The sequence below is a fragment of the Caenimonas sp. SL110 genome, from assembly GCF_001044395.1.
Classification (GTDB): Bacteria; Pseudomonadota; Gammaproteobacteria; order Burkholderiales; family Burkholderiaceae_C; genus Ramlibacter.
On the sequence record NZ_JANU01000023.1, the window covers coordinates 55,504 to 137,355 of the forward strand.

Consider the following 81,852-nt stretch of genomic DNA (forward strand, 5'->3'; position numbering starts at 1 on the left):
ATGCCAGCTTTTCGCGCGCGATGCGCTCGTCATGGATCGCCGCCAGTGCAGCCATCAGGTCGCCGCGCAGGTACCACAGCGACTCGATGTCGGTGGCGTAGCGAATCTTGCGGACGATGGCGGGTGAATGAGAAGAAGCGTCGTCGCCCAGCGAGGCGAGCATGGATTCGCGAATGTCTTCAGTGCCGTTGTCGAGTACCGTGTCCGAGGGGGTCGACCTCAGGTTGCCGAGCAGTCCGTAGAAGCTGTTTTTGAGGGTCTGCTTCAGTGCCATTGGAGGGGATTGCCGCTTTGAGTTCTGGAGAGGTATTGACGAAATGTACTTTATGGCTGAGCCACTTGCACGCGCTGTAGGACGCCGCCCTGAGTTGCGTTCAAATTTGTCGCGCCAGCCTGCCGCGGGTGGCGGCCAGGTCGCACTGGTTGCGATGAACGAGATGCGGTCACGGGGGCTGCACAGAGCCCGGTCACTCGCGCTGGGTCCTGGATGCGTTCAGATGAATCTTGAGATCAGGCCGTGAAGCAGCGTCCGGCGGCAGCTGGCTGAATTCGTTGTCCACCAGGAATTGCATCAGGGTCCTCATGGCCGGGTCTGCATGGGTGCTCGCCAGCGCGCGACAGACGCCCATGAGCTGCCCGGCCAGAGCCTTCTGGAAGGGAGTGGTTTCGGCCTCGACCACCATCGCCAGGTCGATGCACCGCTCGCCGATGACTTGCGCCGCGTCTTGCACGAGCCCCAGGCTGGAAAGGTCTGCATGCAACCTGGTGATGTCGGCTGAAATATCAATCGCACTCTGGGCGAGCGACGTGGTGTCGCGAGCTGCTATGAACACGCCAGGGAATTGCATCGTCAGCTCCGTCAGCGCGTCTTCAATGTCTTCCATCAGTTCTTTCTTGATGGTGACGTCTGGATAGTTGAAAACCTTGTGCTGCAACTCGATGAACTGTCGCGCCACTGAGAGGCGCTCGCAGCCCTGGGCGTTCAGCTTCAACTGGTCGATCCTGTTGCGGGTCATGCGTGCGGCAGACGCATCCGCAGAATCCTGGCGAACCGGCATGCGCGTGATGGTGTGCAAGGCAGCTGCAATCTCCGGTGCAAAGGCATGTCGGGTCAGCTCGTGCTGCAGCCGGGTCTTCAGGTACCTCAGTGCGCCGGCGTCAGGTCCAAAGTCGCGGTTAAGGGCCTTGTAAAGCTCTTTGACGTCCTCCAGAAATGCAGCGCCGCCGCCCTTGTCCAGTTCGCTTATGCGATCGTTACAAAACAGATCCTTGATGGATGCGCGAAAGCGATCCACCACCTCCTGTGTCAGAGCGTGCACAGGCGGCCCGGACAGATGGCCTGGCCGCAGCCGGACTGGAGCCGTGGTGGGACTTCGGAGGGTATGCAGCGCGGAGGCAGGACGCATGGTGGTTCGCTTTCAGCAAGTAGGGTCTGGAGGTGCTCGACCGACTTGGTGACCGCATAATCAGGATCGTTCCAAATCCCTGCCAACCCACGAGGCATTCACGTGGCCACCTTCTACAAAACCAGTACCGTGTGGGTGCTGGACTTCACCTACGAGGGCCGGCCGCGGCGCTGGGTCAAGGCCTTCCCGACAGGGGAGAACCCGCGCGCCGCATTCGAAGCCCAGATCGCCGAGCTCTATGGGCGGCGCGGACAGGTGGTGGATGTGCGGCTGGCCACTGCAGACGAAGAAACACAGTTCCTGCGCGGGACCTTGCCCAAGAACGTCTTGTGCCCGACGGGCCGGGGCACGCCCCGCGTCTAGCAGTTTTTGTCCAGCGTTCGGGTTGCAGCGGCTTTCATGACCTGGATCAAACCAGGTTGGCCCGCGCAGGGGTATGTTTGGTTCCTACTCTGAACGGAACCCAACATGAGCTTGTTTCACGCAGTGGTCTGGACCGACCACCAGTCTGCCCAGGTCCTTCAATTCGACGCCGAGCATGTGCAGGCCGAGAAGATCAAGGCCCACACGCACTACACCAAGCAGCATGGCAGCGCAGTGCGCTCCGAGCACGAATTTTTCGGCGATGTCTGCACGGCGCTCGACGGCGTCGGCGAAGTGCTGGTGACCGGCTCCTCGACCGCGACTGCAGACTTCCGTCACTACGCCGACAAGCACCGTCCGCAAACGGCCGCGCGCATCGTCGGCTATGAGGTGGTGGACCATCCGAGCGACAAGCAACTGGTGGCGCTTGCACGCAAGTATTTCCTCAAGCACGACCGCATGACAGGCACTGCAAAGCTGGATTGAGACGCACATGCAAAACAATAACGCCGGTTACCAGGACCTGACCCAGGGTGTGACTGCTCGCCTGGGTAGCTTGCGCGCAGGTGCCCCGGGCATGATGAAGAGCTTCAGTGAACTGGGCCGCGCTGCCATGGCCGACGGTGCGCTGGACATGAAGACCAAGGAGCTGATGGCCCTGGCGCTGGGCGTGGCAGCGCACTGCGACGCCTGCATCGGCTATCACATGAAGACGCTGGTCAAGCTCGGTGTGACGAGGCAGGAAGTCGATGAGACCCTGGGCGTTGCGGTGTACATGGGCGGCGGTCCTTCGCTGATGTATGCAGCCAATGCGATCGCGGCCTTCGATGAATTTTCGGGTGTCACGCCCTGAGTGCAGGGTTGAGCACGAAGTCGAACGCCATCGCAAAGCTGCCATCGGCCTGCTCGACCCAGTCGCACACCAGTGACTGGCGCACACCGAACACCGCGTCGGAGTCGAGGTAGTCGCTACCCTTGCGGAACACGTGCGTGATCAGGGTCTCGTAGCCCGGTGCCTTCACCATGAAGTGAAGGTGCGCAGGCCGCCAGGGGTGGCGGCCGGTGGCTTTGAGCATCTGGCCGACCGGCCCGTCGTGCGGAATCGCATACGGGACTGCGACGATGGTGCGAAAGTGAAAGCGTCCCTGCTCGTCGGCAGTGATGATGCCGCGCGCCTGCGCATGGCCCAGGTGTTCGTGCTGCACATCGTAGAGGCCTTCGTCGTCTGACTGCCAGACGTCCAGCACGGCACCGGGCACCGGCTCGCCATCGAGATTGCGCACAGTGCCCCGCACCACGCACGGCCTGCCCTTGGCACCGTTGGCGATGTCGTCGCCCAGCGCATAGTGCGGTGCACCTTCAACATGGAAAGGCCCGAACACGGTCGCTTCAGTACACCCCTGGGGCTTGGCATTGTTCCGCGCCACCGTCAGCATCGACAGGCCCAGCACATCCGACAGCAGGATGAACTCCTGCCGCTTGTCATCGGTGATGTGCCCGCAGCGGGTGAGAAAGTCGATGCCCTGGAACCACTCCTGCTGCGTCAATTGAACGTCGCTTGCGAAGGCGTGCAGGTGCTGGACCAGGCTCGTCATGATCTGCTTGAGGCGCGGGTCCGGTGTGTCCGCGAAGCTGGCGATGACGGCTTCGGTGATGGGGCGCGGGTCGGTGTTGCGCATGGGGGGGCCTGTGAAGTGAGGAGACTGGCACCTGAGGATAGCGGGGCAGGGACTGCGCGGACCAAAGCAAACTCACGAGGTCGGAGTTGAATGATCTGTGGTGCGCTTTTCGAAGATACTCGTGCCATGTCCATGGTATCGGTGCATTCTTCTCGCTGTCCCTGCATTTGAGATGGCGACCATTTCTTCCTATTACTTCCGTGAGGCCATCAAGGGCGCCGCGCGGCGGGGCGTAGATACCGGAAAGCTCCTGGAGTCTGCAGGGGTCGCGCCCACACTGCTGGACGACCCGTTGGCCCGGGGTGATGTGCGCGCGATGGCGCGACTGGTCCAGCAGGTCTGGTACGCGCTCGACGACGAATTCATGGGCTTTACCGAAGACCGCGCCAAGGTCGGGTTGTTCGGTCTCATGACGCGGTTCATCGTGCCTTGCGAATCGCTGGAGCAGGTGCTGCAGGCTGGTGTCCGGTTTTACAACCTGACTCGAACCGATGTCTATCTGGGTCTGACGCGTTCCGGCGACGAAGCCGTTTTCGAGGCCAGCTTCTCGCGACCCGATCTCGACCCCAATCACTACTTCATGGAATTCTGGATGGTGATCTGGCACCGGTTGGCCGGGTGGATCACAGGCGCGCCGCTTCCGTTGCGCTGGGCGTCATTCACGTTCAGCGAGCCCACCGCGAACGTCGAGGAATTCAAGTACATGTTTCCTTGCGAGCAGCGCTTCGAACGGCCTGCGAACTGTTTCGCCTTCGATGACAAGTACCTCAGGCTTCCTGTGGTGCGCACGAAGGCCGAGCTCAAGGCGATGCTCAAGGCTGCGCCGCTCATGTGGTTGACGATGCCTTCAAGCGACCTCGGCCTGGTGCGCCGGGTGCGGGCAACCTTGCTGCCCAAGCCGTCGCAGCCCGTCGAATTCCCAAGCATCGAAGTCGTTGCAGAGCGCTTGCACACGACACCGCAGACGCTGCGTCGAAAGCTCAAGCGCGAGGGCAGCAGCTACGGGGAGATCAAGGAAAACATCCGGCGCGACATCGCCATCCAGAAGGTGCTCAAGGGCAACGCCCGCATCGAAGACATCGCTGTTTCTGTTGGCTACGCGGAGACGCGCTCGTTCACGAGGGCGTTTCATCAGTGGACGGGCTACAGCCCCCTGCAATACCGGCAGAACTTCCAGCAGTCCGCGCGCTCAACCGATCTGCTCTCCTAGCTGTCCAGCGTTAGCTGGACAGTGCCGGCACGCCATGCGACTGCCGCCATCGACCGAGCAACGCGCGGGTGCGGGGCGCGACCTGTACACCGTAGCGTGCCCCCAGTGCTTCCACTGCGTCCATCGCGCTCGAATCGTCGACGTCCAGAGCCAGTGACGCAACCGGTTCTGTGACACAGGCCGCGCCAGCCCGGGCCGCAGCGCGTTGATGGCGCGCGAGGCTGTCGCGCCCGAACTGCAACGTGATGCGCATCGGCAGGTTGCACATGAGGGCATTCGTGCCGCAGGCGGCAGCGTCCGGCACCAGTACCAGCGCCTGCGAGTTTCGGTGAGTGTCGATGAGCGCCTGCAGGTCGCACGCACGTGCCAGGGGGAGATCACCATGAAGCACGAGCACGCGATCTTCACCGCGTTCGGCCAGGTGCTGCAACGCCTGCGTCACGGCCTCGTTCAAGCCGGTGCCGGGATCGGCGAGAACCGTCGCACGGTTGCCTAGCCTTTGCGCGAGGCCGGGTTGCGCGCTGACAACAGCCACACCCGAGAGTCCGCGAACCTGCGCAACCTCTGCCAGAAGGTCTTCGAGCATGGCGAGTGCAATCGCTTCTCGCTGTGCAGGAGCAAGGCGCGATGCGAGTCGCGATTTGGCGGCGTCGAACCGCTTGACCGGTATCAGGACATGCATCGCGGTCCTCAGTCCTGCTGTGCCACGCCGCGTGCGAGCAGGTCGGCGACCTCGGCTTCACCGCACCCGAACTCGACCAGGATGTCCCGCGTGTGCGAGCCGACCGGACCGCCGGCAGCAGGGTGGGCAGCGGGCGTGCGAACGAATCGTGGGGCCGGTGCAGGATGGTGCATTCCCGCGACTTGCACGATGGTGCCGCGCGCTGTGTGATGTGGATGATGTGGCACCTCCGCAAGGGACAGCACAGGTGCAAAGCAGACATCCGTGCCTTCGAGCACCTTCGTCCACTCATCCCGCGAGCGCATGCGAAAGACCTCTGCAAGTTTCGCTTTCAGACCAGGCCACAGGGACGTGTCGTTTTGCGGCTGCCACTGTGCCGGATCAAGCTCCAGCCGTTGCAGCATCTCCTGATAGAACTTTGATTCGAGCGGCCCGATGGAGATGTGCTGGCCGTCGCTTGTTTCATAGACCTGGTAGAACGGCGCGCCACCATCGAGCAGGTGCGTTCCGCGCCGGTCGCTGAATTCGCCGCGTCCGAGGAATCCCCAGTATTCGGCCATGAGCAGTGACGCGCCGTCGATCATCGCAGCATCAATCACCTGTCCGTGGCCCGAGCGGCTGGCTTCCCACACGGCGGCCATGACACCGAAAGCCAGCAGCATGCCGCCGCCTCCGTAGTCGCCGACAAGGTTGAGCGGCGGGACAGGCGCTTCGCCTGCGCGTCCCACGGCGTGCGTGACGCCCGCGAGCGACACGTAGTTGATGTCGTGTCCGGCAGCAGCGGCCAGCGGGCCGGTCTGGCCCCATCCGGTCATGCGTGCGAAGACGAGTTTTTTGTTGTGCGCGAAACAGTCCTGCGGACCCAGGCCCAGCCGTTCCATCACACCCGGCCGATAGGGTTCGATGAGTGCGTCGGCACCTTCGATCATGCGCAGCACCGCATCGCGTGCCGGGCCGTCCTTGAGGTCCAGGGCCACGCGCTGGCGGTTCCTGCAAAGTACATTGCGCGAGTTCTCAGGCGCGCCCGGACGCTCGATCCGTATGACGCGTGCGCCCTGGTCGGCCAGCAGCATTCCGGCGAATGGCACAGGACCCAACCCGGCCAATTCGATCACGGTAAAGCCGTTCAACGCGCCCATTTTCTTCTCGTCTCCTTGTGCAAGTGGAGCATTACATCGATGCGTCGCCACTCTCGACAGGTCCTAAACGTTCCGCTGAATTCACCGCAACGCTTCATGCGTCCCGATGTCTGAATCGGTGCGGCGAAAGGTCGCTTTTTGTCCTGTCGGCCTGCCTTGCGCCGCTCCTACCATCCGCGACCAACCACATGAAGGAGACAGGCATGAGATCAACGATGCGCGACGGACTGGTGACGGGGCTGCTGGCCGGACTTGTGGCTTGCGCCGCGCCGGCGTGGGCCGAAATCAGGATTGGCAGCGTGCTGTCCGTGACCGGCCCGGCCGGCTTTCTGGGCACTCCCGAGAAGAAGACGCTGGAGATGTACGTCGAGCAGATCAATGCCAAAGGCGGCATCAAGGGCGAGAAGATCAAGCTGGTCGTGTACGACGACGGCAGCAAGGCCGACCAGGCTCGCACGTTCGCCACGCGTCTGGTCGAAGACGACAAGGTCATCGCTGTCGTGGGTGGGACGTCGACCGGCGCGTCACTCGCGATGCTGCCTGTGTTTGAAGAGGCAAAGACACCTTTCGTTTCGCTTTCGGGTGGCGTGCAGATCGTGGACCCGGTGCGCAAGTACACCTTCAAGCCGCCGCAGACCGACATCATGGCCTGCCAGAAAATCTTCGAGGACATGAAAAAGCGCAACATCACGCGCGTTGCCATGATCTACGGCACCGACGGATTCGCGATGTCGATGCGCGCCAGCTGCCAGAAAGCGCAGGGCGACTACGGCATCAAGATCGAGCACGAGGAAAGCTATGGCCCGAGCGATGCCGACGTCACGCCGCAGCTGGCGAACATCAAGAAGCTCGCCGGCATCCAGGCGGTGCTCAGCCCCGGCATCGGCCAGGGACCGGCCATCGTCACACGCAACTATCGGCAGGTCGGTCTCACGCAACCCCTGTACCTGAGCCACGGCGCAGCGACGAATGGTTTCATTGAACTGGCAGGCCCGGCCGCAAACGGCGTGCGCATGCCAGGCCCCGCACTGCTGGTGGCCAACGAGCTTCCCAATTCGGACCCGCAAAAGAAGGTCCTTATCGACTACACCAGGGCCTATGAAGCCCACGCGAAGGAGCCGGTGTCCGCTTTCGGCGGCTACGCGTACGACGGCCTCTTCCTGCTGGTCGAGGCCATGCAGCGTGCAGGCACGACCAACCGCGATCGCATCCGCGACGAGATCGAGAAGACACGCAATTTCATGGGCACGGTCGGCTCCATCACCATGTCGCCGACCGATCACCTGGGCATCACGCTGGCCGCTTTCCGGATGATCGAGATCCGCGACGGCAAGTGGAAGCTGTCCGAGTGACCACGGCCACACCATGAGCGAACTGCTGCAGTTCACGCTGTCGGGCCTGACCATGGGCGCGATCTACGCCCTGGTCGCCATCGGCTTCGTGCTGATCTACAACGTCAGTGAAGTGGTGAACTTCGCGCAAGGCGAATTCGTGATGATCGGCGGCATGGTTGCGGCCTTTGCGTTCAAGGCTGGCGTGCCGCTGCCCTGGGCGGCCGCCATGGCTGTCGCGGCCGCAACCTTGATCGGGCTGGCGTTGCACGCATTTGCGGTGCGACCGGCAGGCAATGCGTCCATCGTCACGCTGATCATCATCACCATCGGTGCATCCATCTTCATTCGCGGTGTGGCGTCTGTCGTCTTCGACAAGAGCATCCACAAGCTGCCGGAGTTCGTACCTGGCGGGACCTTGCGATTTGCCGGTGCGACGGTGCAGGCGCAAAGCCTGCTGGTGCTCGCCGGGGTGGCGGTGATCGTCGGCTGCCTGTGGCTCTTCCTGGCCCGGACGCTCCCCGGCAAGGCGATTCTTGCGACATCCGCCAGTCCGCTCGGTGCGCGGCTGTCGGGCATCAACACATCATTGGCCGTTGCTGCATGTTTCGCGGTATCGGGTGCTATCGGGGCCATCGGCGGCGTCCTGATCACGCCAGTGGCGTTGACGGCGTACGACGTGGGTGCGCCGCTTGCGCTCAAGGGCTTCACTGCCGCAGTGCTGGGCGGACTCGGCAATCCGCTGGGCGCGGTTGTCGGGGGCCTGTTGCTCGGCTTGCTCGAAGCATTCGGCGCGGGTTTCATTTCTTCCCTGTACAAGGACGCGATCGCTTTCGTCGTTCTTTTGCTGGTCCTGATGTTCATGCCGCGCGGCCTGTTCGCAGCGGCGCGAGTGGAGCGTGTATGAGCCTGCAATCCATGACTGACACCCTGCCACCACCGGGGGTGCGTCCATCGAACTGGTTGCGGCGGCTGGAACCCCGGTTTCGCGGCGTGCTGCTGCTTGCCGTGGTCGTTTGCGTGCTGCCGCTGGTGCTGGACAACAGCTTTCATCTGAGGATCGCGGCGCTGGTGTTCATATTTGCCTTTGCGACGCTCGGGCTCAATGTACTGATGGGCTTTGCAGGGCTCGTGAGCCTGGGGCATGCGGGCTTCCTGGCCATTGGTGCCTACGCCGTTGCGATCGGCCCGGCGCGATACGCAGTGCCTTCGTGGCTCGCCCTGATTGTCGGTGTCGTCATGGCGTGCCTGCTTGCGTTTGTCGTCGGGCGTCCGATCCTGCGCCTGAAGGGGCACTACTTTGCAGTGGCAACGCTGGGCCTGGGACTGCTCATCGCCATGTTCGTGACCAACGAAGCACACCTGACCGGTGGGCCCGACGGAATGGCTGTGCAACGCCTCACCATGTTCGGCTGGACCCTGCGCGGCACCATGCCGTGGTACTGGACCAGCGCAGGGGCTCTGGTGCTCGCGGCGTGGGCTATTGCCAATCTGATAGGCAGTCCATCGGGCCGCGCGCTGCGCGCGATCCATGACAGCGAGGTCGCCGCTGATGTGCTTGGAATCGACGTGGCGCGCTACAAGCTGGCGGCCTTCGTGCTGTCCGCCGGTATGGCCGCCCTGGCCGGGGCCATGCTGGCACTGTTCGACGGACACGTCACGCCGGTGACCGCGGGCTTCCTGCGATCGGTGGAGTTCGTGACCATGGCTGTGCTGGGTGGCCTCGGCTCCATCCTGGGCAGCGTCGTCGGTGCGGCCGTGCTGGTGATTCTTCCGCAGGCACTCGTTGCGTTCCACGACTACGAGCACATCGTGCTGGGCCTGTTGATGATGCTGTTCATGATCTTCCTGCGATCAGGCATCGTGCCCGCGATCGCGTCGCGCTTCGGCTGGAGGGACTTGTGAACCTGCTGTCTGTCGAAGGCATCGGCGTGGATTTCGGCGGCGTCAAGGCGCTGGATGGGATCTCGCTGGACGTGCGCAAGGGCGAAGTGTTTTCGCTGATCGGGCCCAATGGGGCGGGCAAGACGACGCTCTTCAATGTGATCACCGGCGTGTACAAGCCCCAGCGTGGGGCGATTCGTCTCCTGGGTGCGGATGTGACCGGATTTGCGCCGTGGAAGCTCGCGCGTGCCGGCATGTCCAGGACATTCCAGAACCTGCAGATCTTCGGCCGCATGACGGCGATCGAAAACGTGATGGTCGGCCGCCATCGGCATGAGGGTCGCAACTTCCTGGCGAACCTGTTCACGCTGCCTTCGGTGCTTGCGCAGAACGCGCAGACGACGCGAAGCGCTCGCGAGTACCTGCATGAAGTGGGGCTTTCCCACACGGCTGATCGTCCGGCAGCAAGCCTGCCCTACGGCGAACTCAAGCGCCTGGAGATCGCCCGCGCCCTGGCCACGGAGCCGACTGTGCTGTTGCTGGACGAACCCGCAGCAGGCTGCAACCCGGCAGAGACCGATTCGCTGGCCTCGACGATTCGCGGCATCGCCGATCGCGGTGTGACGGTGGTGCTGATCGAGCACGACATGAAACTGGTGATGCGCATTTCGGACCGCATCCACGTTCTCAACCAGGGCCGCAGTCTCGCAGAGGGCCGTGGTGAAGAGATCATGCGCCGCCCCGAGGTGATCGCCGCATACCTGGGCGACCACGGAAGCCGGGAGGCCCTGCGTGCTTGAAGTCCATCAACTGGCCAGCGCCTACGGGCGCATCGAGGTGCTGCACGGCATCGACCTGCATGTGGCGCGAGGAGAAATTGTCACCATCGTCGGCAGCAATGGAGCGGGCAAGACGACCTTGCTGCGCGCGCTGTCGGGCGTGCAGCCGATGCGCGCAGGCCGCATCGTGTTCGAGGGTCGCCAGATCGAAAAGGACGCGGCCCACCGTCGCGTTCAGCTGGGTCTGGCGCAAGTGCCCGAGGGCCGTCATGTCTTTGCACCACTGTCGGTGCAGGACAACCTCCTGCTGGGCGGATGGACCCGACCGGCGGCGGATCGGCGCCGCGAGATCGAGGGTGTGTACGAGCTGTTTCCCGCATTGGCAGAGCGCCGCACGCAACATGCGGGTTCGCTGTCGGGCGGGCAGCAGCAGATGCTGGCCATCGGCCGCGCGCTGATGTCGCAGCCCCGCCTGCTGCTGCTCGACGAGCCTTCGATGGGGCTTGCACCTGTGCTGGTGGACCAGATCTTTGCGCTCTTGCCTCGCCTGAAAGCGCGAGGCCTGACGGTGCTGGTCGTGGAGCAAAACGCATACGCCGCGCTTGCGGCAGCCGACCGCGGCTACGTCATGGAGACAGGCCGGATCGTCGCCAGCGGAGCCGCGAGCGAACTGATGCACGACCCGAGTGTGCGTGAGGCGTATCTCGGCCTTGCCGCCGAACCGGCTGCGCCGCTTGCAGGCGCGGTTGCGTGATCTCGATTGAGCGAATGGGACCTGCCGCCTGAAGGGGCGACTGGGCACCATCGCTGTTGTGATGACCTTGAAGGAGACCCCATGAATGACGTTTCGGATACGCGCCACCTGACGGCTGCGACCAGGGAAGAATCGGCGCAGGCTCGCTGGGCCCGCTTCAAGCCAATCGTGACAGGCCAGGACTATCTGGACAGCCTGCGCGGCCGCAACATCACCTGCTACCTCTTCGGTGAAAACGTCGCCGAGCCGGTGGACCACCCGGTGATCCGGCCTTCCATGAATGCGCTCAAGGCCACCTACGACCTGGCCGTTGAAGACCCGGAGATGGCCACTGCACATTCGCCGCTCATCAATGCCCGGGTCAGCCGCTTCCTGCACATCGTTGAAAGCCCGCAGGACCTGGTGAAGAAAAACAAGATGCAGCGCCGCATGGGGCAGATCACCGGCACCTGCTTCCAGCGTTGCGCGGGCCTGGACACCATCAGCGTGCTGCACTCGATCACCTTCGACATCGACGCAAAGCACGGCACCCGCTATCACCAGCGCTATCTCGCGTGGCTGAAGCTCGCGCAGACCAACAACATCATCGTCGGCGCGGGCATGACCGACCCGAAGGGCGACCGCAGCAAGCGACCCCACGAGCAGGAAGACCCGGACCTCTTCATGCACGTGGTTCGGCGGACGGAGCAGGGCCTGTATGTACGCGGTGCCAAGGCGCACATGACGGGTGGGTTGAATTCGCACTGGATCTGCGTCATGCCGACGATGAACCTGGGCGAAAAGGACAAGGACTATGCGGTCGTCGGCATGGTGCCTGCCGATGCAGCCGGACTGACCTTCATCTACGGCCGGCAGTCATGCGACACCCGCGCCCTTGAGAAAGGCACGATCGACCAGGGCAACGCAACCTATGGCGGGCAGGAGACGCTGGTCATCTTTGACGACGTGTTCATCCCCTGGGAACACGTGCTGATGGACGGTGAGTACGAGTTCGCGCAGGAGATGGTGACGCGGTTCACCGCCTACCACCGCGCGAGCTACGTGTGCAAGACCGGCCTGGGTGACGTGATGGTGGGCGCTGCTGCTGCGATTGCCGAATACAACGGCGCCGATGGCGCATCGCACGTCAAGGACAAGCTGGTGGAGATGACCCACCTGAACGAAACGATCTACTCGTCAGGCGTCGCGTCGTCGCACGAAGCCACGCAGCTTGCTTCGGGCATCTTCATGAATGACGCCATGCTGGCCAATGTGTGCAAGCACAACGTCACGCGCTTTCCCTACGAGATCTCGCGTCTTGCGCAGGACCTTGCAGGCGGCCTGATGGTGACCCTGCCGTCGCAAGACGACTTCGAACACAGTGTCGCAGGCCCGCTGCTCGAGAAGTATTTCAAGGGTCGCGCCGAAGTTCCGGTGGAGCATCGCGTGCGGATGCTGCGCCTGATCGAGAACATGACACTCGGGCGCAACGCCGTGGGTTATCTGACGGAATCCATGCACGGCGCGGGATCGCCGCAGGCCCAGCGAATCCAGATCCTGCGGGGCATGGATGTGGAGAAAAAGAAGAACTACGCCCGCAAGCTCGCGGCCATTCCGGTCAAGGTGATCTCGTGAGTGCAGTGCTGGAGATGAAGTCACCGCGGGTGAGGCCCGAAGGACTGGAGCCGATCGAGACCGCCAGCGTCGATGAGCTTCGCGCGCTCCAGTTGCAGCGCCTGAAAAAGTCGCTGCGGCATGCCTATGACAACATGGCGCCCTATCGCACCAAGTGCGAGGCGCAGGGTGTGCACCCGGACGACCTGGGCAGCCTGGCCGACCTGGCGAAGTTTCCGTTCACGACCAAGCAGGACTTTCGCGACAACTACCCGTTCGGCATGTTCGCCGTGCCGACCGAGCAGCTCTCGCGCATCCATGCATCGAGTGGCACGACCGGCAAGCCGGTGGTGGTCGGCTATACCGCGAAAGACATAGACACGTGGGCGAATCTTGTCGCACGCACCCTGCGCGCCGCTGGCGTTCACCGTGGTGACAAGGTCCATGTGGCCTACGGCTACGGCCTGTTCACAGGTGGCCTGGGTTCTCATTACGGCGCCGAGCGCCTGGGCTGCACGGTGATTCCGATGTCCGGAGGCCAGACCGAAAAGCAGGTCCAGATGATCTGCGACTTCGATCCCGACATCATCATGGTGACGCCGTCATACCTGCTCAACATTGCCGATGCGATGGAGCGCCAGCGTATCGATACCTCTCGGCTGCGCCTGCGTGCTGCTGTCGTTGGCGCAGAGCCCTGGACCGAATCGATGCGGCTTGAAATCAATGGCCGCATGAACCTGCGCGCGCTCGATACCTACGGCCTGTCCGAAATCATCGGCCCGGGCGTGGCGCAGGAATGCATCGAGACCGAAGACGGCCCGACCCTTTGGGAAGACCACTTCTATCCTGAAGTCATCGACCCCGAAACCGGCGAGGTGCTGCCCGAGGGTAGTGAAGGCGAGCTGGTGCTGACCTGCCTGACCAAGGAGGCGCTTCCCACCATCCGCTACCGCACACGCGACCTCACACGGCTCTTGCCCGGCACCGCGCGGACCATGCGCCGGCTCGGCAAGGTCATGGCCCGCTCGGACGACATGCTGATCGTGCGCGGCGTGAACATGTTCCCCTCGCAGATCGAGGAGCAACTGCTTGCGGTGCATCAACTTGCCCCGCATTTCCAGCTGGAGCTCATGCGGGACGGCTCGCTCGACCAGGTCAAGGTATTTGTGGAGCCGCGCGTGGTCGGTGACAAACCCATCGCCGCCGGCGCCGAACTCGCGCGCCGCATCAAGGCCCATGTCGGCGTCTCTGTCCACGTCGAAGTCCTGGGCTGCGGCGAGGTGCCGCGCTCGGAAGGCAAGGCTGTACGGGTGATCGACCACCGCACCCGCAACTGAAACAAAAACACTGGAGAAACCCCATGAAACTCGAAACCCTGCTGCCCCTGGGTAAGGTCGACCCTGGGCTGCGTGCCCCCGAGAAAGCGCTGGAGATCGCCAAGGTCGCCAGCGATGCGAAGATCGTCGAGGAACTCGGCTACGACTCGCTGATGGTCGAGGAGACCAAGGACGATCCGTTCATCGTCATGGCGCTCGCGGCGCAAGCGACAACCACCCTGCAGCTTGGCACCGCGGTGGCCATTGCATTTCCGCGCAGCCCCACCATCACCGCGATGAGCGCCTGGACCTTGTCCAGGCTGTCGGGTGGCCGCTTCACGCTGGGACTGGGCACACAGGTCAAGGGTCACATCGAACGCCGTTATGGCATGCCGTGGCATCCCGCAGGTCCGTGGATCCGTGAATACATCAGCGCGGTGCGGGCGATCTGGGATTGCTGGCAAAACGGTACTGCGCTGGACATTCGCGGCGAGCACTACAACATCAACCTGATGGTTCCGCTGTTCAACCCGGGGCCGATTGATTTCCCCGTCATCCCGATTCATCTGGCAGCCGTGAACACGGTGCTGTGCCAGGTCGCCGGCGAGGTTGCCGACGGCATCCGTCCGCACCCGGTCTGCTCGGCCGAATACATCGAGAAGGTCATGCTGCCGTCGGTGCGCGAGGGTGCGGCCAAGTCCGGGCGTGACCTCAAGGACTTCAAGGTCTCGATCAAGCCGCTGATCGCGACGGCGCCCGATGAAGAGCAGCTGCAGAAAAAGATCGTGGATGTGCGGGCCCGTGTTGCGTTCTACGCCTCCACGCCCGCGTACGCGGCTGCATTCGAGTTCCACGGACTGGGTGACCTGGCCTCGCGCCTGAAGATCCTGTCGAAGGAGCAGCGCTGGGAAGAAATGCCTGCCTTCATCGATGACGATGTGCTGAACCTGTTCGCGACTGTCGGCACCTTCGACGTCATCGGCGACAAGTTGATCGCGCGCTACGGCAAGGTCGCGACCAATGCGGAGTTCAGCATCCCGATTTCCAGCGAGGCGGACATGGATACCTTGCGCGGCCTGATCCGGAAGATCCATGCCGCCTGAAGCCGCTTTCATCTTCGACGCGATCCGCACGCCGCGCGGCAGGGGCAGGCGCGATGGGTCCCTGCACGAGTTCAAGCCGGTCGCCTTGCTGACCGGGCTGTTGCACTCCCTGCGCGAGCGCAACGGCCTGGAAGCCAACGCGGTGGGTGATGTCGTCATGGGCGTCGTCAACCCGCTGGGTGAACAGGGCAGTGTGCTGCCCAAGACCGCTGCGCAGCTTGCAGGCCTGGGCCTGGATGTGTGCGGCCTGCAGGTCAACCGGTTTTGCGCTTCCGGCCTGGAGGCCATCAGCATCGCGGCCAACCGTGCGGCAGTGGGCGGTCAGGCGCTGACCATCGCTGGCGGCGTTGAATCCATGTCGCGTGTGGCCATGGGCAGCGATGGCGGCCCGTGGCTGGAGGACCCCGAGACTGCGTTTGCCACCGCCTTTGTTCCGCAAGGCATCTCGGCCGACCTGATCGCAACGATAGGCGGCTACACGAGGCAGCAGCTCGATGCGTTCGCGCTTCGCTCTCATGAGCGTGCGGCCAGGGCTCGCAGGGAAGGTGCTTTTACCTCCATCGTTCCCTTTCATGACAACGTCGGTCTTGCCGTTCTGGCGCAGGACGAACTGATTCGCGAAGGGGCCGACCCGGCCGCGATGGCTCGGCTGGAGCCGTCGTTTTCGGGCCTGGGCGCGGCGGGTTTCGACGATGTGGCGCTCACTCGCTACCCGGAGCTTCGCCGGGTCGAACACCTGCACACACCGGGCAACTCGTCCGGCATCGCAGACGGTGCCAGCGCAGTGCTGGTGGGCAGCGCCGAGGCAGGTCGCCGTCACGGCCTCAAGCCCCGCGCGCGCATCGTCGCAACCGTGGTCGCCGGAACCGATCCCACGCTGATGCTGACGGGGCCGGGACCGGCAACGCGCAAGCTGCTGGAGCAAACGGGCCTCACGGCGAAAGACATCGACCTGTTTGAAGTCAACGAAGCCTTTGCTGCCGTCGTGCTGCGCTTCATGGACGAGCTTGGCGTTTCCGACGACCGGGTCAACGTCAATGGCGGCGCGATCGCCATGGGGCATCCGCTGGGCGCAACCGGAGGCGTCCTGGTGGGCATGCTGCTGGATGAACTGGAGCGTCGTGACGCACGTCGCGGCATCGTGACCCTGTGCGCCGGTGGCGGCATGGGCATTGCCACCCTGATCGAGAGGACATGATGGAACCGATCTCCAAGGACCTTGCCGGCTGGCAGTTCAGCCGCGATGCCGAGGGCATCGTCGTTGCCGCACTCGATCTGCCGGGCAAAGTGAACATCATGAACGATGACTTCATTGCCGCGATGGAGTCGCTGCTCAATGAACTCGAAGGCTCGCGTGACTATGCCGGCGTCGTGCTCACATCGGCCAAGCCGGTGTTCCTGGCAGGCGGCGACCTCAAGCGCATGGTGCTGTCTGCGCCGGGTCAGGAAGCCCAGCTGTTTGACTACTTTCAACAGCTCAAGTCGTACCTGCGCCGTATCGAGCGCCTGAACCGGCCGACGGTGGCGGCCATCAACGGCTCCGCGCTGGGCGGCGGATACGAGACCTGCCTGGCCTGTCACCACCGCATCGCACTGCGTGAGCCGCGCCTTCGGATTGGCCTGCCTGAAATCGAATTTGGAATCCTGGCTGGTGCCGGTGGCGTGGTGCGCCTGACGCGGCTGCTGGGCTTCGAGCGAGCCATGCCGTATCTCACCGAAGGGCGGCTCGAAGATGTGATGGGCGCGCTCGACAACCGCCTGGTCGATGAACTCGCGGACGATCCGCAGCAGTTGCTGGACAAGGCCAAGGCGTGGATTCGCGCGCACCCGCAGGCACGCCAGCCCTGGGACAAGCCGGACAACGCCGTGCCTGCGCATCGGCTGACTGCGTTGCAGCGTCGGGCGCTGATGATGGAGCCCGCTCGACTGGCTCGCGCGATGTCGGGCCATCCGGCCTTGTTCGCTGCGCAGCGCAACATGGCACTGGCTGCCGAAAGCCTGAACATGGACTTCGATGCAGCACTGCGTTACGAGACGCGAGTGCTCATCGAGCTGCTGCGCACCGACTACGCCCGTGACCGCATGCAGGCGTTCCTCGATCGCAAGACGCCCCGGTCCACGTCGGCCACCCAGACGGAGCAAAGCACCGCATGAAATCCTCAGTCACTGGCTTGTTGCCACGTCCAAGCGACCGCGAACTCAGCCGGGAGCTGCTGTCCGCGCATTTGCCGTCCCTGCTTGCAGAAGCCAGACGTGTGCGCGACGCGGGTCACGGCGACACGCTGACCTACTCACGCAAGGTCTTCATCCCGCTCACGCAGCTGTGCCGGGATGTCTGCCACTACTGCACCTTTTCGCGCGCTCCGAAAGCGGACCGCCGCGCCTACCTCACGCCCGAAGAAGTGCTGGCCATCGCCCGCCAGGGTGACCAGGCCCATTGCCGCGAGGCGCTGTTCACATTGGGCGACCGGCCCGAGCTGCGATGGGATGTGGCGCGGCACGCGCTGGACGCGATGGGTTATTCGACCACGGTGGACTACCTGCACGCGAGTGCGGCCAGCGTGCTGGAGCACACGCGCCTGTTGCCGCACCTGAACGCCGGCGTGCTCACACGCCAGGAGATGCAGCGCCTGCGCAAGGTGTCGGTGTCGATGGGGCTCATGCTGGAGAGCGGCTCGCGACGCCTGATGGAGCCGGGCATGCCGCATCACGGCTCGCCCGACAAGGACCCTGCGGTCCGGTTGGCGATGATCGAGCAGGCCGGTGAACTGGCCATTCCGTTCACGAGCGGCATCCTGATTGGAATTGGCGAAACGCGCGAGGAGCGGATTTCATCGTTGATGTCGCTGAACGCCATCAACCAGCGCCATGGGCACCTGCAGGAAATCATCATCCAGAATTTCCGTGCAAAGCCGGGCACGCCGATGGCGAATGCGCCGGAGCCCGACCTGGACGAACTGCTGTGGACCATCGCCGTCGCGCGGCTCATCTTCGGGCCACGGATGAACATCCAGGCACCACCCAATCTCACGCCGCATGAATACCAGCGGTTGATCGGCGCAGGCATCAATGACTGGGGCGGCATCTCGCCCGTCACGCGCGATCATGTGAACCCCGAGGCGGCCTGGCCGCAGGTGCAGATGCTGGAACAGCGATGCGCAGGGGCGGGCAAGCTGCTGGCGGAGCGGCTGGCGATCTATCCGCAATGGGCAGCCCGGCCGCATCGCTGGGTCGATGCTGATCTGGTGCCGCGCGTCATGGCGGGCACGGATGCGCGCGGCGCACCTCGCAGCGGTGACTGGATCAGCGGCGTGTCGCGCGGGACCGATGAGGACTTCGACTTTCCGGCTGCGCCGTATGCGGCCGGCGGCAACGACGACCTGAAAGTTGCACGCTTGCTGGACCGTTGCTGGGAAGGCCAGCGGCTGGAGGTTCACGAGATCGAGACGCTGTTCGGTGCGACGGGCGCGGCTCTGGACCGGCTGCTGCGAAGCGCCGACCGGCTGCGGCATGAAGCCGTCGGATCGACTGTCAAGTACGTCGTCAACCGCAACATCAACTACACCAACGTGTGCACCCACAAGTGCAGCTTCTGCGCGTTTTCCAAAGGCAGCGGAGTCGTTCATCTGCGGGGCAAGCCGTACAACCTCAACGAAACCGAAATTCGCAGGCGGGTCGCCGAAGCGTGGGAACGGGGCGCCACAGAGGTCTGCATGCAGGGCGGCATCCATCCGGATTACACCGGCGAGACCTACCTTGACATCGTGCGCATGGTCAAGTCAGAGCAACCCGCCATGCATGTGCATGCGTTCTCGCCGCTCGAAGTCACCCATGGTGCGCAAACCCTGGGCATGCCCGTTCGCAACTACCTTCGCATGCTCAAGCAGGCGGGGCTGGGCACGCTGCCGGGCACTGCCGCAGAAATCCTGGACGACGAGATCCGTGCGCAGATCTGTCCCGGCAAGCTGGACACCGCCCAGTGGCTCGATGTGATGCGGGCTGCGCATGCAGAGGGCATCCGCAGCACCTGCACCATGATGTTCGGCCACCTGGAGCAACCGGTGCACTGGGCGCGGCATCTGCTGGCGCTGCGTGACCTGCAGCAGGAGACCGGGGGCTTCACCGAGTTCGTGCCGCTGCCGTTCGTCTCCACCGAAGCACCGATGTTCCTGAAGGGCCAGGCCCGCCGCGGACCCACCGCACGCGAGGTGGTGCTGATGCATGCCGTCGGCCGCCTGGTGCTGCATCCGTTGATCCGCAATGTGCAGGTCTCGTGGGTGAAGCTCGGGCCCACCGGCGTCAAGGCCTGCCTGGGCGCAGGCGCGAACGACCTGGGCGGCACCCTGATGAACGAGAGCATCTCGCGTGCGGCCGGTGCCAGTCACGGCCAGGAGTTCGGCCCGGCCCAGATGGATGCGCTCATCACGTCTGCAGGGCGCGATCCGCTGCAACGCACCACCTTGTACGGCGCGGCGCCCATCGACCAGCGCGCCCGTTCCTACTTCGCCCCCGAGCTTGAGCCCCTGGTGCTCACGCCGGTTGTTTTTGCCAAGACGCAGGCACGCCGATCGGCGCTTGCGCAGGAGTCCTGATGTATGACGCTTGCTGATATGACCCCAACTGACACGACGCTCACCGACAAACACATCATTGCCGTTCTGGGCGGCACGGGTGCCGAGGGCTCGGGGCTGGCGTATCGATGGGCGCGCGCCGGACACGATGTGATCGTCGGCTCGCGCGACCTGGCCAAAGCGATGGCTTGCGCAGACGAATTGAATGCGCTTCCTGGCGCGGGCTCGATTCGTGGCATGTCCAACGATGACGCGGCCCGTGCTGCAACACTCGCCGTGCTCACCGTTCCGTACACGGCCCAGCGAGCGACCGTTGCGCCTCTGGCCGAGGCACTGCAGGGCAAGATTCTGGTGGACGTGACGGTGCCGCTCAAGCCGCCCAAGGTGGACCGTGTGGCCTTGCCCGAGGGTGGCTCTGCGGTCGCCGCGCTGCAGGCAGAACTGGGGCCGGGCGTGCGCGTGGTTGCAGGTTTCCAGAACGTGTCTGCGCATCACCTCAAGAACCCGGACCATCCCATCGATTGCGACGTACTCATCTGCGGCGATGACCGGGAGGCCTGCGACGTGGTGGTGGAGCTTGCGCGCACCGCAGGCTTTCACGCGATTCATGCAGGACCGGTTGCCAATGCGGCTGCTGCGGAAGCGCTGACATCGCTGTTGATCTTCATCAACAAGCGCTACAAGGTGCCCAGCTCGGGATTGCGAATCACCGGCCTGCCCGCATGAACCAGGGGGCAGCCGGTCTGCAGCTGATCGCGCCGGGGGGACTGCCGGAAGTTCGGCAGGGGGACGATCTGGCTGCGCTGGTGCTGGGCGGCTGCACGCAGGCGGACTGGACCATCCGGTCCGGCGACTGCTTTGTGCTCGCACAAAAAGTCGTCTCGAAAGCGCAGGGCCGGGCCGTGGCGCTGGCCACGATCACTCCATCCCAAGAGGCCCTCTCACTGGCGCAGACCACAGGCAAGGACCCCCGGATGATGGAGCTGGTGCTGCGCGAATCGGTGCGGGTGGTGAGGGCCGTGCGCGGGCTGGTGATCACCCAGCATCGCCTGGGACACGTCTTTGCCAATTCCGGCGTGGATCAATCGAATGTTCCGGCAGCCGACGGCCAGGAGTGCGCCTTGCTGCTTCCGCTGGACCCCGATGCCAGCGCAAAAGCCATTGCGCTGTCGCTGAAAGAGCGCACGGGCTGCGATGTGTCGGTGCTGATCATCGACAGCTTTGGCCGGCCCTGGCGCGAAGGCGTGTGCGGCATGGCGATCGGGGCATACGGCTTGCCTGCGGTGATCGACAAGCGAGGACGCCCCGACCGGGAAGGCCGGGCATTGCAGATGACGGTGATCGGACATGCCGATGAAGTCGCCGCCGCCGCGTCCTTGCTGATGGGACAGGCCGATGAGGGGCGGCCCCTGGTGTGCATGAGGGGCCTGGCGTTCGACCCTGCTGCCGCAGGCATCGCAGCCATTCACAGGTCGCCTGCGACCGATCTGTTTCGATGACAAGGGGCTTGCGATGATCGTCGTGCTGTCTGGCGGAGTAGGGGGTGCGAGGCTGTGCGCAGGGCTTGTCCGCGAGTACGGACCGGAGCAACTGCTGATCGCGGTCAACACGGGCGATGATTTCGATCACTGGGGGCTGCGCATATGTCCCGACCTCGATACGGTGATGTACACGCTCTCGGGCAGGATCGACGAGGCGCAGGGCTGGGGCCTGACAGGCGAGACCTGGCGCACGCTGGAGACTGTCAGGCAGACGGGTGGCCCCGACTGGTTTCGCCTGGGCGACCAGGACTTGGCCACGCACATTGCGCGAACCGCATTGCTGGGGCAGGGGCAGCCTCTGTCGCAAGTGACCGACGCGCTCTTTCGCCATGCAGGCATCGCGCATCGCGTGACACCCGTGACCGATGCCGATCACCGCACGCGGGTGGACACCGACGCCGGCCTGCTGTCATTCCAGGACTACTTCGTGAGGCTTCGGTGCGAACCGCGCTTCAAGGGCATCCGCTTCGACGGACCCGCGCCCCAGCCCGCGCCTGCCCTTGCGGCGGCGATGGCGTCCGATGAGGTGGAGGCCGTGATCGTTTGCCCTTCGAATCCGCTGCTGAGCATCGAGCCGATTCTTGCGGTGGAGGGTGTGCGCCAGTGGCTGCGCGAGCGTCGATTCCCCGTGATTGCCGTGTCACCGTTCATCGCGGGCGATGTGGTCAAGGGGCCAGCAGCAAAGATTTTTTCGGAACTGGCTATGGAGGTCTCCACACAAGGCCTGATGCGCTGGTACGACGGGCTGGTGGATGGATGGCTGGTGTCGCCGGGGGATCTGGAGAGTGGGGCCGTCGCGGCGGCTGCAGGGTCGGTGCGGATGCGGGGGCATCACATATTGCTGAGGACGGGGGAGCAGAGGGGGGAGGTGGCGAGGGAGATACGGGGGTGGCTCGCGGATTGGGGCTGACTAGGTCTCGGAAAATAGGCTCTCTGAGTGACTCGAACACTCGACCTACGGATCAGAGGGGGTAGTCCTCATTTTTTGAATGACTTAGGCTCGCCTTCGCTTGCTAGCCTGAACCGCCCCGGATTTCGTGGAGGCTGTATGGTGTAAGTCAGACCGGTGCGAATTCGAATTTTTCTAGGCCCCGCTATCACCAGGCCTCTCAGGCGACACGGGCTTTCACCAGAGCATTCAACCGTGCTACCAGCATCGCCGTTTCTTCAGTACGGGCAGCCTCGGGAAACACTTTTTCCATAGGCGCGAGCGTTTCGAGAAGCACCCCTATCGCCAGTTCGAGCGCTTCGGGCATCTGATCGGGAATTGGACCGATTACGATGTCAGGCGTGCCGTCGACACCCTTCTCAATGTATCGTTCCAAAGCGCCGAAGGTGGCATGAGAGGCATTGCCAGACAACGACCTGTACGCAGTTTGGTAGAGGGTCGACATGCCGGCCGCCTCTGCCAGGGCTTCGAGCTGCGCATCGCTGGCGCCTTCGAGGACCGCATTTTTCAGCAAGCCCGCTTGCACCCGCTCATCGCCCAGGTTCACGCCGTGTTTCGCCTGTAGCTCCAGCAACTTCTGAGCGTGGGTCCGCTTGTGACGCGTCTGAGCGTCACGCATCACATCAACCCGTCCAGGATCCTTCCCCAGAAGCGCGAGCTGGATGGTGCATTCGATCCCGGTTCGACTCAGCAGCTGAGCCTCCGCGCTAATTCCTCGCTCTACGAGCAGCACGGCCGATTGATAGCTCGTGATCGCCTTGATGACCAGAAGCGCGCCAACGACGCGGACCAAGTCGTTTCGAGGCACGATGCACGACCGATGCATTGTCATGGCCAGGCGGTTGACTTCATCGGCAAGGTCGAAGAGTTCTGGGCACACGGTTCGAAGATGACCAAGGAAGCGCTCAGGGTATGGAGCGAGAAAGCCAGCGGCGTGGAATTCGTCGAGATCGGCTTGGGTCAAGCCCCCAGGGGATTCAGAAACCATTACGCCGCCGTGCAGGCCTGCAACGGTCACCAGACTGTCACGGGCTCACCAAAGAAAAAAGCCTGCTACCGTTTAGATAGCAGGCTTTTCAATCCCTCTCGGGCAGTGGGTGGTGGGCCCTGAGTGACTCGAACACTCGACCTACGGATTAAGAGTCCGCTGCTCTACCAACTGAGCTAAGAGCCCACTGAAACCAGAAATTCGTATGTGGTGGGGTGGGGTTGAAGGATGACCTTCAGACCCGATCGTTTTTGATGGCTGCCATCTCAACGACCGAACCGGATTCTAAACCAATTTTCAAACGCCCCTCATGCCGCCGCTCGCAGACGATCACTGCGCCGGCAAAACCTTGGCCGGATTCAGCAGATTCTTCGGGTCCAGCGCCCGCTTGATTTGCCACATCAACTCCAGCTCGACCGGTGTCTTGAACCGCGCCAGGTCATCGCGCTTGGCAACCCCGATGCCGTGCTCGGCCGAGATCGATCCACCGGCTGCATGCGCCAGCGAATCGACCGCGTGCGAGATCGTCTTGTAGTGCGCAGCGAGAAATTCTTTCGAATCGCGATCAGCCGGGCGCAAGGGGTTGAAGTGCACATTGCCGTCGCCCATGTGTCCATAGACCACCATGCGTGCCGATGGCTCCAGCGCCAGCACCGCGGCTGAGGCTTCGGCGATGAAGTTCGCAATGCGTGACAGGGGCACTGACACATCGCACTTGATGCTGCCACCCGTGCGGGTTTGCGCGTCAGAAATTTCTTCGCGGATGCGCCAGAAGTTCTGAGCGTCGGCGCCGCTGGCCGCAATGGCGGCATCGAGCACCAGGCCTGATTCCATGCCGGCCTCCAGCACTTGCACCATGGTCTGGTCCAGGCTCTCGGCGGCCGATCCTGAGGTCAGTTCGATCAGCACCATCCAGTCGTGCGCGCCTTCCATCGGCGACTTCATGCCGCCGAGATAGGCCAGCACCAGGTCCAGCGCGGGGCGCGAGATGAGCTCGAACGCCGTCACCGACTGGCCTGCTGTCTTCTTGGCTTCTCCGAGCAGCGAGACGGCCGCTGCGGGGTTTGCCACTGCAACAAAGGCCACGGACGATGCGCGCGGCAGCGGCATGAGCTTGAGCACGGCGGCTGTGATGATGCCCAGCGTGCCTTCCGAGCCGACAAAGAGCTGCTTGAGGTCGTAGCCGGTGTTGTCCTTGCGCAGGCCCCGCAGGCCGCTGTAGATGCGCCCATCGGGCAGGACAGCCTCGACGCCCAGCACCAGGTCGCGCATGTTGCCGTAGCGCAGCACTGCCGTGCCGCCCGCGTTGGTGGAAAGGTTGCCGCCGATCTGGCACGAGCCCTCGGAGCCGATGCGAAGCGGAAAGAGCCGCGTTGCTTCTTCAGCCGCCGCACGCGCTGCATGCAGCGTCACGCCGGCCTGCACGGTCATCGTGTCGTTCACCGCATCGACTTCCAGCACCCGGTTCATGCGCTTGAGGTTGATGATGACGGCGTTGCCGCTGGCGTCGGGCACTGCACCACCCATCAGGGATGTGTTGCCGCCCTGTGGCACCACCGAAATATCGTGCTGGTAGCACCAGGCCATCACGCGGCTGACTTCGTCGGTGTTGGCGGGCAACACGACAGCAATCGCCTGCCCGTGATAGAGCTTGCGGTAGTCGGTGGTGTAGGTGGCCGTGTCATCGGCCGCAGTCAGGCAGGCTTGCGGTCCCACGATGTCGGAGAGGGCCGCTACGGTGGCGGCAACGGATGTTTCGCGGCTTGTCGTCATGGCGCTCAGTATGCCGCCGACGGCGCGGCTGAGGTCGGCGTCCCTGTGCCTGCATCCGGCGGCAAGAACTCGGCTGCGAGCTTGCGGGCAGCGTTGGCGAACAACAGGATGTCGACGCCGGTTGCAACAAAGGTGCAGCCAAGGTCGAGGTAGCGGCGCGCGAGTTTCGGGTCTGAGGTGAGCGTGCCCGCCGCCTTGCCCGAAGCAATGATGGTCTTCATCGCCTGCTCGATCGCCGCCTGCACCTCGGGATGGCCAGGGCGGCCCCGGTAGCCCATGGACGCAGCGAGGTCGGCCGGGCCGATGAAGACGCCGTGCACACCATCGACCGCGCAGATCGCTTCCAGGTTCTTCAGCGCAGTCACGGTCTCGGCTTGCACCAGCAGGCAGACTTCGCCGTCGGCGTTGTCCAGATAGTCGGTGCGCGCGCTCCAGCGCGATGCGCGGCCCACGGCGCTGCCCACGCCGCGAATGCCAAGCGGCGGATACTGCGTCGCACTCACCAGCAGCCGCGCCTGCTCGGCCGTCTCTACCATGGGCACCAGCAGGTTGTGCGCGCCGATATCCAGCAGTTGCTTGATGAGATGGACTTCGCCCGAGACGACGCGCACCACCGGTTGCGCACGATAGGGAGCCACGGCCTGCAATGCCGCGAGCGTCGTGCGGATGTCGTTAGGCGCGTGCTCACCGTCGATGAGCAGCCAGTCGAAACCGGCCGTCGCGCTGACTTCTGCCAGGTAAGGCTCAGCCATGGACAGCCACAGACCGATCTGCGGCTGCCTGGCCGCAAGCGCGGCCTTGAATGTGTTTTGCGAGCTCATCGCAGTCCTCCCTGGCAAAGATATTTCACATGCATGTAGTCCTCCAGACCGTCGCGCGAACCCTCGCGGCCGTAGCCGGATTCCTTGACGCCACCGAAGGGTGCGGCCTCGGCAGCCAGCGCGCCTTCGTTGATGCCGACGATACCGGCTTCCAGCTGGTCTGCCACACGCCAGATGCGCGAGGCATCGCGTGTGTAGAAGTAGGAGGCCAGGCCGAATGGTGTGTCGTTGGCCAGGCGCACCGCTTCGTCTTCCGAAGAGAAGCGGAACACCGGCACGACCGGGCCGAAGGTTTCTTCCTGCGCCAGCGCCATCGATGTGTGTGCGTCGACCAGCACCGTGGGTGCGTAGTAGTGGCCTGCGCCGCTGACATCGGGCGATGACAGGCGGCGGCCGCCGGTCGCCACGCGGGCGCCGCGTGCGACTGCATCGCGCACGTGGCGGTCGATCTTGTCAACCGCGCGTTCATTGATCATCGGCCCGATCTGCGAACGTTCGTCGCTCGCAGGGCCGACATGCAGCGCGGCGACGCGGGTGGCCAGCTTGTCCACGAAACGGTCGTGCACGGCGGTGTGGACGAACACGCGATTGGGGCACACGCAGGTCTGGCCGCCATTGCGAAACTTCGACACCATCAAGCCCTCGACCGCTGCATCGAGGTCGGCATCTTCGAAGACGATGAACGGCGCGTTGCCTCCGAGTTCAAGCGACAGCTTCTTGAGCGTGCCTGCCGATTCGCGGGCGAGATGCTTGCCCACCGGGGTGGAGCCGGTAAAGGTGATCTTGCGCACACGCGAATCAGCCAGCCACACGTCAACGACTTCGGGCGTGTGCTCGCGCGAGGCACAGACCAGGTTCAGGGTGCCTGCGGGAAAGCCCGCTTCCTGCGCCAGCATCACCAGGGCCGCCGCAGTGAGCGGTGTGTCTTCTGCCGGCTTGGCGACAACGGTGCAGCCCGCAGCCAGTGCCGGCGCGATCTTGCGCGCGATCATCGCGAGCGGAAAGTTCCACGGCGTAATCGCAGCAACAACGCCAACCGGTTCTTTCACCGCCATCAGTTTCTTGCCGCGTACCGGCTCGGGAATGATGTCGCCGTGCGTGCGCGTCGCTTCCTCGGCGAACCACTCGACGTACGACGCGCCGTACAGCACCTCGCCGCGTGCTTCGGCCAGCGGCTTGCCTTGCTCGCTCGAAATGATGAGCGCCAGGTCGTCGCGGTTCTCCAGGATGAGGGCATGCCAGCGCTTGAGCAGTTGCGCGCGCTCGCGCCCGCTCCTGTCACGCCATGCGGGAAAGGCCGCGTGCGCCGCATCGACGGCAGCCCGGGCGTCGCCCGCGCCGCTGTCGGCCACTCGCGCGATCGTCTGCAATGTTGCAGGGTCGGTGACGTCGAGCAGCGCGGGGGCGAGCGAAGAGGAAAGGGCGTCTTGCCACTCCCCCGCGATGAAGTTCTGTGTGCGCAGCAATTGCGCGCGTTGGAGTGTGTTGAGCATCATTGTTTGTCATGCCAGACTCGATCCGGCATCCATGTCTTCAGCGGCAATCGTTCAGCTGACAATCCCCAGATGCCAGGGCACGAACTCGTGATCGCCCAGCCCCAGAGCCTCGCTCTTGGTCGGCTCGCCCGATGCGTGCCGCAGGATCGCCTCGAAGATCCGCTGCCCCATCTGCGGCACGTCCACCTCGCCATCGAGGATGGCACCACAGTTCACATCCATGTCTTCTTCCAGCTTGCGGTACATCACCGAATTGCTGGCCAGCTTGATGGTCGGGGCCGGCTTGGATCCGAACATGGAGCCGCGACCGGTCGTAAAGCAGATCAGGTTGGCCCCACTGGCGATCTGTCCGGTGCAGGCCACCGGGTCATACCCCGGCGAGTCCATGAACACAAAGCCCGCCTTGTCGATCGGCTCCGCGTATTCATACACAGCCTGCAGCGGCGTCGTGCCGCCCTTCATTGCCGAGCCCAGCGATTTCTCGAAGATGTTGGCAAGCCCGCCGGCCTGGTTGCCCGGCCCGACCACGCCATTGAACTGGCCGTTGTGGCCGCGTGTGTAGTTCTCCCACCAGGTCAGCCGGTCCAGCAGTTTCTGTCCGACCTCGGGCGTGATGGCGCGGCGCGTGAGCATGTATTCGACGCCGTGGATCTCGGGTGTCTCCGACAGGATGGCGGTGCCGCCGTGGCGCACCAGTATGTCCATTGCAGCGCCCAGCGCAGGGTTGGCCGTGATGCCCGAGAAGCCATCCGAGCCACCGCACTCCAGGCCGATCTTGATGTGGGATGCAGGCACGCGCTGGCGCTGGTAGCTGTTGGCGATCGGTAGCATTTCTTCGACAGCCTTGATGCCCGCTTCGATGGTCACGCGCGTGCCGCCGACTTCCTGCATCACCATCGTGCGCATCAGCCGGCCGGCTTGAAGGCCCTGCGACTCGACGAGGCCCGCGACCTGGTTGCGCTCGCAACCCAGGCCGACCAGCAGCACGCCCGCCATGTTGGGGTGACGCGCATAGCCTGCGATGGTCCGGCGCAGCACGTCGAAGTGTTCGCTGGGCGACGACATGCCGCAGCCGCTCGTCTGCGCGAATGCCGCGACGCCATCGACATTCGGATAGGCGGCGAGTCGCTCGGGCGTGAAGTGCGCCGCAATGCGATTGATGACCGTCGACGAGCAGTTCACCGATGACAGGATGCCGATGAAGTTGCGTGTGCCGACGCGGCCGTCTTCTCGCACGTAGCCCATGAAGTGCGCGCGGTCCGCATCGGCCACATAGTCCACCGGCCTCACGTCCTGCCCGAAGGCCGGATCGCGGTCGAACTCGATCATCGCCAGGTTGTGTGTGTGCACATATTCGCCCGCTTCGATGTCGCGCGCCGCGACGCCGATGACGGTGTCGTACTTGCGCACCCGCTCACCCTGCGCGATGCGGCTCGCAGCGATCTTGTGGCCGGCGGGCACCTGCGCACGCACGCGCACGCCGAACTCGGGCAAGTCCTGCCCCAGGGCCAGCGGCGATCTCGCAACCAGGACGTTGTCGTTGGCGTGCAGGCGGATGAGGGGACTGGGCGTCATGAAAGATCAGCCCTTCTGGAGCATTTCCTTGAGCTTCAGGCGCTCGATCAGCTGGGTCTCGCGGGTGTAGACGGTGTTGACGTACTTCTGGTAGTCGGGGCCGTCCAGGTACATCAGGGGCGCGTCGATGCGGTCAGCGACCGCCTTGAACTCGCTGCTGTTGACTGCGAAGCGGAAAGCATCGCGCAGCTTCTTTTCGACGACAGGGTCCAGGCCCTTGGGCGCGCCGATGCCGTTGGGTGCATCGACGACCACCTTGAAGCCCAGTTCCTTGAGGGTGGGCGTGTCCTTGAAACGCGGCGTGCGCTGTTCGCCCCAGGTTGCCAGCAGGCGCAGCTTGCCGCCTTCGACGTGCGGTGCCCACGAGCTGGAGTCGGCGAGCATGTCCACCTGGCCGCCCAGCGTGTCCTGCAGGGCCTGAGCGCCGCCCTTGTAGGCGATGGCGTTCAGCTGGATGCCAGCGGCGATCGCGAACTCTTCCATGCCCACGTGCGTAGCACCGCCGACACCGGCGTGCGCATAGGTCACCTTGCCGGGATTGGCCTTGGCGAATGCGACCATGTCCTTGAGAGTGGCGAACTTCGAGGTCGGCAGCACGGCGATGCCGAAGGTCTGGCCCGAGGTGCGCGCGAGGTAGGTGAAATCCTTGCGCGGGTCGGCCTGCAGCGTGCCGAGCTGCGAAAAGCGCGTGACCGAAATCGGGATCTGGCCGATGGTGTAGCCGTCGGGCTTTGCGCTCGCGATGGCCTTGGCGCCGATCATGCCGGCCGCGCCAGCCTTGTTGTCCACTGCGATGGGTTGCTTGAGCACGCCGGCTGCCACCTGGCAGATCGCGCGCATCGACTGGTCGGCGGTACCGCCTGCGGGCCAGGGGCAGATGAAGGTGATCGGACGCTCCGGATAAGCCGATGTCTCGGCGGCGAACGAGAGCGAAGGCACGAGCACGCTGGCTGCGGTGGCGGTGCCGCCGATGAGCAGGCTGCGGCGGGAGATCAGGGATGTCGGGTTCTTTTGGTCGAAGTGCATTTGTCTTCCTCACGGGGTGGAACTGCAGATTGTTCGCGATGACGCCATAACAATCCAATCAATCAATGGAATCACTTCATGAGCTTCTGGTTATGATGAAACCATGCCCGCCATCGACCGCGTCCTGCGTTCCAACATCAAGCTGCGACACCTGCAACTGCTGGTGGCGCTGGACCAGTTCCGACACGTGGGGCGCACGGCAGAGTTCATGTCGGTCAGCCAGCCTGCCGTGTCCAAGATGCTGACCGAAGTCGAGAGCATGCTCGAAGTGATCTTGTTCGAGCGATCCACGCGCGGCACGGAGCCGACAGCCGCTGGGGTCTCCCTGATCCGCTTTGCAAGATCGGTGCTGGCCGACTACGAGCGCACGCGCGACGAGATCGCCTCGCTGGAGAGCGGCGCCGCCGGTCGAACCCGCGTCGGGTCGATGGTCGTGTCGCTGCCGACGGTGCTGACGCCTGCCGTGACCCTGCTCAAAAAGGGCGCGCCGGAAGCGACGGTGCTGGTCGAAGAGGGCGATCTCACGCGGCTTTTGCCGAAGCTGCGGCTCGGCGAAATCGACTTGTTCGTGGGGCGTCTGGAGCCGGGGTATGCGGCGCCGGACCTGGTCACCGAGAAGCTGTTCAACGAGCCGATGGTGGCGGTGGTGAGAGCCGGTCATCCGCTCTCAGGCAAGAGGTCGCGCGTGACCTGGGCCGACCTGGCCGCGATGCCCTGCGTGCTGCCTCCGCCCTGGGCGTCCCTGCGCGTGAAGCTCGAGCAGCAGTTCTACAAGCACAAGCTGCAGCCGCCGGTTGACGTGATCGAAACGGCGTCGTTTCTGGCCATCAGCACCTTTGTGCAGCAGCGCGATGCGGTAGCCTTTGTGGCGCAATCGGTCGGGACTCACTTCGAGCAGCAAGGCATGTTCGCGGTATTGAAACTACCGGTGCCGGTCGAGCTTCCGCCGGTGGGGCTCATCACGGTGCGGGGACGGCCTCCGACGCGAATCACGCAGCAGTTGATGCAGTGCCTGCGCAGCGTGGCAAAGGCGTGATCTCTTCCAGTATCTGCCGCGCGCGTTGCAGCACAGGCGCATCGGCCATCGTCCCTTCAAAGGCAAACGCGCCTTGCCCCGGCCCGGCCGCCGCGCTCGCTGCAAGCAGGCGATTGGCCCACTCGACCTCTGATGCAGCCGGACCCAGCGCCGCATTGACGGCAACCACCTGCCGCGGATGAATGCAAAGCTTTCCGCCGAAGCCGAAACGCCTGCTGCGCTCGGCATCTGCAACGAGGCGCGCGTCATCGTGCAACGCCTGGGTCACGCCATCGATAGGCGCCGCCAGTCCCGCCCGGCGAGAGGCCAGCACGAAGGCGAGTCGAACCGAATCGAGTTCGCGTTCATCCGGTCCGCAATGCATGGCGAGATCAGCCTGGAAGTCCAGGTGGCCGAATGCCAGCCGCGACACGCCCGGTGCGCGCGCAATCAACTCCAGCGCAGCAAGTCCTTCCGCCGATTCAATGATGGGCAACAGTGGCACGCCCAGTGCTTCCCCTAACTCGCGAAGTTGTGACACAGACTCTGCCTTGGGCACCATCGCAGCCGCGAGGCCGGTGCGCGCGAGCGAGCGCAGCAACGCGATATCCGCCTCGTGCCACTCGGTGCCGAAGCCGTTGATCCGAACCGCAACCCGCGAGCCGTCTGCGGGGCTGAGCGCGCCGTGCGCGTCGGCAAGGGCAGTGCGTGCGGCCGTCTTCGCATTGGCGCCGACGCCGTCTTCCAGATCGACAATGACGATATGTGCGCCACTGCCCAGGGCCTTGGACAAACGGTCCAGGCGATCAGCGGGGAGGAACAGAAAGGATCGGGCGCGGGAGACAAGCATGAATCGTCCTCGGGTCTATTAATAATCCGACGGGTCGGTTTATGATTATAGGATTGACCACCCTCCAGGAGTTCGCCAGATGAATGTTCTGATCGTCTTTGCCCATCCCGAGCCAATGTCCTTCGGCAGGGCGCTCAAGGATCGCGCCGTGGGTGCACTTCAGGCCGCCGGCCATCAGGTCGAAGTCTCCGATCTCTACGCCATGGGTTTCAACCCGGTTGCCAGTGCGCAGGATTTCACCGAGCGCCGTTTTCCCGACGCGCTGCAATACGACCGCGAACAAAAACACGCGACCGCGCATCACGCCTTCAGCGACGATATCCAGCAGGAAATCGACAAGCTGCAGGCCTGCGACATGCTGATCCTGCAGTTCCCGCTGTGGTGGTTCTCGACGCCCGCGATCATGAAGGGCTGGATCGATCGCGTGTTCGTCAATGGGCTGGTGTATGGCAGTGGACGCCGTTTCGATGCTGGCGGCATGAAAGGCAAGCGGGCGATGGTGAGCATCACCACCGCGTGCTACCCGGAGATGGTCGAGCCCGATGGCTTGCTCGCGCACCTGGACATCAACCTCTGGCACTTGCAGCACGGAACACTCGCGTATGCGGGCTTCGATGTGCTGGCGCCGTTTGCGGCCTGGTCGATCCACTACACGACGCCGGAGCGGCGCAGCGGGTATCTCGATGAATACGCGAAACGCCTGTCGGGCATCGAAAACGAGACGCCGATGCCCACGCATCCCCTGGCCGATTTCGGCAAGGACTGGCGCATGTTGCCGGGGATAGAGCCGCGAACGGTCGGGCATCGCCGGCCGCTGGTGAAGCCCGCATGACGCACCTGGCTGCGACGGCCCGTGAGGCTGTCATTGCGGACTTGATCCGCAACCCATGACTTTCGGCGGCCCTAGCTGCTGCGCGGTGGATGCCGGATCGAGTCCGGCATGACATCCAAAGAGAGGCTGTCATTGCGGACTCGATCCGCAACCCATGACTTTCGACGGCCTTAGCCGCTGCGCGGTGGATGCCGGATCGAGTCCGGCATGACAAGCGGAGAAAGAGCGGCGGCGCAGCCCTAAACCTGTTCTGCCGGCAACCTCACCACGATCCCGTCGAGTTGCGGTTGCATGCGGATCTGGCAGCACAGGCGGCTGTTGTCTTTCAGCTCGGGCACCCCTTCCAGCATGAACGTCTCGGACTCGCTTCGGGGCGCCAACAGGCCCACAAAGGCCTCATCCACATACCCATGGCAAGTCGCGCAACTGCAAGAGCCGCCGCAGTCGCCCAGGATGCCGGTGACGCCGTTGTCGACGGCCACTTGCATCAGGCTCTTGCCGAGCGGGGCTTCGACGCGGGTGGCGGCTCCTTCATGGTCAATGAATACAACGGTAGGCATGCGGGTTGTTCCTCTGAAAAAAAGCGGAAAGGCAGGTTGACATAGTCCGTCTCGTCGGACTATTATTGCATCAACACGGACCGCAAACAACCTGCTTTGCGCTGATTTCTGGAGGTCTTCTTGGACAACTGCTCAACCTCACCCGCCACCGGGACGGTGATCCCTATCGTTCCTGTGCGCAGCGCAGCAGCCGCGCCGCGCTGGGACCAGCTGGTGCAGCACGACCACGTGCACGGCTCGCTCTACACCGACCCGGCCATCTACCAGGCCGAACTCGAAGCCATCTGGTTTCGCACCTGGGTGTACGTCGGCCACGAGAGCGAGGTGCCCAATGCCAACGACTATGTGATGAAGTCCATCGGCCCCGAGCCGGTGATCATGACCCGCGTGAAAGACGGCGGCATCCACCTCTTGCACAACCGTTGCCCGCACCGCGGCAACCGCGTCTGCGTGACAGACCACGGCAACGCGCGCTCCTTCACCTGCCCGTACCACGGCTGGACTTTCGCCAACGACGGCACGCTCAAGGGCTATCCGTTCCCCTCGGGCTACGAAGGCGCGGATCGCTCCAAGCTGGGCCTGGGCCGGGTGGCGCGCGTGCAGAGCTATCGCGGCTTTGTGTTCGCGTCCATGGCCGCCGAAGGACCGACGCTCGAACAGCACCTGGGCGCTGCGATGAAGTCCATCGACGCCCTGTGCGAGACCTCACCCGAAGGCGAGGTCGAGATCACGGCCGGTTTCCTCAAGCACAAGGTCAAGTCCAACTGGAAGTTCCTGGTCGAAAACGAAACTGACGGCTATCACCCGTCGTTCGTTCATGCCTCGATTTTTGAAGTGGCGCAAAGCGGCATCGGATCGCTCTACAGCAGTGATTCGACGGCCGTGTCGCGAGACTTCGGCAACGGCCACACCGAAAACGACCTGCGTCCCGAGTTTCGAAAGCGTGACGAACCCATGAGCTGGTTCGGCACGACCGCCGACAAGTTGCCCGAATACACCGCAAAGATGAACGCCGCGTACGGCAACGAGAAGGCGCGCAAGATCATGATCGACGGCACGCCGCACATCATGATCTTTCCCAATCTCTTCATCGCAGAGATCCAGATCTTCGTGATCCAGCCGCTCTCGGTGAACGAGACGGTGCAGCATGTGACCGCGCTTCAATTCAAGGGCGCACCGGACCTCAACCGCCGCTTGCGCCAGCAGACCATGGGCTCGGTCGGCCCGGCCGGCTTCCTGCTGGCCGACGACGCAGAGATGTACGAACGCACCCAACTCGGCGTGCAGTACCAGAACCCCGAGTGGCTGTACCTGGGCAGGGGGCGACACCGCGAGCGCCTGGATGCCGATGGTTTTCGCATCGGCGACGCGACGGACGAAACACCGTCGCGTGGCATCTGGCGGCACTACCGCGTATTGATGGAGGCAGCGTCATGCCAATGACCCCCGAACAGCGCGCGACGCTCGAAGACGTCACGCAATTCATCTACCGCGAAGCGCGGTTGCAGGACGACCACGAATACGACGCATGGGAGTCGCTCTGGACCGATGATGGCGTGTACTGGGTGCCGGCCAACGGTGACGGCGGCGATCCTGAAAAGGTCATGTCCATCATTTACGACAACCGCTCGCGCATCGCACTGCGCATCCGCCAGTTCCATACGGGCAAGCGGTTCAGCCAGACACCGCGGTCAAGGCTGCGCCGCCTGGTCTCCAACATCGAGGTGCTGCGCGAAGAGGGCGACGAGATTCTGGTCACAGCCAACGCGATGGTGTGCGAATCACAAACGCGTGGCGACTTCGTCTGGGCCTCGCGCAACGAATACCTGCTGCGCCGCGATGCGGACGGCCTGCGCATGGCGCGCAAGACTGTCGTGCTGATCAACAACTCGACCGCCATGTATTCGCTGGCCTTCCTGATCTGACAACGCCACAAAGCAAATTACAAAGGGGACGCGCTTGAACGATTCCACCAACCAGCCCGAGGTGCTGCAGGGCGAAGGCCCCGTGCTGCTGACCTTGCACGACGGCAGCGTTGCGCATGTGCGCCTGAACCGAGCCGAGTCTGCCAACGGCCTGAACATCGAACTGCTCAAGGCATTGCACGAAGTGCTGATGCAGGTGCACGGTGACGGCCGTGTGCGCGCGGTGCTGATCACCGGCGCCGGCAAGAACTTCTGCGCGGGCGGCGATGTGCACACCTTCCTTTCCAAGGGCGAGCAGTTGCCTGACTACATCCGCGTGGCGACTTCGTATTTGCAGCTGGTTGCTTCGCTGCTGATTCGGATGAACCCGCCGGTGGTGTCGGCGGTGCAGGGCTTCGCGGCGGGCGGCGGCGGCATGGGCCTGGTGTGCTCGTCCGACTTTGTCATCGCTGCGGAGTCGAGCAAGTTCCTGGCTGGCGCAACGCGGGTGGCGATGGTGCCCGATGCGGGTGTGTCGGTCACGCTGACCCAGCTGGTGGGCTTGCGCAAGGCGACTGAGATTCTCATGCTCAACCCCGTCATCACCGCCCCCGAGGCGAAGGCGATGGGACTGGTCACGCGGGTGGTGCCGGATGCCAGCCTCGAAGACGAAGCATGGGCGCTCGCGCGGCAACTCGCGCAGGGCGCGCCCGCTGCGTTGGCCAACACCAAGCGATTGCTGTGGAGCGGCATCGGGCAAGGCGTCGAAGCCGCGATGCCCGAAGAAAACAGCACGCAGGCGATGCTGTGCGGCATGACAGATGCGCTTGAAGGCTTGACCGCAGTCATCGAAAAGCGCGCGCCGCGCTTCACGGGGCGCTGAATGACAACGGCATCGGGCCATGGACTGCAGGGCCGACGCGCCCTGGTTACAGGTGGCGCGAGCGGCATAGGCGCTGCGATCGCGCGACGCCTGGCTGCCGACGGCGCTGTGGTCGCCATCGCGGACCTGCAAGGCGAACTCGCCAAGCAGCTCGCCGCGGAAGTCGGCGGGATTGCCATCACGCTGGACGTTGCCGATTTCGATGCGGTCGGTGCGGCGGTGCGCGAGCACGGTCCGTTCGACATCCTCGTCAACAACGCAGGCGTCGATCAACACGCGTTCTTCACCAGGACCACGCCAGCCGATTGGCGCAGGCTGCTGTCCATCAATCTCGAGTCCGTGCTCAACACCACCCATGCTGCATTACCGGCGATGCAGGCGGCGGGCTACGGACGCATCATCAATGTCGCCTCCGAGGCGGGTCGGCTCGGCTCGCGCGGGGGTGCGGTGTACGCAGCCGCCAAGGGCGGCGTGATCGCATTCACTCGATCGATTGCCCGTGAAAACGGTGGCAAGGGCATCACAGCCAACGTCATCGCCCCGGGCCCGATCGACACGCCGCTCTTGCGCCAGGCTGTCGAGCACGGCGGCGACAAGCTGCTGGCTGCGATGACCGGCGCGACGCTCGCAGGGCGATTGGGCACGCCCGAAGAGGTCGCGGCAACCGTGGCGTTTCTTGCCTCGGAGGCGGCAGGCTTCATTACCGGCGAGGCGATCGGCGTCTCCGGCGGCATGGGTTGTGGCGCATGAGCGACCACCCGGCCGTCGAATCGGTCGTCGCGCGTGTGAAAGCTGTCTACGGCAGCTGGCGGCGTGACACCACCGTGGCGCAGATGCGCGCGGATTGGGACCACCTGTTCAATGCGACAGGCGATGCGTCGGTCGAGCCCATCGAATGCGCAGGTGTCGCGTGCCAATGGATCACCGCCCCGGGCGCGCGCACCGACAAGGCCATCATGTACCTGCACGGCGGCGGATTCCAGGTCGGCTCGCTCGCATCGCATCGCGAGCTGATGGCCGAGCTGTCCGCAGCCGCTGGCGTGCGCGTGCTGGGCGTCGCCTATCGCCTCGCGCCAGAACACCGCTACCCGGCCGCGCTGGAAGACACGCTCGCCGTCTGGCACTGGCTCCAGGCCCACGGCTTTCGTCCGCGCGATATCGCGCTGGCGGGAGATTCGGCCGGGGGTGGGCTTGCGCTGTCCACGATGCTGGCGCTGCAGGAAAAGCAGCAGGACCTGCCCGCAGCCGCATTGCTGATGTCCGCGTGGACAGACCTCACGGCTTCAGGCGAGAGCTACCAGACACGTGCCGCACAAGACCCCATCCACCAGCGTCCGATGATCCTGGCGATGGCACGCAACTACCTGGGCAAGACCGGCGATGCCACTGACCCGCTCGTCTCGCCGCTGATGGCCGCCCCGGCCCAGCTTCGCGGCTTGCCGCCGATGCTGCTGCAGGTGGGCGACTGCGAAACCGTGCTGAGCGACTCCGAGGCGTTTGCGCGCAAGGCCCGTGAAGCGGGCGCGAATGCAAGGTGCGAGGTCTGGCCCGCAATGATTCATGTGTTCCAGCAGTTTCCCGCCGAGCTGCATGAGGCACGGCAAGCCATGGCATCCGCCGGGCAATTTCTAGAGGCGCACCTGGGCGCCGCTTCCAAACGAAAGACATCTTCATGATCGGAATCACCGCATACGGCGGCTACGTGCCGCGCCTGCGACTGGCGCGCGAGGCCGTCGCGCAGGCCAATGCCTGGTACGCACCGCAGTTCGGCAAGGCCAGGGGCACGCGCTCGATGGCGAACTGGGACGAGGACAGCATCACCCTGGCCGTCGCCGCTGCGCGCGATTGCCTGGGCGCTGGCCCGGACCGCAGCCATGTGCGCACGGTTTACCTCGCATCCGACACGCTTCCCTTTGCCGAGCGCCTGAACGCGGGCGTTGTGGCCGGCGCGCTCACCCTGGATGAAGACATCGAGACCATCGACATGGGTGGCTCGCAGCGCGCTGCCTTGTCGGCCGTCACGCAGGCCGTGGCGCGCGTCAAGGCCGGTGGCGGCGATGCGCTCGTGCTCGCGTCGGACAACCGCAAGACGCGTGCGGGCAGCTCGCAGGAACTGGAGTACGGCGACGCATCGGCGGCCCTGCTGATCGGCAGCGGCGTGGTGCTGGCCGAATACCTGGGGGCCGGAACGGTGTCCGCAGACTTCATCGATCACTTCCGCGCTTCGGGCGAAGAGGTCGACTATCACTGGGAAGAGCGCTGGGTGCGCGACGAAGGCATCAGCAAGCTCGCCCCTCGCGCCATCGAGGCGGCGCTCAGGCAAGCCGATGTGGCTGCTACCAAGATCGACCACTTCATCTTTCCATCGGCATTCGCGAAGATGGATGCGCAACTGGCCAGGGCCTGCGGCATACGCGCCGAAGCGGTCGTGGACATGCTCACAGCTCAGATCGGAGACAGCGGGCTGCCGCACGGCCTGCTCGTGCTGGCGCATGTGCTGGAGCGTGCGAAGCCCGGCGAGCACATCCTGCTGGCCCAGTTCGGCAGCGGCGCGCAGGCGCTCGTTTTCCGTGTGACCGATGCCATTGCGTCGTTCAAGCCCGCCCGCGGCGTCAGCGAGTGGATCGCAAGGGGCCGCGAAGAGCGCAGCTACACCAAGTTCCTCTCGTTCAAGGGCCAGCTCGCATTCGAACGCGGCATGCGCGGCGAGCAGGACAAGAAGACAGCGCTCTCCACTGCGTGGCGTCATCGCGGCGCGCTCGAAGGGCTGGTCGCGGGCAAGTGCGAGGTCACGGGCAGCGTGCACTTTCCACCGTCGCGCCTGTCGTACGACCAGGGCAAGCCGCTGCAGGACACGCAACGGCCCTACAAGCTGGCCGACCGCGCGGCGAAGGTGTTGAGCTGGTCGGCAGAGACGCTGTCCTATCACCCCGCGCCACCGCATCACTACGGCCAGATCGACTTTGAAGGCGGCGGCCGCATCCTCATGGATTTCACCGACATCGATGTTGGCGAAGTGGACACAGGCACTTCCATGGAGATGGTGTTTCGCATCAAGGACACCGACGAGCGCCGGGGCTTCACGCGGTATTTCTGGAAGGCGACGCCCGCACGCGGCGCCACAGTGCAGTCAACGAAGTAAAGGAACAGCACCATGGCACAAGGCATCAAGGACAAGGTCGCCATTCTCGGCATGGGCTGCAGCAAGTTCGGCGAACGCTGGGACGCGAGCCCCGAAGACCTCATGCTCGAGGCATACAACGAAGCGATGCAGGACGCAGGCATCACACCCGACCAGCTCGACGCGGCGTGGTTTTCCACGCACATGGATGATGTGGGCACGGGACGCGGCGGCACGCCGATGAGCATTGCGCTGCGGCTGCCCAACATCGGCGTCACGCGGGTGGAGAACTTCTGCGCGGGTGGCTCCGAAGCAATCCGCGCTGCTGTGTATGCAGTCGCTGCAGGCGCATGCGATATCGCGATAGCGCTGGGCGTGGAAAAGTTGAAGGACACGGGCTACGGCGGCTTGCCGGTTTCCACCGTCGGCACCTACATCCCGCAGTGGTATCCGAATGCGGTCGCTCCAGCCAACTTCGCGCAACTGGCTACCGCCTATCGGGCGCGGCACGGCGTGGATGCGGCATTGCTCAAGCGTGCGATTGCGCACGTGTCGGTCAAGAGCCACGCCAACGGCGCGAAGAACCCCAAGGCGCATTTCCAGAAGGCCGTGAGCGAAGAGACGGTGCTCAAGGCGCCGATCATTGCGCAGCCGCTGGGCCTGTTCGATTGCGCGGGCGTGTCCGACGGCGCGGCCGCCGTCATCGTGACGCGCCCCGATATCGCCAGGGCGATGGGCAAGCGCGACCTGGTCACCTTCAAGGCCTTGCAGCTCGCTGTCTCCAACGGCTGGGAGCTGCAATCCAGCGAGTGGGACGGCAGCTATGTGCACACGACACGCATTGCGGCCAAACGCGCCTATGCCGAAGCAGGCATCACGAACCCGCGCGAGCAGGTCAGCATGACCGAAGTGCACGACTGCTTTTCAATCACCGAACTGGTGACGATGGAAGACCTGTTCCTGTCCGAGGTCGGCCACGGCGTGCAGGATGTGCTCAACGGCGACTTCGACGCCGAAGGCCGCATCCCTTGCCAGATCGACGGCGGCTTGAAGTGCTTCGGCCATCCGATTGGCGCGAGCGGCATCCGCATGTTGTATGAGATGTATCTGCAGCTGCAGGGGCGCGCGGACTCGCGCCAGTTGTCTAATCCCACGATCGGCCTCACGCATAACCTGGGCGGACAGCCTTCGCAGAATGTGTGTTCGGTTTCCATCGTCGGCCTGGAAGGGGCCTGACGCCATGGCCGAACCTGTCGTCCTGCTCGACCGGCCTGCGCCGCACGTTGCACGCCTTCGCATCAACCGTCCTGACAAGCGCAATGCGATCGACTACGACGTGCGCCAGGGTTTCATCGACGCGATACCTGCACTGCTCGCGGACGGCCAGACCCGTGCGCTGGTTCTGGGTGGCGTGCAGGGTGTGTTCTCGGCTGGCGGCGATGTCGCGAGCATGGGCGGTTTGACAGAGCAGGGTGCGCGGGACCGCATGCAGCACATTCATCGGCTGTGCGGGCTTGTTGCGAATGCAGGGATTCCGGTGGTGAGTGCTGTGGAGGGCTTCGCGGCAGGCGCGGCGGTGGGGCTGGCACTGCTGGGCGATCACATCGTCGTGGGGCCGGGCTCCAAAATCATCTTTCCGTTCCTGAAGCTGGGACTCACGCCCGACTGGGGCCAGTTGCTCACTTTGCCCCGGCGCGTAGGGATCGGTGTTGCAAGGCGCATCCTGACCAGCGGCGAGACGGTGACGGGCGAAGAGGCGCTGCGCATCGGTCTTGCAGACACGCTGGTGGCCGATGCGCAAGTCATGGAAGAAGCGCTGGTGAAGGCGGCTGCGCTGGCGCTGCTTCCCGGTGATGCATTCGCGCGCATGAAGCAGCGGTTGAACGAACCATCGGCTTCACTCGCTGCGGAATTGAAGCGTGAGCAAGACGATCAGGCTGTACTGCTGACCGGGCCTGATTTCCGCGAAGGCTTCGATGCATTCACCCACAAGCGTGTTGCAGATTTTGTTGCTGTCGCTGCCGGAGGCAAGAAGTGAGCGTGGCCATCAGCGAAGGCATTGCAGCGCCGGTCCTGGTGCAGCGCGACGGCGCGGTCGGCATCGTCACCCTCAACCGCCCCGACAAGCGCAATGCGCTGGACCTCACGATGCGTGGCGCGATCGCTGCCGCATTTGCCCAGCTGGAAGCAGACGCCGCCATCAAGTGCATCGTCGTCACCGGAAGCGACACGGTTTTCGCTGCGGGCGCGGACTTGAACCTGCTCGTGGACAAGGGCTCGCAAGCCGTTGCCGATATCGACCTCGGCCAGTATTGGGCGCCGGTTGCCACAAGCCGCAAGCCGGTGATTGCGGCGGTGAGCGGCTTTGCGCTGGGCGCAGGATGCGAGCTGGCGCTGATGTGCGATTTCATCGTGGCCGATGCCACGGCGCGGTTCGGTCAGCCGGAACTCGGCGTCGGGATCATGCCCGGTGCAGGCGGCACGCAGCGGCTCATTCGCACCCTGGGCAAGCAGGTGGCCAGCCTGATGCTGATGACCGGCGAGGCGATCACCGGTGAACGCGCACACCAGCTGGGTCTCGTCGCTGATCTGGCACCCGAAGGTCAGGTGTTGGCGCGTGCCCTCGAACTCGCGCGCAAGGCAGCGCGCATGCCGCCCAAGGCCGTCGCTGCGACCAAGCGTGTGTTGAAGCAGGGCGCGGACTTGCCGCTCGATGCAGCGCTCGCGCTGGAGAACCGCGAGTTCCTGCTGCTGTTTGACACCGCTGACAAAACCGAAGGCATGCGTGCCTTCCTCGATAAACGCAAACCCCAGTTCAACGGACTATGAGCGACATTCGCAACCTGACCATCGGCGTGGTCGGCGCAGGCACCATGGGCCGTGGCATCGTGCAGCTCTTTGCGCAGGCGGGCCATCGTGTGCACTGCTTCGATGCGCAGTCCGGGGCCTCGGCCAAGGCCATTGACTATGTGGCCGGCATGATCGGTCGCGGTGTGGACAAGGGCCGCATCACCGCAGAGCAGTTTCTCCAGATCCAGGGCCGCATGCACGCTTGCGATGCGGTGTTGCAGCTCGCTGACTGCGACGTGGTGGTGGAAGCCATCGTCGAAGACCTGGAGATCAAGCGCCAATTGTTCCGCGAGCTTGAAGCCGTCGTGAGCGACAACGCGATCCTCGCCAGCAACACCTCATCGCTCACCGTTGCCGAAATCGCCGCTGCCTGTGCGCGGCCACAGAATGTGGCGGGGCTTCACTTTTTCAACCCGGTGCCGCTGATGAAAGTGGCCGAGGTGATCGCTTCGGTGCGCACGTCTGCGCAGACGGTTGCAACGCTCAAGGCCATCACTGAATCCGCGGGACATCGCGCAGTCGTGACAGCCGACCAACCGGGTTTTCTCATCAATCACGCCGGACGCGGTCTGTATACCGAGGGCCTTCGCGTGGTGGAGGAGCAGGTCGCTGGCCCGTCGGATGTCGATGACGTGATGCGCGACGCGATGGGCTTTCGCATGGGGCCGTTCGAGTTGCTGGACCTGACGGGACTCGATGTGTCGTCCAAAGTGATGGCCTCGATCTACGAGCAGTTCCAGCACGAGCCGCGTTTTCGTCCTTCATCGCTGGTGGCCCCGCGTGTGGCTGCGGGGCTCTTCGGGCGCAAGAGCGGCGAGGGCTGGTACCGCTATGACAGCGACGGCAGGAAACTCGCTGCGCAGGCACGGGAGAAGCCGGCGCTTGCCGCAGGGCTACAGGTCTGGATCGACCCTGAAGCATCGGGCCTAGTCGCATTGCGTGACATGGCTGCGGCTGCAGGCGCGCAAATCGTTGCCGATTCATCGAACGCAGACCTGGCCGTCGTCCAGCCCTGGGGCCATGACGCCACGACGAGGGCTCTTGCTTTGGGCCTGGAAGCATCGCGCTGCGTGGCTATCGATCCGATGACACCGTTTGCGCTGCGCCGCACGGTGATGCTCACGGCAACGACCACTGCGCACGCACGAGATGCTGCACTGGCCCTGTTCGCAAGCGACGGCGTGCCTGTGACGCTCATTAATGACAGCGCAGGCTTCATCGCGCAGCGGGTGATGGCGACCATCGTCAACATCGCCTGCAACATCGTGCAGCGCGGTATCGCGAGCGTGGCCGATCTCGAAGATGCGGTGCCGCTGGGCCTGGGCTATCCGCGCGGGCCGCTTGCGTGGGGCGACCAGATCGGCGCGAGTCGCATTCTTTCCATTCTTCGTGCGCAGCAAGAGGCCACAGGTGATCCGCGCTATCGGCCCAGCCCGTGGCTGGTGCGGCGTGCGGCGCTTGGCCTGCCGCTGGTGACACCCGAGACGCAGCGATGAACATTTCTTCCCAAGCTTCAGCACACGAGCTCGACATCGACCACCTGCGAGGCTGGATCGGCAAGAGCGAAACACGCCACGACGTGCTCGACACATTTCCGGTTCGCGCGCTCGCGGGGTTGCTGGATCGCGATTCGGTCCCGCGAGAGGGCGATGCGTTGCCGCTCGCGTGGCAATGGATGTACTTTCTCGACACGCCCGCGCGTGCAGCGACCGGGGTGGATGGACACCCCGCCCGCGGAGGCTTCCTGCCACCGGTGCCGCTGCCGCGCCGCATGTGGGCAGCGGGCAAGCTGAAGTCGCTGGCGCCGCTGGTCATCGGACGTGGCGCGACGAAGACATCGACAGTGCGCAACGTCGAGCTGAAGCAGGGCAAGGCCGGGCCGCTGGTGTTCGTCACGCTCTCGCATGAGTTCGCGCAGGACGGCCAGGCGTGTCTAGTCGAAGAGCAGAACCTGGTCTATCGGCAAGCGCCCACGGCGGCCGCGCCCTTGCCCCCGGGTGAGCTTGCTGCTGCGTCCGCAAGCTGGGCGCGATCGTGGCACGCGGACCACGCCTTGCTGTTTCGCTATTCCGCGCTGACCTACAACGGCCACCGCATTCACTACGACCGCGACTACGCGACGCAGGCCGAGTTCTATCCGGCGCTGGTCGTGCATGGACCCTTGCTGGCGACCTTGCTGCTGGACCTCGTGCACCGCCAACGACCTGACGTGCGGCCAAGCGCATTTGAATTCCGTGCGCAACGACCTGCATTCGACACTGATGAATTGACGATCTGCGGCATCCCCGATGAAGCCGGAGCCAGCCTGTGGACGGCTGATGCGGCGGGCCACGTCGGCGTCAAGGCGCGGGCGTCTTTTTGAGCGCACTTCTTTCCAGACACGCCAACCCATTTCAAGAAACCGACAGGAGACCGATTCATGACCTCTTCAAACAATGCCGCACCCAGCCGCTATGACGCCGTCGTCATCGGTGCCGGTGCAGGTGGCCTGAGCGCCGCGGCCCGCCTCATCGCGGCTGGCAAGACCGTGCTGGTGGCCGAGCGGCTCGACCGCGTGGGTGGACGAGCTTCCAGTGAGCAGATCGACGGATTCACCGTGAACATAGGCGCCATCGCCATCGAGCGCGGCGGTGTGTTCGAGGAAACCTTCGACCTGCTGGGCGTTCCGCTCGACATCCGCGAACCCAGCCCGGCCACGGTGTTCTACATCGACGGCAAGGTCATCAACGTGGCCAAGGGCGGCTGGGGCATGTTGCTCGGCACCTTCACCAAACAGGCGGCGAAAATCGGCGCGAAGTTTTCTGATGCGCGCTCGGGTGGCGAACTGCCCGAAGAAAAGATGACGACCAAGCAGTGGCTGGAGCAGTACACCAGCAACGAGACGGTACATGCGATCTTTCGCAACCTGTGCGCTGCCATCTTTGCGGTGAACTCCGAAGAGCTGCCCGCGCGCGCCTTCCTGACCTACTTCGCGATCAAGGGCGCGTTCAAGCGTTTCGGCTTTTGCCCGCGCGGCACGGTGGGCATCTGGGACGACCTGGCGGGCGGCATCCGCAGCAAGGGCGGACAGATCTGGACGGGTGCCTCGGTTGCCGCACTGCACACGCAGGATGGCCGCGTCACCGCGCTGGATATCGTGCGCAATGGCGTCACTGAGCGCGTGGAAGCGGGCGTCGTGATCAGCAACATCGGCCCGAGCGCCACGGTGGCGCTCCCCGGCGCAGAGGCATTCGGCGAAGAGTACATCGCCAGGGCGCGCACGCAACCGCGTCCTGCTGCCAACATCGTCATCAACTTCGCCACGCAAAAGCGCCTGCTCGACGTGCCGGGCCTGATCACCTTCGGCAAGACGCGTCGCCTGTGCAACATGGGCGAACTCACTGCGACCTGCCCCGAACTCGCCCCAGAGGGCTGGTACATGTACGTCGCCTATGCGGTGCCCCGTCCTGCCATCGGCGATTTCGACGAGAAGGTGGAAATCGAGGAGTCGCTGCAGGACCTGCGCGACCTGTTCCCCGGCTTTGCAGATGCGAAGATGCTATCTGTCCGCGTGATGCGCGGCGAGTGGCCGGCCCAGCGCTCCTGCGCCGGTTTCGACATGCCGCAGGACACACCGCTGGCCAACCTCTGGCATGTGGGCGATGCGGTGAAAGAGTATGGTGACGGCGGCACGCAGGCCTGTGCCTACACCGGCCGTGAAGCAGCACGAAAGGCGCTGGTGGCGCTGGAATCAACGACCGCCGCCGCTTGAGATAACAAGGATTCGAATGCAGGACGCGATACACGATCAGTTGGCGACAGCACGGCGGTTGCTGGTGTCGCTCAGGCAGGCTTTCGACGCAGGCGCGTCGGCGCTGGCGCAGTGCTGCGTCACTGCGGGCAAGCTCGATGCCATCAAGCTCGATGAGCGGCAGGTGGCGAGTTTCGAGCTCGCATGGGCAGGCGCGGACCTGCTCGCGGCAGAGACGGGCGTCGCCGCGATCGACGCTGATTCGCCCACGCTGGCGTCGCGGCTCGCGCTCGTTTTTGCTGCGGATGGAATTGCCAGCGTGCTGGATCGGCTGGAGACGATTTATCTTGAAGTCGACCTGTCGCTCACGCCGCTGCGCGCCTTGCGTGACGATGCGGCCTGGTCCGCGCTGCGGCGCGCTGCGGTCGGCGCGCAGGCACTGCAGGCGGCGGGCCTGGAGGTCGCGCGCTCCGATGGCGAAGTCGGGCCAACCGCCTTGGACGAGCCCCATGCAATGGCACAGGATGCGTTTCGCCGGTTCTCGCAGGACGTCGTGGCACCGCAGGCCGAGAAGATTCACCGGCACGACCTCACCGTGCCCGAGAGCCTGCTGCAACCCCTGCGCGAAATGGGCGTCTTCGGTCTGGCGATCCCCGAGCAATATGGCGGCAGCGGCCCGAACGACCGTGAAGACACGCTGCTGATGGTGGTGGTCACCGAGGCCCTGTCCGAAGGCTCGCTCGCTGCGGCTGGCAGCCTGATCACGCGTCCCGAAATCCTGAGCCGCGCGCTGCTCGCAGGCGGTACCGAAGAACAGAAGTCGCATTGGCTGCCCCAGCTCGCAGCCGGCGAGCCGCTGTGCGCCATTGCGATCACGGAGCCGGACCATGGCTCCGACGTGGCAGGACTCACGCTCAAGGGCACGAAGACGCCGGGCGGCTGGTTGCTCAATGGTGCGAAGACCTGGTGCACGTTTGCAGGCAAGGCAGGCGTGCTCATGGTCGTGACGCGCACGAACGCGGACCGCTCGCTCGGCCACAAGGGCCTGAGCCTGCTGCTGGTCGAAAAGCCAGCGTATGAAACGCACGAGTTCGAATACCGGCAGCAGGACGGTGGTGGCGTGCTCACCGGCCGCGCGATCCCCACCATCGGCTATCGGGGCATGCATTCGTTCGATTTGAACTTCGAGAACTTCTTCGTGCCCGATGCCAATGTCGTCGGTGGAGAAGCCGGCCTGGGCCAGGGCTTCTATCTGACGATGGCAGGCATGGTTGGCGGGCGCATGCAGACAGCGGCTCGCGCGTGCGGCGTGATGCGAGCGGCTCTGCGCGCGGCCATCCGCTACAGCGCAGATCGCAAGGTGTTCGGTGCGCCGCTTGCGACGTTTGCGCTCACGCAAGCCAAGCTCGCGCGCATGGCAGCGCGGCTGGCGACGTGCCGCCAACTGGCGTACTCGGTGGCGAGTCTCGTTGACAAAGGCGAAGGCCGCATGGAGGCCAGCCTGGTCAAGCTGCTGGCCTGCCGCTCTGCTGAACTGGTGACGCGTGAGGCCCTGCAGCTGCACGGCGGCATGGGCTACGCCGAAGAGACAGCGGTGAGCCGCTACTTCGTCGATGCGCGCGTGTTGTCGATCTTCGAGGGCGCGGAAGAAACGCTGGCATTGAAGGTGGTCGCGCGCAGTTTGATGGAGCGCGCCTTGGCTGCGCCCGCCACAGTGGCCGTTACGCCCGCCACAAAGGCTGTCATGCCGGGCCACGACCCGGCATCCATCTCACCGGTGAGCGCATCCACATGACAGGGCAGGGCGTCCTCGCCGGCATGCGCGTCGTCGAAGCCGGCGCCTTCGTCGCAGCCCCCCTGGGCGGCATGACCCTCGCCCAAATGGGCGCCGACGTCATCCGCATCGACACGGTCGGAGGCGGACTCGACTACCGCCGCTGGCCGGTCACCAAAGACAACACCAGCCTCTTTTGGACCGGCCTGAACAAATCCAAGCGATCTGTCGTGCTCGACCTCGCATCGCCCCAAGGCCGCGAGATCGCGATGGCGCTCATCACCGCACCGGGCGATGACGCAGGCCTGTTCCTGACCAACTTTCCGCCACGCGGCTGGCTCGATTACGAGAAGCTGCGCGCGAAACGTGCGGACCTGATCCAGCTGACCTTGCAGGGCGACCGCCATGGTGGTTCGGGTGTGGACTACACCGTCAATGCACAACTGGGCGTGCCTTTCATGACCGGCGCCGAAGACAGCGAAGCCCCCGTCAACCACGTGCTGCCGGCGTGGGACCTGATCACCGGACAGATGGTGGCGGTCGGACTGCTCGCTGCAGAGCGGCATCGAAGCCGCACGGGGCAGGGGCAACACATCAAGCTCGCCTTGAAGGACGTGGGGCTTGCCGTCATGGCGCATCTGGGTTTCATCACCGAGGCGCAGTTGGGCCAGCCGCGCCAGCGTCATGGCAACGATCTCTTCGGCGCGATGGGCCGTGACTTTGTGTGCGCCGATGGCGTGCGCGTGATGGTGGTGGGGCTGACCGGCAAGCAGTGGCGTTCGATTGCGGAGGCCACCGGGCTGGGCGAACAGTTCGTCGCCATTGGCGCGCGCATGGGGCTGGACCTTGCGCAAGAGGGCAACCGGTTTGTTGCGCGGCGCGAGATTGCGCAGGTGTTGGGTGCGTGGATCGCTGCGCGCCGGTTCACTGAGGTCGCATCGGCCTTCGACGGTCACGGCGTTTGCTGGAGCCGCTACCAGGGCATTGACGAGCTGGCCTTGAACGATGCCGAGTGCTCGCCGGTCAATCCGATGTTCGCGCGTGTCGAGCAACCGGGCGTGGGCTCCGTGCTCGCGCCCGGAATACCGCTGGATTTCCAGGGCTCGGGCCGCATCGCACCGGGGGCTGCGCCGTTGCTGGGCCAGCACACGGAAGAGGTGCTGAGCGAGCTGCTGGGCGTGAACCAGGCAGCCTTCGGAAAACTGCAGGCTCAAGGCGTGGTCCAACAGGCAACGCCGCCGTCACCAACTAACACGTAGCTTATGGGTAAACCCGAAGCAAGATCCAGCGGGTCGCATTTACTATAGACCGTCGCGTCGGTCTAATTAGTTGATCAGCGGCGCTCCCTTTCTCACCCTCTCTGCTTATTTTTCGTTCATCAGGAGACAGACGATGCATCACTTGCTACGACAACTGGTTGCCGCACTCGCTGTGGCTGGCTGTGCCTTCGGCGCGACCACGGCCGCTGCGCAGACCACCACCGTCAAATACTCCAACTGGTTGCCGGCAGGCCAGGCCATGCGCGTGGAAGTGATCGAGCCGTGGATCGCCGAGGTCGAGAAGATCACGCAGGGCCGCGTGAAGATCGATACATTGCCCAAGGTGGTTGGCACCGTGCCCGCGCAGTTCGACGTTGCGCGCGACGGCCAGGCCGATCTGGTGGTGTTCATCCCGGGCTACACACCGAACCGTTTCGACATTCTTGAAGTGGCGCAGCTTCCCTTCATGGGGGACGACCCGGAGCGGCTCGCTCCGGTGGTGGATCGCTTCTACCGCAAGAACCTCGCCTCCTTCAATGAGCTCAAGGGTGTTCATCCGCTGTCGGTCTATGTCGTGTCGCCCGGTCAGTTGTTCAACCGCGTCCGGCCCATCAAGACGCTGGCGGATTTCAAGGGCCTGAAGATTCGCAGTCCCCAGGCCAGCTCCACCCAGGCGCTCTCGCTGCTGGGTGCGGTGCCGGTTTCCAAGCCGGTGGGCGAGACCTATGAGCTCTTGTCCTCGGGTGTGCTCGACGGCACCTTCATGCCCCCCGAATCGATTCCGGCCTTCAAGCTCACAGACCTGGTGCCGCACGCCACCATCGTGCCCGGTGCGATCTACAACACCATCCTGGTTCTGGGGATCAACGAAGACAAATGGAAGTCCTTCAGCCAGGCCGACCGCGACGCGATCACCCGAATCTCTGGTGATGCTTTCGCGCGCAACATCGGCCGCGCCTACGCCAAGGGCGACAAGGCTGCGTTCGACACCATCCGCAAGGCCGGTCGCACGGTGGAAGTCCTGCCTGAGCCGGTCGTGGCCGAGATGAAGAAAACGCTGGCACCGATCGAGAAGGACTGGATCGAGAAGGTCAAGAAGAAGGGTGTGGCCGATCCGCAAAAGCTGATCGACCAGTTGCGCGCTGACTTCGCTGCAGCCAAATAAGCGCGTCATGCAAGGTCAGTCACCCGGCAAGGCCGTACCCGCGCTCGAAACCGCGGGCGCGGTGGCGCTGTTCATCCTGATGGTGGTCGTGTTCGTGGACGTGGTCGGTCGCAACCTGTTCAACCGGCCCCTGCCCTGGGGGACGGAGTTGCTGGAAGTGGTGCTGGCCGTGCTGATCTTCGCGCTCTACCCGGTGTTGGCCCTGCGCTCCAGTCACATCACCGTGGACCTGGTTCCGATACCCCGCCGCCTGCAGTTGCCCCAGCGGGCGCTGGCAGGGCTGGTGGGTGCGGTGCTGTTCGGCGTGATCGCGTTTTGCACCGCGCGCCAGGCCATCCGCTCTGCCGGCTATGGCGATGCATCGGCGCTGCTGCAGATACCCACGGCCTGGGTGCTGTGGGGCATGTGTGCGCTGTCGGTCCTGACGGCGCTGGGTTTCCTGGTCGCCATCGTGAAGCCGCCTGCGCAAGGCACGGTCGTGCACGGCACTTTGTTGGACTGATCCGTGACCGCTACGCTCCTTGGATTTTTTATTGCCTTTGCACTCATCCTGGTGCAGGTGCCCATCGCCACGTCGCTCGGGCTGGTTGGCTTTGCCGGGGTCATCGTGCTCACGGGCTGGACGCCTGCGCTCAGCATGGTGGCAAACATCACGCGTGATTCCACGCTCGTGTACACGCTGATCGTGCTGCCCCTGTTCGTGCTGATGGGCAACCTGGTGGCGGGCGCCGGCATCTCCGGCGATCTGTTTCGCGCAGCCCAGGCCATCATCGGTCGTCGACGCGGCGGTTTGGCCATGGCGACTGTTGCGGCTTGCGGCGGCTTCGGCGCGATCTGCGGCTCCAGCGTGGCTACCGCCGCAACGATGGGCAAGGTGGCCATTCCTGCCATGCGCCGCCTGGGTTACGGCGACTCGCTGTCGTCGGCGGCCGTGGCCGCGGGCGGCACGCTGGGCATCCTGATTCCGCCTTCCATCATCATGGTGGTTTACGGCGTCGCAACCCAGACGCACATCGGCATGCTGTTTGCCGCGGGCATCGTCCCGGGACTGATTGCCATTGTCGGCTACATGGCGGCGGTGAAGTACAGCGTGTGGCGCGATCCCGCCGTCGCGCCCATGGCCGACGAGGCCGAGAAGCCCGACATGCCTGCGCTTTTGCGCTCGCTATGGCCGGTGCTGGTGATCTTTGGCGTGGTGATGGGTGGCATCTACGGCGGCTTTTTTACCTCGATCGAGGCATCGGGCATCGGTGCCGTGGCGGCGCTGCTCTTCGCGCTGACGCGCCACAGCCTCAAGCTGGCTGACATCTACGAGATCTTTGCGGACACGGCGCGCACCTCGGCCATGATGTTCGGGATCATCCTGGGTGCCGCGCTGTTTGGCGAGTTCGTCAACATCACAGGGGTTCATGAGGGCCTGTTGCGGGTGGTGCGGGACAGTGGGTTGCCCAACTTCGGGATCATCCTGCTGATGATCGCCGTCTACCTGGTGCTCGGCTGCGTGCTCGAAAGCCTGTCGATGATCCTGCTGACAGTGCCCATCTTCTTTCCCATCATCAAGGCCATGGGTTACGACCCGGTGTGGTTCGGAATCCTGATCGTGGTCGTGGTCGAGATCGGCCTGATCACGCCGCCCATCGGCGTGAACCTGTTCGTCATCCGCTCGGTCATGCCCGACATCCAGATGATGACGGTGATTCGCGGTGTGATTCCGTTCATCGTGGTGGACCTGGTGCGTGTGCTGCTGATCGCGGCTGTGCCGGCCCTGTCGCTGTGGTTGCCGCAACTCATGTTCAAGGCCGCCAGTGGATAAGCGTGACCATATGACAGAGATCGCATCGCCATCGCCGCGTGCATTGGACCTGGCACCCGAGTGCCTGGGTCCGCGCCTGGAGGCATTCCTGCAGGGGCACTGGAAGGCACCGGTCCGGCTGTCGAACTGGAAGCGGTTTCCGGCCGGCTTCTCATGGGTGACGCTGGGTTGCAGCGCTGCCGTGCAGCAAGCGGGAGCCCAACGCACGGTCGAGCTGATCCTGCGCATCGGCGACCCCAAGGGCCTGCTCGCTCCGTATCAGGCCAGACCCGAATTCATGGTGCTGCAGGCGCTGCAGGCGGTGCCCGGATTGCCGGTTCCGGTCGTGCACGCTTACAGCGATGACGCAAGCATCATTGGAGCGCCTTTCCTGATCACCGGCCGTGTGCAGGGCGACACGCCCATGCCATGGAAGGGCGACGCGCAAGGCCGTCGTGCTTCAGACAATGAAGCCCTCTCGCAGGACTTCACGGACGCCATGGCGGCCCTGCACCGGGTTGACTGGCGGGGCACACCCTTGGGCCAGTTGTGGGCTGCAGCGCGCCCCGACACTGTCGCGCGTGACCAGTTGCGCCACTGGGCCCGCCACGCGGGCATGCTGGACGCCGCGACCACGGCGGTGCCGCCCCAGATGCACTACGCGATGCGCTGGCTGGACCGTGAGGCACCGGTGGCCGACCAGGTCACCATCGTTCATGGCGACTTTCGGGTTGGCAATTTCCTGCAGCAGGACGGCCGCATCACGGCCATCCTTGACTGGGAGCTGGTACATGCCGGCGACCCGCTGGAGGACATTGCCTGGGCCGGCTTGCGTGTGTTTGCAGCAGGCACGCCGCGCATCGGCGGGCTGATCGAGCGCGAGACCTTCAACCGGCGCTACGCCGAAATGGCGGGTGTGCGGCTGCGGCCCGACGTCATCCACTACTACGAAGTGCTGGGCCTGTTCAAGAGCGCGTCCATGCTGATGGGCGCCACGCAACGGGTAGCCTGCGGCAGCGCGCGTGACGTGCGCATGGCATCGATGGGCTTCCAGCTCGCCTCGACCTTGCTGGAGATGAACCGCCTGATCACGCAGGCTCCCAGATGAATATTGCACTCGCCCGGCTGGTCGAAGCACTCTGCCAGACGCTGCAGGACAACGTGCGGCCCGAGTTGCAGACCGACCATGCGCGCGGTCAACTGGCCGCCGTGCTGGACATCCTGGGCAAGCTGGGTTCGATGGCGGTGTGGTCGCCCGAGGCGGCTGCGCAGCAGGCTGCAGTGTTGACCGAGGCCTGCGCGGACGTCCGGGCGCGCGTGCTCGAGGCGGGCATCGAGCTGCAACTGCCACCACCTGCAAGGACGGGCGAGCACGACGACGCGCTGGCGGCTGCGCAGGTGCACCTGATTGAACTCACCGACTGGTTGTTTGACGCGGGTGCTGCCTTGCCAGGCCCGGTCCATGCCGGCATTGACGCGATCTTGCGGCAGGCCATGCGGGAACAACTCATCATCCAGCGCAAGCTGATTCCGCTCACTGATTTTGGCGCGATGACCACAGCCGCGAATCCGTGAGCGGCCCACAGACAAAGAACTCCCATGATCACACCTCAAGACGACCTGCTGGGCCACCAGACCCCCGGCACTTTCGCGCAAGCCGGCAACGGCGATCCGCGCTTCACCGAGCGTTACTGGTACACCGCTCATCCGGTGGACGGCACACCGCTCATCATCGATATCGGCCTGGGGTACTACCCCAATCGCGGCGTGATGGACTGCTTTGCGGGCGTGACGGTGGGTCGCACGCAGCACAACTTTCGCGCCTCGCGCCAGCTCGGTGCGAATCCGCTTGAGACCGCCGTAGGCCCGCTTCGCCTGGTCATGGTGCAGGGCCTGCAGGAACATCGGCTCACCCTGTCTGACAACGCATCCGGTCTGTCGTTCGACCTGACCTTTGAAGCCAGCTTTCCGGCAGCACAGGAAAAACAGAGTTTTCGCGAACGCAAGGGGCAGGTCGACGAGGACCTGGCGCGGGTTGCACAACTGGGGCGATATCGCGGCTGGCTTGTGGTCGATGGCGTACGCCATGAGCTCACGCCCTCGACCTGGTGGGGCCAGCGCGACCGCTCATGGGGCATCCGCTCGGAGATGCGCACGGATTTCGCCAATCCACCCATGCAGCAGCACAGCAATTTTTTCTGGACGTGGTCGATGTTCCAGTGCGAGACGGTGGGCGTCTCCATCTTCATGAAAGAGCGCGAGGCCGGCAAGCCGTACTACCTGTCGGGGGCCGAGTTCGTGCGCCCGCCTGACGGGAGCGTGCGCAAGCGCGAAGCCGTGTCCGCCACCCACGACATCCAGTGGGCCGATGACCCGTTGGGCCAGAGCATGGAAAGTGCGACCTTGCGGCTTGACTTTGAAGAAGGCCCGCCGCGCGTGCTCCAGCTCCAGGCCCTTCCCACCCGCTTCTATCTCAAGGGCGGCCTGTATGGCGGCTATGGCGGCTGGAATCACGGCGACGACAGGGGCGTCTATGCCCAGGCGCATGACATGTGGAACCTGGACGATGCACAGACCCGCGAACGAGCGCGCACCTTGTCTGACCATGTGGTCCGTGTGACGACGGACGGCCTGTCTGGAATCGGGATCAGCGAATACGGCGTGGCGCAGGGTTTCGCACGCTACCCCGCGCCGCAGCGCTTTCCCGCGCTGTGAGTGCAGCAAGGAGCCGGCCATGATGCAATTGACCCAAGCCCTCACCCGCGCCGTGCAGACGCGCAGCCGCAGCACGGCGACTGTCTATCGCGACCGCAAGCGGACCTGGGGCGAGATTGGCGAGCGCGTGCCGCGGCTGGCTGCCGGATTGCGCGCGCTTGGATTGCAGCCCGGTGACCGGCTCGCGGTGCTCTCGCTCAACAGCGACAACTACATCGAGCTCTTCTTCGCAGCCGCCTGGGCCAACCTGGTGCTGGTGCCGCTGAACACGCGCTGGGCTGTGCCGGAAAACATCTACACCCTCAAGGATGCCGGTTGCGTCGCGCTCATCGTGGACGATGCGTTCGCGGGCCATGTGCCGGAATTGCTCAACGGCCATGCGATGGCGCACGTGCTGTATTGGGGCGATGGCCAGGCACAGCACGGCATGAAGGATTGCGAAGCACTCATCCGCGAGACCGCGCCCATCGCCGATGCGTGCGGCGAGGGCGACGACCTGTGCGGCATCTACTACACCGGGGGCACCACGGGTCACCCCAAGGGCGTGATGCTGTCGCACAAGAACTTTTGCGCAGCATCGGTCAACTGGATCGCCACGCTGCATTTCTCGGAAGACACGGTGTACATGCATTCAGCCGGGCTGTTCCACCTGGCCGGTGCGTCCCCGGCCTTTGCGTTGACGATGGCTGGCGGCACCCATGTCTGCCTGCCCAAGTTCGATGCAATCCTCGCGTTCGAGGCGATCCAGCAGCACCGCATCAACTACGTGCTGTTTGTCCCGACGATGATCAACATGATGCTGAACCATCCGGACTTCGACCGGTATGACCTCACCAGCGTGCGCTATTGCGAGTACGGCGCATCGCCCATGCCCGATGCGGTGCTGGCTGCGGCGATCCAGAAGTTGCCTTCGTGGGAATTCATCCAGGGCTACGGCATGACGGAATCGGCTGCACTCACCGTGAGCCTGCCGTGGAAGTACCACTTCGACGGCCCCCACGGCAAGGCGAGGCGGCAGGCGGCCGGTCGCGCCGCGTATGGCGTCGATGTGAAGATCGTCGATCCACAGGGGCTGGAACTGCCGCGTGGCGAGATCGGCGAAATCGCTGTGCGCGGCGCGCAGGTGATGCTGGGCTACTGGAACAAGCCCGAAGCGACGGCGGCGGCGCTGCGCAACGGCTGGATGCACACCGGCGACGGCGCCTACATGGATGAAGACGGCTTTGTCTTCATCGTGGACCGCGTAAAAGACATGATCATCAGCGGGGGCGAGAACATCTATTCGCGCGAAGTCGAGAACGCGGTGCATGCGCACCCCGCCGTGCGCGAGTGCGCCGCCATCGGTGTGCCTGACGACAAGTGGGGCGAGGCCGTGCTGGCGATCGTGACGCTCAAGGACGGCCAGCGCGCGAGCGCCGAAGAGATCATCGCGCACTGCCACACGCTGATCGCCAACTACAAGTGTCCGCGCAAGGTGGAGTTTCGCGATGCGCTGCCGCTTTCCGGCGCGGGCAAGATCATGAAGAACGTGTTGCGCGATCCGTACTGGCAGGGCAAGACACGGTCGGTGAACTAGAAGCCTGCTCCCGCCGCCGGTTCCGCGCCCGGCAAGAGTTGGGCACCGCGAAATCCGTTGATGAAAAGATCAGAGATCCGCTGTGCCAACTCCGCCGGCGCGATCGAGCCATTGCGCCGGTACCAGGTAAATGTCCAGATCATCATTCCGTACAGCAGCAGCGCATAGGGCGTCTCCAGCTTCTGCTGGGACATGAGCTGGGGGTTGATCTCGCGCAGCAGGCCTTCGAGCAAGCTGGTCATTTCCACTTCCAGCTTGCGCACATGTTCGCGTTGCCCGCGCGGAAGAAACTTCAGGTCGTTCATCAGCATGATGTGCTCATCGCGCGAGCGTGCAGCGCCTTGCACGAAGCTGTCGATGAACAGGCCGAACCGCTCTTCGGCCGGCAGGGGCAAGTGAATAATGCGCGCGAGGTCCGCGGCCTGCTGCGTGATGTGCTCGTGCACGATCGCATAGAGCAGGTCTTCCTTGCTCGGGAAGTAATGGTAGAGATGCGACTTGGACGTGCCGCAGGCCTGGGCGACGTCCATCATCGTCGCCACATCGAAACCCTTGCGCGCAATCAGCGTCGCGGCCTTGCCGAGAATTGCGTTGCGCTTGTCATCGTAATCGTGCGCTCGAACCCTTGTCATGTGCCTCTCCTGCCTCAGGTGATGACCGCTTGCATCCGCGATCCATCGGTCTTATAGTTAGACCGACGAGTCGGACTATAAATCATCGGCTCAGCAACCAGACTAGGGAAAGCATGGAGACAACGCACAACGCACTCGTCATCGTAGGCGCTGGACACGCGGGTAGCGAGCTTGCCGTGTCGGCGCGTCAGCAGGGATGGACCGGGCCCATCCTGCTGTTGGGTGACGAGCCGTTCATGCCGTATCACCGGCCACCATTGTCCAAGGCTTTCCTGGCGGGCAAGGTCGATGCCCAGTCGTTGCTGCTGCGTTCGCAGTGGGCCTACGACGCGGCGAACATCACGCTCATGCCGGGTGTGCGGGTCAAGCGCATCGATCGCGCCGCGCGCACGGTTGAACTGGCAGACGGCACCCATCTGGCCTACGCGAAGCTTGCGCTTTGCACGGGTGGCAGGCCGCGCCTGCTGGCCTGCGCCGGCATCGATGCGCACAAGCCGCCGTCCAATCTGCTCTACCTGCGCACGCAGAAGGACGCGCTCGCTATTGCCGGGCACCTGAAACCGGGCGCGCGCCTGGTCGTCATCGGCGGCGGCTATGTCGGGCTCGAAGTCGCGGCATCGGCGATTGCGCTGGGCGCGCGCGTGACGCTGCTCGAAGCGCAACCTCGCGTGCTCGCGCGCGTCGCCGGTCCCGAACTGTCGAAGTTCTATGAAGGCGTGCACCGCGCCGCAGGTGTCGATGTGCGCACGGGCGTCTCGATGCGCGCGGTGCATACAGAGGCGGGGCGAATCGTGAGGATCGAATGCGAGGACGGTGAGAGCTTCGACGCGGACGTCGTTGTCGCGGGCCTGGGCATGCTGGTCAATGACGAAGCGGCGCGCGCAGCGGGCCTTGCAACCGACGCGGGCCTGGAAGTCGACGAGAACGCCTGCACACGCGATCCCGACATCGTTGCGGCCGGTGACTGCACCGTTCACTTCGACAAGCTCTACGGCCGCACGATCCGGCTCGAATCGGTGCCCAACGCGCTGGAGCAGGCGCGCAGTGCGGCCGCATGGCTGTGCGGCAAGAGCAAGCCCAACCAGGGCGTGCCGTGGTTCTGGTCGGATCAATATGACCTCAAGCTGCAGATGGTGGGCCTGTCGCAGGGCTATGACCGGTGCGTCATCCGGGGCGACACGGCTTCCCGAAGTTTCTGCGCGTTCTACCTGCAGGGTGATCGACTGCTTGCGGTTGACGCGGTCAATCGGGCGGGTGATTTCATGGCCGCCAAGCGGGCGCTGGCGCAGCCTGTGTTCCTGCCGCCCGAGCTCGATCTGGCCGATGAAAACCATTCGCTGAAGGATGTCTTTGCGGCGGCAAAATCCGCCCCGATTACGGGTAATCACTAAGGGGTCGTACCCGTGATGTGCGCCCATAATCCAGTCCATTCAAAGACCGACGCGACGGTCTAACAATACAGGAAAAGAACACCCCGATGGTTCCCGTTCCAGATCCCAAGACTGCAGTGCCACCGGCCCTGGCAGTGCACAACATACAGATCGTCTATGGCGGCGCGATCGAGGCCGTGCGCGACGTATCGCTGGAGGTGCGCCCCGGACAGATCGTTGCCTTGCTCGGCTCCAATGGCGCTGGCAAGTCCACCGTGCTCAAGGCCATTTCGGGTGTGCTCGATGCCGAAGACGGCGTGATCGAAAAAGGCTCGATTCACCTGAACGGCGAGCCGATCGAACGCGAGCCGGCACCGCGCATCGTGCGCCGCGGCATGGTGCAGGTGCCCGAAGGCCGCAGGTTGTTCGGCACGCTGACGGTCGATGAGAACCTGATCGCCGGCGCTCACCTGCAAAGCAGCGCCGAGATGGGCAAGGGCAAGGACTATGTCTATTCACTGTTCCCGCGCCTGGCCGACCGGCGCAAGCAGATCGCGGGCTATCTGTCCGGCGGCGAGCAGCAGATGGTGGCCATCGGCCGCGCGCTCATGAGCCAGCCCAAGGTGCTGGCACTCGATGAGCCTTCGCTCGGACTTGCGCCGCTGATCGTGAGCGAGATCTTTTCGTGCATCGCCAAGCTGCGCGAAACGAACGGCCTCACCATCTTGCTGGTCGAGCAGAACGCCAGCCGCGCGCTGGCGATTGCCGACTACGCCTACATCATGGAAAACGGCCGCGTCGTGCTCGATGGCACCAGCGACCAGTTGCGCAGCAACGCAGACGTGCGCGAGTTCTACCTCGGCATTTCGGCGCAACCGGGCCGCACCAGCATGAAGGACGTCAAGCACTACAAGCGTCGCAAGAGGTGGCTGTCATGAACGATTTCACCCATGTGACCCCGGTGCTGGATGTGCGCGGGATTTCCAAGCGATTCGGCGGCGTGAAGGCCGTGGACAACGTGAGCCTCACCGTGATGCCCGGCGAGATCGTGAGCCTGATCGGGCCGAACGGCGCGGGCAAGACCACGACCTTCAACCTCATCAGCGGCGTGCTGCCGCCCAGTGAGGGGCAGATCTTTTTGCACGGCAAGGACACGGCGGGGCTGAAGTCCAGCGACTTCGCGCGCGCTGGCATTGGCCGCACCTTTCAGAATCTCGCGTTGTTCCGGCAAGGCACGGTGGTCGAGAACCTGCTGGTCGGACGCCACATCCATTTCAACTACACGCTGCTGGAAACCCTGGCTTTCTGGGGCCGCCCCCGGCGCGAAGAGATTGCCGCACGCGAAAAAGTCGAGCGGGTGATCGAGTTCCTGGAAATCGAGGAGCTGCGTGACAAGCCTGTATCGCAGCTGGCCTACGGGCAGCAAAAACGTGTCGAGCTGGGACGTGCCCTGGCCTGCGAGCCGACGCTGCTCTTGCTCGATGAAATCGTCGCGGGCATGAACCGCGAAGAAAAGGAAGACATCGCGCGATTCACGCTGGACATCCGCGACGAGTTCGGCATTGCGGTGCTGATGATTGAACATGACATGCAGGTGGTGATGGACCTTTCCGATCGCGTCTATGTGCTGGACTTCGGCCAGCTGATTGCCCACGGCACGCCCGCAGAAGTGGCGGCGGACCCGATGGTGCTGCAGGCCTATCTGGGCGAGGAGTCGGGTCATGCTTGATCACGACAGCCTGCTCAAGGGCGAAGCCACCATGCCCGGCCTGCTGCGCATGCAGGCGCGTGAACGCGGCGGCGAGGTCGCGCTGCGCGAAAAGGAATACGGCATCTGGCGCGGCCGCACCTGGGCCGACTACTGGCGCGATTCGCGCCGTGTTGCGCTCGGGCTGTGGAAGCTGGGCCTGCAAAAGGGCGACCGCCTGATCATCGCAGCCGAAGACGTGCCGCAGTGGTTCTACGCCGACCTGGGCGCGCAGATGATCGGTGTGCAGGTGGTCGGCATCTACCCGACCAACCCCTGGGCCGAGGTGCAGTACATCGCATCGCACTGCCAGGCGAAGATCGCGATCACCGGCGACCAGGAGCAGACCGACAAGGTGCTGGACGCCATGTCCAACGGCAATGGACTGCCGCACCTGGAGCACATCTTCTGCGTGGACATGAAGGGCCTGCGCCGCTATGACAAGGGCCGGCCCGACAGCTTCGACCAGCTGCTCGCGCTCGGCGACCAGTTGCTGGCAGAAGACCCGCGCGCCGAGTTGCGGCTGGACGCGTCGATTGATTCGCTGGTGCCTGATGACGTCAACATCCTCGTCTACACCTCCGGCACGACCGGACCGCCGAAAGGCGCGATGCTCACGCACCGCAACTTCGTGTTCGGCGCGTACTCGTATGCGGTCGCGCGTCAGATGCAGGGCAAGCCGTTTGAATCGGTGTGCTATCTGCCGCTGTGCCACGTGGCCGAGCGCACGTATTCGACGGTGTTGCACCTGATCACCGGCGGCTGCGTGAATTTTGCGGAGTCGATCGACACCGTCGCCACCAACATCCGCGAGATCGCACCGACGTTCTTTTTGGGCGTGCCGCGTATCTGGGAAAAGCTGCAGCAGCATTTCGAGTTCCGCATGAAAGACAGCGGATTCATCCAGCGCGCGATCTATCGCCAGGGCATGAAGCGCGGCCGCGTGCTGTCGGACCGGCGTGCGGTCAAGGGCAAGCTCACGGCGCTGGGCGACCGGGTCGAGTTCGCCTTCTGGTACGCCGCACTGTTTCGCAACATGCAGCGCCACATGGGCCTGAACCGCACGCATACCCGCATGTGCGGCGGCGCGTCCGTGTCGCCCGAGACGCTGCGTTTTTTCGACATCATCGGCTTGCCGGTGGGGCAGGGCTACGGCCTGACCGAAGCGGGTGGGCTGGCGTTCGTGCAGGTGCCGGGCAGGCCGTTCATTCAAGGCAGCTGCGGACCGGCGATGCCGGGCGTGGACTGGAAGATCGCCGAAGATGGCGAGGTGCTGGTGCGCTCGCCGGGCGTCTTCCAGGGCTATCTCTTCGACGACAAGGGCACTGCCGAAATCATGAAGGAAGACGGCTGGCTTGCCACCGGCGACATCGTGGAAGTGCGCGGCGGCGACGAGATTGCGGTGGTCGATCGCAAGAAGGCCATCATCATCACCAGCGGCGGCAAGAACATCGCGCCATCGGAGATCGAGAACGCGCTCAAAGACAGCCCGTTCGTGCGCGAGGCCATCGTTGTCGGCGAAGGCAAGAAGTTCCTGGGCGGCCTGATACAGATCGACTTCGACAGCGTGGGCCGCTGGGCGGCAGAGCGCGATCTGCAGTACACCACCTTCAAGTCGCTCACGCAGATGCGCGAGGTCAATGAACTGGTGCAGGGCGTGGTCGATGAGGTGAACTCGCGCTTTGCCCGTGTCGAGAACATCCGCAAGTTCGTGCTGCTCGAAAAAGAGCTGGACCACGACGACGGCGAACTCACTGCCACGCAGAAGGTGCGCCGCGGCCTCATCAACAAGAAATTCGCGCGCGAGCTCGAAGTGATTTACGGAGCCGCGCAATGAACTACTTCATCGAACTGGTGGTCTCGGGGCTTGCCGTCGGGGCCATGTACGGCCTGGTCGCGATGAGCTTCGCGATCATCTACAAGGCCACCGGCGTCGTCAATTTCGCGCAGGGCGAGATGGGCATGCTGTCGGCGTACACGACGTGGTCCCTTGCCACGACGTTCGGGACCGGCGGCCTGTTGACCGTGTTCCTCGCGGTCATCATCGGCGCGGTGCTGGGTCTGCTGTGCGAGCGGCTCATCATGCGTCCCATGCTGGGTGAGCCTGTGCTGTCCGTGGTGCTGGTCACGGTCGGTCTCGCGGTGGTGCTGCGCTCCATCGTGACGATCATCTGGGGCGCATCGCCGCACAAGTTCGAAGTGGCAGGCGCCGACACCATCATCGACCTGGGCGGGCTCGGCCTGCGGGTGAGCCAGCTGGGTGTGCTGGCGGCGCTGCTGCTGGCGGTGCTGGGCTTCTGGTTCTTCCTGCGGCACAGCCGGTTCGGCGTTGCGATGCGCGCGGTGGCCGCCGATGAAAAGACGGCCCGGCTGATGGGTGTTTCCACAGCACGCGTGCAAGCCGTTGCGTGGGCCTCGTCTTCGGCGCTGGCGGGCCTGGCAGGTGCGTTGTTCGCCGTCATCTACGGCCTCACGCCAACAATCTTCGAGCTGGGCCTGAAGGCGTTTCCGGCGACCGTGCTGGGCGGATTCGACTCCATCCTGGGCTCGGGCCTGAGCGGCCTGATCATCGGCGTGCTCGAAAACCTGGTAGGCGGCTACCTTCCGAGCACCTTCAAGGAAATCGCAGGGTTCGTGCTGATCCTGGTTGTGCTCATGGTGCGACCGTTCGGCCTGTTCGGCGAAAAACGAATCGAAAGAGTCTGATGAGAAGCGGATATTTCAAGGAACGTTACAGCGAGCTCATCGTCCTGACGGACTCGCCTGCGGTGAAGGCCTGGACGGCGGCGCTGGCGGTCGCGCTGGTGGTGGCACCGTGGCTCCTCAGCAGCTACATGCTGTCCCATGTGACATTGATCCTGTTCACCCTGATCGGCGTGCTGGGGCTGATGGTGCTGACGGGCTTCACCGGGCTGATCTCGCTGGGCCATGTGGGCTTTCTCATGCTGGGCGCATACGCCTATGCCATCGGCGTGACGCGCCTGGGCTTGCCGCCTGAACTGGCACTGCTGCTGTCGGCGATCGTTCCGGCCGTGTGCGGGCTCGTGGTCGGCGTGCCTTCGCTGCGATTGCACGGGCTGTACCTGGCGATCACCACGCTGGCCTTCAGTCATATCGTGAGCGCAGCCATCCTTGCGGGCGGCAAGTTCACCGGCGCTGGCAAGGGCATCTCGATTCCCCGCCCGACGATGCTGGGCATGGACCTGTCGAGCGACCGCGCGTTCTACTGGTTTTGCCTGGGCATGTGCGTGCTGGCGCTGGCCGTCACGCTGAACATCCGCCGCTCGTACTTTGGCCGCGCGCTGGTTGCCATTCGTGACAACGACATTGCGGCGCGCACCATGGGCGTCAACCTGGTGCGATTCAAGCTGATTGCATTCATCGTCAGCGCGGCCCTCACCGGCGTGGCCGGTTCGCTCATGGGCATGTACCTGGGCATCGTGAGCGTGGAGGGCTTTCCGTTCCTGCTGTCGATCGAGGCCCTGGCCATCGTGATCGTGGGCGGGCTGGGCTCGGTGCTGGGCGCCGTGTTCGGCGCGATTTTCATCGTCACCTTGCCAGAGGTATTTGCGTCCTTCATGTCAGCCGTCGGTGGACGCCTGCAAGAGACGATGACTTCCAGCGCACACGAGATCAAGAGCGTGCTCTACGGGCTCGCGATCATCGCGTTTCTTCGCTTCGATCCACGCGGCCTGCGTGGCATCTGGCATGACATCCGGCACGCATGGGTCAACTGGCCCCAGCGTTATTGAATTCTGACAACCCCAGGAGTTAAAACATGAGCAAACAAATCTTCATCCGCAGCGCCATCGTTCTCGCCGCTGCCTGCGCGGCCTTGCCGGCCGCGGCCCAGCAGGGCGTGACCGACACCGAGATCGTGTTGGGCGACATCCTGCCGCTGACCGGCCCGCCGGCGCTGCTGGGTGTGGCGCACAACCTGGGCGTGAAGACCGCCATTGCAGAGATCAACGCAGCTGGCGGCATCAACGGCCGCAAGTTCCGCCTGGTCTCCGAAGACGATGGCTATGTTCCGACGCGCACCGTGCAGGGCGTGCGCAAGCTGCTGACCAGCGACAAGGTCTTCGCCTTCACCTCGATTTCTGGCACTGCACAGGCAGAAGCGGCCATGCCTCTCATCAAGCAGGCAGGCATCCCGGCGATGGCACCGATCACGACCTATGAGGGGCTGTACAAGCCGGTCATCAAGAATGTGTTCGCAGTCGGCTACGACATGCGCAGCGCCGTCGAGGAACTCGTGACCATGATGGCCGACCGTTACCCGGGCAAGAAGTGGGCAATCATTTCGCAGGACGACGACTACGGCGAGAACGTGCGCGCGGGTTTCGAGGCTGCTGCAAAGGCCAAGAAACTGCAGATCGTCTCGTCGCAGATTTTCAAGAAGGGCCAGAGCGATTTTTCGTCCGAGATCCTGAAGGTCAAGCAGGCCGGCGCTGAAGCCTTGATGGCTGGCGGCGTGCTCGGTGAAAACGTCGCGATGACCAAGGAGCTGGAGCGCATCGGCCACAAGATCCCGACGGGCGTGACCTATGTTTCGCGCGTCCCTGCGAGTGCCAAGCTGATGGGTTCGGCTGGCGAGAGCGTGTACACGATTGACTACGTCCACCTGGAAAGCTCACCGCAAGGCAAGGCCTTCACCGAGAAGCTCACCAAGTACCTGACGCCCGAAGAAATGGGCCGCGTGAACCGCTACACCTACACGGGCTATGGCTCGACCCGCGCATTGTTCGACGCCATCGCCCGTTGCGGCAAGGCCTTGACCTGGGACTGCACGAATGCGGAACTCGCGAAGGTGCGCAACCTCGATACCGGTGTGATGACGCCGATCGGCTTTTCCGCGACCAACCACCTGGCCGCGCCGAAGCTGATGCTGTTGAAGGCGGATCCTGCTGCGGTGACGTACAAGCCGGCGCTGTAAATCGTATTCAGGCTGTCATTGCGGACTGTTCAAAGGCCGCATCCGCTTCGCGGTCGATGCCGGATCGAGTCCGGCATGACAACAGGGTGGAGGCTGTCATTGCGGACTTGATCCGCAATCCATCGTTGATCAGGCGCCGCATCCGCTTCGCGGTGGATGCCGGGTCGAGTCGGGCCTGACAACAGGGTGGATCAGGCTTTCTCGGCGAGAAAGCCTTTCAAAAACAGCCGCCCCATGCGATCGCACAGTTCCTGTGGTTTCATGGTGCCGCCGGGCTTGTACCAGAAGTCGGCCCAGTTCAGCATGCCGATCAACATCATCGTGTAGGGCATGTAGACGTCTTCCGGCAGGCCCGGGTTGAGGTCGCGCAGCAGCAGGCTGACGCTGTGCGTGAGCTGGCGCTGCAGTGCCAGCAGCGGGGCCTGTTTGGCCTTGGGCAAATACTTCACGTCGTTCATCGCGGTCACGTGCCGGCGGCGGGACTGCGCGGACTTTTGGGTGTAGGCCAACACCAGCGCCATCAACTTTTCGCGGGGCGTCCCTGCCGAGGCAATCGCCTCATCCAGACCCTGTATCACTCGCTGCAGGTGCTCCATCAGCATGGCGTAGAGCAGGTCTTCCTTGGTCGGGAAGTAGTGATACAGCATCGACTTGGTCGCGCCGCAGGCCTGCGCAATGTCCTGCATCTTGGCCGACGGATAGCCCTCTTTGGCAAAGAGTGACGCGGCGCAATCCATGATGGCCAGGCTTTTGGTTTCGTAATCGTCCGAACGTACGCGGGGCATGGGTTCTCCTGTGGCGGGAAGTGTAGCAAGCACGCTTGCATAGTCCGACCGGACTGCTTAAAATAAACCGACGCGCCGGACTATCTATGTCGGTAGTACGCGCAACTCAAGCAATGAAAACCACATGACCGAATTCGAATTCCAGGAACCCGACTTTCTCGGCGAAGACCTGCGCATGGTGCGCGACCAGGTACGCCGCTTCGTCAACGAAGAAATCGTTCCGCATGGCGAGGCCTGGGAGGCCAGCGGAGAGATTCCACGCAAGCTGTTTCGGGACCTGGGCGCCCTTGGGTTCCTGGGTATGCGCCACCCCGTCGAATACGGCGGCGGCGGCATGGGCGCGATGGCATCCGTCGTGCTGGGCGAGGAACTCTCGCGTTCGACTTTCGGCGGCGTCGCTTCCGCGCTCACGGTGCACAGCGACATGTCGATCGGCCACATCGCCCATCGCGGCACGCATGAGCAAAAGCTCAAGTACCTGCCAGCAGCGTGTGCGGGCGAAAAGATCGGCGCGGTCTGCGTGACGGAGCCGCATGCGGGCTCGGACGTTGCGGGCCTGAAGACGCGTGCGGTGCGCACCGCAGGTGGCTGGGTCATCAACGGCTCCAAGACCTTCATCACCAACGGCGTGTATGGCGACATCTACATCATCGCCGCCCGCACCGACCCTGAGGCCAAGGGCAGCCGCGGCATCTCGCTGTTCATCGTCGACAAGGAAAACCCCGGCCTCAAGATCGCCCGCAAGTTCGACAAGCACGGCTGGCGTTCGTCGGACACGGCCGAGCTGTTCCTGGACGATCTGCATGTGCCGCACGACGCGCTGCTCGGCGAGGAGGGCAAGGGCTTCTACTACATCATGAGTACCTTCCAGAACGAGCGGCTGGTCGTGGGCGCGCTCGCATCGGGCACCAGCTCCAAGGCGATCGAGCTCACGGTCGAATACCTCAAGCAGCGACAGGCGTTTGGCAAATCGCTGTGGGAACAACCGGTGGTGCGCAACAAGCTGGCATGGGTTGCTTCCAAGGCGGCGGCCGTGCGCGCGCTGACCTACCAGTGCGCCCAGATGATCGACGAGGGCAAGGACACGGTGCGCGAAGTGTCCATGCTCAAGGCGTTCGGCGCCGAGACGCTGCAGGAAGTGGTGCACACCTGCCTGCAACTGCATGGCGGCACGGGTTTCATCATTGGCACGCCGGTCGAGCGGATGGCGCGCGATTCGCGCATCCTGACCATAGGCGGCGGCGCGACGGAGGTCATGCTGGAAGAGGTGGCCAAGCGCATGTGAGCGTGACCGGCCGCACCATGCCCATCGAATTCACGCCTTACGGATGGCCCGAGCCCGGGCCGCTTTACCTGGCACCGACCGCGATTCTCGACTTCGAGAACCCGGCGGTTGCCAGCTTTACCGATGACGCAGTCGCCGGTGCGGTGACGCAGCGCGAACGTGCGGTGCGTTTGTTCTACGCTGTACGCGACCGCATCCGCTATGACCCCTATTGCATGACGCTGGACGCTCGGGAGTTTTCAGCGGGCGCGGTCGTGCGCGACATGCGCGCGTTCTGCATCCCCAAGGCCGTGCTGCTTGCGGCTTGCGCGCGGCGCGTGGGAATTGCGAGCGCAATCGGCTTGTCCGATGTGGTGAACCACTTCACCAGTGCCAAGCTGCAGCAGGCGATGGGCGGACGCGAAGTGTTCGTCAACCATGGCTGGGCTGCCCTGTACATCGATGGCAAATGGCTCAAGGCCGTTCCCGCATTCAATGCGGAACTCTGCGCCCTGATGAATGTGCCACCGACCGAATTCGACGGCACGAAGCACGCCGTTTTGCAGCAGTTCAAGGAGGACGGCTCCGAGCACATGCGCTATCTGAAAGACCACGGCGTATGGGCCGACCTTCCATTCAATCGCATCCGTGATGACTTCGAGGGCTACTACCCACCGATCATGTGGGGCGCCACGCAGCCGACCGTCGAATTCGGCAAGGAATAGACAACATGCCCGGACCCCTGTCTCATCTCACCGTCATCGAACTCGCGGGCATTGGCCCGGGCCCCTTCGCCTGCATGATGCTGGCCGACATGGGCGCGAAGGTGATTCGCATCGACCGTATTCCCTCTGGCAAGCCGGCAGGCAGCGGCGTCGAGAACCTGCTGCGCAACGACGGCATGGTCGATCGCGGTCGCCAGTCGATTGCTATCAACACCAAGGACCCGCGCGGCGTCGAGGCGGTGCTGCGGCTCGCGCAGAACGCCGACATCCTGATCGAAGGATTCCGCCCCGGCGTCGCCGAAAAGCTCGGCCTCGGCCCCAAAGACCTGCACGCGCGCAACCCGAAGCTGGTCTACGGCCGCATGACCGGCTGGGGCCAGACCGGTCCGTTGGCGCAGGCGGCGGGCCACGACATCAACTACATCGCATTGAGTGGCGCGCTGCATTCGATGGGCGCTGCTGACAGGCCACCGGTGCCGCCGCTGAACCTGGTGGGTGACTACGGCGGAGGCGGCATGCTGCTGGCGTTCGGCGTGCTCGCGGCCTATGCGCAGGCGCAGCATTCGGGCGAGGGCCAGGTGGTTGATGCAGCCATGACCGATGGCGCGGCGCTGCTGATGGCCGCCCAGTACGGACTCATGGCCAAGGGCATGTGGAACGACGGCCGCGAGAGCAACTTTCTCGATGGCGCGGCTCATTTCTACGGCACTTACGAATGCGCTGATGGCCGCTACGTCTCGGTGGGTGCGATCGAGCCGCAGTTCTACGCGAAGCTCATGCAGGTGTGCGCCATCGACGATCCGCACTTCCAGCAGCAATGGGACAAGGCCGAGTGGCCTGCCTTGCGCGAGAAGCTCGCCGCCGTTTTTCGAACGAAGACGCGAGACGCGTGGTGCGAACTTCTGGAGGGCAGCGACGCGTGCTTCGCCCCGGTGCTCTCCATGACCGAGGCGCCTTTGCATCCGCACAACGTTGCGCGCGCAACCTTTGTGACTGAAGGTGGTGTGTCGCAGCCCGCACCCGCGCCGCGCTTTGACCGGACGCCCGCGAGCCTGCCGCCCAAGGCGCCGCAGGCAGGTCAGCACAGTGCTGACCTGCTCGCGCAGGCAGGTCTGTCGGCGGCTGATATCGCCGCGCTTTTGGCGGCGGGCGTCGTGCATGACGCTTCGGGGCCTGCATGAGTGAGTCCCTTGCGGTCTCGCCGCGCACGCTCGCGCACACACGCCGCATCAGCTGCGAGGGTTTCACGCGCGCGGACGGTTTGTTCGAGATCGAAGGACTGCTGATCGATACCAAGCCGACATCGCTCCAGCTGGTGACAGGGCCGGTGCCTGCGGGCACGCCGATCCACCAGATGCGCGTGGTGCTGGTGATCGACCGCCAGCGCACCATCTTGCAGGTGCGGGCGAGCACCGAGCACTCGCCTTATCCCGTGTGCGGCGAGATCACTTCAACCTATGGGCAACTCGTGGGCCTGCGAATCGAGCCGGGCTTCACGCGCGAGGTCAAGCGCCTGTTTCGGGGTGTCCGTGGCTGCTCGCACATGACCGAGCTGTTGCCTCCGATGGCCAGCACGGCCTTTCAGCTGCTGTGGGCAGACGGCGATTTTGAGAGCGCCGACGCGCCGGGCAGTGAGCGTCGCACCTCGCCACTGGGCGGCTGCCACGCGCTCAAGCTCGATGGCGTTATCGTGCGGACGTATTTCCCCAACGTGAAGGAATCGTCTGCATGACTGCCAACGCCATCGACAAACAACCGACGCTGCAAGAACTGCTGGATGGCCGGCACAGTTGCCGTGGGTTTCTTTCCCAGCCTGTGCCACGCGAGACCATCGAGCGCATTTTGCGTATCGCGCAGCGCACGCCCTCATGGTGCAACACGCAGCCCTGGCAGATTGCGATCACCAGTGGAGAGGCCACCGACCGGTTCCGCGCCGCGATGCTGGCTGCGACGCAGCAACCCGCGTCGCCCGACTTCGCATGGCCCGCCTATCAGGGCGTGTACCAGGAGCGCCGGCGGGAGTGCGGCTTCGCGCTGTACGAGAGCGTCGGTGTTGCGCGCGGTGACCGTGCCGCGTCAGCGCAGCAAGCCCTGGAGAACTTCCGCCTGTTCGGTGCGCCGCACGTGGCGATGGTCACCACCGATGCAGCGCTGGGTGTTTACGGCGCGATCGACTGCGGGGCGTGGGTCGGCAACTTCATGCTGGCTGCGCGCAGCCTTGGGGTGGCGACTGTGCCGCAGGCAGCGCTGTCTTCGTGGCCGGATGTCGTGCGGGAACACTTCGGGCTGCCCGCCGAGAGGCTGGTGGTGTGCGGTGTTTCGTTTGGTTTTGAAGACCCGTCGCATCCAGCGAACCAGTTTCGCACCACGCGGGCCACGCTGGACGCCGTAGTGCAGTGGCGCGACTGACTCCTGCTGCAACCGCGCCGACTTGAGGCAGGTCAAGGCGGATGGCTGGCGGCCCGCCATGATGAAGGCAGGAGCAAATCCCATGACAGCCGACATGCCGCCCAGCGAAGTCCGACCCGCGCGAGATCCGGTTCGCAAGAACATCGCCCTGTTGGCCGTGCCTCCCAATCTGCGCGACTACGACGCGACCTGCGCCGGGTTCAGTTGGGAGGCTGCAGGCAGTCTGCTGGATGGATTGCCCGGCGGGCAAGGGCTCAACATGGCCCACGAAGCCGTCGATCGTCACCTGCACGAGGGCCGTGCGCACAAGGTGGCGTTGCGCTGGGTCGGCAAAGATGGCGACCGGCGTGAACTGAGTTTTCGGGACCTGAGTGAAGAAACCAACCGGTTCGCCAACGCCCTCGCATCGCTGGGCGTGCAGCCGGGCGAACGGGTGTTCGTGATGATGGGTCGGCAGCCTGAGCTCTACGTCGCGGTGCTGGGCGCCTTGAAGGCGCGTTGCGTGGTGACGCCGCTGTTCTCTCAATTCGGTCCGGAGCCCATCGCGACTCGCGCCGAAGTTGCCGACGCCCGGGTGCTGGTCACCACGCCCGAGTTGTACCAACGAAAGATCCAGGGCCTGCGCGCGCGGCTGCCCGGTTTGCAGCACGTCATTCTGGCTGGGGCTCAGGGTGCGGCGATCCCCGCAACGTATCGATGGGATGACGTGGTGGCGGCAGCATCGCCCGCGTACACCATCGGCCCGACCGACCCCGAGTCGATGGCCCTGCTGCATTTCACCAGCGGCACCACCGGGCGGCCCAAGGGTGCGGTGCACGTGCATGCCGCGGTGCTGGCCCATCGCGTGACCGGCATCCATGCGCTGGATTTGCACGATGACGATGTCTTCTGGTGCACTGCCGATCCCGGCTGGATCACCGGCACGAGCTACGGCATCCTCGCGCCTCTGTGCAGCGGCGTCACCAGCGTGGTGGTCGAGGCGGAGTTCGATGCGCAGGCCTGGTACTCGGTGCTGGAGCGCGAGAAGGTGACGGTCTGGTACACCGCGCCCACCGCCATTCGCATGATGATGAAGCTGGGCGTGCAAGCGGTCCAACCGTATGACCTGTCGGCGCTGCGCTTTGCGGCCAGCGTCGGCGAGCCGCTGAACCCGGAAGCCGTGGTCTGGGGGCTGGATGCCTTCGGCCTGCCGTTCCACGACAACTGGTGGCAGACCGAAACCGGCGGCATCATGATTTCCAACTTCGCGGCAATGGACATCAAGCCCGGGTCCATGGGTAAGCCCTTGCCCGGAATCACTGCCGCCATCGTGCGCAGGCGAGATGACGGCCACATCGAGACCATCGATGAGCCGATGGTGGACGGGGAGCTGGCGCTGCGTACGCCCTGGCCGTCGATGATGCGCGGTTACCTGCACGAGCAGGAACGCTACGCAAAGTGCTTTGCCGATGGCTGGTACCTCACCGGCGACCTGGCCCGGCGCGACGTCGACGGCTACTACTGGTTCGTCGGGCGGGCCGATGACGTCATCAAGTCCGCCGGCCACCTGATCGGCCCTTTCGAAGTTGAAAGCGCGTTGATGGAACATGCCGCGGTGGCCGAGGTGGGTGTGATCGGCAAGCCGGACCCTATCGTGGGCGAGGTGGTGAAGGCATTCGTCGCGCTCAAGCCGGGTTACGAGGCCAGCGAAGCCCTGCGGCGCGAACTGCTGGGACATGCCCGCAAGCAGCTCGGCGCGGCCGTCGCACCCAAGGAAATCGAGTTCCGCATCAACCTGCCCAGGACACGCAGCGGCAAGATCATGCGGCGGCTGCTGAAAGCGCGGGAGCTCGGCTTGCCCGAAGGCGATCTCTCCACGCTGGAGAGCGACGAAGTGAAGACCTCGCCCGTATCGCCAGGGGCCACCTCGTGATGACCGCCAAGATCCACCTCGACCGGCAGCACCTGCAAGGCCTGTATCGGCAGATGCTGCGAATCCGTCGGTTCGAGGGCAAATGCGTGGAGCTGTACCAGGACCAGCAAATTCGCGGCTTCCTGCACCTGTATGACGGCGAGGAAGCGGTCGCGGTCGGAATCATGGCCGCATTGCAGCCGCAGGACGCGGTCGTCGCGACCTATCGCGAACACGGCCACGCGCTCGCCCGTGGCGTCCCCATGGACCGCCTGCTGGCGGAGATGCTGGGCAAGGTCGAAGGCTGCTGCCGCGGCCGGGGTGGCTCCATGCATATCTTCGATCAGCAGCACCGTTTCTTTGGCGGAAACGCCATCGTTGGCGGCGGCCTGCCATTGGCGGCCGGGATTGCACTGGCCGACAGGCGCTTGCGCCCGGGGTCGGTCACGGCCTGCTTCTTTGGCGAAGGCGCGGTGACCGAGGGCGCATTTCACGAGACGATGAACCTCGCGCGCATCTGGAAGCTGCCGGTGCTGTTCGTCTGCGAGAACAATCTCTACGCGATGGGCATGCCGCTGGCCGACGCCGAGGCCGAGACGGAAATCTTCCGAAAGGCGCAGGCCTACCGCATGCCGGCAGAAGCTGTGGACGGCATGGACCCGGTTGCAGTGGAGGCGGCCGCTGGCCGCGCGCTGGAGCAGGTTCGCGCCGGCGGCGGACCCTTCTTCCTGGAATGCCGAACCTACCGGTTCCGCGCGCACTCGATGTTCGATGCGCAGGCCTATCGCAGCCGCGACGAGGTGCAGGCCTGGAAGCAGCGGGACCCGCTGGAGCGGCTCGCGGGCTGGATGCGTTCCAACCACATGCTGGCGCCGGACGACGAGGCGCAGATGGCGCGCGCGGTGGACGAAGAGCTCGCTGCGGCCGTGCGTTTTGCGCAGGCAGGAACGCTGGAGCCGGTGGCGGACCTGGAGCGCTTTGTTTGCATGGATTCGGTGGTGCAGGAAGTTGTGCAGCAAGCCCTGCAGGGGAGCACGGCATGAGTGCCGCAGGCGATCAGGCGGCGCTCGAGCCGCAGCGCATGACCTATCGTGAAGCGTGCCGCCAGGCGATCCGCCAGGCGTTGCACGACGAGCCGCGGGCCTTCGTGATGGGCGAGGACGTGGGCAAGTACGGCGGCTGCTACGCCGTCACCAAGGGCTTGCTGGAGGAGTTCGGTCCCGAACGCATCGTGGATACGCCGCTTGCAGAAAACGGCTTCGTCGGAGCAGGCGTCGGGGCCGCGCTGGCGGGTCTGCGGCCCATCGTGGAAATCATGACCTGCAATTTCAGCCTGCTGGCGCTCGACCAGATCATGAACAATGCGGCGACGCTGTCCCACATGTCCGGCGGGCAGTTCTCGGTGCCGCTGGTGATTCGCATGGCAACCGGTGCCGGCCGGCAGCTCGCTGCCCAGCACTCGCACAGCCTGGAGGGCTGGTATGCGCACATCCCCGGCCTGAAGGTGCTCGCACCGGCCACGGTGGAGGACGCGCGCTACATGCTGGCCGCAGCGCTTGCCGATCCGAACCCGGTGCTGATCTTCGAGCACATCGTTCTCTACAACACCGAGGGAGAACTGAACCCCACTGTCCAGTCGGTTGACATCGAGCATGCCTGCATTCGCAGGCCGGGGCGCGACCTCACGCTGGTGGCCTACGGCAACAGCGTGCCGAAATGCATGGAGGCCGCGCAACTGCTGCAGGCGCAGGGCGTGGAGGCGGAGGTGATCGACTTGCGTGTGTTGCGCCCGCTGGATGATGCAACCGTGGCCGCCTCGCTCTCGCGCACGCGCCGATGCGTGATTGTTGACGAGGGATGGCGAAGCGGCTCGCTGTCTGCCGAACTGGCGGCGCGTCTGGCGCAGCGGTCGTTCTATGACCTCGATGCACCGATTGCACGTGTGTGCGGACGCGAAGTGCCAGTGCCCTATGCCGCGCACATGGAAGAGGCCGCATTGCCATCGGTCGCCGGCATTGTTGGTGCGGCGCGATCTTTGATGAGTGGGCGCTGAGCATGGTCGACTTCACGATGCCTGCGCTGGGCGCTGACATGGAGCACGGCACCCTGGTGCAGTGGCTGGTGGCGCCGGGCAGCCGCGTGAAGCCGGGCGACGTGGTGGCCGTGGTCGAAACGCAAAAGGGCGCGATCGACGTCGAGATATTCCTGGATGGGGTGATCGACGATCTCGTGCCGGTGGGTACGCAGTTGCCGGTGGGAGGGGTTCTGGCGCGGGTGGATGGCGTGGGTGGCGTGCGTGGCGTGGATGGCGCGGCTGACGCGCCGCACAAGACCACGGTTGCGCCATCACCTGCGACATCACCAGCGACATCACCAGCGACATCACCAGCGACATCGGCATCTGTGGCTTCGACCAGCGAGAGCGTCTCACGTGCCCGCGTCACACCTGCAGCGCGGCGGCGTGCGGCAGAACTGAACATCGACCCATTGGGGGTGCAGGGAACAGGGGTCGATGGTGGCGTCACCGTCGGCGATGTCGAGGCGGCTGCGGCAGGGCGCACGGCGTCGGCTGCAACGGTTGCGCCTGTTTCGCATCGCTTCGATCCGGTACAGATGCGCGCCGCGATTGCTGCTGCCATGAGCCGGTCCAAGCGGGAGATTCCGCATTACTACCTCATGCAGGCGGTCGATTTCGGCGCCTGCGAGACCTGGCTCGCGCAGTACAACGCAGGTCAGCCACCGGCGCAACGCCTGCTGCCTGCTGTGCTGCTGCTCAAGGCAACGGCCCTGGGATTGCAGGCGGTACCGCAGCTCAACGGCTTTTATCAGGACGGCGCAGCCCGGCTCGTGCAGCAGATCCATGTGGGATGGGCCGTATCGCTGCGAGGCGGGGGTCTTGTCGCGCCCGCGCTCCACGACGCGAACCGCAAGAGCCTGCCCGAGCTGATGGCGGTCATGCGAGACCTGGTGCAGCGTGCTCGCGCAGGCGGGCTGCGAAGTTCGGAGCTGGCCGATCCGACAGTGACGGTCACCAGCCTCGGCGAGCGCGGCGCCGACAGCGTGCAGGGTGTCGTCGTGCCGCCGCAGTTGGCACTGGTGGGATTTGGACGCGTCGCGCCGCGGCCCTGGGTGGTGGACCAGCAGGTGGTGGTGCGGCCGGTGTTGCAGGTCAGCCTCGCAGCTGACCACCGCGCCAGTGACGGCCACGTGGGCGGTCTGCTGCTGGCTGCGATTGCCGATGCCTTGCAGCAACCCGATCAACTGTGAAGGAATGTCATGAACGAGACGCAGACAAGGGCGCTCGCTGCGCAAGTGCTGGCCGCGATCGCGCCCGAGATGGATCTGGGCACGGTGGGCGATGACGAGGACCTGCGCCAGGCGCTGGACCTCGACTCGATGGACTTCATGAACTTCGTCATCGGCCTGAGCGAGCGCAGCGGCGTGAACATTGCGGACGCCGACGCACCGCGGTTGCGCACGATGCGGGGGGTTGTCAACTACTTTGGTCGTTGAGGCGGAGAGCGGGTCAGGCGAAGTGGTGGAGAGGAGGAGGATCGAACTCCCGACCTCCGCATTGCGAACGCGGCGCTCTCCCAGCTGAGCTACCCCCCCACATAGAGGGAAATGCTACCAAAGCGGGTTGGCTTTGGCGAGCGGTTTAACCCCCGAAACCTGTCATGCCGGGCTCGACCCGGCATCCACCGCGAAGCGGCGACTGCCGTTGAAGACATGGATTGCGGATCAAGTCCGCAATGACAGCCTCCGTTTGCGCAATGACAGCCTCCCTTTGCGCAATGACCGCATCCCTTTGCAATTCACACTGCGCGGGCGAACATCGCCTCCATGTCTTTCCTGATCTTGTACGCGTGGGTCGTCGTGTCCATCGCCACGTCAGCCCAGCAAAGGCTCTGCCCCTTCTTCACCGGACGCACCACCTTCACGTCGTGCGCCAGGCCCAGCGGCAATCCTCCCATGCCCGCTGATTTGTCCGCCGGTAGGAGCTTGCCCCAGACCGTGTAGCCGCCTTCGCCGTCGAGCATGTCGCCGGGCACCAGGTCGCGCTTGGCGGTGGCGACGACGTCGGCGTTCCAGCAGGTCGCAACGCCGGTTGCTTCGCCTCTGAGCGCAACGCTGGCGACCGACATGCCGACTTCCAGGCCGATCAGGTGCCAGCGCTTGTACAGCGTGAAGTAGCGGCCGCTCGGATCGGTGTGCGCGTTGTATTCCTCGAAGCAATTGCGGATGTACTCCGTCTCGCCTTCGACCGTGACCCAAACGCCCATGCGGATGTCGTACGGAATCTTGCGGCCATTGGCTTCGAGCGATGAAATCACCTCGACCATGCCCTTGCGTTCGAGCACGCCGCCTTCGCTGATCGGGCGTGTGACGTAGGGGATGTCTTCAACGCTGGCAGGTGGGTAGAGCAGGCCGTTGCTCGGCACGGTCAGGCCGGTCGCGTTGGCGACGGCTGTGCTTTCGATGGATGGCTTGGAGCCGTCGAGGAAGCTGTTGAACATCTTGGGGTTGAGGCCGCCGCGCATGGCTTGCTCGGGTGTGAGGCCGTAGTTGTCCCAGACGGTCTGCGGCGTCGATTCGCTGAAGTGCGGCAGCCATTTGTGGCCGCGTCCTGCGGCAACCACCGGGAAGCCGCAGGTGCGTGCCCAGTCCACCAGGTCGCAGATCAGCGCCGGCTGGTCACCGAACGCGAGCGAATAGATGACGCCCGCCTGCGCGGCCTTGCGCGCGAGCAAGGGGCCGCAGAAGGCATCGGCTTCGACCGTCACATTGACCACGTGCTTGCCGTGCGCGAAGGCGTCCAGGCAATGATCGACGGCCGCGATCGGGTGACCGGTGCATTCGACGATGACGTCGATGGCGGGGTGCTGCGTGAGTGCGCGCCAGTCTTCGCCGATGTGCGTTGCGCCTGACTTGATGGCGTCGTCCAGTGACGGTGCCTGCGTCTGTTCGGTTTTCCATCCGACGCGGGCGAGGTTGGCGCGTGCGGCGTCCGGTGAAAGGTCTGCGATGCCCACCAGGTGAACACCCGGTGTGCGCGGAATCTGCGCCAGGTACATCGAGCCGAACTTGCCCGCGCCGATGAGGCCGATGCGGATCGGTTTGCCGCTGGCGGCGCGTTGCTGGAGTTGGGAGTGAAGGGACATAAGGCCTGTCATTGCGGGCTCGACCCGCAATCCATGGTTGATTGAACGCTGTTGCTGGATGGCGTGGCAGCGTACCCCGGCCGCGCGATGCGTTCAAGCCCTGTGACAAGATGGAGTCAGGAAATGGAGCGATCGATGAAGACAAAGACTTGGGACGCAGGCTGGCTTGACAGCATGTACAACAACCGTGAACGTGTGCCCGACCACGGCACTTACCTGCGCCGCTGGGCTGCGCAATCTGCCGATGCAATGCGCACGCCGCCGCGTGAACTCGACATCCGTTATGGCGGCGGGCCGAGTGAGCACCTCGATGTCTTCGGTGCAGAAGGCGACAGCGCGCCGGTGCTGGTGTTCATCCACGGCGGGTACTGGCGTGCGCTCGACAAGCGCGATCACGCCTTCATCGCGCCGGCCTTTACGAAGGAAGGCGTATGTGTCGTCATTCCGAATTACGCGCTGTGCCCGGCGGTGACGGTGCCGCAGATCGTGATGCAGCAGGTGCTCGCGGTGGCGTGGACCTATCGCCATATCGCCAAACATGGCGGCGACCCGAACCGCATCACGGTGATCGGGCATTCGGCGGGCGGTCACCTGGCGGCGATGATGATGTCGTGTTTGTGGCCGGTGTTTGGAAGCAACCTGCCAGCGGATGTGGTCAAAGGCGCGATGTCAATTTCGGGGCTGCACGATCTGGAGCCGCTGATGCACGCGCCGTTTTTGCAGCCATCGATCAACCTCACCCGCGAGCAGGTAAGGAAGGCGAGCCCGGCGCTGCTTGCTGCGCCTGCGCATGGCAAGCTGTATGCGGTTTGCGGCGGCGACGAGAGCGAGGAATACCACCGGCAAAACGGATTGCTGCAGGCCGCGTGGGGTGCGCAGCGGGTTCCGGTGACGGAGACGATTCCTGGCTGCAATCACTTCAGCGTGCTGGACGCGTTGGTGGAGCCGGGGAGCCGGTTGAATACGCTTGCGCTGGAGTTGGTGAAGCAGTCGTGAAGTCATGGATGCCGGATCGAGTCCGGCATGACAGCCTCTGTCATTGCGGCTTGACCCGGACTTGGCTGTCATTGCGGGCTCGACCCGCAATCCATCTTTGATCAGGCACAGCCTCCGCTTCGCGGTGGATGCCGGATCAAGTCCGGCATGACAGCCGATGCATGACAGCCCAGGCACGACAGCCGCTGTCACATCAGCAAATGCTCGCCCGCATTGTCCCCACCCAGGATCACGTAGTTCACCTTGCGCACATCCATCAGCTTCTTGCCGCCTGAGTAGCTGATCGAGCTCTGCACATCTTCTTCCATCTCGCGCAACGTGTCAGCGAGCTTGCCCTTGACCGGCTCCAGGATGCGCTTGCCTTCGACGTGCTTGTATTCGCCCTTGTTGAAGTCCGACGCGCTGCCGTAGTACTCCTTGAACAGCCGTCCATCCACATCAACCGTCTCACCCGGCGACTCTTCATGTCCCGCAAGCATCGAGCCGATCATCACCATGGTTGCGCCGAAACGCACGCTCTTGGCAATGTCGCCATGTTCGCGAATACCGCCGTCGGCAATGATGGGTTTGGTCGCCACACGCGCGCACCACTTGAGCGCCGACAACTGCCAGCCGCCCGTGCCGAAACCGGTCTTCATCCGCGTGATGCAGACCTTGCCCGGGCCGATGCCGACCTTGGTTGCATCCGCGCCCCAGTTTTCCAGGTCGATGATGGCCTCAGGCGTGCCGACGTTGCCGGCGATCACGAAGGCCGAAGGCAGCTTTTTCTTCAGGTGCGCGATCATGTTTCTCACGCTGTCGGCATGGCCGTGCGCGATGTCGATCGTGACGTACTCGGGCACCTGTCCTTCGGCGGCCAGCTGGTCCACGGCGTCGTAGTCGGGCTTTTTCACGCCCACCGATATCGAGGCGTACGCGCCCTTCGAGTGCATCTCGCGCACGAAGGCCACGTTGTCCAGGTCAAAGCGGTGCATGACGTAGAAGTAGCCGTTCTGCGCAAGCCACAGGCAGATCTTCTCGTCTACCACTGTCTTCATGTTGGCGGGCACGACCGGGATGCGAAAGGTGCGGCCACCCAGCTCCACGCCGGCGTCGCATTCGGAGCGGCTTTCCACGCGGCATTTGCGCGGAAGCAAGAGAACGTTGTCGTAGTCGAAAATTTCCATACCAAGCTCCTTCAAGTCTGTTGTTCAACATGCATGAGCGCTTGGGAAATGTGACCCGGCGATTTGGCGCGGGGCCAAATGCAAACCGGGCCTCAAATTGCTTGGGCCCGGTGCGCAATTCTAGTCCCCGCGCAATGGCCCCGTTATGCGCGATTGCATATGGCCCCGATGCAGATGCACGGATGAGTTCAGGTTCGCCCGGCCGATGATTTCCGGCGATTTCGTGCGGTTCCTACAATGCCGTATGTACCCAGAAGTCGACGCGGCCTCGCCGCTCTTGCAAAACCTCAATCCCGAGCAGTTGGCCGCTGTCACGCTGCCCAGCGAGCACGCCCTCATCCTCGCGGGGGCCGGGTCCGGAAAGACCCGCGTTCTCACAACCCGCATCGCATGGCTGATGTCCACCGGGCAGGTCTCGCCCGGCGGCCTGATGGCCGTGACCTTCACCAACAAGGCGGCCAAGGAAATGATGACGCGGCTGCAGTCGATGCTGCCGGTCAACGTTCGCGGCATGTGGATCGGCACCTTCCACGGCCTGTGCAACCGGCTCTTGCGCGCGCACTGGCGCCTCGCCAACCTGCCGCAGACCTTCCAGATCCTGGACACACAGGACCAGCTCTCGGCCATCAAGCGGGTGATGAAGCAGTTCAACGTCGATGACGAGCGTTTTCCGGCCAAGGAAACCCAGTGGTTCATTTCGGGCTGCAAGGAAGAGGGGCTGCGTCCGAATGCGGTGGAGATCCGCAGTGAAGACGACCGCCGCAAGGCCGAGATCTACCAGCTGTACGAAGACCAGTGCAACCGCGAAGGCGTGGTCGATTTTGGCGAGCTGATGCTGCGCAGCTACGAGCTGCTGCGCGACAACGACCCGATCCGCGAGCATTACCAGCGGCGCTTTCGCCACATCCTGATCGACGAGTTCCAGGACACGAACAAGCTGCAATACGCCTGGATCAAGATCCTGGCCGGGCAGGACGCGAGCGGGCAGGGCAACGGCGCAGGCTCGGTGTTTGCAGTGGGCGACGACGACCAGAGCATCTACGCATTTCGCGGTGCGCGGGTGGGCAACATGGCCGACTTCGTGCGCGAGTTCGATGTGCGCCACCAGATCAAGCTGGAGCAGAACTACCGCAGCTTCAGCAACATCCTCGATTCGGCCAATCAGCTCATCGGGCATAACAAGAAGCGCCTGGGCAAGAACCTGCGCACGGACCAGGGCCCGGGTGAGCCGGTGCGCATCTACGAGGCGCCGACCGACCTGGCCGAGGCGCAGTGGATGGTCGAGGAGATGCGCCATCTGGTGCGCGGCGACGGCCCCGAAGGCAGCATCCCGCGCAGCGAGATCGCGGTGCTGTATCGCAGCAATGCGCAAAGCCGGGTGATTGAAACGGCGCTGTTCAATGCGGCTGTGCCGTATCGCGTGTACGGCGGGCTGCGGTTTTTTGAGCGGGCGGAAATCAAGCATGCGCTCGCGTACCTGCGCCTCCTGGAGAACCCGAACGACGACACCAGCTTTTTGCGGGTGGTGAATTTTCCGCCGCGCGGCATTGGTGCGCGCAGTGTTGAACAGTTGCAGGATGCGGCGAAGTCGGCGGGCTGTTCGCTGCATGACGCGGTCTCTGCGACCACCGGTAAAGCAGGCGCGAACCTCACCTCGTTTGTCGCGAAGATCGATGTGCTGCGCGAGAACATCGTCAATCTGTCCTTGCGTGAAATCATCGAGATCATGCTGGAACAGTCCGGCCTGCTGCAGCACTACAAGAGCGAACGCGATGGCGCGGATCGTGTCGAGAATCTGGAAGAGCTCGTGAATGCGGCCGAGAGCTTCGTGACGCAGGAAGGATTCGGGCGCGATGCGCTCGCCTTGCCAGTCGATGAACACAGCCCCGGCATGTTGCGCCAATCGCCAGCCAGCCAGGGGCTCGATCCGAGCGAACCGGAGACCAACGACCCCGCACCGGATTACGTTCCGCCGGACGCGGAGACTGGGGAAACGCTGTCACCGCTGGCTGCCTTTCTGACGCATGCCGCGCTGGAATCGGGTGACAACCAGGCGCAGGCCGGGCAGGAAGCCATACAGCTCATGACGGTGCATTCGGCCAAGGGTCTGGAGTTCGACTGCGTGTTTGCCAGCGGCCTGGAAGAAGGGCTTTTTCCGAGTGAACGGTCGATGACCGAGATCGAAGGACTGGAAGAAGAGCGGCGGCTGATGTACGTGGCGATCACCCGGGCACGCAAGCGCCTGTACCTGAGCTATTCGCAGACGCGCCTGTTGCACGGGCAAACGCGCTACAACGTGCGCAGCCGGTTTTTCGACGAATTGCCCGAGGGTGCGCTCAAGTGGCTCACGCCGAAGAACCAGAACTTCGGCGGCTCTGCTTTCGGTTATGGCTCGGGGTATCCGAGCACGCGAAGCGGTGGGTTCAATTCGGGCAGCGGCCACTCGAAAGACACCTTTGCCAGTCCGAACGTGCCGTCGCAGAAAGCAGCGCCATCGCATGGGCTGAGTGCGAACATGAAGGTGTTCCATACGAAGTTCGGTGAGGGCAAGGTCATCTCGATCGAAGGGCAGGGCGATGATGCACGGGCCCAGGTGAACTTTCCCCGGCATGGAATCAAGTGGCTGGCACTCAGCGTCGCCAAACTGACGCCTGTTACCTGACCCACACCTGGCTGTCATGCCGGATCGCGAAGCGGCGACGGCGCCTGATCACAGATGGATTGCGGATCAAGCGAAGTAATCGGCCCCCTGCCGCAAATCGCG

Annotated in this window: 77 protein-coding genes and 2 tRNA genes (1 of these 79 only partly in view); 60 read left to right on the plus strand and 19 right to left on the minus strand. The window is 64.2% G+C overall.

Annotated elements, in window-relative coordinates; genetic code table 11:
- Nucleotides 1-274: the 5' portion of a hypothetical protein gene (locus tag AQ12_RS12705; RefSeq protein ID WP_048440288.1), read on the minus strand. 71 nt of this gene lie to the left of the window's left edge; 274 of the gene's 345 nt are visible here — the first part of the coding sequence; it begins with the start codon at nt 272-274; its stop codon lies beyond the left edge, outside the window.
- Between the two features lie 193 nt (nt 275-467).
- Entirely contained in the window at nt 468-1,319 is an 852-nt protein-coding gene (locus AQ12_RS12710) for a hypothetical protein (protein ID WP_193387977.1), read from the minus strand.
- Nucleotides 1,320-1,508: 189 nt separating this feature from the next.
- Here AQ12_RS12710 and AQ12_RS12715 point away from each other — a divergent pair, with 189 nt between their 5' ends.
- From AQ12_RS12715 to AQ12_RS12725, 3 genes are all read left to right on the plus strand, one after another.
- Complete coding sequence (locus AQ12_RS12715; RefSeq protein WP_048440290.1) at nt 1,509-1,769, plus strand: hypothetical protein; 261 nt, start codon at nt 1,509-1,511, stop codon at nt 1,767-1,769.
- A gap of 105 nt (nt 1,770-1,874) precedes the next feature.
- Nucleotides 1,875-2,255: a hypothetical protein gene (locus AQ12_RS12720; RefSeq protein WP_048440291.1), complete on the plus strand. Its 381-nt coding sequence runs from the start codon at nt 1,875-1,877 to the stop codon at nt 2,253-2,255.
- Nucleotides 2,256-2,262: 7 nt separating this feature from the next.
- The gene (locus tag AQ12_RS12725) at nt 2,263-2,622 is read left to right on the plus strand and encodes a carboxymuconolactone decarboxylase family protein (protein WP_048440292.1); all 360 of its coding nucleotides are present in this window, start codon (nt 2,263-2,265) and stop codon (nt 2,620-2,622) included.
- On the opposite strand, the gene AQ12_RS12730 is transcribed toward AQ12_RS12725, so the two are convergent.
- Nucleotides 2,612-3,448, minus strand: coding sequence for an intradiol ring-cleavage dioxygenase (locus AQ12_RS12730; protein WP_048440293.1), 837 nt, complete (start codon nt 3,446-3,448; stop codon nt 2,612-2,614). The genes AQ12_RS12725 and AQ12_RS12730 overlap by 11 nt on opposite strands.
- 172 nt (nt 3,449-3,620) lie before the next feature.
- Here AQ12_RS12730 and AQ12_RS12735 point away from each other — a divergent pair, with 172 nt between their 5' ends.
- Complete coding sequence (locus tag AQ12_RS12735; RefSeq protein ID WP_048440294.1) at nt 3,621-4,658, plus strand: AraC family transcriptional regulator; 1,038 nt, start codon at nt 3,621-3,623, stop codon at nt 4,656-4,658.
- Between the two features lie 10 nt (nt 4,659-4,668).
- Here AQ12_RS12735 and cofC read toward each other — a convergent pair whose 3' ends face one another.
- The gene (gene cofC / locus AQ12_RS22150; protein ID WP_053076711.1) at nt 4,669-5,340 is read right to left on the minus strand and encodes a 2-phospho-L-lactate guanylyltransferase; all 672 of its coding nucleotides are present in this window, start codon (nt 5,338-5,340) and stop codon (nt 4,669-4,671) included.
- A gap of 8 nt (nt 5,341-5,348) precedes the next feature.
- Nucleotides 5,349-6,479 carry a CaiB/BaiF CoA-transferase family protein gene (locus AQ12_RS12745; RefSeq protein WP_048440295.1) on the minus strand — a complete coding sequence of 377 codons (1,131 nt, stop codon included), beginning with the start codon at nt 6,477-6,479 and terminating at the stop codon, nt 5,349-5,351.
- Between the two features lie 203 nt (nt 6,480-6,682).
- On the opposite strand from AQ12_RS12745, the gene AQ12_RS12750 reads away from it, so the two are divergent.
- The 14 genes from AQ12_RS12750 to cofD all read left to right on the plus strand — a co-directional run bounded on the left by AQ12_RS12750 (nt 6,683) and on the right by cofD (nt 22,261).
- Entirely contained in the window at nt 6,683-7,831 is a 1,149-nt protein-coding gene (locus AQ12_RS12750) for an ABC transporter substrate-binding protein (protein ID WP_048440359.1), read from the plus strand.
- 13 nt (nt 7,832-7,844) lie between these two features.
- Nucleotides 7,845-8,717: a branched-chain amino acid ABC transporter permease gene (locus tag AQ12_RS12755; protein WP_048440296.1), complete on the plus strand. Its 873-nt coding sequence runs from the start codon at nt 7,845-7,847 to the stop codon at nt 8,715-8,717.
- Between the two features lie 11 nt (nt 8,718-8,728).
- Nucleotides 8,729-9,715: a branched-chain amino acid ABC transporter permease gene (locus AQ12_RS12760; RefSeq protein WP_048440360.1), complete on the plus strand. Its 987-nt coding sequence runs from the start codon at nt 8,729-8,731 to the stop codon at nt 9,713-9,715.
- Complete coding sequence (locus AQ12_RS12765; protein ID WP_048440297.1) at nt 9,712-10,494, plus strand: ABC transporter ATP-binding protein; 783 nt, start codon at nt 9,712-9,714, stop codon at nt 10,492-10,494. The genes AQ12_RS12760 and AQ12_RS12765 overlap by 4 nt, the downstream gene beginning before the upstream one ends.
- On the plus strand, nt 10,487-11,227 hold the full coding sequence (locus AQ12_RS12770; RefSeq protein WP_048440298.1) for an ABC transporter ATP-binding protein: 741 nt from the start codon (nt 10,487-10,489) through the stop codon (nt 11,225-11,227). Before AQ12_RS12765 ends, AQ12_RS12770 begins: the two co-directional genes overlap by 8 nt.
- Before the next feature lie 81 nt (nt 11,228-11,308).
- Nucleotides 11,309-12,841: a 4-hydroxyphenylacetate 3-hydroxylase family protein gene (locus AQ12_RS12775; protein ID WP_053076712.1), complete on the plus strand. Its 1,533-nt coding sequence runs from the start codon at nt 11,309-11,311 to the stop codon at nt 12,839-12,841.
- 14 nt (nt 12,842-12,855) lie between these two features.
- Nucleotides 12,856-14,157: a phenylacetate--CoA ligase PaaK gene (paaK, locus tag AQ12_RS12780; protein ID WP_048440362.1), complete on the plus strand. Its 1,302-nt coding sequence runs from the start codon at nt 12,856-12,858 to the stop codon at nt 14,155-14,157.
- A gap of 23 nt (nt 14,158-14,180) precedes the next feature.
- Nucleotides 14,181-15,239 carry a TIGR03617 family F420-dependent LLM class oxidoreductase gene (locus tag AQ12_RS12785; protein ID WP_048440299.1) on the plus strand — a complete coding sequence of 353 codons (1,059 nt, stop codon included), beginning with the start codon at nt 14,181-14,183 and terminating at the stop codon, nt 15,237-15,239.
- Nucleotides 15,229-16,437, plus strand: coding sequence for an acetyl-CoA C-acetyltransferase (locus tag AQ12_RS12790; RefSeq protein ID WP_048440300.1), 1,209 nt, complete (start codon nt 15,229-15,231; stop codon nt 16,435-16,437). Before AQ12_RS12785 ends, AQ12_RS12790 begins: the two co-directional genes overlap by 11 nt.
- A complete protein-coding gene (locus tag AQ12_RS12795; RefSeq protein WP_082151573.1) occupies nt 16,434-17,393 on the plus strand; it encodes an enoyl-CoA hydratase/isomerase family protein in 960 nt (319 codons plus the stop codon). Before AQ12_RS12790 ends, AQ12_RS12795 begins: the two co-directional genes overlap by 4 nt.
- On the plus strand, nt 17,390-19,831 hold the full coding sequence (gene cofH / locus AQ12_RS12800; protein ID WP_053076714.1) for a 5-amino-6-(D-ribitylamino)uracil--L-tyrosine 4-hydroxyphenyl transferase CofH: 2,442 nt from the start codon (nt 17,390-17,392) through the stop codon (nt 19,829-19,831). Before AQ12_RS12795 ends, cofH begins: the two co-directional genes overlap by 4 nt.
- Nucleotides 19,832-19,849: 18 nt before the next feature.
- A complete protein-coding gene (gene npdG / locus AQ12_RS12805; RefSeq protein WP_048440301.1) occupies nt 19,850-20,536 on the plus strand; it encodes an NADPH-dependent F420 reductase in 687 nt (228 codons plus the stop codon).
- The gene (cofE, locus tag AQ12_RS12810) at nt 20,533-21,309 is read left to right on the plus strand and encodes a coenzyme F420-0:L-glutamate ligase (RefSeq protein ID WP_048440302.1); all 777 of its coding nucleotides are present in this window, start codon (nt 20,533-20,535) and stop codon (nt 21,307-21,309) included. Before npdG ends, cofE begins: the two co-directional genes overlap by 4 nt.
- A gap of 13 nt (nt 21,310-21,322) precedes the next feature.
- On the plus strand, nt 21,323-22,261 hold the full coding sequence (cofD, locus tag AQ12_RS12815) for a 2-phospho-L-lactate transferase (protein ID WP_048440303.1): 939 nt from the start codon (nt 21,323-21,325) through the stop codon (nt 22,259-22,261).
- A 199-nt stretch (nt 22,262-22,460) separates the two neighbouring features.
- Here the strand turns inward: cofD and AQ12_RS12820 are convergent, their stop codons facing one another.
- The 7 genes from AQ12_RS12820 to AQ12_RS12850 all read right to left on the minus strand — a co-directional run bounded on the left by AQ12_RS12820 (nt 22,461) and on the right by AQ12_RS12850 (nt 29,979).
- Nucleotides 22,461-23,264, minus strand: coding sequence for a DUF5677 domain-containing protein (locus tag AQ12_RS12820; RefSeq protein WP_152682783.1), 804 nt, complete (start codon nt 23,262-23,264; stop codon nt 22,461-22,463).
- 134 nt (nt 23,265-23,398) lie between these two features.
- A tRNA-Lys gene (locus AQ12_RS12825) sits at nt 23,399-23,474 on the minus strand.
- Between the two features lie 144 nt (nt 23,475-23,618).
- Nucleotides 23,619-25,061, minus strand: a complete 1,443-nt coding sequence (locus tag AQ12_RS12830) for an FAD-binding oxidoreductase (protein ID WP_048440305.1) — start codon at nt 25,059-25,061, stop codon at nt 23,619-23,621.
- Nucleotides 25,062-25,066: 5 nt separating this feature from the next.
- Complete coding sequence (gene hpaI, locus AQ12_RS12835) at nt 25,067-25,882, minus strand: 4-hydroxy-2-oxoheptanedioate aldolase (protein ID WP_048440306.1); 816 nt, start codon at nt 25,880-25,882, stop codon at nt 25,067-25,069.
- Entirely contained in the window at nt 25,879-27,375 is a 1,497-nt protein-coding gene (locus AQ12_RS12840; protein ID WP_048440365.1) for an NAD-dependent succinate-semialdehyde dehydrogenase, read from the minus strand. The genes hpaI and AQ12_RS12840 overlap by 4 nt, the downstream gene beginning before the upstream one ends.
- A gap of 54 nt (nt 27,376-27,429) precedes the next feature.
- Complete coding sequence (locus AQ12_RS12845; RefSeq protein ID WP_048440307.1) at nt 27,430-28,953, minus strand: UxaA family hydrolase; 1,524 nt, start codon at nt 28,951-28,953, stop codon at nt 27,430-27,432.
- Between the two features lie 6 nt (nt 28,954-28,959).
- A complete protein-coding gene (locus AQ12_RS12850) occupies nt 28,960-29,979 on the minus strand; it encodes a tripartite tricarboxylate transporter substrate binding protein (RefSeq protein WP_048440308.1) in 1,020 nt (339 codons plus the stop codon).
- A 103-nt stretch (nt 29,980-30,082) separates the two neighbouring features.
- Here AQ12_RS12850 and AQ12_RS12855 point away from each other — a divergent pair, with 103 nt between their 5' ends.
- The gene (locus AQ12_RS12855) at nt 30,083-31,015 is read left to right on the plus strand and encodes a LysR substrate-binding domain-containing protein (RefSeq protein WP_048440309.1); all 933 of its coding nucleotides are present in this window, start codon (nt 30,083-30,085) and stop codon (nt 31,013-31,015) included.
- On the opposite strand, the gene AQ12_RS12860 is transcribed toward AQ12_RS12855, so the two are convergent.
- Nucleotides 30,969-31,844: a CoA ester lyase gene (locus tag AQ12_RS12860; protein ID WP_048440310.1), complete on the minus strand. Its 876-nt coding sequence runs from the start codon at nt 31,842-31,844 to the stop codon at nt 30,969-30,971. The genes AQ12_RS12855 and AQ12_RS12860 overlap by 47 nt on opposite strands.
- A gap of 79 nt (nt 31,845-31,923) precedes the next feature.
- On the opposite strand from AQ12_RS12860, the gene AQ12_RS12865 reads away from it, so the two are divergent.
- Nucleotides 31,924-32,676 carry an NAD(P)H-dependent oxidoreductase gene (locus tag AQ12_RS12865; RefSeq protein ID WP_048440311.1) on the plus strand — a complete coding sequence of 251 codons (753 nt, stop codon included), beginning with the start codon at nt 31,924-31,926 and terminating at the stop codon, nt 32,674-32,676.
- 239 nt (nt 32,677-32,915) lie between these two features.
- On the opposite strand, the gene AQ12_RS12870 is transcribed toward AQ12_RS12865, so the two are convergent.
- Nucleotides 32,916-33,236: a 2Fe-2S iron-sulfur cluster-binding protein gene (locus AQ12_RS12870; RefSeq protein WP_048440312.1), complete on the minus strand. Its 321-nt coding sequence runs from the start codon at nt 33,234-33,236 to the stop codon at nt 32,916-32,918.
- Between the two features lie 120 nt (nt 33,237-33,356).
- On the opposite strand from AQ12_RS12870, the gene AQ12_RS12875 reads away from it, so the two are divergent.
- From AQ12_RS12875 to AQ12_RS12975, 21 genes are all read left to right on the plus strand, one after another.
- Nucleotides 33,357-34,679, plus strand: a complete 1,323-nt coding sequence (locus AQ12_RS12875) for a Rieske 2Fe-2S domain-containing protein (protein WP_238587715.1) — start codon at nt 33,357-33,359, stop codon at nt 34,677-34,679.
- Nucleotides 34,670-35,161: an aromatic-ring-hydroxylating dioxygenase subunit beta gene (locus AQ12_RS12880; protein WP_048440313.1), complete on the plus strand. Its 492-nt coding sequence runs from the start codon at nt 34,670-34,672 to the stop codon at nt 35,159-35,161. Before AQ12_RS12875 ends, AQ12_RS12880 begins: the two co-directional genes overlap by 10 nt.
- A 34-nt stretch (nt 35,162-35,195) precedes the next feature.
- Nucleotides 35,196-36,023: an enoyl-CoA hydratase/isomerase family protein gene (locus tag AQ12_RS12885; protein ID WP_048440314.1), complete on the plus strand. Its 828-nt coding sequence runs from the start codon at nt 35,196-35,198 to the stop codon at nt 36,021-36,023.
- Nucleotides 36,024-36,773 carry an SDR family NAD(P)-dependent oxidoreductase gene (locus AQ12_RS12890; protein WP_048440315.1) on the plus strand — a complete coding sequence of 250 codons (750 nt, stop codon included), beginning with the start codon at nt 36,024-36,026 and terminating at the stop codon, nt 36,771-36,773.
- The gene (locus AQ12_RS12895; RefSeq protein ID WP_048440367.1) at nt 36,770-37,699 is read left to right on the plus strand and encodes an alpha/beta hydrolase; all 930 of its coding nucleotides are present in this window, start codon (nt 36,770-36,772) and stop codon (nt 37,697-37,699) included. Before AQ12_RS12890 ends, AQ12_RS12895 begins: the two co-directional genes overlap by 4 nt.
- Nucleotides 37,696-39,165: a hydroxymethylglutaryl-CoA synthase family protein gene (locus AQ12_RS12900; protein WP_048440316.1), complete on the plus strand. Its 1,470-nt coding sequence runs from the start codon at nt 37,696-37,698 to the stop codon at nt 39,163-39,165. Before AQ12_RS12895 ends, AQ12_RS12900 begins: the two co-directional genes overlap by 4 nt.
- A gap of 12 nt (nt 39,166-39,177) precedes the next feature.
- Nucleotides 39,178-40,380: an acetyl-CoA acetyltransferase gene (locus AQ12_RS12905; RefSeq protein ID WP_048440317.1), complete on the plus strand. Its 1,203-nt coding sequence runs from the start codon at nt 39,178-39,180 to the stop codon at nt 40,378-40,380.
- A 4-nt stretch (nt 40,381-40,384) separates the two neighbouring features.
- Nucleotides 40,385-41,182 (plus strand): enoyl-CoA hydratase/isomerase family protein, encoded by a 798-nt coding sequence (locus tag AQ12_RS12910; protein WP_048440318.1) that lies wholly within the window; start codon nt 40,385-40,387, stop codon nt 41,180-41,182.
- The gene (locus AQ12_RS12915) at nt 41,179-41,973 is read left to right on the plus strand and encodes an enoyl-CoA hydratase-related protein (protein WP_048440319.1); all 795 of its coding nucleotides are present in this window, start codon (nt 41,179-41,181) and stop codon (nt 41,971-41,973) included. The genes AQ12_RS12910 and AQ12_RS12915 overlap by 4 nt, the downstream gene beginning before the upstream one ends.
- Nucleotides 41,970-43,490: a 3-hydroxyacyl-CoA dehydrogenase gene (locus tag AQ12_RS12920; protein WP_048440320.1), complete on the plus strand. Its 1,521-nt coding sequence runs from the start codon at nt 41,970-41,972 to the stop codon at nt 43,488-43,490. Before AQ12_RS12915 ends, AQ12_RS12920 begins: the two co-directional genes overlap by 4 nt.
- Nucleotides 43,487-44,356, plus strand: coding sequence for an acyl-CoA dehydrogenase (locus AQ12_RS12925; RefSeq protein WP_048440321.1), 870 nt, complete (start codon nt 43,487-43,489; stop codon nt 44,354-44,356). Before AQ12_RS12920 ends, AQ12_RS12925 begins: the two co-directional genes overlap by 4 nt.
- A gap of 57 nt (nt 44,357-44,413) precedes the next feature.
- Complete coding sequence (locus tag AQ12_RS12930) at nt 44,414-45,745, plus strand: NAD(P)/FAD-dependent oxidoreductase (RefSeq protein WP_048440322.1); 1,332 nt, start codon at nt 44,414-44,416, stop codon at nt 45,743-45,745.
- 16 nt (nt 45,746-45,761) lie between these two features.
- Complete coding sequence (locus tag AQ12_RS12935) at nt 45,762-47,519, plus strand: acyl-CoA dehydrogenase family protein (RefSeq protein WP_082151575.1); 1,758 nt, start codon at nt 45,762-45,764, stop codon at nt 47,517-47,519.
- Nucleotides 47,516-48,757 (plus strand): CoA transferase, encoded by a 1,242-nt coding sequence (locus tag AQ12_RS12940; protein ID WP_048440323.1) that lies wholly within the window; start codon nt 47,516-47,518, stop codon nt 48,755-48,757. Before AQ12_RS12935 ends, AQ12_RS12940 begins: the two co-directional genes overlap by 4 nt.
- 133 nt (nt 48,758-48,890) lie before the next feature.
- On the plus strand, nt 48,891-49,922 hold the full coding sequence (locus AQ12_RS12945) for a TRAP transporter substrate-binding protein (protein WP_048440324.1): 1,032 nt from the start codon (nt 48,891-48,893) through the stop codon (nt 49,920-49,922).
- Nucleotides 49,923-49,929: 7 nt separating this feature from the next.
- Entirely contained in the window at nt 49,930-50,424 is a 495-nt protein-coding gene (locus tag AQ12_RS22155) for a TRAP transporter small permease (protein ID WP_053076716.1), read from the plus strand.
- A 3-nt stretch (nt 50,425-50,427) separates the two neighbouring features.
- The gene (locus AQ12_RS12955) at nt 50,428-51,735 is read left to right on the plus strand and encodes a TRAP transporter large permease (RefSeq protein ID WP_048440325.1); all 1,308 of its coding nucleotides are present in this window, start codon (nt 50,428-50,430) and stop codon (nt 51,733-51,735) included.
- Nucleotides 51,736-51,745: 10 nt separating this feature from the next.
- Nucleotides 51,746-52,822, plus strand: a complete 1,077-nt coding sequence (locus AQ12_RS22160) for a phosphotransferase family protein (protein WP_053076717.1) — start codon at nt 51,746-51,748, stop codon at nt 52,820-52,822.
- A complete protein-coding gene (locus tag AQ12_RS12965; protein ID WP_048440326.1) occupies nt 52,819-53,289 on the plus strand; it encodes a hypothetical protein in 471 nt (156 codons plus the stop codon). Before AQ12_RS22160 ends, AQ12_RS12965 begins: the two co-directional genes overlap by 4 nt.
- Nucleotides 53,290-53,313: 24 nt before the next feature.
- Nucleotides 53,314-54,429: a hypothetical protein gene (locus AQ12_RS22165; RefSeq protein WP_053076718.1), complete on the plus strand. Its 1,116-nt coding sequence runs from the start codon at nt 53,314-53,316 to the stop codon at nt 54,427-54,429.
- A gap of 19 nt (nt 54,430-54,448) precedes the next feature.
- On the plus strand, nt 54,449-56,005 hold the full coding sequence (locus tag AQ12_RS12975; RefSeq protein ID WP_238587716.1) for a long-chain fatty acid--CoA ligase: 1,557 nt from the start codon (nt 54,449-54,451) through the stop codon (nt 56,003-56,005).
- Here AQ12_RS12975 and AQ12_RS12980 read toward each other — a convergent pair.
- Entirely contained in the window at nt 56,002-56,637 is a 636-nt protein-coding gene (locus AQ12_RS12980; RefSeq protein ID WP_048440327.1) for a TetR/AcrR family transcriptional regulator, read from the minus strand. The two genes, AQ12_RS12975 and AQ12_RS12980, sit on opposite strands and share 4 nt — an antisense overlap.
- A 113-nt stretch (nt 56,638-56,750) precedes the next feature.
- Between AQ12_RS12980 and AQ12_RS12985 the strand changes: the two genes are divergently transcribed.
- From AQ12_RS12985 to AQ12_RS22170, 7 genes are all read left to right on the plus strand, one after another.
- Nucleotides 56,751-58,028 carry an NAD(P)/FAD-dependent oxidoreductase gene (locus AQ12_RS12985; RefSeq protein WP_048440328.1) on the plus strand — a complete coding sequence of 426 codons (1,278 nt, stop codon included), beginning with the start codon at nt 56,751-56,753 and terminating at the stop codon, nt 58,026-58,028.
- Between the two features lie 86 nt (nt 58,029-58,114).
- On the plus strand, nt 58,115-58,945 hold the full coding sequence (locus AQ12_RS12990; protein WP_048440329.1) for an ABC transporter ATP-binding protein: 831 nt from the start codon (nt 58,115-58,117) through the stop codon (nt 58,943-58,945).
- A complete protein-coding gene (locus AQ12_RS12995) occupies nt 58,942-59,736 on the plus strand; it encodes an ABC transporter ATP-binding protein (RefSeq protein WP_048440373.1) in 795 nt (264 codons plus the stop codon). The genes AQ12_RS12990 and AQ12_RS12995 overlap by 4 nt, the downstream gene beginning before the upstream one ends.
- Complete coding sequence (locus tag AQ12_RS13000) at nt 59,729-61,591, plus strand: long-chain fatty acid--CoA ligase (RefSeq protein ID WP_048440330.1); 1,863 nt, start codon at nt 59,729-59,731, stop codon at nt 61,589-61,591. Before AQ12_RS12995 ends, AQ12_RS13000 begins: the two co-directional genes overlap by 8 nt.
- A complete protein-coding gene (locus AQ12_RS13005; protein WP_048440331.1) occupies nt 61,588-62,460 on the plus strand; it encodes a branched-chain amino acid ABC transporter permease in 873 nt (290 codons plus the stop codon). Before AQ12_RS13000 ends, AQ12_RS13005 begins: the two co-directional genes overlap by 4 nt.
- On the plus strand, nt 62,460-63,506 hold the full coding sequence (locus AQ12_RS13010) for a branched-chain amino acid ABC transporter permease (RefSeq protein ID WP_048440332.1): 1,047 nt from the start codon (nt 62,460-62,462) through the stop codon (nt 63,504-63,506). Before AQ12_RS13005 ends, AQ12_RS13010 begins: the two co-directional genes overlap by 1 nt.
- 26 nt (nt 63,507-63,532) lie before the next feature.
- Nucleotides 63,533-64,690, plus strand: coding sequence for an ABC transporter substrate-binding protein (locus AQ12_RS22170; protein WP_053076719.1), 1,158 nt, complete (start codon nt 63,533-63,535; stop codon nt 64,688-64,690).
- Between the two features lie 191 nt (nt 64,691-64,881).
- Here the strand turns inward: AQ12_RS22170 and AQ12_RS13020 are convergent, their stop codons facing one another.
- On the minus strand, nt 64,882-65,475 hold the full coding sequence (locus AQ12_RS13020; protein WP_048440333.1) for a TetR/AcrR family transcriptional regulator: 594 nt from the start codon (nt 65,473-65,475) through the stop codon (nt 64,882-64,884).
- A gap of 124 nt (nt 65,476-65,599) precedes the next feature.
- On the opposite strand from AQ12_RS13020, the gene AQ12_RS13025 reads away from it, so the two are divergent.
- The 10 genes from AQ12_RS13025 to AQ12_RS13070 all read left to right on the plus strand — a co-directional run bounded on the left by AQ12_RS13025 (nt 65,600) and on the right by AQ12_RS13070 (nt 75,277).
- Nucleotides 65,600-66,760 (plus strand): acyl-CoA dehydrogenase family protein, encoded by a 1,161-nt coding sequence (locus tag AQ12_RS13025; protein WP_048440334.1) that lies wholly within the window; start codon nt 65,600-65,602, stop codon nt 66,758-66,760.
- Nucleotides 66,761-66,762: 2 nt separating this feature from the next.
- Nucleotides 66,763-67,464 (plus strand): transglutaminase family protein, encoded by a 702-nt coding sequence (locus AQ12_RS13030; RefSeq protein ID WP_152682784.1) that lies wholly within the window; start codon nt 66,763-66,765, stop codon nt 67,462-67,464.
- A 5-nt stretch (nt 67,465-67,469) separates the two neighbouring features.
- On the plus strand, nt 67,470-68,645 hold the full coding sequence (locus tag AQ12_RS13035) for a CaiB/BaiF CoA-transferase family protein (protein WP_048440335.1): 1,176 nt from the start codon (nt 67,470-67,472) through the stop codon (nt 68,643-68,645).
- On the plus strand, nt 68,642-69,196 hold the full coding sequence (locus tag AQ12_RS13040; RefSeq protein ID WP_048440336.1) for a DUF2889 domain-containing protein: 555 nt from the start codon (nt 68,642-68,644) through the stop codon (nt 69,194-69,196). Before AQ12_RS13035 ends, AQ12_RS13040 begins: the two co-directional genes overlap by 4 nt.
- Nucleotides 69,193-69,873, plus strand: coding sequence for a nitroreductase (locus AQ12_RS13045; protein WP_048440337.1), 681 nt, complete (start codon nt 69,193-69,195; stop codon nt 69,871-69,873). The genes AQ12_RS13040 and AQ12_RS13045 overlap by 4 nt, the downstream gene beginning before the upstream one ends.
- 82 nt (nt 69,874-69,955) lie before the next feature.
- Nucleotides 69,956-71,785, plus strand: a complete 1,830-nt coding sequence (acsA, locus tag AQ12_RS13050) for an acetate--CoA ligase (RefSeq protein WP_082151581.1) — start codon at nt 69,956-69,958, stop codon at nt 71,783-71,785.
- Nucleotides 71,785-72,807, plus strand: a complete 1,023-nt coding sequence (pdhA, locus tag AQ12_RS13055; protein ID WP_048440338.1) for a pyruvate dehydrogenase (acetyl-transferring) E1 component subunit alpha — start codon at nt 71,785-71,787, stop codon at nt 72,805-72,807. Before acsA ends, pdhA begins: the two co-directional genes overlap by 1 nt.
- Nucleotides 72,804-73,817 carry an alpha-ketoacid dehydrogenase subunit beta gene (locus tag AQ12_RS13060; RefSeq protein WP_048440339.1) on the plus strand — a complete coding sequence of 338 codons (1,014 nt, stop codon included), beginning with the start codon at nt 72,804-72,806 and terminating at the stop codon, nt 73,815-73,817. The genes pdhA and AQ12_RS13060 overlap by 4 nt, the downstream gene beginning before the upstream one ends.
- Before the next feature lie 2 nt (nt 73,818-73,819).
- Entirely contained in the window at nt 73,820-75,031 is a 1,212-nt protein-coding gene (locus AQ12_RS13065; protein ID WP_048440340.1) for a dihydrolipoamide acetyltransferase family protein, read from the plus strand.
- 9 nt (nt 75,032-75,040) lie between these two features.
- Nucleotides 75,041-75,277, plus strand: coding sequence for an acyl carrier protein (locus AQ12_RS13070; RefSeq protein WP_048440341.1), 237 nt, complete (start codon nt 75,041-75,043; stop codon nt 75,275-75,277).
- Nucleotides 75,278-75,300: 23 nt separating this feature from the next.
- Here AQ12_RS13070 and AQ12_RS13075 read toward each other — a convergent pair.
- Both AQ12_RS13075 and AQ12_RS13080 read right to left on the minus strand, forming a co-directional pair.
- Nucleotides 75,301-75,376, minus strand: a tRNA-Ala gene (locus tag AQ12_RS13075).
- Between the two features lie 203 nt (nt 75,377-75,579).
- Nucleotides 75,580-76,926, minus strand: a complete 1,347-nt coding sequence (locus tag AQ12_RS13080; RefSeq protein WP_048440342.1) for an NAD(P)H-dependent oxidoreductase — start codon at nt 76,924-76,926, stop codon at nt 75,580-75,582.
- Nucleotides 76,927-77,061: 135 nt separating this feature from the next.
- Between AQ12_RS13080 and AQ12_RS13085 the strand changes: the two genes are divergently transcribed.
- Nucleotides 77,062-77,922 carry an alpha/beta hydrolase gene (locus tag AQ12_RS13085; protein ID WP_048440377.1) on the plus strand — a complete coding sequence of 287 codons (861 nt, stop codon included), beginning with the start codon at nt 77,062-77,064 and terminating at the stop codon, nt 77,920-77,922.
- Nucleotides 77,923-78,110: 188 nt separating this feature from the next.
- Here AQ12_RS13085 and AQ12_RS13090 read toward each other — a convergent pair whose 3' ends face one another.
- Nucleotides 78,111-79,088, minus strand: coding sequence for a GMP reductase (locus tag AQ12_RS13090; RefSeq protein WP_048440343.1), 978 nt, complete (start codon nt 79,086-79,088; stop codon nt 78,111-78,113).
- Between the two features lie 244 nt (nt 79,089-79,332).
- Between AQ12_RS13090 and AQ12_RS13095 the strand changes: the two genes are divergently transcribed.
- The gene (locus AQ12_RS13095) at nt 79,333-81,750 is read left to right on the plus strand and encodes a UvrD-helicase domain-containing protein (RefSeq protein WP_048440344.1); all 2,418 of its coding nucleotides are present in this window, start codon (nt 79,333-79,335) and stop codon (nt 81,748-81,750) included.
- Nucleotides 81,751-81,852: the final 102 nt, after the last annotated feature.

Excerpts from the sequence above, each read along its gene's own strand:
- AQ12_RS13040 (WP_048440336.1), top strand. The coding sequence starts at position 68,642 with ATGAGTGAGTCCCTTGCGGTCTCGCCGCGCACGCTCGCGCACACACGC.
- cofD (WP_048440303.1), top strand. The coding sequence starts at position 21,323 with ATGATCGTCGTGCTGTCTGGCGGAGTAGGGGGTGCGAGGCTGTGCGCA.
- AQ12_RS12895 (WP_048440367.1), top strand. The coding sequence starts at position 36,770 with ATGAGCGACCACCCGGCCGTCGAATCGGTCGTCGCGCGTGTGAAAGCT.
- AQ12_RS12990 (WP_048440329.1), top strand. The coding sequence starts at position 58,115 with ATGGTTCCCGTTCCAGATCCCAAGACTGCAGTGCCACCGGCCCTGGCA.
- AQ12_RS13095 (WP_048440344.1), top strand. The coding sequence starts at position 79,333 with ATGTACCCAGAAGTCGACGCGGCCTCGCCGCTCTTGCAAAACCTCAAT.
- AQ12_RS12845 (WP_048440307.1), bottom strand. The coding sequence starts at position 28,953 with ATGACGCCCAGTCCCCTCATCCGCCTGCACGCCAACGACAACGTCCTG.
- AQ12_RS13000 (WP_048440330.1), top strand. The coding sequence starts at position 59,729 with ATGCTTGATCACGACAGCCTGCTCAAGGGCGAAGCCACCATGCCCGGC.
- AQ12_RS12725 (WP_048440292.1), top strand. The coding sequence starts at position 2,263 with ATGCAAAACAATAACGCCGGTTACCAGGACCTGACCCAGGGTGTGACT.
- AQ12_RS13065 (WP_048440340.1), top strand. The coding sequence starts at position 73,820 with ATGGTCGACTTCACGATGCCTGCGCTGGGCGCTGACATGGAGCACGGC.
- AQ12_RS13005 (WP_048440331.1), top strand. The coding sequence starts at position 61,588 with ATGAACTACTTCATCGAACTGGTGGTCTCGGGGCTTGCCGTCGGGGCC.
- AQ12_RS12830 (WP_048440305.1), bottom strand. The coding sequence starts at position 25,061 with ATGACGACAAGCCGCGAAACATCCGTTGCCGCCACCGTAGCGGCCCTC.
- AQ12_RS12855 (WP_048440309.1), top strand. The coding sequence starts at position 30,083 with ATGCCCGCCATCGACCGCGTCCTGCGTTCCAACATCAAGCTGCGACAC.
- AQ12_RS12900 (WP_048440316.1), top strand. The coding sequence starts at position 37,696 with ATGATCGGAATCACCGCATACGGCGGCTACGTGCCGCGCCTGCGACTG.
- AQ12_RS12730 (WP_048440293.1), bottom strand. The coding sequence starts at position 3,448 with ATGCGCAACACCGACCCGCGCCCCATCACCGAAGCCGTCATCGCCAGC.
- AQ12_RS12995 (WP_048440373.1), top strand. The coding sequence starts at position 58,942 with ATGAACGATTTCACCCATGTGACCCCGGTGCTGGATGTGCGCGGGATT.
- AQ12_RS12760 (WP_048440360.1), top strand. The coding sequence starts at position 8,729 with ATGACTGACACCCTGCCACCACCGGGGGTGCGTCCATCGAACTGGTTG.
- AQ12_RS12935 (WP_082151575.1), top strand. The coding sequence starts at position 45,762 with ATGCAGGACGCGATACACGATCAGTTGGCGACAGCACGGCGGTTGCTG.
- AQ12_RS12795 (WP_082151573.1), top strand. The coding sequence starts at position 16,434 with ATGATGGAACCGATCTCCAAGGACCTTGCCGGCTGGCAGTTCAGCCGC.
- AQ12_RS12735 (WP_048440294.1), top strand. The coding sequence starts at position 3,621 with ATGGCGACCATTTCTTCCTATTACTTCCGTGAGGCCATCAAGGGCGCC.
- AQ12_RS12905 (WP_048440317.1), top strand. The coding sequence starts at position 39,178 with ATGGCACAAGGCATCAAGGACAAGGTCGCCATTCTCGGCATGGGCTGC.
- acsA (WP_082151581.1), top strand. The coding sequence starts at position 69,956 with ATGACAGCCGACATGCCGCCCAGCGAAGTCCGACCCGCGCGAGATCCG.
- AQ12_RS12920 (WP_048440320.1), top strand. The coding sequence starts at position 41,970 with ATGAGCGACATTCGCAACCTGACCATCGGCGTGGTCGGCGCAGGCACC.
- AQ12_RS12880 (WP_048440313.1), top strand. The coding sequence starts at position 34,670 with ATGCCAATGACCCCCGAACAGCGCGCGACGCTCGAAGACGTCACGCAA.
- AQ12_RS12930 (WP_048440322.1), top strand. The coding sequence starts at position 44,414 with ATGACCTCTTCAAACAATGCCGCACCCAGCCGCTATGACGCCGTCGTC.
- AQ12_RS12775 (WP_053076712.1), top strand. The coding sequence starts at position 11,309 with ATGAATGACGTTTCGGATACGCGCCACCTGACGGCTGCGACCAGGGAA.
- cofC (WP_053076711.1), bottom strand. The coding sequence starts at position 5,340 with ATGCATGTCCTGATACCGGTCAAGCGGTTCGACGCCGCCAAATCGCGA.
- AQ12_RS13025 (WP_048440334.1), top strand. The coding sequence starts at position 65,600 with ATGACCGAATTCGAATTCCAGGAACCCGACTTTCTCGGCGAAGACCTG.
- cofH (WP_053076714.1), top strand. The coding sequence starts at position 17,390 with ATGAAATCCTCAGTCACTGGCTTGTTGCCACGTCCAAGCGACCGCGAA.
- AQ12_RS13080 (WP_048440342.1), bottom strand. The coding sequence starts at position 76,926 with ATGTCCCTTCACTCCCAACTCCAGCAACGCGCCGCCAGCGGCAAACCG.
- AQ12_RS12870 (WP_048440312.1), bottom strand. The coding sequence starts at position 33,236 with ATGCCTACCGTTGTATTCATTGACCATGAAGGAGCCGCCACCCGCGTC.
- AQ12_RS12790 (WP_048440300.1), top strand. The coding sequence starts at position 15,229 with ATGCCGCCTGAAGCCGCTTTCATCTTCGACGCGATCCGCACGCCGCGC.
- cofE (WP_048440302.1), top strand. The coding sequence starts at position 20,533 with ATGAACCAGGGGGCAGCCGGTCTGCAGCTGATCGCGCCGGGGGGACTG.
- AQ12_RS12850 (WP_048440308.1), bottom strand. The coding sequence starts at position 29,979 with ATGCACTTCGACCAAAAGAACCCGACATCCCTGATCTCCCGCCGCAGC.
- AQ12_RS12785 (WP_048440299.1), top strand. The coding sequence starts at position 14,181 with ATGAAACTCGAAACCCTGCTGCCCCTGGGTAAGGTCGACCCTGGGCTG.
- AQ12_RS12840 (WP_048440365.1), bottom strand. The coding sequence starts at position 27,375 with ATGCTCAACACACTCCAACGCGCGCAATTGCTGCGCACACAGAACTTC.
- npdG (WP_048440301.1), top strand. The coding sequence starts at position 19,850 with ATGACCCCAACTGACACGACGCTCACCGACAAACACATCATTGCCGTT.
- paaK (WP_048440362.1), top strand. The coding sequence starts at position 12,856 with ATGAAGTCACCGCGGGTGAGGCCCGAAGGACTGGAGCCGATCGAGACC.
- AQ12_RS12720 (WP_048440291.1), top strand. The coding sequence starts at position 1,875 with ATGAGCTTGTTTCACGCAGTGGTCTGGACCGACCACCAGTCTGCCCAG.
- AQ12_RS13045 (WP_048440337.1), top strand. The coding sequence starts at position 69,193 with ATGACTGCCAACGCCATCGACAAACAACCGACGCTGCAAGAACTGCTG.
- hpaI (WP_048440306.1), bottom strand. The coding sequence starts at position 25,882 with ATGAGCTCGCAAAACACATTCAAGGCCGCGCTTGCGGCCAGGCAGCCG.
- AQ12_RS12890 (WP_048440315.1), top strand. The coding sequence starts at position 36,024 with ATGACAACGGCATCGGGCCATGGACTGCAGGGCCGACGCGCCCTGGTT.
- AQ12_RS13020 (WP_048440333.1), bottom strand. The coding sequence starts at position 65,475 with ATGCCCCGCGTACGTTCGGACGATTACGAAACCAAAAGCCTGGCCATC.
- pdhA (WP_048440338.1), top strand. The coding sequence starts at position 71,785 with ATGACCGCCAAGATCCACCTCGACCGGCAGCACCTGCAAGGCCTGTAT.
- AQ12_RS22170 (WP_053076719.1), top strand. The coding sequence starts at position 63,533 with ATGAGCAAACAAATCTTCATCCGCAGCGCCATCGTTCTCGCCGCTGCC.
- AQ12_RS12750 (WP_048440359.1), top strand. The coding sequence starts at position 6,683 with ATGAGATCAACGATGCGCGACGGACTGGTGACGGGGCTGCTGGCCGGA.
- AQ12_RS12755 (WP_048440296.1), top strand. The coding sequence starts at position 7,845 with ATGAGCGAACTGCTGCAGTTCACGCTGTCGGGCCTGACCATGGGCGCG.
- AQ12_RS12910 (WP_048440318.1), top strand. The coding sequence starts at position 40,385 with ATGGCCGAACCTGTCGTCCTGCTCGACCGGCCTGCGCCGCACGTTGCA.
- AQ12_RS12975 (WP_238587716.1), top strand. The coding sequence starts at position 54,449 with ATGATGCAATTGACCCAAGCCCTCACCCGCGCCGTGCAGACGCGCAGC.
- AQ12_RS13010 (WP_048440332.1), top strand. The coding sequence starts at position 62,460 with ATGAGAAGCGGATATTTCAAGGAACGTTACAGCGAGCTCATCGTCCTG.
- AQ12_RS12985 (WP_048440328.1), top strand. The coding sequence starts at position 56,751 with ATGGAGACAACGCACAACGCACTCGTCATCGTAGGCGCTGGACACGCG.
- AQ12_RS12860 (WP_048440310.1), bottom strand. The coding sequence starts at position 31,844 with ATGCTTGTCTCCCGCGCCCGATCCTTTCTGTTCCTCCCCGCTGATCGC.
- AQ12_RS13070 (WP_048440341.1), top strand. The coding sequence starts at position 75,041 with ATGAACGAGACGCAGACAAGGGCGCTCGCTGCGCAAGTGCTGGCCGCG.
- AQ12_RS12965 (WP_048440326.1), top strand. The coding sequence starts at position 52,819 with ATGAATATTGCACTCGCCCGGCTGGTCGAAGCACTCTGCCAGACGCTG.
- AQ12_RS12925 (WP_048440321.1), top strand. The coding sequence starts at position 43,487 with ATGAACATTTCTTCCCAAGCTTCAGCACACGAGCTCGACATCGACCAC.
- AQ12_RS22155 (WP_053076716.1), top strand. The coding sequence starts at position 49,930 with ATGCAAGGTCAGTCACCCGGCAAGGCCGTACCCGCGCTCGAAACCGCG.
- AQ12_RS12980 (WP_048440327.1), bottom strand. The coding sequence starts at position 56,637 with ATGACAAGGGTTCGAGCGCACGATTACGATGACAAGCGCAACGCAATT.
- AQ12_RS12945 (WP_048440324.1), top strand. The coding sequence starts at position 48,891 with ATGCATCACTTGCTACGACAACTGGTTGCCGCACTCGCTGTGGCTGGC.
- AQ12_RS22160 (WP_053076717.1), top strand. The coding sequence starts at position 51,746 with ATGACAGAGATCGCATCGCCATCGCCGCGTGCATTGGACCTGGCACCC.
- AQ12_RS13060 (WP_048440339.1), top strand. The coding sequence starts at position 72,804 with ATGAGTGCCGCAGGCGATCAGGCGGCGCTCGAGCCGCAGCGCATGACC.
- AQ12_RS22165 (WP_053076718.1), top strand. The coding sequence starts at position 53,314 with ATGATCACACCTCAAGACGACCTGCTGGGCCACCAGACCCCCGGCACT.
- AQ12_RS13035 (WP_048440335.1), top strand. The coding sequence starts at position 67,470 with ATGCCCGGACCCCTGTCTCATCTCACCGTCATCGAACTCGCGGGCATT.
- AQ12_RS13090 (WP_048440343.1), bottom strand. The coding sequence starts at position 79,088 with ATGGAAATTTTCGACTACGACAACGTTCTCTTGCTTCCGCGCAAATGC.
- AQ12_RS12865 (WP_048440311.1), top strand. The coding sequence starts at position 31,924 with ATGAATGTTCTGATCGTCTTTGCCCATCCCGAGCCAATGTCCTTCGGC.
- AQ12_RS12940 (WP_048440323.1), top strand. The coding sequence starts at position 47,516 with ATGACAGGGCAGGGCGTCCTCGCCGGCATGCGCGTCGTCGAAGCCGGC.
- AQ12_RS13085 (WP_048440377.1), top strand. The coding sequence starts at position 77,062 with ATGAAGACAAAGACTTGGGACGCAGGCTGGCTTGACAGCATGTACAAC.
- AQ12_RS12745 (WP_048440295.1), bottom strand. The coding sequence starts at position 6,479 with ATGGGCGCGTTGAACGGCTTTACCGTGATCGAATTGGCCGGGTTGGGT.